We start from the raw sequence: 115,343 nt of genomic DNA, 5'->3' as shown, positions 1-115,343 counted from the left end.
ACGTGGGCGGTGGTGCGGGCGTTGGAGCGGTAGTCGTACCACTCGTCGGTGCGGGTCCACCGCGAGCCGAGGTGGGCGGTCGCCGGGTGGGCCCGGTCCTCCACCTTCACGGTCGCCTTCTGGACCGCGGGGTGCGAGGCGAACCACGCCCCGACCAGGCCGCCGTAGAACGGCCAGTCATACTCGGTGTCGGCCGCCGCGTGGATGCCCACGTAGCCGCCGCCCGCCTTGACGTACGACTCGAAGGCCGCCTGCTGGGCGTCGTTCAGCACGTCGCCCGTGGTGCTGAGGAACACCACGGCCTTGTACTTGGCCAGGTTCTGGGTCGTGAAGACGGCCGGGTCCTCGGTCGCGGTGACCTTGAAGCCCAGGTCCTTGACGGCCTGGACGCCCGCCGGGATCGAGTCGTGCCGGAAGCCGGCCGTACGCGAGAAGACCAGGACCTCGCCCTCGGCGCCGCCGCCCGGGCCCGTCGAGGTCGTCCACTTCTGCGCGTTGCCGCCGTCACAGGTCTTGATGACCATCTGCCCGGTGGTCGAGCCGTCGAGGCACTTGCCGGACTGCGGGTTCTTGATCGTGCCGTCCGTCCCGATCGTCCAGATCTGCGCGCCGACGCCGGCGACGCAGTCCCAGATCTGCACCCGCGTGCCGTCGGCGGTGCCGCCGTTGGAGACGTCGAGGCACTTGCCGAGCGAGCGGAGCGTGGAGCCGTCGACCGTCCAGACCTGTGCCCCGGTGTCGTTGCACTGGTAGAGCTGAACGTTGGTGCCGTTGGCCGGGTTGGCGCCCGCGACGTCGAGGCACAGGCCGCCGGCGTTGACGATCGGTCCCGGGCTGCCGCCCGCGGGCGGCTCGGCCGTCAGTGTGAAGTCGTCCACGTCGAACAGCGCGCCGTCGTTGCCCTTGAAGAACAGGTAGAGCTCGGTCGTCCCGGCCGGGGCGTTCGACAGTGGCGCGGAGACGTCGGTGAACGTCTCCCAGCCTCCGGTGACGGGCACGCTCACCTTGCCCAGCAGGGTGCCGGACGGCGACCCCGCGCGGACCTCGATGGTGCCGCCCTTCCCGCCGGACGAGACGCGGGCGGCGATTCCCTTGGCCTTGCTCAGCTCGTAGGGCTTGAAGGAGATCCAGTCGCCGTTGTTGACGTCGCCGACGGTCTTGCCGCCGTGCGCCTGGCTCTTGCTGATCGGGTTGACGCCCGAGGAGGCCGCGTAGTGCTCGGCCTGGCGGTGCCGCGGCTGCAGGATGTGCTGGGTGTGGGTGGTCAGCCCGCCCTTGTCGGTGTATTCGGCGTCGAACACCGCGAAGATGTTCGCCGCGTCGTCGTGCTCGCCGTCGACCGGGATGGTCAGCTCGCCCGAGCAGCCGTTCTTCGAGCTGATCTGGTGGCCGTGGCTGTCGTGGCCCAGCACGTAGGTCATCTTGACCTTCGTGCAGTCGACGTCGCCGTCCTCGGGATCGGTGACCTTGATCGTGAAGGGGACCGAGTCGCCCCACTGGAACAGGCTGCCCGCCGTGGGCGTCTCGATGGTGACGGTCGGCGCGGTGTTGCCCGCGGTGACGACCACGCTGGCGCTGCCGCTGTTGCCCGCGGGGTCGCGCACCGTGAGCGTCGCGGTGTACGTGCCGTCCTTGTCGTACGTCTTGACCGGATTCGCCTCGGTGGAGGTGGTGCCGTCACCGAAGTCCCAGGAGTACGTGAGCGTCGCGCCCTCGGGGTCGGCGGAGCCGGCCGAGGAGAACGTGACCGTGAGCGGCGTCCTGCCCGAGGTCTTGTCGGCCTTGGCCACCGCGATCGGGGAACGGTCACGGCCCTTGACGTACTCGAAGCGATACAACGCCGAGTTGGCGTCGCCGTTGAAGTAGCCGGTGCCGTAGTCGAGCACGTACAGCGCGCCGTCCGGGCCGAACGCCAGGTCCATCACCTGCGTGCCGGTCCACGGGAAGTCGACGATGTCGCCGCGCGTCCCGTCGGCCCGCACGTCGATCGCCTTGATCCACCTGCGGCCGAACTCGCCGGCGAAGAGGTGGCCGTCCAGGTCCTGCGGGAACTTGACCGCGGAGTCGAGCGCGGCGTCGTAGTGGTAGACCGGCCCGCCCATGGGGGACTCGGAGCCGCCGCCGAACTCGGGCGGCGAGCCGGCGTCGCCGCCGTACCTGATCCACGCGGGCTGGGCGGGCGGCAGCGTGCGCCGGCCGGTGTTGCGTGGAGAGGCGTTGACCGGGCCGCCGGCACAGTCGTACTTCGCCCCGGAGGGGCCGGAGGGGAAGGTGAACGCGTTGTAGGTCTCGACCGGCGTGTTGGTGCCCGTGCAGTAGGGCCAGCCGTAGTTGCCGGGGCGGGTGACCCGGTTGAACTCCACCTGGCCGCTCGGCCCGCGGTTGGGGTCGGTGGTGCCGGCGTCGGGGCCGTAGTCGCCGACGTAGACGACGCCGGTGGCCTTGTCGACGCTCAGCCGGAACGGGTTGCGGAAGCCCATCGCGTAGATCTCGGGCCGGGTGTTCGGGGTGCCCGCGGGGAACAGGTTGCCCGCGGGGATGTCGTAGGTCCCGTCCGGCTTGACCTTGATGCGCAGGATCTTGCCGCGCAGGTCGTCGGTGTTGCCCGCGCTGCGCTGGGCGTCGTACGCCGGGTTGCGGTCGGGCCGCTCGTCGATCGGGGCGTAGCCCGACGAGTCGAAGGGGTTGCTGTCGTCGCCGGTCGAGAGATAGAGGTTGCCGGCGGCGTCGAAGTCCATGTCGCCGCCGACGTGGCAGCAGATGCCGCGGTCAGCCGGCACATCGAGGATCTTGACCTCGCTGGCCTTGTCCAGCGTCCAGTCGGGCTTGACGGTGAACCTGGACAGCCGGTTCACGCCCTTCCAGGCCGAGAAGTCGGACGCCGTGGCCGGGGCGTCGCCGTCGGGGGTGTCGAGACGGGGAGCGTAGTAGAGGTAGATGAACCGGTTGGTCGCGAAGCCCGGGTCGGCGGCGACTCCCTGGAGCCCTTCCTCGTCGTGGGAGTAGACGTTCAGCGTGCCGACCACGGTGGTGTCGCCGCGCGCGTCGGTGCGCCGCAGCACGCCCTCGCGAGCGGTGTGCAGCACCGACAGGTCGGGCAGCACGGTCATAGTCATCGGCTCGCCCATCTCGGCGACACCCCTGGCCAGCTCCACGCGCTGGTAGTCGGCGGCGTCGACGGGCGCCGCCTGCGCGGGCGCGGCCGGGGCGAGTACGGTCAGGCCCGTGAAGGCCAGGAGTAGGGCGCAGGTCTGCGCGATCCGTTTTCTGGCGCGATCGGTCGGCCACCTGGGGGGCATGGCGGACCTCCCTTTCCTTTGGTGCGGTGCGGGCCGGCTGCACGGTCGTGGGCACGCGTTCGCTTCACAAACCGGCCGCGTAGCGGTGATTCGCCCCGAAGGTAAGCATCTTTTGGGGAATTGTGAAGATAGTTTTGGCGAAGCTGCTGAACTTTCGTTAGATTGTGACGAAAGCTCCGTGAGTGGCGGACAAAATCATCACGACCGACCTGTGGCGTCCTGGGTAGATGCCGGGGCATGGTCTTCATGCCGACGGGACGGGTCGAGCAGCCGGTGATGCACCACCGCTGGGCCGACATCACCTTCATCCACTGGCGGTATCCGCCCGAGGTCGTGCAGGGGTTCCTGCCGGACGGGCTCACCGTGGACACCTTCGAGGGGTCCGCGTACGTCGGGATCACGCCGTTCCTCATGCGGGACGTGCGGGTGCCCGGCCTGCCGCCGCTGCCGTGGCTGTCGCGGTTCCCCGAGACCAACGTGCGGACGTACGCGCGGGACGCGCGGGGGCGCGGCGGCCTGTGGTTCCTGTCGCTGGACGCCGGGAGGCTCCCCGCCGTGCTGGGCGCCCGGGCCGGTTACGGGCTGCCGTACTACTGGTCCCGCATGTCCGTGAGCGGCGCGGGGGCGCGGCGCAGCTACCGCTGCCGGCGCCTCTGGCCAGGCCACGCGGGCGTGCGGTGCGACGCGGACGTCGACCTCGGCGCGCCGGTGACGGAGGCCGGGCGGAGCGGGCTCGCCGACTTCCTGGTCGAGCGGTACCGGCTCTTCACGGTCGTCGCCGGACGTCTGGCCACCGCCGAGGTCGAGCACCCGCGCTGGCCCCTGCACCACGCCCGGACGGCCGGGCTGGAGCAGGGGCTGCTGCGGGCGGCCGGCCTGCCCGACCCGGGGCACGACCCGATCGTCCACGCGTCGCCCGGCGTGCCCGTACGGATCGGCATGTGGCGGCCGGTGCCGGCGGCCTGACCCGCGGGCGCCGTCAGCGGCGGAGCCGGTCGATCCGCTCCGCGACGAGGGACGCCATGACCCGCTGTCCCTGCTGGTTGGGGTGCGCGGGCGCGACCCCGGCGGCCACGACGAGCGGTTCGACGAAACGCGCGTCGCCCGCGCACATGTCGTGCCCGATCGTCGGCGTGTAGGTGTCGACGTAGACCGCGCCGCCCCGCCGGGCCTGCTGGCGGAGCACCCCGTTGAGCCGTTTCACCGTGTCCCGCAGGTAGGGGAAGTCGCCCTTGGCGAAGGGGACCACCGAGGGGCAGGCGGCCCCGCTCTCGGGAAGCAGGGCGGGGTAGCCGACCAGCATGACCGTCGCCCGGGGGCTGCGCCGCCTGACGTCGGCCAGCATCGCGGCGATCCGGGGCGACAGGGCCCTGATGCGGCGGGCGAGTTCGTCGTGTCCGCTCTTCGCGTACTCCGCCCGGCACGGGCTGCCGGCGGGGTCGGACCGCGCGGCGGAGACACAGGTGCCGATGATGCCGGAGAAGCCGATGTCGTTGCCGCCGATGGTCACCGTGACCAGGGTCGTGTTCCTCGACAGGGCGCGTAACTGCGGGGCCTTGGCGCCCTGCCGGTGCCACAGGTCGCGGGTGGTCGTGCCGCCGCAGGTGACGTCCCGGAAGGTGCGGGAGCCGTACGACCGGGCGAGCACCGACGGATAGTTGAGGCCGGAGCGCGCGCACTGCGGGTCCGTGGGGTCCGGCAGCCCCGCCCCGGACGCGTACGAGTCGCCGAGGGCGACGTAGCGCGCGGTGACGGCGGTGCCGGCCGTGGAAGCGGTGGAGGCGGCGGCGACGGTGGCGGGCAGGAGTGGGGAGACCGAGGCGGCGAGCAGCGCGGCCGTCGCCGCGGTACGCCGGACGGAGCGTGGGGTGATGCCGAGGGCCACTGGGGAGCTCCATGGTCGGTTGCCGGTTGTGGGGTCGCTGTTGGACGCCCAGCTGGAGCCCCGGGTTCGCCTCGGCCGTCACCGCGACACCGCGCGCGGCATGGCTGTGGTTCAGGCTCCGGTCAGGCGCGCGGCTCCTCGAACCGGTCGAGATAGGCGGTGTACCAGGCGCGTTCCTCCTCCAGCTGCGCGTGGCGGCCGGTGTAGACGTGGTCGAACAAGGCGTCCACCGGCGGATCCGGCATGGCGATGACGCCCTCGCGCAGTTCCATGGCGAGCCGGTCGCCCTCCTCGTCGACCTCCCGGAAGAACGCGTCGTCGGCCAGGCCCTCGCGCAGGAGGAACGCCCGCATCCGCGCGATCGGGTCCTTCTTCCGCCACTCCTCCACCTCCTCGGCCGGGCGGTACCGTCCCGGGTCGTCGGAGGTGGTGTGCGGGCCCATCCGGTAGGTGTGGGCCTCGATGAGGAACGGCCCGTCGCCCCGGCGTACGTGCTCCAGGGCGGCCCTCGTCACGGCGAGGCAGGCCAGCACGTCGTTGCCGTCCACGCGCACGCCGGGGAAGCCGTAGCCCTGCGCCCGGCGGTGGATCGGCGCCCGGCTCTGCCGGTCCACGGGGTGCGAGATGGCCCACTGGTTGTTCTGGCAGAAGAAGACGACCGGCGCGTCGTAGACGGCGGCGAAGTTGAACGCCTCGCTCACGTCCCCCTCGCTCGCGGCGCCGTCGCCGAAGTACGCCACGACGGCCGAGGAGTCGCCGTCCCTGCGCATCCCCATCGCGTAACCCACGGCGTGCAGGGTCTGCGCGCCGAGGACGATCGTGTAGAGGTGGAAGCCGGTGTGGTGGGGGTCCCAGCCGCCGTTCGTGGTGCCGCGCAACATCCCCATGAGCGTGAGCGGAGGGATGTCCCGGCACCAGGCGACGCCGTGCTCCCGGTAGGAGGGGAACACGTGGTCGTCCGGCTCCAGCGCGCGGCCCGAGCCGATCTGCGCGGCCTCCTGCCCCAGGCAGGGGATCCACATGCCCAGCTCACCCAGGCGCTGGAGGGCGAAGGCCTCCCGGTCCAGCCGCCGTACCAGCGTCATGTCGCGGTACAGCCCTCGGTACTGGCTCTTCGACAGGTCCAGGTCGTACCCGGGGTGCACGACACGTTCGCCTTCCGGCGTGAGCAACTGGACCAGATCTTCGGCCTCGTCCTGGCGCCGCACGTCGTCTCCTCTCTGAGAACGGTGAAGAACGCGAAGGACAATCATCGCGGGTGCCGGGCCTCTCGGCTCACCCGACATGGCCGACGTCCGCTTTCCACCTATTGGCCCCCTATTGACACCGGACGCGGGTGACCTCAGTGTGTTGCGCATAGCGCTAGGAGTTTCGGCTTACACAACTGTGCCGACTTACACCCAAGGACGCCGATGATTCCTGTGTGTCCCCTCCGGTCCCTGCCGCGGGGAGAGGCGTTCCGCCTGGACGCCGAGCCGCCGATCGCGGTCTTCCACACGGAGGACGGGGAGATCTACGCCGTCGACGACACCTGCACGCATCAGGACGCCTCACTGGCGGACGGCTGGCTGGAAGGGTGCGAGGTCGAGTGCCCCCTGCACGCCTCGCGCTTCGACCTGCGCACGGGCAAGGTGGACAGCCCTCCCGCCAAGCTGCCGGTGCGGACGCACACGGTGGTCGTGGAGGACGACACGATCTACGTGATCCCGTCGCGGGAGCCGCAGCCGTGAGCCTGCCGCCCAGTCTGATCGCCACGCTGCCGGGCGCCTCCTACACCGACCCGGAAGTCTTCGCGCGGGAGTGCGAGCGCGTCTTCGAGGCGATGTGGTTCTGCGCCGTGCGGGCCTCGGACCTGCCGAAGCCCGGGGCGTTCCGGACCGTGCAGGTCGGCGCCGAGAACATCCTGGTCACCCGGGCGCGGGACGGCTCGATCCGCGCCTTCTACAACGTCTGCCGCCACCGCGGCGCGCGGCTGCGCACGGAGGAGTCCGGCGAGGCCAGGCGGGCCTTCCAGTGCCCGTACCACGCGTGGACGTACGACTTCGACGGCAGGCTGATCGCGGCGCCCAACCTCACCAAGATGCCCGACCTCGACCGGGTCGAGTACGGCCTGGTGAACGTGGCGGTGCGGGAGTGGCTGGGCTACGTGTGGGTCTGCCTGGCCGACGAGCCGCCCTCGTTCGAGGAGGACGTGCTCGGCGAGGTGCGCACCCGGCTCGGCGACGTGGCCTCCCTCGACAACTACGACGTCGCCAACCTGGCGCTCGGCCGCAGGATCCGGTACGACGTCAGGGCGAACTGGAAGCTCATCGTCGAGAACTTCATGGAGTGCTACCACTGCGCGACCATCCACCCGGAGCTGACCGAGGTGCTGCCGGAGTTCGCCGGCGGCTACGCGGCGCAGTACTACGTGGGCCACGGCGCGTCGTTCGGCGAGGAGATCCGGGGGTTCACGGTCGACGGCTCCGAGGGGCTCGACCGGATCCCGGGCATCCGGGAGGACCAGGACCGGCGCTACTACGCGATCACCATCAAGCCGCAGGTCTTCGTCAACATGGTGCCCGACCACGTGATCGTGCACCGGATGTTCCCGCTCGCGGCGGACCGGACGGTCGTGGAGTGCGACTGGCTGTACCTACCGGAGGTCGTGGCGGCAGGCAAGGACGTCAGCCGCTCGGTGGAGCTGTTCCACCGGGTCAACGAGCAGGACTTCGAGGCCTGCGAGCGCACGCAGCCGTCGATGAGCTCCCGCACGTACGCCCGGGGCGGGGTGCTGGTGCCGAGCGAGCACCACATCGGCCTGTTCCATGATTGGGTACGCGGCAGGCTGAGTGAGGTCGGAGGAGATGCAGGGTGACGCGTAAGGCGCCTCGGGAGGACGTCGGAGACGAGCGGCTGGAGATCGGCTCGCCCAAGGCATGGGCGGGCGGGGTCCCGGCGGTCGGCCACGCGCTGGGCACGGCGTACCGCCAGATGGGCGCGGGGCGGACGCTGCTCACTCTGCTCCGGGTCAACCAGAAGACCGGTTTCGACTGCCCGGGGTGCGCCTGGCCGGAGGGCGACGGACACCGCAGCCCCGCCGAGTTCTGCGAGAACGGCGCCAAGGCGGTGGCCGAGGAGGCGACGGTCCGCCGGGTCACCCGGGACTTCTTCGCCGAGCATCCGGTGGACGAGCTGGCCCGGCGCAGCGACTACTGGCTGGGCCAGCAGGGCCGGCTCACCGAGCCGATGTACAAGCCGGCCGGTTCGGACCGTTACGAGCCCATCTCGTGGCAGGACGCCTTCGGCGTCGTCGCGCGTGAGCTGCGCGCGCTCGACCACCCCGATCAGGCGATCTTCTACACCTCCGGCCGCACGTCCAACGAGGCCGCCTTCGCCTACCAGCTCCTCGTCCGCCGGTTCGGCACCAACAACCTGCCCGACTGCTCCAACATGTGCCACGAGTCGAGCGGCTCGGCGCTGACCGAGACGCTCGGCATCGGCAAGGGCACGGTGCTGCTCGACGACCTGCACCGGGCCGACCTGATCTTCGTGGTGGGCCAGAACCCGGGCACCAACCATCCGCGCATGCTCACCGCGCTGGAACGGGCGAAGCGGGGCGGCGCGCGGATCGTGTCGGTCAACCCGCTGCCGGAGGCCGGGCTGCTGCGGTTCAAGAACCCGCAGAAGGCCTCCGGCCTCGCCGGGACCGGGACGGCGTTGTCCGACCGGTTCCTGCAGATCCGCCTCGGGGGCGATCTGGCGCTGTTCCAGGCGCTGTCGCTGCTCCTGCTGGAGGCCGAGGACGCCGCGCCCGGCACGGTGGTGGACCGCGAGTTCGTCGAGGCGCACACGCATGGCTTCGAGGACTGGGAGAAGCACCTGCGCGGGCGCGACGGTGCCGGTCCGGACTGGGCCGAGGTGATCGAGGCGACCGGGCTGACCCGCGCCGAGATCGAGGAGACGGCCCGCGACGTGCTCGCCGCCCGCTCGGTCGTGGTCTGCTGGGCGATGGGCCTGACCCAGCACCGCAAATCGGTCCCGACGATCAGGGAGGTCGTCAACTTCCTGCTGCTGCGCGGCAACGTCGGGCGTCCCGGCGCGGGCGTGTGTCCCGTACGCGGGCACTCCAACGTGCAGGGCGACCGGACGATGGGCATCTACGAGAAGCCCAAGCCGGAGTTCCTCGACGCGCTGGAGGAGGAATTCGGCTTCCCGCCGCCGCGCGAGCACGGCCACGACACCGTGGAGGCCATCCGGGCCATGCGGGACGGGGACGCCCGGGTGTTCTTCGCCATGGGCGGCAACTTCGTCTCGGCGACGCCGGACACCGCCGCGACGGAGGCGGCCCTGCGCCGCTGCCGGCTCACCGTGCAGGTGTCGACCAAGCTGAACCGGTCCCACGCCGTGTGCGGCGAGCAGGCGCTGATCCTGCCCACGCTCGGCCGTACCGAGCGGGACGTCCAGGCCGGCGGCGAGCAGTTCGTCACGGTCGAGGACTCGATGGGCATGGTGCACGCCTCGCGCGGCCGGCTCCGCCCCGCGTCGGACGTGCTGCTGTCGGAGGTGGCGATCGTGTGCCGGCTGGCCCGCGAGCTGTTCGGCGACGACCCGCACGTGCCGTGGGCCGAGTTCGAGGCCGGCTACGACGCGATCAGGAAGCGCATCGAGCGGGTCGTGCCCGGGTTCGACGACTTCAACGCGAGGGTGCGCGGGCCGGGCGGCTTCGCGCTGCCGAACGCGCCGCGCGACGAGCGCCGCTTCCCCACGGCCACGGGAAAGGCGAACTTCACGGTGAACGCGCTGGAGGTGCTGCGGGTGCCGCCGGGCCGCCTCCTGCTGCAGACGATCCGCAGCCACGACCAGTACAACACCACGATCTACGGCCTGGACGACCGCTACCGCGGCATCAGGAACGGGCGGCGGGTGATCTTCGTCCACGCCGACGACCTCGCCGAGCGCGGGCTCGCGGACGGCGACATGCTGGACATCGTCAGCGAGTGGGCGGACGGCGAGCGTGTGGCCGAGGGGTTCCGCGCGGTCGCCTATCCGACGGCGCGGGGCTGCTGCGCGGCGTACTTCCCGGAGACGAACGTGCTGGTGCCCCTGGACTCGGTGGCGGAGACGTCGAACACGCCCACCTCCAAGAGCGTCGTCGTACGGCTGCGCCGTGCGGCGGAAGACACGGTGGGAGACGCGGCGGGAGGCCCGGCGGGGGAGACGGCTATCCGCCGAGGCGGTGGCTGATCTCCTCGGCGCCCCGCAGCAGGACGGGGGCCGTCTCACGCATGCGCTCCTCGCTGAAGCGGTAGGCGGGCCCGGACGCGCTGACCGCCGCCACGACCTCGCCCCGGAAGGAGCGCACCGGGGCGGCGATCGCGTTCAGGCCCACCTCCAGCTCCTCCAGCGAAAGGGCGTAGCCGTGCTCGCGCACCCTGGCCAGCTCGCGTTCGAGGTCCTCCACGGAGGTCACCGTGCCGGGCGTGTATCGCTCCAGGCCGGCCGCGCGCAGCAGGTCCTCGCGGTGCCGCCGGTCGAGATGGGCCAGCAGGACCTTCCCGCTCGACGTCGCGTGCAGGGGCGTGAGCTGGCCCACCCAGTTGTGCGCGGTGACGGCGGCGGGCCCGCGCACCTGGTCGAGGTTGACCGCGTAGTGCGACCGCAGGACGGCGATGTTCACCGTCTCGCCGATCTCCTCGGCGAGCCGCCGGCAGACGGGCCTGCTCCGCTGCGTCACGTCCATCCGCATGGAGACGCTCCCGGCGAGGCGGACGAGGCCGAAGCCGAGGCGGTACTTGCCGCGGTCCTCGGCCTGCTCGACCAGCCCGCGTGCCTCCAGCGCGCCCAGCAGCCGGAACGCGGTCGACTTGTGCACCTCGATCTCGGCCGCGAGTTCGGTGACCCCGGCCTCCCCGCGCCTGGCGAGGATCTCCATGATGCTGACCGCCCGGTCCACGGACTGCACGCCGCCACCGGAGGCCTCGGACCTGGCGGCGGAAGCGTCGTTGCTCACAGCCGAGACTGTAGCGCTTCACCCGGAACGGCCAGCGATCATGACGATACGATTTGCACTAAACCTCCCCTTTTAGGCGGTCCCCGTACGGACGCGAGTGAGACGAGGGCAGATTGACCGCTCAGCAGTACGACTTCGTCATCGTCGGTGGCGGTTCCGCGGGCAGCGCGCTGGCGAACCGGCTGTCGGCCGACCCGTCCACCCGGGTGCTGGTCCTGGAGGCGGGCCGTCCCGACTACCTGTGGGACGTGTTCATCCACATGCCGGCCGCGCTGACCTTCCCGATCGGCAGCCGCTTCTACGACTGGAAGTACGAGTCGGAGCCCGAGCCGTTCATGCACGGCCGCCGGATCTACCACGCCAGGGGGAAGGTGCTCGGCGGGTCGAGCAGCATCAACGGGATGATCTTCCAGCGGGGCAACCCGATGGACTACGAGCGCTGGGGCGCCGATCCCGGGATGAAGAACTGGGACTACGCGCACTGCCTGCCGTACTTCAGGCGGATGGAGAACTGCCTGGCGGCGGACCCGGACGATCCCCGGCGCGGGCACGACGGGCCGCTCGTGCTGGAGCGCGGCCCGGCGGCGAGCCCGCTGTTCCCGGCCTTCTTCGAGGCCGTGCAGCAGGCGGGCTACCCGCTCACGGACGACGTGAACGGCTACCGCCAGGAGGGCTTCGCCCGCTTCGACCGCAACATCCGGCGCGGCCGCCGCCTGTCGGCAGCCCGCGCCTACCTCCACCCCGTGCGGAAGCGGCCGAACCTGGAGATCAGGACCAGGGCGTACGTCACGAGGATCGTGTTCGAGGGGAGACGGGCGGTCGGGGTCGAGTGCGACGGGCGGGTCGTCCGCGCGGGCGAGGTCGTCCTGTGCGGCGGCGCGATCAACACCCCGCAACTGCTCCAGCTTTCGGGCGTGGGCAACGCCGCCGAACTGCGGGCCCTCGGCGTGGAGGTGGTCCACGACCTGCCCGGCGTGGGGGAGAACCTCCAGGACCACCTGGAGGTCTACGTCCAGCACGCCTGTAGGCGGCCGGTGTCAATGCAGCCGTACCTCAAGTGGCGGCACCGGCCGTGGATCGGCGCGCAGTGGCTGTTCCTGCGCTCCGGGCCGGGGGCGACCAACCACTTCGAGGCGGGCGGCTTCGTGCGGAGCAACGAGGACGTGGCGTACCCGAACCTGATGTTCCACTTCCTGCCCATCGCGGTGCGCTACGACGGCAGCTCCCCGGCCGGCGGGCACGGCTACCAGGTGCACGTCGGGCCGATGTACTCCGACGCACGCGGCAGCGTGAAGATCAAGAGCGCCGACCCGGGGGTGAAGCCCGCCCTGCGGTTCAACTACCTGTCCACCGAGCAGGACCGGCGGGAGTGGGTCGAGGCCATCAGGGTCACCCGCGCGATCCTGGGCCAGCCTGCCCTCCAGGAGTTCAGCGCCGGCGAGATCTCCCCCGGGCCGTCGGTCGCGACGGACGAGCAGATCCTCGACTGGGTGGCCAGGGACGGCGAGACGGCCCTCCATCCGTCCTGCACCGCCAGGATGGGCGTGGACGAGATGTCGGTGGTGGACCCCGACAGCATGCGCGTGCACGGCCTGGAGGGCCTGCGGGTGGTGGACGCCTCGGTCATGCCATATGTCACGAACGGCAACATCTACGCCCCGGTGATGATGGTCGCCGAGAAGGCGGCCGACCTGATCCTCGGCAACACCCCCCTCCCGCCCGCCGAGGCCGACTTCTACCGTCACACGCCAGGGATCACGCCTTGACGGAGCCCGTGTCTGGGATCGATTCTGTTCCTCGATAAGCAAACAGGTGCGTATTACGCAACGACTGTGATCGGAAGGCGCTGCCCGTGGCGGACCTCTTCATCGGTGGCGCCTGGACCGACGCCGTCGCAGGCGGACGCCGTACGATCCGATGCCCGGCCGACGGCTCGGTCGTCGCGACCGTCGCGGAGGCCACCCGCGCCGATACCGAGGCCGCGATCGCGGCGGCGCGGCACGCGTTCGACACGGGCCCCTGGCCGCGTACGCCCGCGGGTGAACGGGGACGGCTGCTCCTGCGGACGGCCGACCTGATCGAGCGCGACAGGGCGGCGATCGCGCGGGCCGAGTCGCTGGACACGGGCAAGCGGCTCGCCGAGAGCGAGTACGACGTGGACGACGTCGTCCGGTGCTTCCGCTACTTCGGCGGCATCGCCGGCACCGACGCGGGCCGGGTGATCGACACCGGCAGGGCCGACGCGGTCAGCCGGGTGGTCCACGAGCCGCTCGGCGTGTGCGGGCTCATCACCCCCTGGAACTACCCCCTGCTGCAGACCTCCTGGAAGGTCGCGCCCGCGCTCGCGGCGGGCGACACCTTCGTGCTGAAGCCGAGCGAGCTCACCCCCAGTACGGCCGTCCTGCTGATGCGGCTGCTGGAGGAGGCGGGCCTGCCCCCGGGCGTGGCCAACCTCGTGCTCGGCGCGGGCCCGGAGGCCGGGGCGCCGCTCGCCGAGCACCCGGACGTCGACATGGTGTCGTTCACCGGCGGCCTCGCGACCGGGCGGCGCGTGATGGCCTCGGCGGCGGCGACCGTGAAACGGGTCGCGCTGGAGCTCGGCGGCAAGAACCCCAACATCGTCTTCGCCGACGCCGACTTCGAGACCGCGGTCGACTTCGCGCTGACCGCGGTCTTCCTGCACTCGGGCCAGGTCTGCTCGGCCGGCGCCCGCCTGCTGGTGGAGGACCCGATCCACGACGCCTTCGTGGCCGAGGTCGCCCGCCGGGCCGAGGACATCCGGCTGGGCGGGCCGTTCGACCCCGAGGCGGAGACCGGTCCGCTGATCTCCGCCGCGCACCTGGCCAAGGTGGAGGCGTACGTCGAGGCCGGTCTCGCCGAGGGCGCGAAGCTCCGCTGCGGCGGGCGGCGGCCGGACGAGCCGGAGCTGGCCGGCGGGTTCTACTACCGCCCCACGGTGCTCGACGGATGCCACCGCGAGATGCGCGTGGTCAGGGAGGAGTCGTTCGGGCCGGTCCTGACCGTGGAGCGCTTCTCCGGCGAGGACGAGGCGGTCGCCCTGGGCAACGACACCGACTACGGCCTCGCGGGCGCCGTCTGGACGCGGGACGCGGGAAAGGCGCAGCGGGTGGCCGCCCGGCTGCGGCACGGGACGGTGTGGATCAACGACTACCACCCGTACGTGCCGCAGGCGGAGTGGGGCGGCTTCAAGCAGTCCGGGGTGGGCCGCGAGCTCGGCCCCACGGGCCTGGACGAGTACCGCGAGATCAAGCACGTGTGGCAGAACACCGATCCCCGTCCCCAGCACTGGTTCAGGCCGCGCGACGCCGGCCGAGGAGCGTGAACATGGAACACGTGACCACGACGGGCCCGCGCGTCGTCGTCATCGGGGCCGGCGTCGTCGGCGCGGCGCTCGCCGACGAACTGTCGGCCCGCGGCTGGACGGACGTCACGGTGGTCGACCAGGGCCCGGTGCCCGCGACCGGCGGCTCCTCCTCGCACGCGCCCGGCCTGGTCTTCCAGATCAACGGGTCGAAGACCATGACCCGGATGGCGCGCTACACCGTCGAGAAGCTCAGCTCGCTCGACCTCGACGGCGAGCCCTGCTTCCTCCAGGTCGGCGGCCTGGAGGTGGCCACCACCCCCGAGCGGCTCGCCGAGCTGCACCGGCGGCACGGCTGGGCCACCTCCTGGGGTGTCGAATCGCGCCTGCTCACCCCCGCCGAATGCGCGGAGCTCTTTCCCCTGCTCGACCCAGGCGTCGTGCTCGGCGGTCTCCACATCCCCACCGACGGGATCGCCAAGGCCGTACGCGCGGTCGAGGCGCAGCTGCGCCGGGCCAGGTCGCGCGGCGTACGGGTGCTGGAGCGGCGCGAGGTGCTGGACATCCGCACCGAGGACGGCCGGGTGGCCGCGGTCGTGACCGGCCAGGGCGAGATCGCCGCGGACGTCGTGGTGTGCTGCGCCGGCATCTGGGGGCCGAAGGTCGCCGCGATGGCGGGCATGCCGCTGCCGCTCACCCCCCTCGCCCACCAGCTCGCCTGGACCGGGCCGGTGCCCGGGCTGGAAGGACACACCGAGGAGGCGACGCTGCCGATCCTGCGGCACCAGGACGCCGACCTCTACTACCGCCAGCGCTCCGGCGGCGTCGGCGTCGGCTACTACGGCCACCGGCCGATGCCGGTCCGGCCCGAGGACCTGCTGCCGGTGGACGAGGCCGAGGTGATGCCGTCGGTGCTCGCCTTCACTCCCGAGGACTTCGAGGACGCCTGGACCGAGACCCGGCGGCTGCTGCCCGGCACCCGCGCGGTGGAGATCGACGAGGGCATCAACGGGGTGTTCTCCTTCACCCAGGACCACATGCCGCTGCTGGGCGAGTCGCCCGACGTGAAGGGCTTCTGGGTCGCCGAGGCGGTCTGGGTGACCCACTCCGCCGGGGTCGGCAGGGCGATGGCCGAGTGGCTGGTCGACGGCCACTGCTCGTCCTTCGACCTGCACGAGTGCGACGTCAACCGGTTCGAGCCGCACCAGCTCGCGCCCGACTACGTGCTGGCCCGCGGCTGTCGGAACTTCGTCGAGGTCTACGACATCATCCACCCGCTCCAGCCGATGGAGGAGCCGCGGCCGCTGCGCCTCAGCCCCTTCCACGCCCGGCAGCGCGAGCTGGACGCGTACTTCCTCGAGGCGTCCGGCTGGGAACGGCCGCAGTGGTACGGCGCCAACGCCCGCCTGCTGGAGGGCGGGGACATCCCGGCGCCCGGCGACTGGGCCGCCCGCTACTGGTCGCCGATCGTCGGCGCGGAGGCCCGGGCGTCCCGCGAGACCGTCGCGTTGTACGACATGACCGCGCTGAAACGCCTGGAGGTCGCCGGCCCCGGCGCCCTCGCCTTCCTCCAGCGGCTGACGACCGGCCAGATGGACAAGTCGGTCGGCTCGGTGACCTACTGCCTGCTGCTCGACGTGGACGGCGGCATCCGCAGCGACGTCACCGTCGCCCGGCTGGGCCGCGACACGTTCCAGGTCGGCGCGAACGGCAACCTCGACCTGGACTGGCTCCACCGCCACCTGCCGGAGGACGGGTCGGTCGTGGTCCGCGACATCACCGCCGGCACCTGCTGCCTCGGCGTCTGGGGGCCGCGCGCCCGCGACCTCGTGCAGCCGCTGACCGGCGCCGACTTCTCCAACCAGGGCTTCCGCTACTTCCGGGCCAAGAAGGCGTACGTCGGCGCCGTGCCGGTCACCGCGCTGCGGCTGTCGTACATCGGCGAGCTGGGCTGGGAGCTCTACACGACGGCCGACCTCGGCGCGAAGCTGTGGGACACCCTGTGGGAGGCCGGGCAGGAGCACGGGATCATCGCGGGCGGGCGCGGCGCGTTCGCCAGCCTCCGGCTGGAGAAGGGTTACCGGTCCTTCGGCACCGACATGACCTTCGAGCACGACCCGTACGAGGCCGGGCTCGGGTTCGCCGTGAAGATGGACAAGGGCGACTTCGTCGGCCGCGCGGCGCTGGAGCGGCGCAAGGAGAACGTGCGCCGCCGCCTCACCTGCCTGACCATCGACGACCCCGTCCAGGTGGTCATGGGCAGGGAGCCGGTGTACGACGGCGACACGGGCGTCGGCTACGTCACCAGCGCGGCCTTCGGTTACACGATCGGCAAGGGCATCGCCTACGCCTGGCTGCCCGCCGCGCTGGCCACGCCCGGCCGGACGCTGGAGATCGGCTACTTCGACCGCCGGGTGACCGCCGTGGTCGCCGAGGAGCCCCTGTTCGACCCCGTGATGGAACGACTGCGCGGGACCGGGGAGGCCCGATGAACCCTATGCCCGATCCAATGCCGGACCACCCCGACCGGCTGTGGCGCTCCGCCGAGCCCAAGCGGTCGTACGACGTGGTGATCGTCGGCGGCGGCGGCCACGGCCTCGCCACGGCGTACTACCTGGCCAAGAACCACGGGATCACCGACGTCGCGGTGCTGGAGCGCGGCTGGCTCGCGGGCGGCAACATGGCCCGCAACACCACCATCATCCGGTCGAACTACCTGTGGGACGAGAGCGCGGGCATCTACGAGCACGCGCTGAAGCTGTGGGAGGGCCTGGAGGAGGACCTCGGCTATCCGCTGCTGTTCAGCCAGCGCGGCGTGCTCAACCTCGCGCACAGTATGCAGGACGTCCGCGAGAGCGTGCGCCGGGTCAACGCCAACCGGCTGAACGGCGTCGACGCCGAGTGGCTGACGCCGGAGCAGGTCAAGGAGGTCTGCCCGATCGTCGAGATCTCTCCGGACGTGCGCTACCCGGTGCTCGGCGCCACCTTCCAGCCGAGGGCCGGGATCGCCAAGCACGACTACGTGGCCTGGGGCTTCGCCAGAGCGGCGGCGGACCTCGGGGTCGACCTGATCGAGCACTGCGAGGTGACCGGCCTCGACGTGCGCGACGGCCGGGTGACCGGGGTGCGGACCACCCGCGGCCCGATCGCCGCGAAGAAGGTCGCGCTGGCCGCCGCCGGACACTCCTCGATGGTCGCCGGGTTCGCGGGCGTGCCGCTGCCGCTGCAGAGCCACCCGTTGCAGGCGCTGGTGTCGGAACTGCTCGAACCGGTGCACCCCACCGTGGTCATGTCGAACGCCGTCCACGTGTACGTCAGCCAGGCGCACAAGGGCGAACTGGTCATGGGCGCCGGAATCGACACGGCCAACTCCTACCGGCAGCGCGGGGCGTTCCACATCATCGAGCGGCAGATGGCGGCCGCGCTGGAACTGTTCCCGGTCTTCGCCCGCGCGCACGTGCTGCGCACCTGGGGCGGCGTCGTGGACGTCACCCCCGACGCCTCACCCGTCGTCGGGCTCACCCCGGTCGAGGACCTCTACGTGAACTGCGGCTGGGGAACCGGCGGGTTCAAGGCCACCCCGGGCGTCGGCTGGTGCTACGCGCACACCGTGGCGACCGGCGAGCCGCACCCGCTCAACGCCCCCTTCTCACTCGACCGGTTCACCACCGGCAGGCTCGTCGACGAGCACGGCGCCGCCGCCGTCGCCCACTAGTTCTCGGAGCGCAGATGCTGCTGATCGCCTGCCCGTGGTGCGGGCCGCGGGACGAGGCCGAGTTCCACTACGGAGGGCAGGCGCACGTCGCCCATCCGGAGGACCCGGCCGCCCTCTCCGACGAGGAGTGGGCCCGCTACCTGTTCTTCCGCGACAACCCCAAGGGCCTGTTCGCGGAGCGGTGGAGCCACGCGGCCGGGTGCCGCCGCTGGTTCAACGCCGTACGGGACACCGCCACCAACGAGATCCACGCCGTCTACCGGGCCGGCGAGCCGCGGCCGGTGATCACATGAGCGGCCGGCCGTACCGCCGCGAGGGTGTGACCGGGCGGGTCCTGCGCTTCCGGTTCGACGGCCGCGACCTCGAAGGCCTGGCGGGCGACACGCTGGCTTCGGCGCTGCTGGCCAACGGCGTGCGCACGGTCGCGAGCAGCGTCAGGCTCGGCCGCCCGCGCGGCGTCTACGCCGCGGGCTGCGAGGAGCCCAACGCGGTCGTCCAGATCGAGGAGCCGTTCCCCGAGCCGATGCTCACGGCCACGACCGTCGAGTTGTACGACGGCCTGGTCGCCACCGGGCTCCCGGGGCGGGGAAGGCTGGCCGACCGGCCCGACCCGGCGCGGTACGACGCCGTCCACACGCACTGCGACGTGCTCGTGGTCGGCGCGGGACCGGCCGGCATCGCCGCCGCGGGCGTGGCCGCGCGGGCCGGTGCGCGGGTCATTCTCGCCGACGAGCGGCCCGAGCCGGGCGGCGGCCTGCTCGGCACGACCGAGACGGTGGACGGCCGGCCGGGCCGCGCGTGGGCGTCCGCCGAGATCGCCGCGCTGACCGCCCTGCCGGACACGCGCGTGCTGCGCCGCACCACCGTCATCGGCCACTACGACGACAACTACGTCGTCGCGGTCGAGCGGCGGACCAACCACCTCGGCGCGGCGGCCCCGCCCGGCATGGCGCGCGAACGCGTCTGGCGGATCCGCGCGAAGCGCGTGGTGCTGGCCACCGGCGGGCACGAGCGGTTCGTCGCCTTCGCCGGAAACGACCTGCCCGGCGTCATGCTGGCCGGCGCCGCCCGCACCTACGTGAACCAGTACGGCGTGCTGCCCGGCCGCCGGGCGGTCGTGTTCACCACCAACGACACCGCCTACGCGGCGGCGCTCGACCTCGCCGACGCCGGGATCGAGATCGCCGCCGTGGCCGACGTACGGCGGGAACCGGGCAGTGCTTGGGCGGACCGGTGCGCGGAACGCGGCATCGAGGTCCTCACCGGGCACGTGGTGACGGCGGCGAAGGGCGAGGGCGAGGTCACCGGGGCCGAGATCGCCCCCCGCTCCGGCCGCGGGACCAGGGAGGTCGCCGCCGACCTGCTGCTCGTGTCCGGTGGCTGGACGCCGGTGGCCCACCTGTTCAGCCAGGCCGGGGGCACCCTGCGGTACGACGAGGGGCTGGGCGCGTTCGTCCCCGGCGAGACCCGTCAGGCGGCCGAGGCCGCCGGGTTCGCCGCCGGCGTGACGATGCTGCGCGACTGCCTGGCGGACGGCGCCGAGGCGGGCCGCCGCGCGCTGGCCGCCCTCGGGTTCGGTGCGCCTGGGGTTACTGTGCCGGTGGTAAAGGAGGAGCCCGCCGCCGCGCCCGCCGAGCACCTGTGGCTGGTGGAGTCGGGCGACTACGGCACCCACTTCGTGGACCTGCAGCGTGACGTGACGGTGGCGGAGGTGCTGCGCGCGACCGGCGCGGGCCTCACCTCGGTCGAGCACGTCAAGCGCTACACCACCGCGGGCACGGCCCACGACCAGGGCAAGACCTCCGGCCTGCTGACCAGCGGCGTCGTGGCGCACGCCCTCGGCGTCGACGTCGCCGGGCTCGGGACCACGACGTTCCGCGCGCCGTACACACCGGTCTCGTTCGCCGCGCTGGCGGGCCGCGACCGAGGGCCCCTGCACGACCCGGTGCGCGTCACCGCCATGCACGAGTGGCACGTGGCACGCGGCGCGCTGTTCGAGAACGTCGGGCAGTGGAAGCGGCCCTGGTACTACCCCCGGCCCGGCGAGGACATGGGCGCCGCGGTGCTGCGCGAGTGCGCCGCCGTACGGGAGGGCGTGGGCGCGATGGACGCCTCCACACTCGGGAAGATCGACGTGGTCGGCCCTGACGCGGGGGTGTTCCTGGACCGGCTCTACACGAACATGATGAGCACCCTCAAGGTCGGCTCCATCCGCTACGGCGTCATGTGCCGCCCCGACGGCATGGTCTTCGACGACGGCACCGCCATCCGCCTGACGGACGACCACTACCTCGTCACCACGACCACCGGCAACGCGGCGGCGGTGCTCGACTGGATGGAGGAGTGGCTGCAGACCGAGTGGCCGGACCTGCGGGTCCGCTGCACCTCGGTCACCGAGCAGTGGGCGACGGTCGCGCTCGCCGGGCCGCGCTCCCGCGAGGTGCTCGCGGCCCTCGCCCCCGGCCTCGCCGTCGGCAACGCCGACTTCCCCTTCATGACCTGGCGGGACGCCGAGGTCGCCGGGATCGAGGCGCGGGTCTGCCGGATCAGCTTCTCCGGCGAACTTGCCTACGAGATCAACGTCTCGTCCTGGTACGGGCTCGCCCTGTGGGAGGCGGTCATGGCGTCCGGCGAGGTCACGCCGTACGGCACCGAGACCATGCATGTGCTGCGCGCGGAGAAGGGATATCCCATCGTCGGCCAGGACACCGACGGCACGGTCACCCCGCAGGACCTCGGCATGAAGTGGATCGTCTCGAAGAAGAAGGCCGACTTCGTCGGCAGGCGGTCGTACGCGCGGGCGGACACGTCCCGGCCCGACCGCAGGCACCTGGTGGGCCTGCTGCCGGAGGACCCCGGCGTGCTGCTGCCCGAGGGCGCGCACCTTGTTTCCGCCCCTGTGGCGGGCCCTGTGGCGCCCACTGCACGGCCCACTGCACGGCCCACTGCCCTGGCCGCGCCGCCGGTGCGGGCGCTCGGCTTCGTCACCTCCAGCTACCGCAGCGCCGCGCTCGGCCGGACGTTCGCGCTCGCGCTGGTCAGCGGCGGGCGCGGGCGCGTCGGCGAGCGGTTGTACGCGCCGGTCGGGGACGACCTGGTGCCGGTGACCGTGACCTCCCACGTCCTGTACGACCCGGAAGGAGCCCGCCGTGACGGCTGAGTCTGTGGCTGGGTCTGTGGCTGAATCTGTGGCTGAATCTGTGATCGGGCGCAGGAGCCCGGCGGCGGCGTACGCCGCCAGGTTCGCGGCGGCGAGCGCGGGCGGCGCGATCCGCCTGGCGGAGATCCCCTTCCTCACGCACCTGAACGTGCGGGCCGACCCCGGGAGCCCGGCGGCGGAACGGATCGGGGTGGCTCTAGGCGTGCCGCTGCCGGCGGAGCCCGGTGTCGTGACCGAAGGAGGCGGCCTGAGCGTGCTGTGGCTCGGGCCGGACGAGTGGCTGGTCGTCGGCCCGGACGGCGCCGCGCGGGAGCTGACCGAGCGGATCCGGGACGCGGCGGCCGGTGAGCACGTCTCGGTCGTGGACGTGTCGGCGCAGCGCACGACCCTGGTGGTCGCCGGGGAGCGGGCGCGGGACGTGCTGGCGCACGGCTGCGCGCTCGACCTGCACCCCCGGGAGTTCGGCCCCGGCCGGTGCGCGCAGACCCTGCTGGCCAGGACCGGGGTCGTCCTGGTCGCCGTGGAGGACGGCTTTCACGTGCTCGTCCGCTCCTCCTTCGCGGCGTACGCGGCGGAGTGGCTGCTCGACGCGTCCGTCGAGTACAGGGGATGAAAGGCGGCCTCGCGGCGTGACGTACCATCGAGGGCGCTCGTGAGGAGGCCGCTTTCGAACCCCGGTGGGAGACCATGTTCCGCACGCTGATGAAGTCGAAGATCCACCGCGCCACCGTCACGCAGGCCGATCTGCACTACGTCGGCTCGGTGACGATCAGCGCGGACCTCATGGCCGAGGCGAACCTCGTCGAGGGCGAGAAGGTCGACATCGTCGACATCGACAACGGCAACCGCCTGTCGACGTACGTAATCGAGGGCCCTGCGGGCTCCGGGACGATCGGCATCAACGGCGCCGCCGCCCGGCTCATCTCGGTCGGCGACCTCGTGATCATCATCGCGTACGCGCTGGTCGCCGAGGAGGAGGTCAAGGCGCTCAGGCCGCGCGTCGTCTTCGTCGACCGGGACAACAAGCCGGTCCACGTGGGCTCCGACCCCGCCGCGGCGCCGGAGGGCAGCGGCCTCATCCCGGGCGACGTTCCGGCCGACATCCCGGCCGGCGCGTAGACCTCCTGGCGGTGATCTCCCTCCGGCGGTGGGCTTTTCCGGCTCATCGGTAATCCTGGGGTCTCCGGAGGGACTACTGGGTGTGGACGATCCCGAAGAACGATTCACCGCCCTCTACGACCGGCACTACCGGGCCGTGCTGGGCTACGCGTTGCTGCGGGCCGAGCACGGCGTCGCCGAGGACGTGTGCAGCGAGACGTTCCTGGTCGCCTGGCGGCGCCTGGGCGAGCTGCCCGAGCCCGTGCTGCCGTGGTTGCTGGGCGTGGCCCGCAACCTGCTGGCCAAGCAGCGTGACTCACGCGGCCGGCGGCAGGCGCTGGTCGACCGCATCGCCGCGCTGAGCACCGAACGCGACACCGTGGCCTGGGACGTGGCCGACCACGTCGTGGACCGGACGACCGCGCTGGCCGCGCTCGCGACCCTGCCGGAGCAGGACGTGGAGGCGATGGCGCTGGCGAGCTGGCACGGCCTGCCGCCCGAGCAGGCCGCCACCGTGATGGGCTGCTCCACCCGCACCTACAACGTGCGGCTGCACCGTGCCCGCAAACGGTTGAGCCGGGCGCTGCGCGCCGAACCGGCCGGCGGCCCGGCCGGGACTGCCCGGCGCCCGCGAGCGGTCGAACACGGACAGCGGTTCGCGGAGGAGGCGTGATGGACACCGGGCAATCTCGTAGCACTCCCCAGGAGGAGCACATGACCGAGCGCATGTTCGCCCAGCTCAAGCCTGAGCGGCTGGACGAGCTGACCGAGGTGGCCCATCGCCGCCGCCGTACGGACGATCTCGCCCGGGCCTTCCGGACCCCGGCCGCGCCGCCGCGGCGCGTCCCTTCGCTCGGACGCCGCCCGTGGTTCCTGGGGGGTGTGCTGGCCGCGGGGCTGGCCGCCGCCGTGATCGTCGTGCCCGGGGTGACCCCCGATTCGGGCCCGGCCGTCCCCGGCACCGGGGGGCAGCCCGGAGGGAACTCGCACGACATCGCCGCCGCACCCACTACCGGCGCACCCACCACCGAGGTCCTTGACGCGCGTACCGTGCTGCTGGCCGCCGCCGAGAGCGCGTCCAGAGTCGAGGCCGGCACCGGGCACTACTGGTACACACGCGACCGCACCTTCAGCCGCCACGTCGTCGACGACGACGCGTACGCCACGAGACTGAAGGCCCTCGTCGCCGAGCGGGACAAGAGGGCGGCGTCGGGTTCCCGGCAGGCCGCCGACCGGTGGTTCGAGGAAAAGGTGACCGAGCTCAAGAAGAACCCCGCGCCGCTGCCGTACGTCGTCTTCTCGGGGAGCACGGACGAGACCTGGCGGGCCCGCCGGAAGGGGGACGCCAACCGCAACGTCAGCAGGTCGGACGGCAGGCTGACGTTCGGGTCGCCCGAGGACGAGCGGAAGTGGCGCGCGTCCGGTGCGCCCCGGCTCGCCAAGGGCGGCGAGAGGAGTTACGAGGACCGGCTCGACCGGGTCCTCTCGATCGACAACCCCGGCATCACCATCCGCAACGTCGACCGGCTGCCGACGGACGAGAAGGTGCTGGAGCGGCGGCTGCACGAGCTCTACCGGGCACGCCCGGGCGGCGGCGCGAACGAGGAGGACTTCTCCGTCTACCTGTGGCAGACGGCCGTCGACCTGCTGAACGCCCCGATCACGCCGGGCACCCGCGCGGCGCTGTTCCGGGTGCTGGCCGGTGAGCGAGGGCTGACCGCCCTCGGCGATCGCGCCGACGCGCTGGGGCGTACGGGGGCGGCCCTGGCGGCGAAGGGCCCCGGCGACGACGGCGGATCGATCGAGTACCGGATCATCATCGATCCCGACTCGGCCAGGCTCCTGCAGTACGAGGTGGTCGGCGACGGCGAATCCGCGCCGAACCTCCGGGTAACCCTGGAGGAGGCCGGCTGGGTGGACGATCTCCGCGAACGTCCCTGAACGGCATATAAGGGCGGCCGGGGCCAGATCCGTTCTGATCGAATGGGTCGTAAGCCCCGGCCGTTTCCGTCTCTCACGTCGCGATGCGCATGAGGGAAATATCGGTTATTACCTCAAAAAGGGAGCGCACCTGTAACTCCAACAAATGGCTGTCGTGGGCGTGCCTGTGTCGGGTTGGTGTGAAAGAATTAATACAGGAATTCGAATTGGAGGGGGGAAGTGTGATGGATCTGTTCGATAGTGATCCTGTGCCCCTCCCGCACTCGAACGATACCGGTGATGGCGACTGGTGGGATCAGCTCATCGCCGGCTCGCCCCTTTGGTCGTCCGAGGGCGCACTTGCCCGAGAATATGTGCCGATCGTCGATCCCGATACGCGAGAGCCCGCGAGCCGATTCGGCACCCCGGCGACTTTTCCCTTCATTCAAGCATTTACGACTCATGCCGGTACCGCTGCCGTTGACAACTCCAGCACTGACAACTCCAGCACTGACGCCTCCATCGATGACGAAACCGCGAATGGCCCCGCCTCTGATGGTGCTCCTGACCACCATGCCGACATCCCCGGCCCTGGAGTCGGTTCCGCCGCCGCTGCCCCTCACGCAGGAGATGCCGGCAGCGGCGCCCCTGCCGGCGCCCCTGCCGGTGCCGATGCCGCGCGCACTGATGCCGCGCGCACGGATGCAGGGCGCACGGGTGCAGGGCGCACGGGTGCAGGGCGCACGGGTGCAGGGCGCACCGCTGGCGGTGCTGCCGACGGTTCTTTTCTTGACGGTGATTCTCCTGGTTGTGCTTCTCCCGACGCGGCTTGTCAGGATGGCGCTGGGGGTTCCTACAGCGGCGCTTCCGGCGGTGTTTTCGCTGGTGCTTCTGGTGGTGAGTCCAGTGGTGCATCTGGCGGTGCCGAGGGCGCCGGCCGGAGCGATGCGGGCCCGGACCGGGATGCTTCTGGTGGCGGTGGGTCGTCGTCGTGGGTGGCGGTGGCGGCTGTTGGTGAGGCGGCGCGGGTGGTGGCGCTGGTGGCGGTGCCTGAGTCGGCGGAGGTGTGTCTGGCCGAGGCGGAGGAGTTGCTGGCGGCCCGCGACCGCATCACTTCGGCGTTGGCTGCCCGGGTGGGCCGGGTGCATCGGGCCGGGGAGGCGAAGAGCCATGGGCATGCCTCCACCCGGTTGTGGCTGCGCAGCGTCGGGGGGATGACGATTCCGGGTGCGGGCCGGTTGGTGACGATGGGCATGGAGTTGGGTCGTCTGTCGCGGGTGCGTGAGCGGTTCGCGGTGGGCAGCCTGGCGGAGGGGATCGTGGAGGCGATCTGTACCGCCACCGCGGGGTTGACCGACGAGCAGGCGATCACCGCTGAGGCGATTTTGCTGGAGTTGGCAGGTTCGGCGGGTGCGGTTGAGGTGGCAAAGGCGGGGCGGTATCTGCGGGCGGTGCTGGACCCCGACGGCCACGAGCAGGATGAGCAGGCCGACTTCGACCGCCGGTTCTTCCGGGTGTGGCGGCGCCGGAACGGCGGGCTGGAGGGAGAGTTCTACCTCCCGGTCGAGGCCGCCGCGCGGTTGCAGCACCTGCTGGACGTCTACGCCAAGCCCAAGGCCGAGGGCGACGACCGCACCCCGAGTGTGCGGAACGCCGATGCGTTCATCGCGTTCCTGGAGAACAAGATCGCAACCGAGCTCCTGGTGCTGGTCAACGCCGAATCCCTGCCCGACGACCCCCCAGCCGACGAACCCTCAGGCACCACCCCCTCAGGTGATCCCACAGACGACCCCTCAGACGACCCCTCAGACGACCCCACAGCTGACCCCTCTGCCGACCACCCCACCAGCGACCCCTCAGACGCCGACCCGAGCGACGACCCTGGTCCCGACCTCGGCTCCTGCGGCCCTGGCTCCGTCCCCGGCTCTGACACCTGCGTCAGGGAGGGCTTCGGCACGCCTTGCGCCGCCACAACCGAGGCCGACAGCGAGCCCTCTGCTCCCGAGCGCCCGGCCACAGGCGGCCCGGCCGTCGTCTGGCCGCACTTCGACTCGGCCCACGGCGACGAGCGTGCCGACCTCGGCGAGGTCGGTGAGGTCGGCGAGGTCGACGACACCCGGCAGGGGCACGCCTCCTGGACAGGCGAGGCGCGGCATGAGACGCGCCGGACAGGAGCCGACGCTCCGCCGGGGGTGGAACGCGACGATGACGCGTGGCCGGGGGTGGGGGTGAACAGTCCGCCGCCGGGGGTGTGGTTGCGGGGGTTGCCGGGGCTGATCCTGGCGACCGGGTATCTGCTGCCTGTTGCCAGCGTGCATCGGCTGGCCCGTACCAGCACTTTGGTGCGGATCGTGATGGACGCCGGTGGGCAGGTGCTGGACATGGGCCGCAAGGTGCGATTGGCGACTCCGGCGCAGCGGCGGGCGGTCTTCGCCCGGTATGCGACCTGCTGGGTGGACGGCTGCCCGCTGCCCGCGACGATGTGCCAGATCGACCACGCCGAGGACTGGTGCAGCGGCGGGCTGACCGACCTCAAACTGCTGGGACCGGCGTGCCAGTTCCACAACCGCGACCGCTACCGCCACCCCACCCGCTACACCCGCCGCAAGATCGGAGCCGACCGCTGGGCCTTCACCTACCGCAACCCCCGCACCACCCGGCGGGTGAGGACATGAGGGGGTCAGAGAAGGGTCGTCTGACCGGAGCCGGCGAGGGGGTCCCGGTGCTTGCGCAGGTGCCTCCAGCGCGGCAGGTCGTCGAGGTAGGACCAGGACAGCCGGTGGTGCGGGGTCGGGCCGCTTTCGGCGAGAGCGCGTTGGTGGACCGGCGACGGATAGCCCGCGTTCGCGGCGAAGCAATAGGCCGGATGCTCCTCGCCGATCTCGGCCATCAGCCGGTCACGGTGGACCTTGGCCAGCACCGACGCGGCGGCCACAGAGACCGAGCGCTGATCGGCTTTCACCTCGCACCGCACCCGCCACGGGCGTCCGAGGAAGTCGTGCGCGCCGTCGAGGAGCACTACGTCGGGCCGCAGCGGCAGGACCTCCAGGGCCCGGCACACGGCCCGGCGCAGCGCCTCCGTCATCCCGACCTCGTCGATCTCCTGCGCACTGGACTCGCCGTACGCGTGACAGGTGAGCCAGCCCGGCAGGACCTCCGCGAACGCCTCCCGCTGCGCCGGGCCGAGCAGCTTGGAGTCGGTCAGCCGGACCCTGCGCTCCCCGCGCCCCGGCAACTCGGGCGGCGGGCCTAAAGCGCTGACGGCCGCGCAGACCACGACCGGTCCGGCCCAGGCGCCGCGGCCGACCTCGTCCACCCCGGCGACATGGACCGCCCCGGCCGCCCGCAACTCGTCCTCGATCTCGTATCCGGCGACGCGTCGGCGCGGGGCGGCAGGCGGGGACCCCCGGCTCGGTTCGGGCTCCAGGCCGGGCAGCGCATCGGTCATCCCGGCATCATCGCACGCACCACCGGCCTCAGGAGCGCACTCGTTACGCGCCGCCGTCGATCCAAAGTAGACGTCGTAGCCGGAGACTCGGGCGTCGTCCGTGGACTTCGTCCAGGTCAGGCCGGCCGCACCGTTGACGTACGCGGTGTACGGCCGCAGATCCTCGGGGCGGGTGGGCGCGGGAGGGCTGCGGCGGCCCGGCGCATCCGGGTGCGCCGGGCCGGGGAGGGTCAGGAACAGGTGGTGCCGTTGAGGGCGAAGGCGGCCGGTTTGGGGTTCTCGCCGGTGTAGGTGCCGTTGAAGCCGAGGTACAGCGACTGGCCCGGCTTGAGCGTCTTGTTCCATGCGTAGTTCTCGGCCGTGACGGCGGTGCCGGTCTGGGTCCAGACGGCCGACCAACCGTTGGTGAGCCGCTGGGAGGCGAGCGGGAAGGAGAAGGCCAGCTTCCACCCGTCGACGATGGCGGTGCCGGTGTTGGTGATCGTGACGGTGGTGGTGAACCCGCCGTCCCAGGTGGTGGCGGCGTATGTCACCCTGCATCCGGAACCGGGCGACGCCGACTGGCTGGGGGACACCGACGGGCTGGGCGAGGACGTTCCCCCAGGCTGCGCGATGGCCGTGTACGGCGCCGAGGGGTTGCTCAGGTTCCCGGCCGTGTCGCGGGCCACGACCTGGAAGGTGTACGGCTTGCCGCCTTCGAGCCCGGTGACGATGTCGCGGGGAGTGCCGTTCTCGCCCTCGTAGGAGTAGCCGTGGTCGGTGCGCCGGAACAGGTCGTAGCGGGGCGGGATGCCACTGTCATCGCTGACGGTGTTCCAGGCGAGGAAGATGCCGCCGGGGATGTCCATCCCGGTCACGGTGGTCATTCCGGTCGGTGTGCCGGGAGGCGTGGTGTCCGTCCCCGGGCTCGGACTGGCGGCGGGCGGCTCGGACATGGCCCGGGCGCGGACCAGGTCGGAGGGCGCGCTGAGGTTGCCCGCGCGGTCCTTGGCCACGACGTAGAACAGGTAGTCGCGTCCTGTCGTGAGGCCGGCGACCACCGCGATGACCCGATCGGCCCGCATGTCGACGGTGGCCTGCTGCGTGCGCAGGAAGGCGCCGCCGGTCCACACATAGACGTCGTAGGCGGAGACGCCGACGTCGTCGGTGGACGGCGTCCATACCAGGCCGACCGCCCCGTTGACGTAGACGCTCTGCGTGACCAGGCCCTCGGGACGGGTGGGCGGGGTTCGGTCGATCGGGCTGGGGCTGGGCGGCGGGCTGGAGGGAGGCATGCCGCTCAGGTAGCCGGCAGTGGCCGTCAGTTCGTTGGACGGCGGGCCCGCGTTCCCCGCCGCGTCCTTGGCGACGATCCGGAACGTGTACGACTGTCCCAGGGTGAGGCCGCTGACGATGGAGCCCGGGCCGGTCGTGGTCCGGATGGCGGTGAAGACGCCGTCCTGCTTGACCTGGACGTCGTAGGTGGTGACGCCGACGTCGTCGGTCGCGGCGCCCCAGCACAGCGACACGCCGATGCCGAGACCCGATCCGGGAGCTGCGGGCAACGGACAGTGCCACAGGGCTCCCGGAGCGCTGGGCGGGGTGGTGTCTCCGGCCGCCGCGGAGGCCGGGAGGCCGGCGGCGCCCACGAGCCCGGCGCTCATGAGTCCGGCGCTCATGAGAACAGCGGCGGTGTGCAGACCTTTGACGGGCAACTGTTCACCTCTTGTTCGGGCGGCCCGGCACGTCAGGAGGGGACGGCCGGGCCGCGGGTCGAAGTCATGAGCAGGTGGTGCCGTTGAGAGTGAAGGCGGTGGGTTTGGCGTTGGAACCGCTGTAGGTGCCGTTGAAGCCGACCTGGACGGACTGTCCGGGGGCGATGGTCCTGTTCCAGTCGAGGTTGACGGCCGTCACGTTCGCGCCGTTCTGGGTCCAGGTGGCCGACCAGCCGGGCGGGCTGATCTTCTGGGTGCCGGGGAATGCGAACCTCAGCGTCCAGCCGTCGACCGCGGTCGTGCCGGTGTTGGCGATCGTGACGGTCGCGGTGAACCCGCCGCCCCAGTCGCTCGTGCCGTACGTCACCCGGCATCCGCCACCCGGCGACGGAGACGGGCTGGGCGAGGGGGACGGCGAAGGGCTGGGCGACGGCGAGGGGCTGGACAGGCCGTGCTGCGCGGTTGCGGTGAGCGTGGCCGAGGGCTGGCTGGAGTTGCCCGCGGCGTCCCGCGCCACGACGTAGAAGGTGTAGCTCGTGCCGGCGACCAGCCTCTCCGCGACGTAGAGGGGGGTGGTCGATGAGCCGATCTTGCTGAAGCCGGTGCCCTGCCTCATGTACACGTCGTAGCCCGTGACCCCGGTGTCGTCGGTCGAGGCCGTCCAGCACATCGGCACCGCGTTGGTGAAGTCCGCGCCGCAGACCCGCAGTCCGGTGGGCGCGCTCGGCGGCGTGGTGTCCACCGGAGACGGCGAGGCGGACGGAGAGACGGACGGCGAAGGGCTGGGGGACGGCGACGGACTGGGGGAAGGTGAGGGGCTGGGGGAGGGTGAAGGGCTGGGGGACGGCGACGGGCTCACCGTGCCCTCCGGCGGGGTGCCCCACACCAGCGTGTTCCCGTCGTACACCGGCACGTGGGAGGCGGCCGAGGCCGACCAGTCGTTGGCCGGGTCCCAGGTCGCGCCGTTCGGCACGGAGATGCGCAGCTGGGTGCTGCGGCGGTAGAGCTGGGCGTCGCCGGGGTAGATCGGCTTGCCGGTGCAGTCCACCTCCGCGTAGTAGGTGCGGTCCCGGGCGAGGACGGGCCCGCTCACGGCGCAGCCGCTGCTGTCGCCGCCGGTCACCTTCACCTGCGAGGCCGAGGTGGAGCCGTCGAGCGTGAAGTAGTAACGCGCCTTCCCCGACTGGAGGACCCGCGGAGGCCAGTTCGACGTGTTGGTGATGGTGACGGCCAGCGAAGTGCCGTCCACACCGCTGTAGACGTTGTCGACACCCGCGGTGATCTCGTCGTACTTCCTCTCCGGCGCGGGGAAGTCCGCCAGGGGCGTGCCGCCGTACTCCTTGGCGAACCGCGCGAGCACGTTGGTGATGCCGGAGTTGTAGTCGATCGCCACCTCGTTGCGGACATAGTCCGTACGGCTGTCGGTGTAGGCGTCGGCGGCGTCCGGTCCTCCGGCGAGCGCGCCGTACAGGACGTGCAGGTTCGGGCCGGTGGTGTCGCTCATGTATCCGAGGTACTGGCCGCTGGCCGCCCGATGGTGGACGTGCGTGGGCGGGTTGGTCCCGAACCCGACCATGTAGCTGGAGTGGCGGGGATTGTCGCCGAGTGCGTAGTCGACCTGCCGCTTGGCGAAGTCGTGGTAGCGGGAGTAGAGCGGGTCGCCGGGCCCGAGGTGGTCGGCGTAGACGAGGGCCACCCACGCGGTGTTCAGGGCCATGCGCAGGGAGGCCCAGTTGAAGACGTACGCCAGGCCGCCGGGGGTGATCGTGCCCTTCTTGCCCTTGTATCCGGTGGTCCAGTAGTCGAGGTAGCGCTGGACGTCGTCGATGTACTTCTGCTCGCCGGTCAGCGTGGCCATCAGCGCGTAGACGCCGTATTCCTTGTCGTTCCACCCCAGGCCGAAGGTGTAGGCGGGCACCGTGGTCCCGCCCGCGCCCTGGCCCACGTCGGGCTCGCTGCCCATCTTCGGGTAGAACTCGCGGGCCTTGTCCAGGTAGCTCCCCGTGCCCGTGGCCCGGTAGAGCCACACGGCCGCCCAGGCCAGCTCGTCCCAGTACATCTTGGTCGCGCCGGGGTGGTCGGAGCCGCCCTCCCAGGTCGAGTTGTAGTAGCCGGAGATGCCCGGCACACAGCTCGTGTACGCGGTGTCCTGGCCGTTCGTCCCCTTGGTCGTGTCGGCGAACGTGAACAGCTGCCTGGCGTGCGTCAGCAGCGTGTCGGCGTAAGACGGGTCGCTCTGGCGGAAGGCCATCGAGGAGGCCGCCATGGCCGCGGCCGTCTCGGCGACGACGTCGGTGCCCTTGCACGTCGGGGTGATCTTGTAGACCGGCCGCGACATGCCCTTGATGTCGATCACCTCGGGCGGACCCCAGTACGCGTGGTCCACGCTGCCGTCGCCCACCTGGACGTACAACGTCTCCGGCTCGGGGTGGGCGGCGATCAGGTAGTCGGTGGCCCATTTGAGGTTGTTCAGCATCGGCGTGAGCTGGGTCCCGTAGCCGGACCGGTTCTCGACCAGCCCCCAGGCCAGCATCGTGGTGGTGAACGCCATCGGGAAGCCGAACTTGACGTGGTCGCCCGCGTCGTACCAGCCGCCGGACAGGTCCACCCCCGCCGGCTTGCCGTCGTTCAGCGTGCGGTCGCCGCGCCACTCCACCCGGCTCCAGGCGGGCTTCCTACCCGACTGCTGCGCCTCGTAGAAGTAGATCGACTTCTGCAGGGCCTCGGTGTAGTTGTACGACGCCGCGGCCTGGGCCCGCGTCGGCCCGGGGACGAGCGGGGCGGCCAGCACGGCAGCCAGCGCGGTGACCAGCACAGTGGCCAGCAGGACGGCCGGCCGGCCCAGCGACAGGAGTCTCATCGATGCCTCGTCTCAGGAGCAGGTGGTGCCGTTGAGGGTGAAGGCGGTGGGTTTGGCGTTGGCGCCGGTGTAGGTGCCCTGGAAGCCGATCTGGACGGACTGGCCGGCACCGATGGTCTTGTTCCAGTCGAGGTTCGCCGCGGTGACGGCGGTCCCGGTCTGCGTCCAGGTGGCCGACCAGCCGGGCGGGGAGATCTTCTGGTTGCCGGGGAAGGCGAACTTCAGGGTCCAGCCGTTGATCGTCGTGGTCCCGGCGTTGGTGATCGTGACGGTCGCGGTGAACCCGCCTCCCCAGTCGTTGGTCGCGTACGCGACCTTGCACGTGCCCCCGGACGAAGGCGACACAGAAGGCGACACAGAAGGCGACACAGAAGGGGACGCAGAAGGCGACGCTGAGGGAGATGCAGAGGGCGACGCAGAGGGGGACGCGGAGGGGGACGCAGAGGGCGACGCCGACGGTGATGCGGACGGGGACGCAGAGGGCGAGGCCGACGGGGATACCGACGGGGAGGGTCCGGTTCCCGGCGGGGTGCCCCAGAGCAGCCTGCCGTCGTTGCCGTACAGCGTCATGCGGTCGGCGCCCTTCGCCGACCAGTCGTTGGACGGGTCCCAGGTCGCGCCGTCGGCCACGCCGATCCTGAGCTGCACCTCGCGGCGGAACTCCGACTGGCCGCCGGGGAAGATGAGCGTGCCGGTGCAGTCGACCTCGGCGTAGTACGTCCGGCCCTCCAGCAGGTGCGGCCCGGTGGGCTGCTTGCACTGGGTGTAGGACGTGCTCACGGTGACCTGGCTCGCCGTCGTCGAGCCGTCGAGCGTGAAGTAGTAGCGGAACTTCGCCCGGTCGAGCACGGTCGCGGGCCAGGCCGACTTGTTGATGACGAAGGTCTTGGCCGCCGTCTCCCGGGTGGTGTGGGTGATCGTCGGCTCCAGGGAGAACTCCGGGCCGTCGGGCGTCTCGCGTGGCAGCGTCGCGAGGGGCGACCCGCCGTACGCGCCGTAGAGGACGGCGAGCGAGCTGGTGATGCCGGAGTTGAAGTCGAGCGCGACCTCGTTCTTGACGTAGTCGCCCCGGCTGTCGGTGTAGGCGTCGGCGCCGTCCGGGCCGCCGACCAGCGCGCCGTACAGGATGTGCCTGCTCACGGTGGGTTCGCCGTCGGGACCGGCGTTGGTCCAGGAGCCGTGCGCGCCGCGGTGGTGGGGGTTGCGCGGCGGGTTGGTCCCGAACCCGATCATGTAGCTGGAGTGGCGCGGGTTGTCGCCGAGCGCGTAGTCGATCTGGCGCTTGCCGAAGTCGTGGTAGCGGGCGCGGAGCGAGCTGGACGAGCCGAGATAGTCCGCGTACCTCAGCGCGACGAACGCGGTGTTGGCCGCCATGCGCAGCGAGGCCCAGTAGAAGATGTACGCGAGGCCGCCGGGGGTGATCGTGCCCTTCTTGCCCTTGTAGCCCACGGTCCAGTAGTCGAGGTAGCGCTGGACGTCGTCCTTGTACTTCTGCTCGCCGGTCAGCTCGGCCATCTGCTCGTAGACGGCGTACTGCTTGTCGTTCCAGCCGAAGCCGAAGTTGAAGACGGGCACCTGGACGCCGTTGCTCCCGGGGTCTTCCTGGGTGCCCATCTTGGGATAGAACTCGCGGGCCCGGTCGAGGTAGCTCGCGGTGCCCGTGGCCCGGTAGAGCCAGACGGACGCCCAGGCCAGCTCGTCCCAGTACATCTTCGTGGCGCCCTCGACCTGGCCGCCCTCGCCGGTGGAGTTGTAGAAGCCCTGCGCGGCGCTGACGCAGTTCACGTACGCCGTGTCGCGGCCGTTCGTCCCCTTGGTCGTGTCGGCGAACGTGAACAGCTGCCTGGCGTGCGTCAGCAGCGTGTCGGCGTACGACGGGTCGGTCGGCCGGAAGACGATCGACGACGCGGCCATCGCGGCGGCGGTCTCGGCCGCCACGTCGGTGCCGGGGCACGATGCGGTGATCTTGTAGACCGGCCGCTTGTGGCCCTTGGCCTCGACGGTCTCGGGCGCACCCCAGTAGGAGTGGTCCTCGCCGCCGTCGCCGACCTGGACGTAGAGGACGTTCGGCTCGGGATGGGCGTTGATGAAGTAGTCGCCCGACTGCCGGAGCGTGTTCAGCAGGTACGGCAGCTGGCCCGACCTCTCGTAGGCCGACCGGTAGTCGACGCCGCCCCAGGCCAGGGTGGTGGTCATGGAGGCCATCGGGAAGCCGAACTTCACATGGTCACCGGCGTCGTAGAAGCCGCCCGACAGGTCGACTCCGGCGGACTTCCCGTCGTTCACGGTCGAGTCGGCCCGCCAGGCCACCCGGTTCGTGGACGGCAGATGGCCCGACTCCTGCGCCTCGTAGAACAGGAACGACTTCTGCAGCGCCTCGCCGTAGGCGAACGTGGCGGCGGAGGCGGGAGCCCCGCCGGAAATGCCGGACAACACGGCGCCGGTCGACACTGTCACGGCCAGTGCCGTCGCGGTGCTCGCGCTCAGCAGCCGTCGCGGTAGTCGCATGAAAATGCCCCCAGGGATGACGTACGGGCGGGACGACCGGAAAGGGATCCCGCCCGGATCGTGCGTACGGGACCTGGCGCGCTCCAAGCGCGGCCCCGGACGCAGGGCCGTCCGTACAGGTCAGGGGCGTCGCAGCGAGCCGGGGGGGTGAAACTTTCAGCACGGGCCCGGCCGCTGTGAAGGCATGGCGACCGCGAATTAACCGTGCCGGACATTTCGAGAAACGCCGCGTACCTAGCGTCCGAGTCGTGGATGCAGGGCTGTATACAACACCGGACACGGGCCCGGCCGGGAGGACGAAACTCCGGCGGGAGCAGGTCTACGGCGAGTTGCGCCGGCGGCTGATGCTCGGCGAGTTCGCGATCCGGTCCCGGCTGGTGGAGGAGCGGATCGCCGCGCTGCTGGAGGTCTCCAGGACCCCGGTACGCGAGGCGCTGGTCCGCCTCCTCGCCGACGGCCTGGTGGAGCGGGGCCAGGACGGCGGTTACTACGTCGCCCAGCCCGACCTGCACGACCTCAGAGACCTCTACGAACTGCGGGTGACTCTGGAACTGCGCGGGATCAGCCGCGCGCTGGAGCCGGCCGTACGCGGGCACGACCCGGCGGTGTTGGAACCCCTGCGCGACCAGTGGCGCGCGCTGCGGGACGACCAGCCGGAGCCCGACCCGCAGTTCGTGGTGATGGACGAGGACTTCCACGTCACGATGAGCCGCGCCTCGGGGAACGCGGCGCTCACGAGCACCCTCGCGTCCGTCAACGCGCGGATCAGAGCGGTGCGCATGTACGACTTCCTGACCGCCGACCGCATCACCCTCACGATCCTGCAGCACCTGGAGATCGTCGAGGAGGTCCTCGCCGGGCGTCTCGAGGACGCCCTGACCGCGATGCGCCGGCACGTCGGGGAGTCGATGGACGTCGTCGAGCGCAGGGCCGCTCGCGCGATCACCCAGATGGCCCTCAACCGAGGCAGGCGCCATGACGTTGACCGAGGCTCCCACTGACCATCCCCTGCTCGCGGCTCGCGGCCTGACCCGGGCGTTCGGCGACGTCGTCGCCAACGACGGGGTCGACTTCGACGTACGGCCCGGCGAGGTGCACGCCCTCGTCGGGGAGAACGGCGCGGGCAAGAGCACCCTTCTCAAGCTCATCTACGGCGTGCACCGGCCCGACGCGGGCGACCTGGTGGTGGACGGCACGCCCGTGCGGGTCGGCAGCCCGGCCGCCGCCCGGTCCCTCGGGATCGGCATGGTCTTCCAGGACCTGCGGCTGGTCCCCGCGCTGACCGTGACGGAGAACGTCGCGCTCGCGATGCCCGGCAGGCTCAGGCCCGCCGCGCTCGCGCGGCGCATCGCGGCCGCCGCCGAGGAGTACGGCCTCGCCGTGGACCCGCACGCGAAGGTCGCCCACCTGTCCATCGGCGAGCGCCAGCGCGCCGAGATCCTGAAGGTCCTCCTCACGGGCAGCCGGGTGATCATCCTGGACGAGCCGACCAGCGTGCTGGCCCCCCAGGAGGTCTCCGCCCTCTTCCAGGTCGTCCGGCGGCTGCGCGGCCTCGGGTACGGCGTCGTCATCGTCACCCACAAGCTGGGTGAGGTCAGGGCCGTCGCCGACCGGGTCACCGTGCTGCGCGGCGGCCGGGTGATCACCGGCGGGGCGGACCCCGGGGCGTACGACGACGCCGAGCTGGTGGAGGCGATGGTGGGCCGGGCGGTGCCGCCGCTGCCCGCCGACCGCCCCGCGCCGCCGCCCGGCCGTACGGCCGCGCTCTCCCTCACGGGGGTGAGCGCGTACGGCGACAACGGGGTGCTCCGGCTGCGCGACGTCACGCTCGACGTGCTGCCCGGCGAGGTCGTCGGGGTCGCGGGCGTGGCGGGCAGCGGCCAGCGGGAGCTGTGCGAGGTCGCCTGCGGCCTGCGCCCGGCCGCGACGGGTGTGGTCGCGGTCGCGGGCGAGGCGCTCACCGGCCCGTCCGGGCGGGTCGCCGAGGTGCCGGAGGACCCGCTGGCCGACGCCGTCGTCCCCGGGCTCACGGTCGTCGAGCACGTCGCGCTCGGCCTGCCGCGCAGGCCGCGGCGGCGGCTGAACGTCGACTGGCGGCGGGTGGCCGAGATCTCCCGCGACCTGGAAGGCCGCGCCGGGCTCGGCATGGCCGCGGCCCGCCGCAGGGTCGCCGAACTGTCCGGCGGCAACGTCCAGCGGGTCATGCTCACCCGGGCACTCGCCCGTGACGACGCCGCGCTGGTCGTCGCGGCCTACCCCAGCCGGGGTCTCGACATCGCGACCACCCGGCGTACGCAGGAACTGCTCCTGGAGCGGGCGGCGGCGGGCGCGGGCGTGCTCGTCGTCTCCGAGGACCTCGACGAGCTCATCGCGATCAGCGACCGCATCGCCGTCCTGCACGACGGCCACCTCGCGGGCGTCGTGGCGGCGCGCGGCGCCGACCGGCAGGAAGTCGGACGCCTCATGCTCGGCGGTGCGATCGGTGGTGCGGCATGACGGCCACGCTCACGCGGCCCGCGGTAGCCGACCGGACCGCCTCCCCGGTCAGGACGGCGCTGAGGACGGCGGCGCGGTGGATCGGGGCGCTCGCCGGGGCCGTGGCGCTGTTCGCCGTTCTCCTGCTGGCCAAGGGGGTCGACCCGGTCGCGGCGCTGACCGGCATGGTCGCGCAGGCGTTCACCGGGCCGAGCCTGGAGCAGATCGTCATCAAGGCGACCCCACTGGTCCTCGGCGCGATGGCGGTCGTGCTGCCCGCCCGGGCCGGACTCACCAACGTCGGCGGCGAGGGGCAGATCCTCATCGGGGCCGTCGCGGGCGCGGGTGTGGGCCTGTCCGTCCCCGGGCCGGCCGCGCTGCCGCTCATGCTGCTCGCCGGGGCGGCCGGCGGCGCCCTGTGGGCGGGCGTGGCGGCGGCGATGCGGCTGGTGGTGGGGGTCAACGAGGCCGTCACCACGCTGCTGCTCAACTACGTGGCGCTCGACGTCATGCTCTACCTCATCTACGAGCCGTGGAAGGACCCGCACGGCTCCGGGCAGCCGGCCACCCGCCCACTGGAGATCGTCCAGCGGATGCCGCTGGTCAGCGGCACCGCCGTCCACATGGGGATCGTCGTCGCCCTGCTCGTCGCCGTCGCCGTGTGGCTGGTGCTGCGCGGCACGTCGTTCGGCTTCCACCTGTCGGTCGTCGGCGGCAACCCCGAGGCGGCCCGCCGCGCCGGGCTGCCGGTGGCGCGGCTGATCCTCGCGGCCATGCTGCTCGGCGGGGCGTTCGCGGGGCTGGCCGGCGCCGTCCACCTCGCCGGGGTCGAGTTCAAGCTCAGGCCCGGGCTCACCACGAACATCGGCTACATCGCGTTCCTCGCCGCCTGGCTCGCCCGGCACCGGCCGCTGCCGGCCGTGGGGGCGGCGCTGCTGCTCGCCGCGGTCACGGTGGCCGGCGACAGCCTCCAGCTCGACAGCGGGCTGCCGGCCGCGACCGTGAACGTCCTGATGGGCCTCGTCCTGCTCGCCGTACTCGGATGGAGTCGCCATGCTCGTCGTTGACGTGCTCGCCGGAGGGGTCAGGGGCGGGACCGCGATCATGTTCGCCGCGCTCGGCGAGACGCTGGCCGAGCGGGCCGGGGTGGTCAACCTCGGCACCGAGGGCTGCATGCTGGTCGGCGCGCTCGGCGGCTACGCCGTCGCGGCGGAGACCGGGAGCCCTTGGCTCGGCCTGCTGGCCGGGGCGCTCGCGGGCGCGCTGCTCGGGCTGGTGCACGCCGCCGCCGTCCTGTGGCGGGGCGCCGACCAGTTCGCCACCGGCCTCACGCTCATGTTCCTCGGGCTCGGCCTGACCTCGCTGTTCGGCGCGGCGTACGTCGGCAGTCCCGCCCCCGGTTTCGACCCGGTGCCGGTGCCGGTGCTCGGCGATCTCCCGATCGTGGGTGAGATCCTGTTCCGGCACGACCCGGTGACCTACCTGTCGTTCGCCGTCGCGCCCCTGCTGTGGTTCCTCCTCGGCCGCACCAGGACCGGCCTGCTGGTCCGTACGGCCGGGGAGCGCGCCGACGTGCTGCACGCGCACGGGCACTCGCCCGCCCTGGTCCGCGCCGCCGCCGTGGTGACCGGCGCCGGGCTGGCCGGGCTCGGCGGGGCCCAGCTCTCCACGGCGTACGCCCACGCCTGGTTCGAGGGCATGACGGCGGGCCGGGGCTTCATCGCGGTCGCGCTCGTCATCTTCGCCGCCTGGCGTCCCCTGTGGGTGATGGCCGGGTCGTACCTGTTCGGCGCCGCGCTCGCCGTGGCGCCGGCGCTGCAGGCCCGCGGGCAGGCGCTCAACCAGTTCGCCCTCGACGCCCTGCCCTTCGTCATCACCCTCGTCATCCTCGCGATCCTCGGCAGGCGCACGCTGCGCGCCGCCCCCGAGGAACTCCGCCGCGTCTTCGCTCGCTAGCCGGGAGACCCCATGCGCACGATCATCGCCGGGGCGGCCCTCACCGCCCTCGCCGTCCTCTCCACCCTCACGACCGCCTGCTCCGCCAACACCGCCGGGACCGCCGCGCCCGCCGCCCCGGGCGGCGCCGCGCCCGGCAAGGACTCGCCCGCCGTCGGGTTCGTCTTCGTCGGCCCGAAGGACGACTACGGCTACAACCAGGCCGCCTACCAGGGCAGCCAGGAGGTGGCCAAGGTGTTCCCGCAGCTGAAGGTGATCACCGCGGAGAACGTGCCCGAGGACGACAACGCCGCCCGCGTCATGAACAGCATGATCGCCAAGGGCGCCCGGATCATCTTCGCCACGTCGTACGGACACCTGGACGCCGCGCTCAAGGTGGCCGCCGAGCACCCCGACGTCGTGGTCGTCCAGCAGGGCAACCTCATCACCGGGACCACCCCGCCGAACGCGGGCACGTTCTTCGGCACCGTGTACGAGCCCGTGTACCTCGCGGGCATCGCGGCGGGCAAGGCGACGAAGACCGGCAAACTCGGATACGTCTACGCGTTCCCGATCAGCCAGACCATCGACAACATCGACGCCTTCGAACTCGGCGCCCGGTCGGTGAACCCCACCGTGAAGACGTACGCGGTGAGCACGTCGAGCTGGTGCGACCCGGCGAAGCAGGCCGAGGCGGCGGCGAACCTCCTCAAGCAGGGCGTCGACGTGATCACCCAGCACCAGGACTGCACCGCGACCGTCATCAAGGCGACGGAGGCGGCCGGCGCGATGACCGTCGGCTACCACGCCGACGCCTCCGGCATCGCCCCGAAGGGCTGGCTGACCGGGTCGCAGTGGAACTGGGGACCGCTCTACTCCGACATCGTCCGCACGGCCCTGGCCGGCACGTTCACCGGCTCGAAGTACAACGCGAACTTCCGGGTCGGCTACAAGACCGGCGACAACCCCTTCGTGCAGTCGCCGTACGGGCCGGGCGTGGACGAGGAGACGAAGAAGCTGGTCGACGCCGCGAAGGAGAGGCTCAGGAACTCCTCGCCCTTCGCCGGGCCGGTGCGCGACCAGGAGGGCAAGGTCCGCGTCCCCGAGGGCACCGTGCCTGACTACGAGACCATCGAGAAGATCGACTACTTCGTGGAGGGCGTCGTCGGAAGCCTGCCGAAGTCGTGAGGTCCTCAGTCATGACCACCACCCCGTATCCCTGGCCCTGGCACGGGCGTCTGGACCCGTCCCGGCTCGCTCTGCTCGCCGTGGCCTGCCCGGACCGCGCCGCCAGAGGGGGGATGGCTGGGGGGACGCCCAGCCTGGAGGAGACGGTGCGCGGCGCGGGCGGCCTGGTGGTCCGGGTGGGGGTCCGCCCGCCGCTGCGCCCCGCCGGGCCTCCGGTGGCACTACCGATTAAGGCTCCGGACTGCGACGTCGCGGCGGCGGGGTGGGACGGGTTCCACGGCAGCGGCCTCGACGACCTGCTCAGGGCGGCCGGGCGCGACCTGCTGGCGCTCACCGGCTGCTGCCTGGAACTCGGCGTCCACTCGACGATGCGGTCGGCCAACGACCGGGGGTACGAGTGCCTGCTGGTGGCGGACGCCTGCGCCGCCGCCGACCCCACGCTGGCCGGGGCCGCCCTCTCCATGATCGAAATGTCCGGCGGGATCTTCGGCGCGGTCGGATCGAGCGCCGCCCTCATCAGGGAGCTGTCATGATATTTCCGGTTGTCGAGGCGGAGCCGTACGCCTGGCCGTACGACGGTGGGCTCGATCCCGCCACCACCGCCCTGATCTGCGTCGACTGGCAGGTGGACTTCTGCGGGCCGGGCGGCTACGTGGACATGATGGGCTACGACCTGTCGCTCACCAGGGCCGGCCTGGAGCCCACGGCGCGGGTGCTCGACGCCTGTCGCGAACGCGGCCTCCTGGTCGTGCACACCCGCGAGGGACACCGGCCCGACCTCGCCGACTGCCCGCCCAACAAGCTGTGGCGGTCGCGGCGGATCGGCGCGGGGATCGGCACGGCGGGGCCCTGCGGGCGGATCCTCGTGCGCGGCGAGCCCGGCTGGGAGATCGTCCCCGAGGTCGCGCCCGTCGAGGGCGAACTCGTGGTGGACAAGCCGGGGAAGGGCGCGTTCTACGCCACCGACCTCGACCTGCTGCTGCGGACGCGCGGGATCACCCATCTCGTGCTGACCGGGATCACCACCGACGTCTGCGTGCACACGACCATGCGCGAGGCCAACGACCGGGGCTACGAGTGCCTGCTGCTGTCCGACTGCACGGGCGCGACCGACAAGGGCAACTACGAGGCGGCCCTGAAGATGGTCACCATGCAGGGCGGCGTCTTCGGCGCGGTCGCCCCGTCCGCCGCGCTCCTCGCGTCGCTCCTCGTCTCGCCTGCCGAGGCTCTGTGACCCCCGCCGAGATCGTCGCGGGCACGTACCGGAGGATCCGCGAACGCGGGGACGACGGCGTCTGGATCAGCCTCCGCCGGGAGGCCGACGTGCTGCGCGACCTGGACGGGCTCGATCCCGCGCTCCCGCTGTACGGCGTGCCGTTCGCCGTCAAGGACAACGTCGACGTGGCCGGGTTGCCGACGACGGCGGCCTGCCCGGCCTTCGCCTACCGGCCCGCGCGCAGCGCCCCGCTCGTGGACCGCCTGGTGGCGGCGGGGGCGCTGCTCGTCGGCAAGACGAACCTCGACCAGTTCGCCACCGGCCTGTCCGGGACGCGCACGCCCTACGGCGCCTGTGAGTCGCCGCTGGTGCCGGGGCTCATCTCGGGCGGCTCGTCGTCCGGGTCGGCCGTGGCGGTCGCGGCGGGGCTCGTGCCGTTCGCGATCGGCACCGACACGGCGGGGTCGGGCCGGGTGCCGGCCGCGCTCACCGGGACGGTGGGGCTCAAGCCGTCCCGCGGCCTGGTGCCCACCCTCGGCGTCGTGCCCGCCTGCAGGTCGCTCGACTGCCCCAGCGTGTTCGCGCGCACGGTCGCGGACGCGACGGCGGTCCTGCGGGTGATCGCCGGGCCGCACCCCGGCGACCCGTGGTCGCGCACGCCGACACCCCGAAGGCCCGGCGGCGGCCCGTCCGCCCGGATCGGCGTCCCGCGTTCGCCGGAGTTCTTCGGGGACGGTGCCGCGGCGGAGGCGTTCACGGCGGTGACCGAGCGGCTGGCGGGCCTGGGTCACGAGATCGTGCCGGTCGACCTGACGCCGTTCCTCGCGGCGGGGAGACTGCTCTACGAAGGGCCGTGGGTGGCCGAGCGGCTCGCGGGCGTGGGCGACTTCGCCGCCCGGCACGCGCGCGACCTGCACCCGGTGACCCGGCGGGTGCTGGAGAGCGGCCGCGCGATCAGCGGGGCCGAGGTGTTCGGGGGGCTGCACCGCCTGCGGGAGCTGCGGTCCGTCACCGCGCCCGTGTGGACCCGGATCGACGCGCTGGCCGTGCCGACCGTGCCCACGACGTTCACGCTGGCGGAGATGGCCGAGGACCCCGTCGGCCGCAACACGATCCTCGGCCACTACACCACGTTCGCGAACCTGCTGGACCTCGCCGCGGTCGCCGTGCCCGCCGGGCTCACCCTGGCGGGCCGGCCGCACGGCGTCACCTTCCTGGCTCCGGCGGGGTCCGACGACTTCCTGGCCGCCCTGGGCGCGGACTTCCTGGGTGAGAAGGACGAGATGGCCGAGAAGGCCGAGGCGGACCCGGCGCCGGCGGGCCGGACCGTCCCGCTGGCGGTGGTCGGAGCCCATCGGGTGGGCCAGCCGCTGCACCCGCACCTGGTGGCGCTCGGCGCGAGGTTCGCCGCCGTCGCCCGGACGGCCCCCTGCTACCGGCTCTACGACCTCGGCGACAGGCCCGGCCTGGTCAGGGAGGAGGGCGGCTCCTCCGTCGAGGTCGAGTTGCACGAGATCACCCCGGCCGCACTGGGGGAGTTGCTCGTGACCGTCCCCAGTCCGCTGGGCCTCGGCACGGTGGAGCTCTCCGACGGCCGCCGGGTCCAGGGCTTCCTGTGCGAGTCGTACGCGGTGGGGTCGGCCAGGGACATCACCGGGCTGGGCAGCTGGCCCGCCTACCTCGCGGCCGGACGCGCGTAGCGCCCGGCCGCGAGGCGGTCACGCCTACGCCGCCGCGGGCGCGTACGCCTCGACATCGCGGCGCCGCATCCGGTGGATCAACGTGTCCAGCGCCCAGGAGCCGGGGCCGAAGACGGCGATGAGGAAGAACGACCAGCAGAACATGGCCGCGGCCTCGCCGCCGTTGAGAAGCGGGAAGAGATCCTGCGGGGCGTGGACGGTGAAGTAGGCGTAGGCCATCGAGCCGGAGCAGAGCACCGCGCTGACGCGGGTGAACAGCCCGAGGAGGACGAGCGTGCCGAAGACCAGCTGGATGGCCGCCCCCCACCAGCCCGGCCACGAGCCGGTCGGCAGGACCTGACCCTTCCCGTCGATGCCGCCCAGGACCCCGAAGATCGACGACACGCCGTGGCAGACGAACAGCAGCCCGGTCACGACCCGGAAGAGCGAGAGCACCGGCCCGCTGATCTGACCGATTTTCACGGAGACCACCTTCTTTGTGGTGAAAAATAAGAATGAGAGCACCGGCCGACGAAAGTTTGGCTCAGGACTGTATAAACCGTGCAGAATTACGGCGTTCCGAGCTTCACATTGTCGGCGGATTCGACGCCCGGCTGTGGGAAGCCGCGCGCAGGTAGGGGTGCAGACCCCGAAAGTGCAGGTCAACACCTTTATCCCAGCAGCGTCGCTGGTGGTGTCGCTCATGCGTCCATGGACTGCGACGAGCCCGATGTCACTGTTCGGCGCCGAACGGACAGCGGACCGCGCTGGTCTTAGATTGCTGGTGCGGAGGCCGGTAGTCAAGTGTTCAAGTAATGCTTAGGGGTGCCGTGGCGGCGCTATGCGGGATAATGCCTGGTAGTGCTCCGTCCACCCATCGGATTTTGGTTTCAGTGACCATTCGGGCCGCGTGAAACTTTCCGATCGGGTCGTGCGCTATCGCGTCCAGAGACACTCCTGCACGGTCTGCACCAGTGCCATCAGGCCCGCCGACACTCGTTCGCCCCGCCATGCGAGGGCGTACGTCAGCCGTAGATCGCCCGCGTCGAGCGGGACGAAGGCGACGTCGTCCCTGCGGACGGACGCGACGAGCAGAGAGGGAGTCGGGAGCAGGCCGACGCCCGCCGCGACCAGGTCGAGCGCGGCGGCGAAGTCGTCGATCTCGCCGGCCACCACGTGCTGCCGGTGGGGCCCGACGCGAGCGGCGAGCCGCGCCCAGACGCCGCCGGGAGGGCGTTCACGGGGGACGAGCACCCGGTGCCGGGCGAGCCGTTCGGGCTGCAGCCGGGGCAGGGCCGCGAGCGGGTCCCCGGCGGGCACGGCCAGGTGACTGACGGGCACATGGAACCGGGCGGCCGTGGTCAGGTCACGGGGAAAGGGGCTCGCCAGGATCGCGGCGGTCACCTCACCGGCGGAGACGGCCGCGAGGGAGGCGGCGCGCCCGGCGGGACGCAGTTCCACCTCGGCCGGGGGATCGCGGCGGGCCATCCGGAGGGCCACTCGCGCCGCGAGACCACCCACCAGCGGGGGATAGGCCAGCCGGACGCCGGCGCCCGCCGGTGCGGCCAGCCGCCGCGCCTCGGCCGAGAAGGCCGCCGCGGACTCCAGCAACGTCTCGGCGTACGGCAGCAGCGTCTTCCCGGCGGGGGTCAGCCGCACCTCGCGGCTGGTCCGCTCGAACAGGCGGACCCCGAGCACACGCTCCAGCCGCCCGACGGCCTGACTCGCGGCGGGCTGGGAGACGCCCATCTCGGCGGCGGCGCGGGAGAAGCTGAGATGCCGGGCGACGAGGGCGAAGCAGCCGATGTCACGCAGTGGCGGGCCGGGGTCCACGGGTCAGGGCTTGCGGCCGACCCCGCACATCGCGTCGACCTCCGGCGCCTCGCCGAACTGGCTGGGCCCGGGCCGCCATCGGGACACCGACACCACCCCCGGCTCCAGCAGCGTGAGACCGTCGAAGAAACGGGTGATCTGCTCGGGCGTGCGCAGACGATAGGGGTCGCCCGCCTCGGCGCGGATGCGCTCGGCCTCGTCCGCCGCCTCGGGCGCGACGACCTTCGTGCCGTCCTCGAACACGAGGTGACTGCCGGACGGGAGGGCGTCCATCAGATAGCGCACGAGCCCGTACGCCTCCTCGTCGTCGAGGACCTGACCCATGACCCCGAGCAGCATGAGCCCCACCGGCTCGGCCAGGTCGAGCGTCTTCGCCGCCGCCTCCAGGATCGTGCCGGGGTCGCGCACGTCGGCCTCGATGTAGGCGGTCATCCCGGGCGGAGTGCTGGTCAGCAGGGCGTGGGCGTGCACCAGCACCAGCGGGTCGTTGTCGACGTACACGATCCGCGACTCCGGCGCCACCCGCTGGGCGACCTCGTGGGTGTTGGCGGCGGTCGGCAGGCCGGTGCCGATGTCGAGGAACTGCCGGACGCCCACCTCGCCCGCGAGATACCGCACGGCCCGGCCGAGGAAACTCCGCGACTGCCGGGCGATGTCCTCGATGCCGGGATACGCCCGCATGAGCTGGTCGCCGAGTTCCCGGTCCGCCGGGAAGTGGTCCTTGCCCCCGAGGAAGTAGTTCCAGACGCGTGCCGCGTGCGGCACGCTCGTGTCGAGCCTGGGACGGCCCTCGTCGCCGGGACCGTCCACCAAGCCTGCGCTCATCCGACCTCCCGTGCACAACCCTAGTGCCGGTCCACGGCGAACCCGAGAGACGGACGGCTTGAGTTTCCAGCCGCTGTCAGGGTGACACTCGTCGCCATGGACGATGAAGGGCTGTTCACCGTCGGACGGCTCTCCCGCCGCACCGGCATGCCGGCGCGGACGATCCGCTACTGGTCGGACGTGGGAGTGCTGCCGCCGGCGGGACGGAGCGAGGGAGGCTACCGGCTCTACGACGCCGGCGCCGTGGCACGGCTGGAGCTCGTCCGGACCCTGCGGGACCTCGGCCTCGGCCTCGGCGACATTCGGCGGGTGCTGGAGCGGAAGGTCACCCTGGCGGATGTCGCCGCCGTCCATGTGGACGCACTGGACGCGCAGATCCGCACCCTGCGGATCCGGCGCGCGGTGCTCAGCACCGTCGCGAGACGACGGTCCGGCACGGAAGAGATGAACACGGAGGAGATGAAACTGTTGAACGACATGGCACGGCTGTCCGCGGAGGAGCGGCGGAGCATCGTCGAGGACTTCGTGGACGAGGTCTTCGGCGGCCTGGACGCCGATCCGGAACTCAGGAACCGGATGGGGCACACCCGGGTCGACCTCCCCGACGACCCCACGCCCGAGCAGGTGGACGCCTGGGTGGAACTGGCCGAGCTCGTACGCGACCCGGACTTCCGGCGGCGCATGCGCGACATGGTGGAGCACAACAGCCGAGGGCGGGCCGGACAGGAGCCGGGGGCCTTCGCCTGGTTCGCCAAGAAGGTCGTCTGGCTCGCGGGGCAGGCCCGGGAGGACGGTGTGAGCCCCGATTCACCGGAGGCCGCGGAGGTCGTCACCCGCCTGCTCGGCGACATGGACGCCGCCGGCCGGGCGGCCGTGCGGGAGCGGATCGAGGCCGGCCTGTACGCCGAGGCCGATCGGTACCGGCGCCTGATGGCGGTGATCAACGGCCGGGAGCCCAAGCCGTCCCACGCGGACGACTTCGCCTGGCTTCTGGACGCACTCCGCGCGCACCCGGGGGCCTGACCATGATGTGAGCGCAAACATTACCGACAAAGTGGACGTCGGGGAGCCTTGACAGGACATGTTAGCGCAAACAATATTAACGGGCGCGTCATATCCATGACTGGAGACCCCCCATGTCCGTATCCCCCCGCCCCTCACCGCGCAGAACCGCGATCGCGACGGCCGGCGCGCTCCTCTGCGCCGGCCTCGTGTCCACGGGTGGCGTGGCCGCCGCCGACAACGCGTGGTCGCCCAAGCCGTCGTACACCTCGACCGACAAGGGCGACGGCACCTACACCGTGCCGATCCTCAACTCGGACGTGCCGGACATCAGCGTGGAGCGCGTCCCGGCCGCCGAGAACAAGGAGCACCGGGACGTCTACTACATGATCAGCACCACGATGCACCTGAGCCCGGGCGCGCCCGTCATGAAGTCGTACGATCTCGTGAACTGGGAGATCGTCAACTACGTGTTCGACCGGGCCGACATCGGCGACGCGTTCTCGCTGCGCAACGGGCAGAACTCGTACGGCCAGGGCCAGTGGGCGTCGTCCCTCCGCTACCACGACGGCAGGTTCTACGCCGTCTTCAACACCAACAACCTCGGCGGCGCCTACCTCTACAGCACCGACGACGTCGAGAACGGCAAGTGGAAGCGCACGCCCCTCGGCCGCGGGCTGCACGACCCCTCGCTGTTCTTCGACGACGACGGCACGGCGTACATCTTCTACGGCTCCGGCAGCACGAGTGCCGTGCGCCTCAAGTCCGACATGTCGGGCATTGACAAGGATTTTCCGAGCATCTTCGCGGCGAGCGACTACGCCGGCAAGCCGTTCATCGGCGGCCTGTTCGAGGGCGCCCAGGTCTTCCACATCAACGGCTACTACTACGTGGTGATCATCACCTGGCCGTCCGGCCAGGGACGCCAGGTCGTCATGTTCCGCTCCAAGGACCTGCTCGGGCGCTACACCTCGGTGGACGGCACGAACACCTACGAGGCCCGCGGCGTGCTCAACTCCAACGGCTTCGCCCAGGGCAGCCTCGTGCCGATCTCGCGCGACGGAGGCGGCACCGACTGGTACGGCATGTTCTTCCGCGACAACTTCCCGATCGGGCGCACCCCGGCGCTCATCCCGGCGACGTGGCAGGACGGCTGGCCGGTCTTCGGGAACAACGGGGTCGTGCCGGTGGGCGGCGCGTTCGCCAAGCCGATCACGCTGAGCCCGGAGGAGGAGCGGCTCGAGCAGCAGAAGAGCATCGTCGCCTCCGACGACTTCGCCAACGACGCCCCGCACAAGGCGTACATGGACGAGGACTGGACGATCCCGCAGCCGCCCGCGTACGACCCCTCGCTCATCGGCGTCGAGCTGCTGCAGAACCCCGGGTTCGAGTCCGACGCGGTCTCGCCGTGGGGCACGCAGTACGGCGCGACGATCAGCCGCGACACGACCGGCCCGGCGGCGGGCTCGGCGGCGCTGAAGGTGAGCACCCGCACGCTCAACGGCTCCGGTCCGAACCAGTACCTGAACGGGAAGGTGCAGCGCGGTGTGACCTACACCGTGTCGGCGAAGGTCAGGTACACGTCGGGGCCGAGCAGCATCCGGTTCAACCTCGTGGCCGACTGGGGCACCGGCGTCCAGACGATGGCGTCCGGGAACGTTCCGATGGGCCAGTGGACGACGGTGACGGGCCAGTACACCGTTCCCACGACGGCGAACGTGGACAACTTCAAGTTCGCGGTGGAGACGCCGTGGGGCAACCCGCAGCCGGCGTCGTCGAGCGTGGAGTACCTGATCGACGACGTCTCCGTCGTCGGGCAGCCGGTGACGACCGAGTACCCCGCCAAGGAGGAGATCACCCCCAACGGGTCGCGCCTGGCCCCGGTGTGGGAGTGGAACCACGCCCCCGACAACCGGTACTGGTCGCTCACCGATCGCGACGGATGGCTGCGGCTGACGACCGGCAAAGTGGTCACCGGCAAGTACGTCTACACCAAGCTCTCCAACCGGGACGAGCTGACCTGGTTCGAGGAGGCGCGGAACACGCTCTCGCAGCGGACGTTCGGGCCCCGGCAGTCCGTCGAGACCAGGATGGACGTCTCCGCCATGAAGAACGGCGACGTCGCGGGCCTGGCCGCCTACAACCGCGGGTTCTCCTACATCGCGGTCAAGCGCGCCGACGGCCAGAACACGCTCGGCGTCGTCAACCGGGGGCAGCCGTTCGCGGTCGACATCGACCAGGCGGCGATCGAGAACTTCGTGCCGGGCACGACGGTTCCGCTCGGAGACGCGAGCCAGGTGTACGTGAAGGCGGACCTCGACTTCGCCTCACCGGCCGGACAGCTGTGGACGACGTTCTACTACAGCCTGGACGGGCTGAAGTGGACCCAGCTGGGCGGCCGCGTCGGCCCGCAGGCGCTGGACGGCAGCCTCTCGCACTTCATGGGGCACCGGGTCGGCCTGTTCGACTACGCGACGAAGGAGACCGGCGGCCACGTCGACTTCGACTACTACAAGCTCAGCGACACGCTGACCGCGCAGAACAAGCCGCTCGACACGAGCGCCCTCGACGCGGCCGTCGCGTACGCGGAGACGCTCGACAAGCGCGACTACCCCGCGGACGCCTGGTCCGCGACGCAGGCCGCGCTCGCCGACGCCAAGGCGGCGCGGGCCGGGCAGTTCGGCACCCAGAACCAGATCGACGCGCCCGAGCGGGCGCTCAGCTACCAGCTCGCCCGGCTCGGCACGCTCAAGGCCGCCTCGCCGGAGGTCAAGCTGACCGTCACCGCCGCCTCCCGCTGCATCGGCACCTCGGTGTACCTGGCGGTCACGGCCGTCAACGACTCCGATGTGCCGGCGACGGTGACGCTGACCACCCCGTACGGCTCCAAGACCGTGGCCGACGTGGCCCCGGGCAAGCAGGCCTACCAGTCCTTCAACACCCGGGCCGGGCAGATCGGCGCCGGCAAGGCGACCGTGGCCGGGACCGCGACGATCGGTGGCAGGCAGGTCACGACGTCCTACGACGCCGCCTACCCCGCGGCCGACTGCCGCTGACCCCACATCTCCCCGCAAAGTCCGAGGTCAAGGAGAATATTCGTGTTGAAGCGCGTCAGAAAGTCGGCCCTGCGACGGGTCGCCGCCGCGGCCGTGACCGGCGCCCTGCTGGCGACGGCGGTCGCCGCGACGACAGGGCCGGTGCAGGCCGCAGGCCAGAACATCATCGTGAACGGCGGGTTCGAGGACGGCCTCAGCAGCTGGTTCGTCAACAACGGGAACTCGACGGACGGCGCCACGCTGTCGCCCACGACGGACGCCTACGCCGGTTCGGGCGCTGTGCTCGTCACGAACCGGAAGACGACCGGATCCGGCCCGATGCAGGACCTGTCCGGCAAGGTGCAGGCCGGGAAGACGTACGCGATCACGGCCCGGGTGAAGTACGAGAACCCCAACAGCCCGGCGACCAAGCAGTTCTTCGCCACCATGCACTACGGCGGCTCGACGTACACGAACGTCGGCACGGTGACCGTGGCCCGCGGGCAGTGGGGGCTCATCCAGGGCACGTTCACGATCCCGGCGGGGCAGAGCGTCACGACCGCGCGGCTCTTCCTCGAGACGCCCTGGACGTCGAATCCCTCGTCCGCTCCGGACACGCACCTCATGGACTTCAAGGTCGACGACGTGTCGGTCTCGGAGTTCACCCCCTCGACGACCATCGAGGCGCTCGGCAAGAACCCGGGCGAGGGCAACCCGCTCATCTCGCACAAGTTCGGGGCGGACGGCAACGCCTTCGTCCACGACGGCCGCGTGTACATCTACATGACCAACGACACGCAGGAGTACAAGCCGGGCCCCACCGGGGTCTCTTCGACGAACACCTACGCCAGCATCAACACGATCACGGTCATCTCGTCCGACGACCTCATGAACTGGGTCGACCACGGCGAGATCCCCGTCGCCGGCCCTAACGGGGTCGCCCGCTACGCGAACAACTCGTGGGCCCCGGCCATGGAGAGCAAGGTCGTCGGCGGCAAGGAGAAGTTCTTCCTCTACTTCGCCAACAACGGCGGCGGCTCCGGCGTCATCGTCGGCGACTCGCCGGTGGGTCCGTGGCACGACGAGCGTGGCAACCTGCTCATCACGAGCGCGACGCCGGGCGCGTCCAACGGCATCAACTGGCTGTTCGACCCCGGCGTGTTCATCGACGACGACGGCCAGGGCTACCTCGTCTTCGGCGGTGGCGGCGACGACGGGACGCGCAGCGCCGAGAACACCAACCACCCGAAGTCCACGCGTGTGATCAAGCTCGGCGACGACATGATCAGCACGAAGGGCTCGGCGGAGGTCATCGACGCGCCGCTCGTGTTCGAGGCCGGCCACCTGTTCAAGCGCGCCGGCAAGTACTACTACTCGTACTCGTCGAACTTCGGGTTCGGCGGCACGGTCGACCCCAACGGCCCGCCGACCGGGGCGATCGCCTATCTCATGGCCGACAGCCCGATGGGCCCCTGGACCCCCGAGACGTACAAGGGGATCATCTTCAAGAACCCCGGCACCTACTTCGGCGCCGGTGGCAACAACCACCAGTCGGTGTTCCAGCTCAACGGCCAGTACTACTTCACCTACCACGCCCAGACGCTCAACAGCCGCATCACGGGCGGCGCCACCCAGGGCTTCCGCAGCCCGCACCTCGCCAAGCTCGACTTCAACGCCGACGGCACGATCAAGGAGGTGAGGGGCGACTACAAGGGCGTCGAGCAGATCCGCAACCTCGATCCGTACCGGGTCGTCGAGGCCGAGACGATCGCGTGGCAGCAGGGCATCGCGACCAAGAAGATCGACGGCGGGTCGGAGGAGTTCGGCGCGCAGGCGCCGAACCTCGCGGTGTACGACGTCGACAACGGCGACTGGACGTCGCTCGCCAAGGTCGACTTCGGCACGGCCGGCGCCACCGGCGTCACCGCGAAGGTGCGGCCGCTGGCCGCGGGCGGCAGGATCGAGGTCCGTCTCGACGGCCGCAACTCGCCCGTGGTGGCGACCATCCCCGTCGACGCTCCGCTCGGCGAGTGGACGAGGCTCTCCGCCAAGCTCGACGGGGTCAAGGGCGTGCACGACGTGTACTTCACCTACGCCGGGCCCGAGGGCGCGGACCTCTTCGAGATCGACTCCTGGGCCTTCGAGGCGGAGCAGTCCTCGCCGGAGGTCAAGCTCACCGTCACCGCCTCCTCCCGCTGCATCGGCACCTCGGTGTACCTGGCGGTCACGGCCGTGAACGACGGCGACGCGCCGGCGACGGTGACGCTGACCACCCCGTACGGCTCCAAGACCGTGGCCGACGTGGCCCCGGGCAAGCAGGCCTACCAGTCCTTCAACACTCGGGCCGGGCAGATCGGCGCGGGCAAGGCGACCGTGGCCGGGACCGCGACGATCGGCGGCAAGCAGGTCACGACGTCCTACGACGCCGCCTACACCGCGGCCGACTGCCGCTGACCGCCCCGGCCCCGCCCCCTCATAAATCGGAGTGATCACCCCATGCGAATGACCCGCACCACCCAGATACTCGCCGCCTCCGTGCTCGGCCTCACCCTCACCGGCATCGGCGTCTCCCCCGCCCTCGCCGACGACCCCGGCGCCGGCATCGACGTCTCGGTCACCATCACCCCCACCACCACCCCCGGCCAGATCTCCATGACCGTCGCCGACAACAACGGCGTCTCCCTCCAGGAGAACGGCTCCGACGCCACCGCCCGCCAGTTCGTCGGCACCCTGCCCACCGTCACCGTCACCGACACCCGCACACCCGCCGAGATCCCCGACGGCGAGTTCTGGGCCGTCGTCGGCCAGGCCAGCCAGTTCACCGCCACCGGCACCGGCATCGCCCCCATCGGCCCCGAATACCTCGGCTGGAAGCCCCGCCTGCTGTCCGACACCACCACCGGCGCCGTCGCCGCCGGCGAACCCGTCTCCAGCGTCATCTCCGACGGCTCCGGAGCCCCCACCGTCGGTCTGGAAGGCCAGGAACTCCTCGTCTCCACCGCCGACTCCGCCACCGAGATCGGTACCTCGAAGGTCAACGCCGACCTCGCCCTGCGCACCCCCGTCGACGTCGCCGCCGGCGAATACCACTCCACCCTCACCCTCTCCCTCTTCAACCAGTCCTGACCCAGCTCCTGACCGCAGGGTGCCCCGCGACGCGTGTCGCGGGGCACCTCGCTGCCGGGCGGCCGGAATGTCGGTGGCGGCGGCTACCTTCGTCGGCGACGGAAGGAGAGCGTCCGATGGTCACAGCCGACGACGTCCGGCAGGTCGCGCGGGCACTGCCGCGCACCGAGGAGGCACTGGTCCGCGACCACGTGAAGTTCCGGGTCAGGGGCATCGTGTACGCCTCCGTGTCCCCGGACGAGACCCTGATGGGCTTCGGGTTCCCCAAGGAGGAACGGGCGGCCCTCGTGGCCGCCGAGCCGGAGAAGTTCCTCATGCCCCTGCCCTCGGACGAGCGCTACCAGTGGGTCCGGGTCCGGCTGGCGGCCATCGACGTGGCCGAGATGCGGGAGCTCGTCACCGACGCCTGGCGGATGGTCGTCCCCAAGAAGGTGGCCGCCGCGTACGACTCGCTCTGACCCCCGCTCCGACCCCCGGGCTCCGCTCAGAGCCGGGCGCCGCCGTCGACCCGGAGCACGGCGCCGGTCACGAAGGAGGAGCGGTCGCTCAGCAGCCAGGCGGCGGCCTCGGCGATCTCGGCCGGGTCGGCCCCGCGGCGAAGCGGCGTCATCGCCGTGAGCCGCTCCTGGAGTCCGGGGGACTCGGCCTCCCAGGCGCGGATCATCTCGGTGAGCGTGTTGCCGGGAGCGATCGCGTTGACCCGGATGCCCTCGGGGCCGTAGGTGACGGCGGCCGACTCGGTGAGGCTGTTGACCGCCCGCTTCATCGCGGCGTAGGCCGGGAGTTCGGGGTTGCCTCCCCAGCTCCCGACGGACGAGTTGTTGACGATGGCGCCCGGGCCGGCCGTGGCCCGGATTGCCTCCACCTCGGCGGTCATGGCCAGCCAGACGCTCTTCAGGTTCACGGTGTAGACGTGGTCGAAGTCGGCCTCCGGCATCCGGTCCATCGGGCCGGGCTGCTGGATGGTCGCCCCGTTGTTGAAGGCGACGTCGAGCCGGCCGTACAGGTCCACCGCGCGGTTCACGGCGGCGCGCACGCTGGCGGCGTCGGCCAGGTCGCACACCACGTGGTCCGCGGTCCCGCCCGCCGCCCGGATCTCCTCGGTCACCGTCTTGAGCTGGGCCTCCGTCCGGGCCGCGAGCAGCACGCGGGCGCCCTCCCGGGCGAACATCCGCGCCGCCGCGGCTCCGATTCCGCGTCCGCCGCCGCTGACGAAGGCGACCTTGCCGGCCAGCAGGCCCGCACCGGTACGTGTGTTGTCCATGGCGACGAGCCTGCGCCGGTGGGCGCGGCCCATCCAGGCACCGGCGGTACCTGGATCGCCTCCGCGCGCCCGGCACACTGGAGGTATGGACCGACGAGAACTGGCCGCCTTCCTGCGCAGCAGGCGCGAGCGGATCAGCCCGGCCGACGTGGGACTGCCCGCCGGGACCAGGCGGCGCACCCCGGGCCTGCGCCGTGAGGAGGCGGCGCAACTGGCGTTCATCTCGACCGAGTACTACACCCGGCTGGAGCAGGCCCGCGGTCCGCGCCCGTCCCGTGAGGTGCTGGCCGGGCTGGCCCGGGCCCTGCGCCTGTCGGACGCCGAACGCGCCCACCTCCACCACCTCGCCGGCGCCCCGGCCGCCCCGCCGCCGGGGCCCCCGCGGGAGGTGCGGCAGAGCATCCTGGACCTGCTCCGGAGGCTGCCGCAGTCCGCCGCGTTCGTGACGTCCGCGACGCTCGAGGTGCTCGCGTGGAACGAGCTGGCGGCCGCCCTCATGGAGGACTTCTCGGCTCTGCCGAGGCGCGACCGCAACCTGGTGCGCCGCGTGTTCCTTGGGCCGGACCAAGGGGGACGGCGCCTGTACGGAGTCTCCGACGCCGACGCGTTCGCCCGCCACGCGGCCCGGCGGCTGCGCGCCGCCGCCGCCCGCTACCCCGGCGCGCCGGAGGTGACCGGGCTGGTGGACGAGCTCCTCGCGGGAAGCCCGGAGTTCGCCCGCCTGTGGGCGTCCCACGAGGTGGAGGGCCCGCCGACGCTGTGCAAGACCTTCCGGCACCCGATGGTCGGCCCGGTCACCGTCAGCTGCGACGCCCTCGACATCGCCGACCGCGACCAGCAGATGGTGATCTACACCGCCGTCCCCGGCTCGCCGTCCGAGGAGGCGCTGCGGCTGCTGTCGGTCATCGGCACCCAGCGGATGGACGCCCCTCGCTGAGCCGCGCATGTCGTTCACGCCGGCTTATCGATGCCCGCGGTCGTTCAGGGCGACGTCGGGGTGATCCATAAGCGTGGGTGATGAATCCGGCGCGGCGGAACCGGGCGAGGGGAGGATGCGGGGCGTCCTGTTCGACGGAGCGAGGAGCCGTGATGACGTCGTCTTTTCCAGCATCGCCTTTTCCAGAATCGACCGTGCTGGGGTATCCGAGGATCGGACCCGATCGGGAGTTGAAGCGGGCGCTGGAGGCGTACTGGGAGGGCCGTTCGGACCGCGCGGCCCTGGAGGAGGTGGCGCGGCGGCTGCGGGAGGACACCTGGCGGCGGCTGGCGGAGCTGGGTCTGGGCGGGTCGCCGTCGAACACCTTCTCCTACTACGACCACGTCCTCGACACGGCCGTGCTGCTGGGCGCGGTGCCCGAGCGCTACCGGCACGACGACGACCTGACCGCCTACTTCGCGATGGCCCGCGGCGCCGAGGGGCTGCCCCCGCTGCGGATGACCAAGTGGTTCGACACCAACTACCACTACATCGTCCCCGAGATCGGCCCGGAGACAATCTTCTCCCTCGACGCCGCCAAGCCGCTCTCGGAGGTCCGCGAGGCTCGCGCGCTGGGCCTCGAGACGCGGCCGGTGCTGGTCGGGCCGGTGACGTTCCTCCTGCTGTCGCAGGCCGCGGCGGGAAGCCCGGACGGCTTCGCGCCGCTCGACCGGCTGGACGACGCGGTCGAGGTGTACGGACGCCTGCTGGGCGCGCTCGCCGCGGAGGGCGTCGGCTGGGTGCAGCTCGACGAGCCCGCGCTGGTCGCCGACCGGACTCCCGCCGAACTCGCCGCGGTCGAGGCGGCGTACGGCCGGCTCGGCGGACTGGCGGAACGGCCCGCGCTTCTGGTCGCCGCCTACTTCGGGGACCTCGGCGAGGCGCTGCCCGTGCTGGCGCGGACGCCGGTCGAGGCCGTGGCCCTGGATCTCGTCCGGGGCACGCCCGGTGACGTGGGTCTCCTGGCCGGCAAGACGGTCGTCGCCGGTGTCGTGTCGGGCCGGGACGTGTGGCGCACCGACCGGGACCGGGCACTGGCCACGCTGCGCACCGCACGGGAGCGGGCGGGACGGGTCGCGGTCGCCACCTCGTGCTCGCTCCTGCACGTGCCGTACGACGTGGAGCGGGAGACCGGCCTCGATCCCGCCCTGCGGGGCCGGCTGGCGTTCGCCGAGCAGAAGGTCGCCGAGGTGGTCGAGCTGGCGCACCTGCTCGTCGAGGGCCCCGGCGCCGACGTCCCCCGCCTCTCCGCGCCGCAGGCGCGGCCCTCCACGTCCGGGGCCCGGGTGACAGAGACCCGGGCGCCGGAGGGGGGCCGGGCGCCCTACGCCGTACGGGCGGCGGCGCAGGCCGAGCGCCTGAAGCTGCCGCTCCTCCCGGTCACCACGATCGGCTCGTTCCCGCAGACGGGGCAACTGCGCCGGGCCAGGGCTGCGCTGGCGGCCGGGGAGATCGGCGAGGCGGCGTACGAGGACATGGTCCGCGCCGAGATCGAGCACGTCATCGCGGTGCAGGAGCGGCTGGGGCTGGACGTCCTCGTGCACGGAGAGCCCGAACGCAACGACATGGTGCAGTACTTCGCCGAGCATCTCGACGGCTTCGCGGTCACCCGGCACGGCTGGGTCCAGTCGTACGGCTCGCGCTGCACCCGGCCGCCCATCCTGCACGGCGACGTGCGGCGGCCGGAGCCGATGACCGTGCGCTGGGCGCGGTACGCGCAGTCGCTGACGAGCAGGCCGGTCAAGGGCATGCTCACCGGCCCGGTCACGATCGTGGCGTGGTCGTTCGTCCGCGACGACCTGCCGCTGCGCGACGTGGTCCTCCAGGTCGCCGACGCCGTCCGCGAGGAGGTGCGCGACCTGGAGGAGGCGGGCATCGGGGTGATCCAGGTCGACGAGCCGGCCCTGCGCGAACTGCTGCCGCTGCGCCGGGCCGGGCAGGCCGCCTACCTGGAGTGGGCCGTCGCGGCCTACCGCTGGGCGACCTCCGGCGCCGGCGATCACACCCAGATCCACACGCACCTGTGCTATTCGGACGCCGACCAGATCCTCGCCGCGATCGACGCCCTCGACGCGGACGTGACCAGCGTCGAGTCGGCCCGCTCACGTGGCCGGGTGCTCGCTGTGATGGCCAGTGGGGTCGCCGGTGGGGACGGCCGCGGCTTCGGCCGGGGGCTCGGCCCCGGGGTCTACGACATCCACTCGCCGCGCGTGCCCGGCGCCGACGAGGTGGAGCGGCTCCTGGAGGAGGCCCTGCGGGTGGTGCCCGCCGACCGGCTGTGGGTCAACCCCGACTGCGGCCTGAAGACCCGGTCGCACGAGCAGGTCGAGGCCGCGCTCGCCAACGTGGCCGAGGCCGCGGCCCGCCTCCGCGAGCGGCACACTTCTCGGTAGCGGCACACCCCTCGGTAGCGGCACGGCCGAGGCCGCTCACCGCGGTGAGGCGGGACGCCGGGGCGAGACCAGGCCGGACTCGTAGGCGAAGACGACGAGCTGGGCGCGGTCGCGCGCGCCCAGCTTGGTCATCGCCCTGCTCACGTGGGTCTTCGCGGTGAAGGGGCTGATCACCATGTGGGCGGCGATCTCCTCGTTGGTGAGGCCGCGGGCGACCAGGGCGACGACCTCCCGCTCCCGGTTGGTGAGCGCGTCCAGGGTGGCCGCCGGCGCGGCGTCCGGCGGGCGGGAGACGTACTCGCTGATCAGCGTCCGGGTGACGGCGGGGGAGAGCAGGGCGTCACCCCGCGCGGCGACCCTGAGGGCCTGGAGAAGCTCCACCGGATCGGTGTCCTTGAGCAGGAACCCGCTCGCGCCCGCCCGCAGCGCGTCGAAGACGTACCGGTCGAGGCCGTAGTTCGTGAGGATCACGACCCGGGTGGGGGCCAGCCGGGGATCGGCGGCGATCCGCCGGGTCGTCTCGATGCCGTCCATCACGGGCATCTGGATGTCGACGAGGGCGACGTCGGGCACGTGCCGCTCGGCCAGGGCCAGGCCCTGGGCGCCGTCGCCCGCCTCGCCGACCACCTCCACGCCGTCCTCGGCGTCGAGCAGCGCCCGGAAGCCCGCCCGGATGAGCGCCTGGTCGTCCACCAGCAGCACCCTGATCACGCCGCTCCCTCCCGCAGGGGAAGCTCGGCGTGGACGCGGAAGCCGCCCCCCGCTCCCGGGCCGGCCTGGATGTGCCCGCCGAGCGCGGACACCCGCTCGCGCATGCCGGTGAGTCCCACCCCCGGCTCATGTGCCGCGTCCGCGGCGCCGGTCCCGCCCCGGCCGTCGTCCTCGACGCGTACGACGAGGGCGTCCGGCTGGTAACCGACGTGTACGGAGGCCGACGCGGGCCCCGCGTGGCGGGCGACGTTGGTGAGCGCCTCCTGCACGATCCGATAGGCCGCGAGATCCACCTCCGGCGGCAGGCGGCGGGGCGTGCCGGTGACCGCCAGCGTGGCCGGCACGCCCGCCGACCGGGCCCGCTCGACCAGCTCGCCGATCCGCCCGGCGCGGTCCTCCTCGCCGCCGCCCTCCTCGCCGGGCTCGCGCAGCACCTCCAGCGTCGCGCGCAGCTCCCGCATGGCGTCCGCGCTCGCGTCCTGGATCGCCAGCAGCGCGGCCGGCACCTCCTCGCCCCGCTTGCGCGCCAGGTGGACGGCCACGCCCGCCTGCACCTTGATGATCGAAATGCTGTGGGTGAGCGAGTCGTGCAACTCCCTGGCGATGCGCAGCCGCTCCTCGCCCGCCCGGCGCAGCGCGACCTCCTCGCGGGTGCGCTCCGCCTCGGCGGCCCGCTGCTCGGCCTGGCGCAGGTACGCCCGGCGCTGCCGCGACACGATGCCCGCTACGTTGGCCGCGACGAACCAGCCGACCAGCAGACCGGTCCGGTCCAGGACCTCGCGCGGGGTCCGCGTGCCGAGGTCGGCCAGCTCCGCCAGCAGGGCGCCGCCGAGGTAGACCGCGCTCGCCGACAGCGCCCACACACGCCGCCCGGCACTCGCCGCCGAGTAGACGGTGATCAGGACGGGCAACGTGGGCGCGGTCTCCGGATACACCACCTGGGCGTAGCCGAACATGCAGGCCGTCGCGACGGCCATCGCCGCGACCGGCGCGGCCCGCCGCGCGGTCACGGCGGCGCACCCGCCCACCAGGAGCAGATAACCGATCACCCCCACCCGCGCCGGGCTGTTCGGGGCGCCGGGGATCAGGGTGCCGGCCACGAGCAGCGCCGCCAGGACGGCCGCCGCCGCCCCGTCCTCGGCGTACGGCCGCAGGCCGCGATCACGCTCCATGTCCCGAAGCGTAAACCGCGTCCGGTTCGTCCGCCTCCTCCCGGCGGACCCTTCGGGCGCTACTCCCGCTGGAGTACGCCGGGCCGCGTTCACTTGCCGGGGGAGCGGCCCGCGGACTCTCCCGCCGTACGACGACTCGGCGGGCCGTGACCGGCAGGATCGGCGCCGGACAGTTCAATCCCAGGGAGGCCGATATGCCGACGCCGTACCGCTATGTGACCCCCGTGCCCGTGGAGGCGGCCACCGGGCGGGTGGCGGAGGTCTACCACCAGATCGCCCGCGACTTCGGTATGACCCGGATGCCGCTCTTCCTGACGTTGTCGCCGGCGCCGGACGTGCTGGCCGCCACCTGGGCGCTGCTGCGCGAGTCGCTGCTCGTGGGCGAGGCGCCCAGGGCGGCCAAGGAGGTCGTCGCTGCCGGGGTGTCGCTGGCCAACGAATGTCCGTTCTGCGTGGACGCGCACACCATGCTCCTGCACGCGACCGGCGAGCACCGGCTGGCCGAGACGCTCGCGCGAGGCGAACGGCCGCCGGATCCGGAGCACGCGCGGCTGTTCGACTGGGCCACCGGCACAACCGGCGGCGGGCGGACGCCGCCGTGCCCTCCGGAGCAGGCCAACGAGCACATCGGCACCGCGCTCGCGTTCCACTTCATCAACCGCATGGTGTCGTCCCTGCTCACCGCCGACCTCCTGCCGGCCGGTCTGCAGCGGTCCCGGCTGGTGCGCCGCCTGGGCGGCGGAGCCCTGTCCAGAGCGGTGCGCCGGAGGCTGCCGCGTGGGGAGGCGCTGCCCCTGTTGCGCGGGCTGCCGGCGTACCGGGACCCCGGCTGGGCCGCGGGCGCCCCGATGGGCGCCGCGTTCGCGGCACTGCTGGCCTGCGCGGGAGAAGGGGCCGCCCTGCTGGACGACGAGGCGGTGGAGGCGGTCCTGGAGGCCGTCGCCGTCTGGGACGGCGGGCATCCTCCGCTGTCCGGGTGGCCGGCCGGGCCGCTCGCGGACGTCGCCCCCGCGCGGCGCCCGGCCGCCAGGCTCGCGCTGCTCGCCGCCCTCGCGCCGTACCGGGTGACCGACGCGGACGTCGCCGCGTGGCGGGAGGCCGGGCGCGGCCGGTCCGACGCCGACCTCGTACGGCTGCTGGCGTTCGGGGCGATCTCCGCGGTCGAGCGGGTCGAGGCGGGGGTCGCCGCCACCGCCTAGACACGGCTCAGACCCGGCCTGGACCCGCCTAGACCTCCAGTTCGCCCGACCAGATGGTCACGGCGTGGCCGGCGAGTTCGACGCGGTCACCCTGCGGGGTCGTGCGCACGGTGGTGCGCACGGTCCCGCCGCGCTCCGACACCTGCTCGCCGACGAGCGCGTCCCGGCCCAGCCTGGCCGACCAGTACGGCGCGAGCACGCAGTGGGCCGAGCCGGTGACGGGGTCCTCCGGCACGCCCGCCCGCGGGGCGAAGAACCGTGACACGTAGTCGGCGGAGGTGCCCTCGCCGGAGGCCGTCACGATGACGCCGCGGGCCTCCACCCCGATCAGTCGCTCCATGTCCGGGTGCACGGCCCGCACGTCAGCGACGGACCCGACCTCGACCAGGAGGTCGAACTCGCTGCGCCCGGTCCACACCGGAGTGACGCCGAGAGCCTCGACGAGGCCGTCCGGCGGCGGGCCGGGTGTGGCCGGCTTCGCCGGGAAGTCCATCGCGATCAGGCCGTCACCGGTCTGCTCGGTGGCGAGCACCCCGCTCCTCGTGGCGAACTCCAGTCGCCCGGACTCGCCAATGGAATACAGGACGTGTGCGGCCGCCAGGGTCGCGTGCCCGCACAGCGCGACCTCGACGGCCGGGGTGAACCAGCGCAGCGAGCGCGGCCCGTCGTCCTGCGGCAGCACGAAGGCCGTCTCCGAGTGGCGCATCTCGGCGGCGACGGCCTGCATCCACTCGTCCGGCACGGTGTCGTCGAGGAGGCAGACCGCCGCCGGGTTGCCCCGGAACGGCCGGTCGGTGAAGGAGTCAACGGTGAAGACGCGCATGCCGGCTGATTCTACGGTCGCCCCGCGCGATCAGGCGGTCAGGTGGGGTGGCCGAGGGCGGCGAGGGTCTCCCGGGCGACCTGAAGCTCCTCGCGCGGCCGTACGACGAGGACCGGCACCCGGGCGCCCTCCGGGCTGACGACGCCGTCCCGGTCCACGGCGCCGACGGCGGGAGGCGCCACGCCGAGCGGCGACAGCCTCCGGCACACCGCCTCACGCACCTCGGGCTGGTCCCAGCCGATCTCGCCGGTGAACACGAGCGCGTCGAGCCGGTCCAGGGCGGCGGTCGAGGCGGCGATCTCGCGGCTCACCCGGTGGGCGAACACGTCGAGCGCCAGCGCGGCGGCCGGAGCGCCCGAAGCGACGAGGTCGCGGGTGTCCCCGGACAGGCCGTCGGAGAGTCCGAGCAGCCCGGACGAGTGCTCCAGCCCGTCGCGCAGCTCCTCCAGTGTGAGCCGCGATCCGGACAGCAGCCACAGGAGCATGCCGGGATCGACGCTGCCCGACCGTTTGCTCATGGGCACCCCCTCCAGGGGCGTGAACCCCATGGAGGTGTCCACGCTCCGCCCGGCCCGTACGGCGGACACCGAGCATCCGCCGCCGAGATGCGTGACGACGAGCCGCATGTCCTCGCGCCCGAGCAGCTCCGCCGCCCGCCGGGTCGCCCAGGCGTACGACAGCCCGTGGAAGCCGTACCGGCGCAGGCCCCAGCGACGCCGCCACTCGGCGGGCAGCGCGTAGGTGGCGGCGGCGTCGGGCAGTTCCGCGTGGAAGGCGGTGTCGGGGCAGAGCACGTGGGGCACGGACGGCAGCACCCGCCGGGCCGCCTCGGCCAGGGCGAGCGCGGGCGGCACGTGCAGCGGCGCGAGGTCGGCGTAGCCGCGCACCGCCTCCACCACCGCGTCGTCGGCGATCGTGGGCGCGCGCACGGCCTCCCCGCCGTGCACGAGCCGATGACCGACCGCGGTGACCTCCGCACCGGTGCCGGACAGGGCGCCGGACAGGAAGTCCGACAGCGTGCGCTCCGCGGCGGCGGGGTCGGGACTCTGTTCGCTGTGCTCGCCGCGCAGCACCCGGCCCTCCCGCACGAGGTGCAGCTGGAGGCTGGAGGAGCCGGCGTTGACCGTGAGCACGACCGGTGTCATGGCGATCCGTCTCCCCGGCGTCCCGCCCCGCAAACACGTCAGGCCGGCCGGCAGGTGACCGTGGGCCAGGTCCGGTTTCCGTTGTGCCTGATCGACACGCCCCACGTGTCGCCGTGACCGTCGGGCCGGGCCGTCATGACGCTCCGGGCGGAGTTCACGGTGGTGGCGGCGTTCCAGGCCGAGATGAACCTCTCCGGGTACGGCAGGGTCATGGTCACGATCCAGTCGTCCGAACCTGTGACGGTGACGACGAGGTCGTACCGGTCGAACCACTTCGGACCCGCCTTGAGGGTCGCGGTGCAACTCCCGGCGGGCGGCGTGGGGCTCGGGCTCACCGGCGGGGTGGGGCTCGGCGAGGGGTCGGTGCCGGCGGCGTTGAGGGCGTCCAGCACGGCGGTGTACGCGGGCTTCTTGCCGCCGTTGCCGTCGAAGAGCAGCGGGGTGTCACTCGACCGCCAGGAGTCGGGGTCGCGGACGCCCCACACGGTGATGCCGTTGCACCGCGGCACCGCCAGGCAGTCGTTCACCACGTTGGCGTACGTCGTGGCCGGGGCGCCCTGGATGTCCAGCTCGGTGATCTGGACGTCGACGCCGAGCGCGGCGAAGTTCCGCAGCGTGGTGCGGAAGTCGGCGCTGTACGGGGTGAGGCTGTTGAAGTGGGCCTGGAAGCCGACGCAGTCGATGGGCACGCCGCGGGACGTGAAGTCCTTGACCATGTTGTAGACGCCCTGCGTCTTCGCCCAGGACCAGTTCTCGATGTTGTAGTCGTTGTAGCAGAGCTTGGCGGCCGGGTCGGCGGCCCGCGCGGTGCGGAACGCCACCTCGATCCAGTCGTCGCCGGTCCGCTGCCAGTTGGAGTCGCGCCGCCCGCCGGTGCTGTCGGAGAAGGCCTCGTTGACCACGTCCCAGGCGTAGATCTTGCCCTTGTAGTGGGACATCACTCCGTTGATGTGGTCGATCATCGCCTGGCGGAGCGCGCTGCCGGTGAGGCTCTGCAACCACGAGGGCTCCGCCGCGTGCCACACCAGGGTGTGGCCGCGGACCCGCTTGCCGTTCTGCACGGCCCAGTCGAAGATCCGGTCGGCGGCGGTGAAGACGAACTGGCCCTGCCGGGGCTCGGTGGCGTCGAGCTTCATCTCGTTCTCGGGCGTCACCATGTCGAACTCGCGGCCGGCGATCGTGGTGTACGCCGAATCGCCGAGCTTGCTCGCACTGATCGCGGTGCCGAAGTAACGCCCACTGCGGGCCGCCGCCGTGCCCAGGGTCGTACCGGGGGGCGGAGCCGTGCTGGTGCTCGCGACGGGTGCCGAACCGGCGGCGTCCGCGCCGGTCGTCCCCGCGACCGCGATACCCAAGGAGAGCGCCGCGACCACGCCCGCGACGAGCGCGCGGCGCACGCCGGGGGCGGCTGACGGTGCCAGGACACTGGGACGTTTCACGGTGGTACGTCCTTCCTCTGGGATCCTGAGCCATGACCAGGTGCGGCGACGCCGCGAGCCGAAGGCCGAATGTTTCGGATTTTTATCGAAATATTGCGATCGGACAAGCCGTGGACCGTGCCGGGTTATCTGTAACTGTCATGTAGGATTTCGCCAGTCACGTACTGGAATGCGAAGGCGTAACCGTGAACTTCAACAGTCACACCGACGCCGTGGTGGTCATCGCCGTCGGTCTGGTGAACGCGCTGACGGCGGGCGAGGCGCGAGGGCGTCCGTACGAGCCGCCCGCGGACGGGGCGCGGGCCGAGGTCGTCGCCGAGATCCTCGACGCCGGCCGCGGCGGGGCACTCAAGATCGGCGAGGCGGAGGCCGGCGCGCTGGCGGAGACCGCGCGGGCGCTGCGCGGCGTGTTCGAGGCGGTGTCACGCGGGGACGTCGACACGGCGGCGCTCACGGTCAACCGCCTGCTGGCCGAGACCGACGCCCGGCCGCACCTCGACCGGCACGACGGCGAGCCCTGGCACCTGCACTTCCACGGCGCGGGCGGCACTCTCGCGGGCAACTACGCGGCCGGCTGCGCGACGGGCCTCGCCGTCGTGCTGGGCAGCGAGCTGCACGACCGGCTGGGGGTGTGCACCGCGCCGCACTGCGACCGGGTGTACGTGGACACCTCCCGCAACGGCACCCGGCGCTTCTGCTCGACCGCCTGCCAGAACCGGGTCAAGACCGCCGCCTTCCGCGCCCGGGGCGCCTGACGCCCTGGTGACGGGCCCGAGTGACAGGTCCGATCGCCGCCGGACCCGCCCGCCGCCCTTCCGGCAGGCTCGACGCCATGAACGAGACGAACGACATCAACGACATGCACGGCAGGGCGGCCCTGGTCACCGGGGGTGGCCGGGGTATCGGCGCGGCGGTCGTGCTGAAGCTGGCCGAGCGCGGCGCCGACGTGGCGCTGACCTATGAGCGGGACGAGGACAGCGCGGCGCGGGTGGCCGAGAAGGTCAGGGGGATGGGCCGGCGGGCGCTGGCCATCAGGGCCGACGGCGGTGACGCGGCGGCGGCCGGGGCGGCCGTGGACGAGGCCGCCGCGGCGTTCGGCAGGCTCGACGTCCTCGTCAACAACGCGGCGGTCTTCCCCGTCGCGCCGATCGAGGACCTCGGGCCGGAGGAGGTCGACCGTACGCTCGCGGTCAACGTGCGGGGGCCGTTCCTGGCCGCGCGGGCGGCGGCGGGCCACATGACCGAGGGCGGCCGTATCGTCAGCATCGGGAGCAACGTCGCCGAGCGGACGCCCTTCCCCGGGTTCGCCCTGTATGCGCTGAGCAAGACGGCGCTGATCGGGATGACCAAGGGGCTCGCGCGCGACCTCGGGCCGCGGGGCATCACGGTCAACCTCGTCAACCCTGGTCCGACGGACACCGCCCTGAACCCGGCGGACGGCCCGATGGCGGACACGATCCGGGGACTGACGGCCCTCGGCCGCTACGCGGCGCCGGCGGAGATCGCCGAGATGGTCGCCCACCTCGCGGGCGACGGCGGCCGGTACGTCACCGGAGCGACGATCGACGTCGACGGCGGCTGGACCGTCTGACGGACGTCGCGAGCGGTGTCCGGACGGCCTCAGGCCTCGGCGGGCTCGACGTCGGCGACCACGCAGGAGATGTTGTCGGGGCCGCCGCCCTCGTTGGCCAGTTCGATCAGCCGGTCGACCGCCTCACGGGGGTCGGCGACCGTGCTGAGGACGTTGTGCAGCGCCTCCGCTTCGAGGACGGCGGTCAGGCCGTCGGAGCACAGCAGGTAACGGTCGCCCGGATACGCCTCCCGCAGCGACAGGTCGGGCTCGGCCAGGCCGCTCGTCTCCAGCGCCCGCAGCAGCAGGGACCGCCGGGGGTGACGGGCGGCCTGGTCGGGGCTCATCCGGCCGTCGTCCACCAGCGACTGCACCAGGGTGTGGTCCCGCGTGATCTGGTAGAGGGCGCCGTCCCGCAGCATGTACGCCCGGGAGTCGCCGACGTGGGCCAGTGCGAACCTCCCCTCGCCGTCCCACAGCATGGCCGTGACGGTCGTGCCCATCCGTTCAAGCGTGGGGTCCTGCGCGGCGAGATCGCCCAGGCGCTGCCCGGCCTCGCGCACGGCGTCCGCCAGGGCGGCGACCGGGTCGCCGGGGGCGGGATCGTCCTCCAGGCGGGCCAGTTCGGAGATGACGGCGGCGCTGGCGACCTCACCGTGTCCGTGACCGCCCATTCCGTCGGCGATGGCGAGCAGGCGCTCGCCCGCGTGCACCGAGTCCTCGTTCTTGGCACGCGAGCGTCCCACGTCCGACCCCGCGGCATACCGAATGCGGCTGTGCGTCATGGTTTTGAGTAAACCATTGGTTGAGTCACTTCACAAGCATGGTGCTAGGCTCATGTTCATGGATCACGAGGCCCCGGCGGACGCCGGCGTCGAAGCGACCGTGAACGCGGGTGACATCGCCCGGCTGGCCGACGTGGGCAGGGCCGCGGTCAGCAACTGGCGACGCAGGTACGACGACTTCCCCCAGCCCGTCGGCGGAACCGCGTCCAGCCCGCTCTTCTCGCTGCCCGAGGTCGAGGCGTGGCTGCGCAGGAACGGCAAGTCGTTCGAGGTGTCCCAGGGCGACCGCGTCTGGCAGCGGCTGCGCGCCTCGGCCGACGACCTGCGGCTGGGCGAGGTGATCCGCGAGGCGGGCGCCTTCCTGCTCTACGTCCAGCGCGACCCCGGCGGCTGGAAGCGGCTCGCCAGGTCCGCCGACCTCGCCGTACGGCTCCCGCGTGCCGTGGCCGAGGCGACCGGCGACCTGTTCCCGGGGGCCGCGTCGAGTGTGGAACCGGGGCTGCTCCGCCTGGTCGCGGCCATGGCCGAGCGGCACGGCGCGGCCGCGACGTTCGAGTTCCTGTGCGAGCGGTACGCCGAGGCGCACAGCCGCAGGCTCGCCCTGACCCGGCCCGACGTGGCCGCCCTCATGACCCGGCTGGCCTGCGCGGAGGCGCGGACCGTGCTCGACCCCGCCTGCGGCATGGGAACGCTCCTGCTCGGCGCCGCCGAGATCATGACCGGCCCGGCAGGGGAGGCGGACGGCGTACGGCTCCTCGGCCAGGACGTCAACGAGACGGCGGCGGCGCTGGCCGCGCTGCGGTTGCTGCTGCGCGGGCGGGACGCGCGGATCGTGCCCGGGGACGCGCTGCGCCACGACGCCTTCCCGCCGGAGCGGCCGGTCGACGCGGTCGTGTGCGACCCGCCGTTCAACGAGCGGGCCTGGGGACACGAGGACCTCGTCGGCGACCCCCGCTGGCAGCACGGCATGCCGCCCCGGGGCGAGTCGGAGCTGGCCTGGGTGCAGCACTGCCTCGCCCACGTGCGGCCCGGCGGGCTGGTGGCGATCCTGATGCCGGCCGCCGCGGCGAGCCGCCGCCCGGGCCGGCGGATCCGCGCGAACCTGCTGCGGGCGGGCGCGCTGCGCGCCGTCTTCACGCTGGCCGCCGGAGGGCCCGACCTGTGGCTGCTGCGCAGGCCGGAGCCGGGCGAGCGGGGGCCCGCCACGATCGTCGTGGGCGACGCGGGCGACGACCCGGAGTCCGTCGAGCGGTGCTGGCGGGCCCACCTCGCCGAGACCGAACCGCCGCGCGGCGGCCGCGTCGTCCGGATCATCGACATCCTCGACGACGAGGTGGACGTGAGCCCGGCGCGGCACCTGTCCCCGCGCGTCGACACCCGGGGCTTCCCCGCCGCGCGGGACCGCTTCCGGGAGGTGTCGGCGGCCCTGGCCGACGGTCTGCCGGACCTGGAGGTGCTCACCGGGGGTGGGGCGGGCTGGGACGTCTCCTGGTCGACCGTGGCGGAGATGGCCAGGTCCGGGCTGGTCACCATCCGGCATTCGCCGCTGAGAGCCCTCCCGGACGGCGACGCCCCCGAGGACGGCGAGGACGGCGTGCCCGTGCTGACGGCCGACGACCTGGCGGCCGGGGCGACGGGGGCCGCTGGGGTGACGGGGGCCGCGCCGGCGCGGCGGATTCCCCCCGCCCCCGGCCTGGTCGCCGTACGGCCCGGGGACGTCGTGGCGTCCGCGCTGACCGCGCGGGTGGTCACGGCGGACGGTGCGGTGCTCGGCCCGTACCTCAGCCTGTTCCGGGTCGATCCCGGCAAGGTGGACCCCGAGTTCCTCGCCGGGTTCCTGCGGTACGCGGCAGGCGGGGGCCGTCCGCACCCCGGCAGCGGCCGGGTGGAGGCCCGCCGGGCCCGGGTCCCTCAGCTTCCCCTGACCGTCCAGCGGGAGTACGGCGCGGCCTTCCGGCGGCTGCTCGCGCTGGAGGACGGCCTGCGGGAGGTGGCCGCCGCCGGGGAGGCGCTCGCCCGCCTCGGCGTCGAAGGGCTGGTCGGCGGACGTCTTCGCCCGCGCGGGTAACGGTGTAGCTTTTTCCCCGAAAGGTCGACGGGAGGGGCGCATGGTCATCGGCGACCGGTATGAGCTGGACGACCTTCCCCTGGGCCAGGGAGGAATGGGCGCCGTGTACGGCGGCCACGACCGGCGGCTCGACCGCAAGGTGGCGGTGAAGTTCCTGCGCCTGCCCGACGGCCCCGACGAGGAGCTGCAGCGCCGGTTCATCCGCGAGGCGCGCATCCTGGCGAAGCTCGACCATCCCGGGGCGCCCGTCCTGTACGACTTCGGCACCTACGAGCAGCGGCTCTTCCAGGTCATGCAGTTCATCGAGGGCGTGACCGTGGCCGACCTGCTGAGCGAGCACGGCCCGCTGCCGGTGCCCTGGGCGGCGGCCGTCGCCGCCCAGGCCTGCGCCGTGCTGACCGCCGCGCACAAGCTGTCGATCTGCCACCGGGACCTCAAGCCGACCAACCTCATGCTCTGCCCGGACGGCAGCGTGAAACTGCTCGACTTCGGGCTCGCGATGCTCCGCGAGCCGGACCGCGCGGGGGTGGCGGCCCAGTTCACCCGGATCGGGCAGATCCTCGGCACCCCGGCGTACATGTCGCCCGAGCAGATCCAGCGCGGGGTGGCCGGGCCGAAGAGCGACCTGTACTCCCTCGGCTGCGTGCTGCACGAGATGCTGACGGGCAACCAGCTGTTCACCGGGCCCACCGAGTACGCCGTGTTCGACAAGCAGGTGAAGGAGCGGCCGCCCCGCGTGCCGGGGGTCCCCGCCGCGCTCGACCACCTGATCGCCGAACTGCTGGAGAAGGACCCGGACCGGCGCCCGTCCGACGCGTACACCCTGTTCGAGCGGCTGCAGCCGTTCGCGGTGGACCTGCCCCCGCTGCCCGGCTTCCTCAACCCGTCGTCGGTGCCCAGCCCGGGGCGCATGTACGCCCAGATGATCGGCCGCGTCCGCTGACGCACCGAGAGCCGCTCAGGCCCGCCAGGCGGTGAGCACCTCGTCGACGCGGGAGCGGATCCGCTCGCGGGCGGCCATCCGCGGCACCCCCGACATGAGCAGCACGTCGTAGTCGGTGTCCAGGTGACGCACGCTCGCGACCACGGCGAGCGTGACGGCGCCCTCGTCCAGCGCGCGGGCGGCGGCGGTGCGGCCGACCCGCCCGCTGCCGCGTACGGCGGCGTGCCCGGCGATGGCCTCGGCCCGCCCGGCGGGACAGCCGGGGAACAGCCGGCGGATCTCCGCGGCCATCCGGTCCCGGAACCCGGCGTCCTCGTCCGCCCGGCGCTCGCGGTCGCGCTCCCGGCGGCGCAGCCGCACCTCCTCGTCGGCCAGGCACTGCTCCTCGGCCCGCGCCAGCGCCTCCTCCTCCACGAGGACGCCGAGCCGCTCGTACCTCTTGCGCCGCCGGTTGAAGCGGACCACGACGGCCGACAGCCCGCTCTCCTTCTTGGCGCGGCGGCTCAGCGCGGCGTTCCCCGCGGGCAGCAGGCACAGATGGTCCATGTCGGCGCACGTCAGGCAGTGCGGCGCATCGTCCTCCATGATCAGGTACGGCCCGCTCTCCGCGCAGCCGGCGCAGGTCCACGCCTCCGACGGTGCGACGACCACGAGGTCGGGGGCCCGGCCCTGCCGGTCCTCGATCTGCCGCCGCCGGGCCTCGCTCAGGTCGGGCGACAGCCAGTGGATCCGGAAGGCGCGCTCCGTCTCCTCGCCGCCCACGGCGGTGAAGCGCAGGGGCCGCCGGTCGCGGGTCCCGGCCGTGTACGCCGCCTCGCTCTCCAGGAGGTTCCGCGACCGGGCCCACTCCCGCAGATGCGACAGGGCCTCCTCCATCCGGTCCGCGTCCACGGCGGCCAGCCGTTCCAGGCTGTCCACGCGGCCCTGCCGCCAAGTCTGCACATGGCGGTCGTGCAGCCAGCGCAGGCCGGTGAGGACGTCGATGGGGGTCACGTATCTGCGGTTGGCCAGGGCGATCTCCGCCGCCTGGGCCACCCGTCCGCCGAGCTTGCTACGCACTCCTCCTAGATTGCCGTATGCGGGGCGTGCGGGTGCGGCGGTTCACGGCGGCGAGCAGCCCCACGGCCGCCAGGCTGGAGATCGTGGCCGACCCGCCGTACGAGACGAACGGCAGCGGCAGCCCGGCGATGGGCAGCAGGCCCATCGTCATCCCCACGTTGACGAACGTCTGGAACGCCAGCCAGCACACCACCCCGCCGGCCAGGACCGTGCCGAACGGGGAGGGGCTCCTGGCCGCGATCCACAGACCCCGCCACAGCAGCGCGAGCATCAGCAGGATCACGCAGGCGCCGCCGAGGAAGCCGAGTTCCTCGCCGGCCACCGTGAAGATGAAGTCGGTGTGCTGTTCGGGCACGAAGTGGCCGGCCGTCTGCTCGCCGTGGAACAGGCCCTTGCCGAGCAGCCCGCCCGAGCCGATCGCGATCCTCGCCTGCGTGGCGTTGTAGCCGACGCCCATCGGATCGGCGTCGGGGTCGGCCAGCACCATCAGCCGCTGGAGCTGGTAGGGCCGGATGAGGTCGAGCCGCCACACCAGCAGCACCCCGGCGGCGCCGGCTGCGGCGAACGCCGCGAACCACCTCTTGGGCGCGCCGGAGACGGCGATCATCCCGAAGGTGAGGACCAGGAAGACCAGGGCGGTGCCGTGGTCGGGCTGCAGCGCGATCAGGCCGACCGGCACCGCGGCCACTCCCAGCGCGAGCAGCACCGCCCCCGCGCCCGGCCTCCGCTCCCCGTCGCGCAGCTCGCCGAGGATCGTCGCGAGCGCGAGCAGCGTGGCCGCCTTGGCGAACTCGGACGGCTGGAACTGGAGGCCGTTCCCGAGGACGATCCAGGCGTGCGAGCCGTTGATCGTGCGGCCGAGCGGGGTCAGCACGGCGACCAGCCCGGCGAGCCCGAGCAGGTAGAGCAGCGGCACGTAGGCCCGCAGCAGCCGCAGGTCGATCCGCGAGACGGCCCACATCAGCGCGAAGCCGATGCCCACGCTGATGGCCTGCCGTTCCGGCAGCGTGGAGCCCGGCCGGCCGCGGGTGGCCGACCACACCAGCAGCAGCCCGATCGCCGACAGCGCGGCGGCGGGCAGCACCAGCCCCAGGGCGGGGAGGGTGACGCCCGCCGAGGCCCGCCGGCGGGTCGCGCGGGCCGGCGGCAGCCGTACGGACAGGGGACCCAGCGTCGTCATCGCCCACCACCCTTCTTGTGCTTCTTGGGGTGCTTCTTGTGGTGGGTGAGCGCGTCGATGCCCTCCCAGATCTCCCTGGCCGCGGGGGCCGCCGTGGTCCCGCCCGTGCCGCCCTGCGACACCACGACCACCACGACGTACTTGGGGTCCTTGGCGGGGGCGAAGGAGGCGAACCACGAGGTGTCCTGCCTGCCGTACGCCTCGGCGGTGCCGGTCTTGCCGGCCACCGGGAAGCGCTTGAGCGGGAACCCCGCGAACGCGGCGGCGGCGGTTCCCTCGCGCGGCACGCCGGCCAGCGAGTCGCGGATGAAGCGCAACGTCTTGCGGGAGACGTCGATCCTGCCCACGACGGGCGGGGCGATGGTGCGGACCACCGTGCCGTCAGGGCGCTCGATCCGCTTGCCGATCCTCGGGCTGAAGACCGTGCCGCCGTTGGCGAGCGCGGCGTAGCCCCGGGCGAGCTGGAGCGGCGTCACCAGCACGTCGCCCTGGCCGATGGAGAAGTTGGCCGCGTCGCCGGCCCACCAGACCCCGCCGGAGCGGCAGTTGTCGGCCGCGAGCGCCTTGAGGTAGGCCGCCCGCCCGCGGTCGGACTCCTCCGGGTAGCCGCTCTTGGCGCGGCGGCAGGCGTCGGCCCGGGTCCGCTCCCAGTTGGCCTTCTTCCAGGCCCGGTCGGGCACCCTTCCGGCCGCCTCGTGCGGCAGGTCGATCCCGGTGGGCGTGCCGAACCCGAACTCCTTCGCCATCTTCTGCATCGGGTCCTTGGGCCGCTTCACGGGCGTCAGCCCGCCGTCGCGCTTCCACATCCGCTCCGCGAAGCGGTAGAAGATCGTGTCGCAGGAGACCACCAGGGCCCGCCGCATGTCCATCCGGCCCAGTTCGGCGCTCTCGAAGTTGTGGAACACCCGGCCACCGATCTTGTAGCCGCCCGGGCAGTCGTAGGAGTCCCGCAGCCCGTAGCCCGCCTTCGCCGCCGCGGCCGTCGAGGTGACCTTCCACGTCGACCCCGGGGCCCACTGCCCCTGCACGGCGGCGCTGATCAGCGGCAGGTCCTCGTAGGCGCGCTGGGAGATGCCGCCGGTCCACACGCCGGGGTCGTAGCTGGGATAGTCGGCGATCGCCGTCACCCGCCCGGTCCTCGCCTCCAGCACGACCGCCGCGCCGCTGTCGGCGGGCTCGCCGCGCCGGCGCGCGCCGGTCACCGCCCGGGCCAGCGCCCGCTCGGCGACCTCCTGGACGCGCGCGTCGATGCTGGTCACCAGCGTCTCGCCGGGTACGGCGGCCTCCTCGCGGATCAGGCCGGTGACCTTGCCGGTGCTGTCCACCGCCACCTCCCTGATCCCGGTCCGGCCGGCCAGGTCGCGGTCGTACCGCGCTTCGAGGCCGTCGCGGCCGATCAGCTCCGGACCCCCTTCGGGGTCGTCGGGGGAGGGCGGCTGCAGGTAGCCGAGGACGTGCGCCGCGGCCGGGCCGAGCGGATAGGTCCGGACCGGCCGCAGCGCCGTGCTGACGCCGGGGAACTCGTTCTGCCGCTCCGCGATCCACAGCGCCGTGCGCACGCTGACGTCGTCGGCGACGACGATCGGCTGGTACGGCGAGCCGGGCCAGCACGGCCGCGGCACGTCCCTGCCGCACAGCCGGGCCCGGTCGGCGAGCTCCTGGTACGGCCGGCCCAGGGCCCGCGCCAGCCTGGTCAGCACGTCCGTCCCGCCGTCGGGCTGGTGGAGGAGGGCCATGTAGTCCACCGACACCTGCGGCCGGGTCTCGTTGGCCACGAGCGGCCGGCCGCGCACGTCGAGGATCTGCCCGCGCACGGGCGGCAGGACCACCGAGCGCACCCGCGACTCCGTCGCGGCCCTCGAATACGACGAGCCGGTGACGACCTGCAGGTACCACAGGCGGCCGAGCAGGGTCAGCATGAGCGTGGTGACCACGACGAACACCACCGTGAGGCGCCCCCGGTTGGCGTTTCCCCGGATGCCGCCGGGGGCGCCGCTACGCACGCCGTCCCCCGCGCGGGTACAGGGGGCGGGAGGCCGGCACCCGTCCGAAGGACCGGCGCCGGGGGAGGAGGGCGAGCCCGGCCGTCACGAGTGCGGCGCCGCCGGTGGTCCAGGCGATCGCGCCGGGGGCGAGCGCGGAGGCCCAGGGGGTCCCGTCCAGCAGGGCCGCGAGCACGCCCTCGGCGAGTGACGCGCCGAGGGCCACGAGGGCGGCGCCCGCGACACGGCGCGCGGCCCCGTCGTCGGCGGGGATCCGCATGGCCGCCCAGCCGGCCAGGCACAGCACCAGCGCGAGCCGTCCGATGGTGTGGTCGGCGGGCGGGGCGACGTCGGCGGCCAGGCCCGCGGCGAACCCCAGGAGCGCCCCGGCCCCGGTGCCCGGCCCCGCGCCCGCGACAGCCCTGGTCCGCAGCAGCGGCACGAGTGCGATGACGCAGATCAGCACGAGGTCGGGCACTCCCCCGGGAAGCGCCCACCCGTTGACCACGGTGACCTGGAGAACCGGCGCGGCGAGGACGAGCAGCACGGAGAGGATGACCGCCCTCATCGCGCCCCCTCCGTGGGCCCGGACGTGTCCTTCTTCTTCGCTTTCTTCTTTTTCTTCGACTTCTTGGACTTATTGGTCTTCTCGGACTTCTTCTCGGGCTCCTTCGTGGAGGTGTCCGTGACGGCCGGGGCGTCCGGCAGCGGCCCGAGGACCACCGTGACGTTCTCCAGCGCGGTGAACCGTGCGAAGGGGCGCACGAGCGCGGTCCTGGTCAGGGCGTCCGCCGCCGGCTCGACCGTGACGACGGTGCCGATCGGCACGTCCGGCACGAAGGGCCGCAGGTCGCGCGAGCCCAGCGTCACCACCCGGTCGCCCGGCTTCACGTCGGCCGAAGGATTGAGCAGGCCCAGCCGCAGCAGGCCGTGCTCGGGGACGCCGGTCACCAGGCCGACCTCCCGCGAGCCCTCCAGGCGGGCGCCGACGGAGGCGCCGGAGGCGGTGGCGAGTTGCACCGTCGCCGTCCCCGGGCCGGTCCGCAGGACCCGGCCGACCAGCCCGTCGGCGTCGAAGACCGTCATGTCGGGGGTCACCCCGGCGTCGGCGCCGGCGTCGATCGTGACGGTGCCGTCCCGGCCGAAGCCGACGGCGTGGGCCGAGACGACCTGATAGCCGTTCCCCTCGGCCGGGGGCGGGGTGGCCCGGCGGGCGGCGAGCAGTTCGGCGCGCAGCCGGGTGTTCTCCCGTTCGAGGTCCTCCAGGCGGCCCGCGCCCGACGCCCAGCGGACGCTGGAGGACGCCGCGTCCTCCAGCCCGCCGTAGACGGCCGACCCGAACGCCCGCAGGGGGTCCAGCGGGATCACCGTGTCTGCCGCGATCAGCGCGACGGCGGCGAGCGCCAGCAGCACGGGCACCCGGCGTCCGGGGCGACCTGGGTGACCTGCCGTCCTCATCTGCGGGTTTCGGGGAGGAACACGTCCCGCATGTCGTCGAACCGCTCGGTGCAGCGGCCCGCGCCCAGCACGACCGACTGGAGCGGCTGGTCGACGAGGTGGATCGGCATGCCGACCGCCTCTTCGAGCCGCCCGGCGAGGCCTTCGAGCAGCGCCCCGCCCCCGGTCAGCACGATCCCGTTGTCGAGCAGGTCGCCCGCGAGCTCGGCCGGGCACTGGTCCAGCGTGGTCTGGACGGCGTCGACGATCGTCTGGACCTGGTCCTCGATGGCCTCCCTGACCTGGCCCCTGGTGATCGTCGCCGTCTTGGGCAGACCGGTGACCAGGTCGCGGCCCCGGATCGGCTGCGTCGTCGTGTCGTCGCCGCCCGGCCGCGCGCTGCCCATGGTGATCTTGATGTGCTCGGCCGTGCGCTCGCCGAGCAGGAGAGAGTGTTCCTTCTTGACGTAGTTGACGATCGCCTCGTCGAGTTCGTCGCCGCCGACCCGCACCGACTTCGACACGACCACCCCGCCGAGCGAGACGATCGCGACCTCGGTGGTCCCGCCGCCGATGTCCACGACCATGTTGCCGGTCGTGTCGCCCACGTTGAGGCCCGCGCCGATCGCGGCCGCCATGGGCTCCTCGATGATGTGGACGCGCCGGGCGCCCGCCTCGTACGCCGCCTCGCGGACCGCGCGCTGCTCGACGCTGGTGGTGCCGCTCGGCACGGCGACGACGACGCGGGGCTTGGCCAGGTAGCGGTTCCGGTGCGCGAGCTGGATGAAGTGCCGCAGCATGCGCTCGGCGGCGTCGAGGTCGGCGATCACGCCGTCCTTGAGCGGGCGCAGAGTCGCGATGTGGGGCGGGGTCCGCCCGATCATCTCCTTCGCGGCGGTCCCGACGGCCACGATCCGGTCGCTGTGCAGGTTGATCGCCACGACCGAGGGCTCGTCCAGGACGACGCCCTTCTTGCGCACGTACACCAGCGTGTTGGCCGTACCGAGGTCGACCGCCATGTCCCGGCCGAGCAATCCCCACGGGAAACCCATCGGCGACCAGCTTTCAGAGAGGAGGGAGAGCACGCGTGATCGCTGCCCGCCGCCCCCGCCTCTGAAACAGAACACATCCGCACGAAAGCGGGCCGCTAGGTGACGCTGAGATAGAGGTCTCTCGCCAGCTTCGTCACCCGTTCGGCCGACTTCGCGAAGGACGCCCCCGAGGGCTGCAGGGTGAGCACGACCATGATCAGCCGGTCGCTGATCACGCCTGTAGTGTGGAGCACCGGACGGCCGAAATCAACCGGTTCGCGGCCCATCGTGACCGGCCCGATACGGTATGACGCGGTCTTCGCGCGGGCGCACCGGACCGGGGGCGCCGAGCCGTACCCGGACCATCCCTGCTTGATCGCCCAGGGCCGGGGGACGGCGCGGGGAATGCCGAAGTACTGGTCGAAGCCGTCGCTCGCGCACCGCCAGGCCTGGCGCAGGTTGCCCAGGACGAAGTCGCGGACGCGGGGTTCGGCCCGCTTCAGCAGATATCGGTAGACGAGCGCGATGTCGGCCGCGCTGATGGCGGTGTAGCCCCAGAAGCCGGGTTTGGCCGCGGGCGGCGGGGAGGTTTCGGACAGGCCGATCCGGCGCGCCATCCGCCGGACGATCTCGCCCTGACCCCCGCGCCGCCACAGGGTGGTGGCGGCGTCGTCGTCGCTGCCGCGGAGCATGGGCGTCAGCAGCGCCCTGTCCCGGGCGGGGATCGCGCCCCGGTGCCGCTCCAGGTAGTCGGTCGCGATGAGGATCTTGACCACCGACGCCGACCGGAACCGGTGGTGCGCCAGATGCTGCGCGACGGTCCTGCCGGTCGCCAGGTCCACCATCGAGTATCCCGCCGTGACCCCGGCCGGCACCCGCACCGGTTTCGCCGGCGACCGCACTGACGACCGCGCGGCTGCTCGCGCGGCCGCCTGGGGCGCCGGCTTCGCGGTGGTCGCGGTGGTCGCGGTGGTGGCGGCCGCGGGGGTGCCGTTCGCCGAGCAGGCCGTCAGGAGCGCCGTGAGCACGACGGCCAAGGCAGTCGATGCGGCCGTGGGTGCGGCGGTTCTCGATCGCGTCACCCGGCCATGACTATCAGATGGAGCGGGTCAGCGTCCGTCGAGGAGGGGACGCCTGGGGTCCCAGCGGGTGCCCTCGGCGGCGTCCCTGCGGCGCCGGGCGATGGCCGACAGCGCCTCCAGGACGACCCGGTTGCCGAGGTAGGCCGTGATGTCCGCGTGGTCGTACGGCGGGGCCACCTCGACGATCTCCAGCCCGACGACCGGCAGTTCGTAACAGGTCCTGCGGACGGCGTCGAGAAGCTGGCGGGCCGACAGGCCGCCCGGCTCGGGCGTGCCGGTGCCCGGCGCGTGGCCGGGGTCGCAGACGTCCACATCGACCGACAGGTAGACCCCGTCGCAGTCGTCGAGCGCGATCGCGTACGCCTCGGTGAGGCACTCGTCGAGCCCTCTGGCGACGATCTCCGTCATCTCGTACGACCGCATCCGCTGACCGGCCATCCAGTCGAGGATCTCGGGGCCGGGCCAGTAGCCGCGCAGGCCGATCTGCAGGAAGCGGTCGCCCCGGATCGCGCCCGACTCGATCAGCCGCCGCATCGGCTGCCCGTGGCCGTGCAGGTGGCCGAACTCGATGTCGCCGGTGTCCGCGTGCGCGTCGAAGTGGATCATGGAGACGCGGCCGAAGCCGTGGTGCCGCGCCACGCCGGTCGCGTCGGGCAGGGCGATCGTGTGGTCGCCGCCGAGGACGACGGGAACGGCCCCGGAGGCCGCGATACGGGCGACGGCGTCCTCGATCGCGCGCAGGCTGCCCTCGATGTCGCCGGCGTAGGTCTCCACGTCCCCGGCGTCCAGCACGCGCAGGTCCCTGAGGGCGTCCACGCGCAGCGCCAGGCTCGGCCGGGAGCCGTCGTGGGGGAGATAGCACGTCTGGCGGATGGCGTTCGGGCCGAAGCGGGCCCCCGGGCGGTGCGAGGTGCCGCCGTCGAAGGGCGCGCCCAGGATCACGACGTCGGCTCCCGCGTAACCGGCCGGGTCGTCGAGGTCGCAGCGCTCGACCCCGAGGAAGGTGATGTCGGGGCCGAACATCTGGCCGTAGCGGCTCATCCCACTCCTGGCAGTCAATCGGTCTTATCGGACATCACATGCTATTGGCTGACAGAACCGGCACGTTGCAGGAACGGGTCGAGCAGGCCGGGGGTGCCCGCGGTGGCCAGGCGCAGCGCCTCGGCGAGTTCGACGTCGCGCACCTGGTAGCTCTGCCCGCCCGCCGCGGTGGTCGCCGTCAGCGTGGCGAGGCCCGCCCGCCGCTGGAAGAACGACCGCTCGACGGTCCAGCCGATGACGCCGTCGCACCGCAGCACGACCCGGCGGCGGACGAGCGAGCCCCACCGGGTCACCAGATATCCCGAGGTCAGGGCGTGTCCGAGGGATCGGTAGCGGTCGGCGGCGAGCAGCGCCGTCACCGGTAGCAGGGCGGCGGCGGTGAGCCAGGGCCACAGGGGCGGCTCGCCCAGCGCCCACAACAGGAGCAGCGCGACCAGGATCGGCACGTGCACGCCGAACGCGCGGGTGAACCGGCGGCGCAGCGCTGCGGGCCCGTGCGGGATGAGGGGCGCGGTCAGGGGCTCGGGGAAGGGCGCGGTGAGGGGTGCCGGGCCGGTGGCGCCGGGCGCGTGGGACAGCACGAGCCGGGCCACCGCGGCGGCCTCCGCGCGGGGCGCGGGCGGCAGCAGCATCGAGCCGCCGCGCTGGCCGCCCTGCCCCGAGCGCAGACCGGTCGTCACCGCGGACAACCGGGCTCCGCGTACGGCCCGCAGCAGCAGGGGCTCGTCGACCTCGACCCCCCGCAGCCGCCGTTCCTCGATGGTGGTGGCCCGCCTGGTCAGCAGGCCCCGGGTCACGTGCAGGGTGCCCTCGGCGTGCCGGGTCAGCCGGAAGTTCCCGTACGCCAGGACGTAGCCGAGCGTGGACGCGACGCCCACGAACACCACGAGCACGAGCACCACCGTCGCGATCTCCAGCGCGAGCGACATCGCGCTGAACCACCGCCAGGTCTCCCGGACCGGCCCCACCCGGTCGAGGTCGATGTTCCCCTCCGAGACCAGGCGGGACACGAAGCCGCCGACGACGCCCACGGTGACCAGACCGGACATGGTGAACGGCCCGAACCTGACCCACCCGGGACGCATCCGCGCGAGTTCGGTCTCCCCGGCTAGCGTGCTCCCGGCGGGCGGCGGCACCGGCGACGCCGGGGACTGGGCCGCGGAGGACTGGGCCACCGTCGATTGGGCGGCGGGGGAGCGGTGCAGCAGTTCCACGCGCAGGTTGGCGGCCTCGGCGGCGCTCAGCGCGTCGAGCTTGAGCCGGCTATCGTGCCTGCGGTCGGAGGTGCCCGTCCCCACCTCCACCCGGGCCAGGCCGAGCACGCGGTGCAGCACGTGGGAGGTGACGTCGACGGTGCGGACCCGGTCGCGGGGCACGGTCAGCACCTTCCGGTTCAGCAGCCCGCGCCTGACCTGCACGTGCTCGGGGGAGATCCGGTACGTCGTGGTGAACCAGCGGAGCATGCCGAACAGGACCGTCAGGCCGACGCCCGCGAGGGTCCACAGGTGGCCCTTCCCGCCGCTGCTCGTTCCCGCCACCAGCAGGCCGAGCAGCGCCGGGGCGGCCCGCACGACCTCCTGGACCGGATGGACCAGCAGCATCCGCGGGCTGAGCCGCCGCCAGTCGGTCGGGGCCGGGCCGCTTACGGGACCGGTCATCGAGCCGCTCACCGAGCCGCTCATGTCGCGTCGCCCGCCGTCGCCTGCGCGTTGGCGGTGAGCTCGGCGACCAGGCGCTGGGCTGTGTCCCGGTCGAGACCGCCGACCTTGATGGGACCGGCGGCCGAGGCCGTGGTGACGGTGACGTTGGCGAGGCGGAAGAGCTGCTCCAGCGGGCCGCGCTCGCTGTCCACCGTCTGGATGCGGGAGACGGGGGCGATGCGCCACTCCTGCCGGAACCAGCCCGACTGCGTGAACACCGCCGCCGGGGTGGCCTCCCAGCGGTGCACCCGGTAACGCCACAGCGGCATGAGCGTGACGTGCGCCGCCGCGACGACGGCGGTCGCGGCGAGGCCGATGACGTGCGCGGAGAGCGGCACGCCCGCGTCGTCGGCCACCAGCCAGATCACCTGGGCCGCCAGGAGGATGAGCCAGCCCAGAGCGGCCCGCGCGGCCCAGTACCAGATGGCGGTGCGGCTCACGCGGTGCCGAGGGGGTCGGAGGGTCGGGACGTCCACGCCTCAACTCTGCCCGATCCGCCGACCTCCCGGGCATCCGCCCATGCCGCCCGTGCGGAGCCGCGCGTGAGGGGGTCGCTCCCGGGTCAGAGGGCCGACAGGAGCTCGCGGACGTGGGAGAGCGGGTCGGCGCCCACGGGGCGGACGGCGACCGTGGTCACGCCCGCCTGCCACAACGCCCTGACGTGCGCGGACGCCTCCTGCGGGGAACCCACCGCCATGGCGACCTCCTCCGGCGCGACCCGCAGGAACGCCGCCTGCTGCTCCGCCGCGGGCCGCATGACCTCGCGTGCGTCGTCGCCGACGCAGAGGTAGACGAACGCCACCACTTCGTGATCACCGGTCGCGCCGACGTGCTCGATGACCGAACGCAGCCGCTCGGGGCCCAGCCCCTCGGGGAGGATCGTGCCCTCGGCCACCCGGCCCGACAGGGCCAGGGAGCGGGGGCTCACCACTCCGGCGAGGACGGGCGGCGGCTCGGCCGGCGGGTGGACGAGGCGGACGCCGTCCAGGCGCACCTCGCGTCCGTGCAGGGTGACGGTCTCGCCGCGCAGCAGCGCCCGTACGGACGTGATCGTCTCCTCCAGCAACGACATAGGTGACGAGGCGGCGGCGCCTGCCTGACGCATCCACGCCTGCACTCCGTGCCCGATCCCGGCGGCCAGCCGCCCGGGATGGAGGCGGGCCAGGTTGGCCAGCTCCATCGCCAGCAGCATGGGATTGCGCAGGGGCGCCGGGGTGATGCCGATGCCCACGCGCAGGCGTGCGGTCGCGGCCAGCGCCGTGGCCGCCGAGGAGATCGCGCCCGTCCAGCCGAGGTCCTCCACCACCCACAGGTCGGAGACCGCGGTGCCGTCGAGTTCCCGGGCGAACCGGGGGAGCGACTCCGGCGGGAGGTCGCGGTCGAAGACGACTCCAAGCCTCACGGGCGGCCCTCCAGTGTGCGAGATCGGCTCCACGGCCTTCCAAGTATCCAGGACGGAGGGAGGCGAGGACGGCACAGGCACCTGCCGTGAGACAGGTGCCTGTGCCGGAGAGCCGGAGCGTGCCTCCGGCGGACCCGAACCCGCACGCCTCTGCGCCGGTCGGGCGGTCAGGCCATCTGGTGCTGCTCGGCGCTGAGGGGGGCGGCGATGTCCTCCAGCGAGCGCCGGGCGGCCTCCACGCCCATGAACCACTGCACCAGCCCCGCCGCGATCATCAGCACGGCGCCGATGACGTAGCCGACGACGACGTTGCCCACGCTCTCGCTCTCCACCAGGCGGCCGAACAGCACCGGCCCGATGATGCCGCCGAGCCCGGTGCCGACCGCGTAGAACAGGGCGATGGCGAGGGCCCGGGTCTCCATCGGGAAGATCTCCGAGACCGTCAGGTAGGCGCTGCTCGCCCCGGCGGAGGCGAAGAAGAACACCACCATCCAGCAGATCGTGAGGGTCACCGGCGAGAGCACCTGCGCGTTGAACAGCGCGGCGGTGCCGAGCAGGAGCAGGCCGGACAGCGCGTAGCTGCCCGCGATCATCGTGCGGCGGCCGATCGTGTCGAAGAACCGGCCGAGCAGGACGGGGCCGAGGAAGTTCCCGATCGCGATCGGGATGAGGTACCACGGCGTGCTGCCGTCCGGCACCTTGAAGAAGGTCGACAGCACCAGCGCGTACGTGAAGAAGATCGAGTTGTAGAGGAACGCCTGGCCGACGAACAGCGACAGGCCGACGACGGTGCGCTTGGGGTAGCGCCGCAGCAGTGTCGCCGCCACCTCCGTCAGCGGGGTGTGCTCCCGCTGGGTGATCCTGATCTCCCCGTGCGCGGGTTCGAGCGTCTTGCCGCTCTCGTCGCGGACCTTCGTCTCGATCTCGCGGACGATCTCCTCGGCCTCCCGTTCCCGGCCGTGGATGAACAGCCAGCGTGGACTCTCCGGCACCGTACGGCGGACCAGCAGGATGGCCACGCCCAGGATGGCGCCCAGCCCGAACAGCAGACGCCAGCCGAGGTCCGCCGGCAGCAGGCCCGTGTCGAGCGCCGGGATCGCGATGAGGGCGCCGAGCGCCGTGCCCAGCCAGAAGGAGCCGTTCACCACCAGGTCGACCGTGCCGCGCACGCGCGCCGGGATGAGTTCGTCGATCGCCGAGTTGATCGCGGCGTACTCGCCTCCGATGCCGGCGCCGGTGAAGAACCGGCACAGGTAGAAGTACCAGGCGTCGTGGGCGAACGCGGTGGCCACGGTGGCGGCGAGGTAGACGGCGAGCGTCACCAGGAAGAGCTTCTTGCGCCCGAACCGGTCCGTCAGGTGGCCGAAGAAGAGAGCGCCCAGGCAGGCTCCCGCGACGTACACGCCGGCGGCGACGCCGACCTCGCTGTCGCTGAGCCCCAGCCCGCTGCTCGGGTCGGTGATGCGCGGGCCGATGACCCCGACGATGGTCACTTCGAGCCCGTCGAGAATCCAGACGGTGCCGAGGCCGATGAGCACCAGCCAGTGCCAGCGAGCCCAGGGGAGCCGATCCAGCCGCGCGGGAATGTCGGTACTAATCTGCGCCATATCATCCCCTTCTTCGGAAGATATGGCGGCCGACTACCCGATATCGGGCCGGAAATTCACGTCAGACCGTCCGGGCGCCTTCACTCCCCACGCCTCCGGGCGGAGGGACCACGCCGTCGTGCCCGAGTTCGAACCACACGCAGACTCCGGCGCGGCTGGCCGACACGCCCCAGTGCCTGGTGAACAGGTCCACCAGGTGGACGCCGCGCCCCGGCGTGAGGTTGGGAGACGTCCAGCAGCCGCAGCCCTGGGTGGACAGCGTGACCCGGGCGGCTCCGGGAGTGGCCAGGACGGACACGCCGTAGCCCGGCGGCCGGCCGCACGAGTCGGCGTGCCGCAGGGACTCGGCGATCAGCTCGCCGATCAGCTGCACCGCGTCGTCCCGGCAGGGGTGGCCGTCGCCGAGGCGGGCGGCCACGAACCGCCGGGCGGCCCGCACCTGGGACGGGTCTCCCGAGAAGGGGCGTGAGATCGCGATTCTCCCCGAGAGGTTGAGAATTGTCATCCCGTGATAGCTCCCTGTGCACCCGCCTGCCGTCGGGGAATCGAGGCCGATGTAAGACTGCGTTCATCCTGCACTTTGCAATTCGGCTCCGCAATATGGCGAATGCGATTGCATGGTCTCCTTTCGTGAGATAAGGGGGAGCGCGGCGCAGGGGAAGAGGGGCGGATGCGGCCGGAGACGTCCATGGAGATCATCATCCCGGTCGCGGCCTTTGCGGGCGGGCCGGTATGGGGCTCGTCTCACCGGGCAGGAGACCTGGCATGCGAAGAGAAGACGGTCGCTATATCGATATCGACGCGGACGAGCCGGACATCGCAGGCGAGTGGATGCCGTCGGAGACGGATCCGCCGAACGCCAAGCCGGACGACGGAAAGCCCGACGAGCGCTGGGACAAACCGACAGAGGTGTGAGGAGAACGCTGATGACGATGGGTGTCGACCCCCGGGACCTGGGCGACGAGGATCTGCTCCGCGAGCTGCGCCATCTGCACGAGACCCGCAGCGAGACGTTCTTCCACGGGTCGGACGACGCGCTGGAGCGCCACACCTCCCGGACGCAGGAGCTGGAGGGTGAGTACCTCGAACGCTACCCGGACCGGCAGGTCGATCCGGAGCGGCTGCGGGAGGGGGCGAGGCAGCGCAGTGCGTGAGGACGAGGAGAGCCTGGGCGACGCCCAGGAGATGTCGGGGACCGAGCTGACGGTCTACGAGGCCGTCGCCGCGCTGAACGTGGACGAGCGTTCGGCGACCATCTCGGCGGTCGCCGAGATGACCGCGCTCGGCGAGGACGACGTACGGCGGTGCCTCGGCACCCTGGTCGAGGGCGGCAGGCTGGTCCCCAAGGGGGACGCCTACCTCCTCGGCGCGCACGACTGGGGACTCGAATACTGACACTGACAGATGGGGCCCGGCCGGCCCGCGGCGACGGGGAGGGCGGCGGTGGTGCGCCACACCGCGCGCGCCTCGCCCCGGATCGCCGGGACCGGCCGGGAGTTCGTGGGTGACCCCGTGAGCCGGGGTCAGGAGCAGGCGCTCGCCAGTTCCTGGGTCGCCTGGGTGGCCTTCTGCCCGAACTCGCTCAGCTTGGCCGCGGCCGCCGGGTCCTTGAGGTCGATCTTGAAGGAGCCCCACGAGTCGGCCATGCCGGCGAGCGCCACCTTCAGGTCGCCGTCGGCCTTGCCGGACAGGTCCTTGAGCTGGGCGGCCAGGTCGCCGGTCGCGGTGTTGAGGCCCTTGATGTCCCCGGCCGCGGCGGCGGCCTTGGTGCTGTAGTCGGTGAACGCCTTGGTCGCCTCCTCGCAGACGGCCGTCTGGCCGCCGCCGCAGGCGGCGGTCAGGCTGAGAAGGGCGGACGCCGCGATGACGGCGAGGCTGTTCCTGAGGATGTTCATGACGCCTTCCTGAGTGATCTGCAACGCCCCGGACACTACGGACGCCCCCTTTCGCTCCGCTTTCAAGCCGCTTGCAGCGCAGGTGCGCGTCGTATGCTTGCCGCCATGACGCGGCGGCTTGCGGAGGTTGCGAAGAAGGTCGGGGTCAGCGAGGCCACGGTGAGTCGCGTCCTGAACGGCAAGGCCGGGGTGTCGGAGGCCACCCGGGAGGCGGTGCTGACGGCCCTCGACGTGCTGGGATACGAGCGGCCGACGCAGTTGCGCGGGGAGCGCGGCCGGTTGGTCGGCCTGGTCCTGCCCGAGCTGCAGAACCCCATCTTCCCGGCGTTCGCCGAGGTCGTCGGGGGTGCGCTGGCCCAGCAGGGGTTCACCCCGGTGCTGTGCACCAGAACCGTCGGCGGGATCTCCGAGGCCGACTATGTCGACCTGCTGCTGCAACAGCACGTGTCGGGGGTCGTGTTCGCCGGAGGCCTCTACACGCAGACCGGCGTCGTCCATGAGCACTACCTGCGGCTCGTCGAACGCCGGCTGCCCACCGTGCTGGTCAACGCCGCCGCCGAGCACTGGGACTTCCCCCGCGTCTCCTGCGACGACGCGATCGCGGTGGAGCAGGCGCTCGGTCACCTGCGCGCCCTCGGCCACCGCCGCATCGGCCTGATCGTCGGCCCCGCCGACCACATGCCGTCCGCGCGCAAGCTGGAGGCGTACCGCGCCCTGGGCGGCGAGTTGGTCGAGCACACGATGCACTCGCTGGAGGGCGGCCACGCGGCGGCCCTGAAGCTGGTGCGGCAGGAGGTCACCGGCATCGTCTGCGGCAGCGACCCGCTGGCTCTCGGCGCGATCCGCGCCGCCCGGCGCTCGGGCAGGCGCGTGCCGGAGGACGTGTCCGTCGTCGGATACGACGACTCCGCGCTGATGACCTGCGTCGACCCGCCGCTGACGACGGTGCGTCAGCCGATCGAGGCGATGGGCCGGGCGGCGGTGGAGCTGCTGGTGAGCCAGATCGAGGGCACCGCCGTCGCGACCGGAGAGCTGTTGTTCGAGCCGGAGCTGGTCGTCCGCTCCTCCACCGGACGCGTCGGCGTCCCCGTCACCTGACGGCCTGCCGGGGGTCATGCTGTGGGGGAGCCCGGAGGAGGAGGCGTCCACTCCTCCTCCGGGCGTCCCGTTCCGGGTTACGAGGCGTACGCCTCGAACTCGGAGATCTGCGCGGCCGGCCAGCCGGTGTTACCGGTGACGCTCAGCCGCAGGTAGCGCCGGGCGGCGGCGGGCACGGCGACGGTGACGGTGTTGCCGGTCACCGGGTCGAAGGTGTGGCCCGCCGGTCCGGCGATCGTGGTGTAGTTCGTGCCGTCCGTGCTGCCGAGGATCGCCAGCGTCTGGGTGCGGGAGCCCCAGGCGGCGCTCGGCGGCAGCTTGAGCACCACCCTGCCGACCGTGACGGACGCGCCGAGGTCCACGGTCAGGGTCTGCGGAAAGGCGTTGTTGACCGACTCCCAGTAGGTGTTCGCGTCGCCGTCCACGGCGTTGGCCGGGACGTACGTCTGGGTGTTGCTCGTCGCCGTGACCGTCTTGCCCCGGGCGAGGTTCCCCGTGGGCGGCGGGCTGGGCGACTGGCTGGGGGAGGCACTGGGCGACGGGCTGGGGGTGGCGCCGGTGCCGTACACCTCGAAGGCCGACAGCTGCCCTGCGGGCCAGCCGGTGTTGCCGATGACCGTCACCCGGACGTAGCGGACGTTTGCGGTCGTGAAGGGGATGTTCGCCGTGTTCCCGGTGGCCGGGTCGAACGTGCGGCCCGCCGAGGGGGACAAGGTGGTGTAGTTCGTGCCGTCCGTGCTGCCCAGGACCGCGAGGGTCTGGGTGCGGGTGGCCCAGGCGGCGCTCGGCGGCAGCTTGAGCACCACCCGCTGGACCGGGGTCACCGCGCACAGGTCCACGGTGATCGACTGCGGGAAGGCGTTGTTGGCCGACTCCCAGTAGGTGTTGGCGTCGCCGTCCACGGCGTTGGCCGGGACGTACGCCTGCGTGCTGCTCGTCGCCGTGACCGTCTTGCCCCGGGCGAGGTCGCCGCTGCCGGGAGCGCACGCCGTGGGGCTGGGCGAAGGCGAAGGCGAGGGGGAGGCGGAGGGAGAGGTGGAGGGAGAGGTGGACGGCGACGGGCTCGGGCTCGGGCCGCTGCCGTCGTAGATGTAGTTCGGCGCGGGCCACTGGCCGGTGCAGACGGTGGAGCTCAGGCTCCAGCCGGAGTTGCCCGTGCCGTACGTGGGAGCGAATCCGGTGCCGACGCAGTTGTGGATCGCGACGCCCGCGCCGATGTGGGCCGCCCGGACGTTGGTGAAGCTCGTCTTCGCCGCCGCCTGCGCCTGGATCATGTACGTCCCGGTGCCGTCGATGTTCACGTTCGAGAAGTTGACGGTCTGGGTGCTGCCCTCGATGAACTGGATGGCCTCGTAGGAACTGTCGATGATGTCGGTGTCGGTCACGTTGATCGTCGCGTTGATCGGCTCGTTGAGGCCGTCGAACCAGATCGCGCCGACGCCGAAGTTCCAGTTGTAGTCGCTGTTGCCGGCCCGGATGAGGGTGTTGCGGGCGGCGGTGATCGTGCCGGCCACCGCCGTGCCCTGGCCGGAGTTCACCCCCGGGTAGCGGTTGGCGACGTGGATGCCGCCGCCGTTGGTGAGCGTGTCGCTGACCACGTTGTCGGTGATCTTTATGTCCCGGCCGCCGTACGTCACGATGTTGTTGGCCAGGACCGGCGCGACCACGGTGTTGAACGTGAAGGCGTTGTTCACGTTGGCTATCCGGTCGGGCCACATCGCCAGGCCGTCGTCACCCGTGTTGCGGACGAAGGTGTTGGTCACAGTGGAGTTGGTGACCCCGGTGTGGAAGTTCACGCCGTCGGCCGTCTGGTCGAGGATGCGGCTGTTCTTCAACGTGAAGTTGTCCATCGGGCCGTCCATCCAGGCCCCGACCTTGGTGTGCTGGATCCACAGGTTGTCGACCACCGAATTGGTCATCGCGCCCCCGAGGGCGTTGACCTGGTCATCGTCCACCCGTTCCGTGATGTCGCCGATGATCGCGAAGTCCCGCAGGGTGACGCTGCGGCTCGGCCCGCCCGCCTCGTGCGGCCGGATCCCGCCGGTGTAGCCGCCGCCGCTGACGTACTTGCCGTAGACGCCGACGGCCCGGTTGCGCTGGGTGGGATGGCGGCCGGTGAGCACGCTGTACCAGGGCCCGGCCCCGCGCAGCGTGACCCCGTCAACGACCACATGGTCCCACAGGGTGTACGTCCCGGCCGGGACGTAGACCTCCTTGCCCTGGGCCTTTCCGGCGTCGACTGCGGCCTGGAAGGCGGCGGTGGAGTCGCTCGTGCCGTTGCGGTCGGCGCCGAAGTCGTCGACCGACAGCGACCCGGCGGGCCGGGGGATCGCGTCCGGCACGAGTTCGAAGTCGGCGAGGTCCACGACGACCCACGGCGCGACCGAGGTGGAGGCCACCTGGATCCTGACCTTGGTCCCCGCCGCCAGGGTGGACCCGAACATCGTCCGGGTTTCGTCGTAGAAGTGGTGCGGCTTGTCGCCGGGTGTGTTGCCGAACGGGTAGCCGCCGTAGAACCAGCCGTACCGGGAGGTGAACTGCAGGTCCTTGAGCTTGGTCCCGTTGATCCTCAGGTCCACCGGCGCCGTGATGCCCGTTCCGGCCGCGTTGTCCGGCACGCTGTAGCGCACGGTCATGGCGTTGGCGGACTTGGGCAGGGTGAACTCGACGTACTCTCCCGGCGCGTCGAGCCGTACGGCCCGGCGGCCCGACGCCTCGGACGGCAGATGGGTGTAGACGCGGTCCGGGCCGATCTGCTCGCCGTTGGTCGCGGCGGCCTCGGCCTCGATCTCCGTGAACGGCACGGCCGCGCCTCTTCCCGGCACGGAGAAGGGCGACGGCGAGGTCGCGGCCGACGACGTGCCGGGGAACGCCACCATGCTCCCCACAGCGATCAGCGCCCCCGCCACCGTGATGGCGGCTCCGGATCTTCTCATGAGGTTCCTTTCTGCATGCGAGACCCGGGAGATGCGGCGTGGACGCTGGACCGCCACATCTCCGAAGAAGGTGAGTGGCCCACACGATAAGTTGGCGGACAACCTTCTGCAATATTCCGACGAGAAGTCGCAAGATGACATGTACGTTACGACATCACGTCATCCCAGCCCCGAGCCTTCTGGAACGCTCCGCATGTCGGCCGGAGGAGTGCGCGGGGCGGCGCCCAGGGGATCGCGATCGGCGCGGCCCCCGCCCGCGCAGCGAGACAGTGGCCTGACGTGCTGTTCACGATCACATACGCAAGCGGATGAAAGCATTTGCGCTCGCTGTCGTATAGTTGCGTCCATGACACGACGGCTTGCGGAAGTGGCCAAGAAGGTGGGCGTGAGCGAGGCGACGGTGAGTCGCGTGCTCAATGGCAAGCCGGGGGTCTCCGACGCCACCAGAGAGGCGGTGCTCACCGCGCTCGACGTGCTGGGATACGAGCGGCCCACCCAGTTGCGCGGCGACCGCGGCCGGCTCGTCGGCCTGGTCCTCCCCGAGCTGCAGAACCCGATCTTCCCGGCCTTCGCCGAGGTCGTGGGGGGCGCGCTGGCCCAGCAGGGGTTCACGTCCGTGCTGTGCACCCGGACCGTGGGCGGCGTCTCCGAGTCCGACTACGTGGACCTGCTCCTCCAGCAGCACGTGTCCGGCATGGTCTTCGCCGGCGGCCTGTACGCCCAGGGGGACGCCTCCCACAGCCACTACCGCAGGGTCCTCGAACGCAAGCTGCCGACCGTGCTCGTCAACGCCGCGGTCGAGCATCTCGGGTTTCCGCAGGTGTCGTGCGACGACATCGCCGCGGCCGAGATCGCGCTCGCCCATCTCATGGCGCTCGGGCACCGCCAGGTCGCGATGCTGCTCGGCCCGCCCGACCACGTGCCGTCCCAGCGCAAGCTCGCCGCGTTCCGGGCGTATGCGGCCGCCAACGGCCTGGAACTCGACCCCGGCCACGTCGAGCACACGATGTTCTCGCTGGAAGGCGGGCACGCCGCCGCCACGCGCATGGTCGCCAGGGGCGTGACCGGCATCATCTGCGCCAGCGACGTGCTCGCCCTCGGCGCGATCAGGGCGGCCCGCCGGGCGGGGTTGTCGGTGCCCGAGGACGTCTCCGTCATCGGCTATGACGACTCGGCGCTGATGAACTGCGTGGACCCGCCGCTGACCACAGTCCGCCAGCCCATCGACGCGATGGGCAGGGCGGCCGTCGAGCTGCTGGTGGCGCAGATCGACGCGGCCGTGGTGTCGGGGGACGAGCTGCTGTTCGAGCCCGAGCTGGTCGTACGCGCCTCGACCGCCCCCGCGCCCCGCTCTTAGCGGGGGCGGGCGGGTGCGGAGGCCGGCGTAAGACCGTGCCCTGTACCACCGCGCCCGCGATGGCCGCTCCCGCGGCTCACCGGACCGCCACTGTCACGGCCGGCCGGAGCACCCGCCCACTCTTGAGCGCGTCCCTCCTCAACCGCTTCCGGGCCGTCGTGCCTGGCCACGCCGACGCGCCCGGCTCCCGAAAAGCCGCCTCTTCATGGCATGCCAGCGACAGACCAATCACTGTCACTTTTTTGCAGAGTTAATGACGAACTATTGCTCATTCCTGCATGCCTCTGTATGTTTCTCGCAACCGAGCGGATCGGGGCGCTCCAGTCGGCCCCGAGCCGTGTGCTTCGACGGGTCGTGGTGCGCGGTTCCAGAAGGGAACGAGGATGAAATCCCACAAGCTCTCGATACTGCTGGTCTCGGGACTTGCCATTGCAGCGGCCGCGGCGTGCGGCACCGACGACAGCGGTAACAGCGGCGACAAGGCCAGCGCGGCGCCCGGCAGCGCCGGGCCGGTGTCGATCTCGGTCAACTGTGAGCCGCCGAAGACGAACAAGGCGGAGCGTGCGACCTTCGAGGAGGACCTGGCGGCCTTCCAGAAGCTGAACCCCACCATCAAGGTCTCGAAGGTCACGGACGCCTTCCCCTGCTACGACCCGCGCACCTTCGAGCCCAAGCTGGCCAGCGGCGAACTCGAGACGGTCTTCTACGTCAACTTCCCCAACGTGGGCCGCCTCATCGAGAGCGGGCAGGCCGCCGACCTCACGCCGTACGTCAACGAGCTGAAGACGTTCGCGGACTACAACAGCTCGATCGACCTCTTCAAGAAGGACGGCAAGATCTACGGCCTGCCGACCGACGGCTACGGCATGGGCCTCGTCTACAACAAGGAGGTCTTCACCAAGGCCGGGCTCGACCCGAACAACCCGCCCAAGACGTGGGCCGACGTGCAGGCCGCCGCGAAGAAGATCGCCGGGCTCGGCCCCGGCTACGTCGGGTACGGCGAGTACAGCGGCAACAACGTCGGCGGCTGGCACTTCACCGCCTCCATCTACGGCCGCGGCGGATCGGTCATCACCGACGACGGCAAGAAGGCTGCCTTCAACACCCCTGAGGGCAAGGCCGTGCTGGAGAACCTCCACCAGATGCGGTGGGCCGACAACAGCATGGGCTCCCAGCTCTACATCGACTGGCCGGCCCTGATGAAGGCCATGGCCGGCGGCAAGATGGGCATGATGCTGGGCGCGCCCGACGTGCTCATCTCGCTGCGCAACGACTTCGGCGGCAAGTTCGAGAACTACTCCATCACGGCCCAGCCCGAGGCCAAGGCCCTGTTCAACGGCGGCGCCGGCTACATGATCAACCCGAAGGCCACGCCTGAGCAGATCAAGGCCGGCCTCAAGTGGATCGAGTACAAGTTCCTCACCCCCGGCAAGGGACAGTTCGACTACGTGCGGGCCAAGGGCGCGAACCTCACCGTCGGCCAGCCGTACCCCGACCTGTACGGCGCGGACACGCCGTCCGGCCAGGCCGTGAACGACCTGCGCAAGGCGAACGCCAACATCGACGCCGCGCAGTTCGCCGGATGGGTGGAGGGCTCCAAGGGCATCCCGCCCAAGGCCGAGCCCGGGCCGTACGCCCAGGAGATCTACAAGATTCTCGACACTCCGATGTCGGCCGTGCTGACCCGCAAGGACGCGAACATCGACCAGCTCCTTTCCGACGCCGAGTCGAAGGTCAACTCCCTGCTGGCCTCGAAGGGCTGAGCGCCCTGATAATCCGGGCCTAACCCGGGGCGCCGCCCGCGGCCGTCACCGTCGCGGTCGGCGCCCCGGCAATCACGTCGAGATCGGATTCACAACGATGACCACAGCGAGCATCCCGGCAGCGGGCGGCAGCCGGCGGCAGCCGACGAAACTGCGGCGCGCCGTGCGGCGCAACGTGACCGCCTACGGCTTCCTGTGCGGCGCTCTGATCTGTTTCGCGTTCTTCTCCTGGTATCCGATGGTCCGGGAGGTCATCCTCAGCTTCCAGAAGACCAACTTCGTGGATCCACCCAAATGGGTGGGGCTAGAGAACTTCCGCACCATCGTCAACGATCCGGCGTTCGGACCGGCCTGGGTCAACACCGCGCTCTTCACGGTGCTCGCCCTGATCTGCGGCTACGGAATCCCCTTCGTCGCCGCGATCGTCCTGAACGAGCTACGGCACGCCCGCGCCTACCTGCGCTTCGTGGTCTACCTGCCGGTCATGCTGCCGCCCGCGGTGAGCGTCCTGCTGTTCCAGTGGTTCTACAACCCCGACTACGGGCTGTTCAACCAGGTTCTGGACCTGTTCCACCTGCCCGGCCTGCAGTGGCTCAACTCGACGAGCACCGCGCTGATCTCGCTGGTCATCGTCTCCACCTGGATGAACATGGGCAGCGGCACGCTGATCTACCTCGCCGCCCTGCAGACCATCCCGAGCGAGCTGTACGAGGCCGCGGAACTCGACGGCGCCGGCCTGTTCAAGCGGATCCGGCACGTCACGATCCCGCAGACCAAGCTGATCCTGCTGGTGATGCTGTTGCTGCAGATCGTGGCGACCATGCAGGTCTTCATCGAGCCCTACCTGCTCACCGGCGGCGGCCCCGAGAACGCCACGGTCAGCGTCGTCTACCTCATGTATCAGTACGCCTTCAACTTCGGCAATCTCAACGCGGGCAACGCGCTCGGCCTGATGCTCATGATCGTGCTCATGGTGTTCTCCGCGATCTACCTGCGCGTCTCGCGCGACAACACGGTGTGAGGGGAGCGACCATGTCCAACATCACGGTCATGCCCGACCGCTCGGCCGGGACGCCGGCCACCTCCGCCCGGCACGAGCGCCGCGGGCAGCGGCGGCCCCGAAAGCCGATCAACACGCAGTTCCGCACCGCCGTCTCGCCGCACCAGCTCAACACGACGCGTGGCCGGATCATCTACTGGATCGTGCTGGTGATCGTGGTGGTGAGCTTCACCGCCGCGTTCGTCTTCCCGCTCTACTGGATGATCACCGGTGCGATGAAGTCCACCGAGGAACTCAACGCGATCCCGCCGACCTTCCTGCCGTCGCACTTCTCCCTGGACGGCTACCTGGAGGCGTGGGATCTGCTTGGCCTCGGCACGCTGCTCGGCAACACGGCCCTGTACGCCGGCGGCGCCTGGCTGCTGACGCTCGCGGTGGACGTCTCGGCGGCCTACGCCCTGTCGAAGCTCCGCCCGGCGCTCGGCAAGGTCGTCCTGGCCCTGATGCTGTCGACGCTGATGATCCCGCCCATGGTCATCATGCTCCCGGCGTACCTCACGGTGAAAGAAGTGCCGATCTTCGGCTGGAACCTGCTCAACACGCCGTGGGCGATCTGGCTGCCGGCCGCGGCCAACGGCTTCAACGTCTTCCTGCTCAAGCGGTTCTTCGACTCGATCCCGAGGGAACTGCTCGAAGCCGCCGAGATCGACGGCGCGTCGCCGGGCCGCATCCTGTGGTCGGTGGTGATACCGATCTCCCGGCCCATCCTCGGCGTGGTCTCCATCCTCACCGTCGTCAACGTCTGGCGCGACTTCGTCTGGCCGCTGCTGGTCCTGCCGGACAGCGACAAGATGTCGGTGAGCATCGGTATCGCCTCGCTCTCCTCGCAGATGCCGCAGAACGTGCTGGTCGCCTCCCTGGTGATCGCGAGCATCCCGACCATCGTCGTGTTCTTCCTGTTCCAGCGGCACATCATGGCCGGTCTCACCGCTGGCAGCCTCAAGGGCTGACGCCCCAATCTGTCGCCTTTCACACCGTCGTCGCTTCACCCGTAAGGAGTTGGATTCAGCATGCCCGGCAACACCTCGACCCCCGATTGGTGGCGCGGGGCCGCGATCTACCAGGTCTACCTGCGCAGCTTCGCCGACGGGAACGGCGACGGGACGGGTGACCTGGCGGGGCTGCGGTCACGCCTGCCCTACCTGGCGGATCTCGGCGTCGACGCGATCTGGCTGAACCCGTGGTACCCCTCTCCCATGGCCGACGGCGGCTACGACGTCGCCGACTACCGCAGCATCGAGCCGGTCTTCGGCACCCTGGCCGAGGCGGAGAAGCTGATCGAGGAAGCCCACGACCTGCGCATCCGTACGATCGTCGACGTCGTCCCCAACCACACGTCCGACCAGAACGCCTGGTTCCAGGAGGCGCTGGCGGCCGGTCCCGGTTCGGAGGCCCGGGAGCGGTTCTGGTTCCGCCCCGGCGTCGGCGACGGCCCGCCCAACGGCTGGCAGTCGATCTTCGGTGGCCCGGCGTGGACGCAGGTGCCGGACGGCGAGTGGTACCTGCACCTGTTCGCCCCCGAACAGCCCGACTTCAACTGGAACAACCCGGCCGTACGCCAGGAGTTCCTGGACGTGCTGCGGTTCTGGTTCGACCGGGGCGTGGACGGTGTACGCATCGACTCCGCGGCCGTCCTTGTCAAGGACCTCGACAGCGTGGAGGAGTCCTACACCGACCACGACGGGGTCCACGAGATCTACCGCGAGTGGCGGCGGGTGTCCGACTCCTACGGCGGGCGGATCCTCATCGGCGAGGTGTGGCTGCCCGACCAGGAGCGGTTCGCCAACTACCTGCGCCCCGACGAGCTCCACACCGCGTTCAACTTCGACTTCCTGTCGAGTGCGTGGGAGCCGGCCGCCCTGCGCGCCAGCATTGACCTGACCCTCGCCACCCACGTGCCGATCGGCGCGCCCGCGACCTGGGTGCTGTCCAACCACGACGTCGCCCGTCCGGTCACCCGCTATGGCCGGGCCGTCACGTCCTGGGACAACGCAGAACGCCGGGACGGCATGCCGTCCGACCTGGAGCTCGGCCGTCGCCGGGCGCGGGCGGCCGCGCTGCTCGCGATGGCGCTGCCCGGGAGCGTCTACGTCTACCAGGGGGAGGAGCTCGGCCTGAACGAGGTCGAGGACATCCCCGAGGAGCTCATCGACGACCCGATGTGGGAGCGCTCCGGCCACACGGTCCGCGGTCGCGACGGCTGCCGGGTGCCGCTGCCGTGGTCGGGCACCGAGCCGCCCTTCGGATACAGCACCGGCGAGCCCTGGCTGCCGCAGCCGACCGGCTGGCGCGACCTCACGGTGGAGGCTCAGGAGGCCGATCCGGGCTCGATGCTCTGCCTCTACCGTTCGGCCCTGCGCCTGCGCCGCGAACTGCTCGGTGACGGCACGCTGACCTGGCTGCCGTACGGGGACGAGGTGATCGCGTTCCGCCGCGACTCCGGCCTGGTCTGCCTGGTCAACCTCGGCGCCGAGCCGGTCGCGCTCCCGGAGACGGGTTCTGTGCTGCTGGCCAGCGGCCCTCTCGACGGCGACCTGCTTCCGTCCGACACCGCGGTTTGGATCAAGGAGGACCGATGAGAATTCTGCTGGCAGCGGCCCTGGCCACCACCGGGCTCGCGGTCTTACAGACGCCCGTGTCCGCCTCGGCGAAGGCCCCCGTCGTGACGCGGGCCGCCCTCGACCCGGCACTCGTGTCCGGGCGCGGCGCCGATGTCGACTTCGCCGAGCAGGAGGCGGAGAACGCCGCCACGAACGGCACGGTCATCGGCCCCGGCCGCGACGCGTACACGCTGCCCGCGGAGGCGTCCGGCCGCAAGGCGGTCAAACTGGCCCCAGGGCAGTACGTCGAGTTCACGCTGCCCAAGGCGGCCAACGCGATCACCGTGCGGTACAGCATCCCGGACGCCCCCGGGGGCGGCGGCATCACCGCGCCGCTCGACGTCGCGGTCAACGGCCACAAGCGGGCCACCATGACCCTCACGTCGCAGTACGCCTGGCTGTACAACCAGTATCCGTTCTCGAACGATCCGAACGCCGGGCTGCTGCACCCCGACTGGTGGATCACCGAGTGCTCCTGCGTGCCGAACGCCACCACGCCGGCCCCGGAGATCGCCAAGCCTTTCCGCCCGAACCACTTCTACGACGAGCAGCGCCTCCTGCTCGGCCGTTCGTACCGAGCGGGCGACATCGTACGGCTGACGGTCCCAGCCGGGAGCGACGCGGCATGGACGGCCGTCGACCTGCTCGACTCGCACCTCGTCGGCCCGCCGCGCGTCGAGGTCGTCGCGGCGAACGTGCTGGCCTTCGGCGCCGACCCCACGGGCAGGCGCGACTCGGCCGGGGCGATCGACAAGGCCATCGCCTTCGCCAAACGGGCGCACCTGAAGGTCTACATCCCGCCGGGCACCTACCAGGTGAACCGCCACATCGTCGTGGACGACGTGACGATCACGGGCGCCGGTAGCTGGTACACGACCATCAAGGGCCGCCAGGTCGACCTGGACACCCCGGCCCCGGACGGCTCGGTGCACACCGGTGTCGGCTTCTACGGCAAGGACGCCTCGGCGGGCGGCAGCCGCAACGTCCACCTGTCCGGCTTCGCCATCGAGGGCGACGTCCGCGAGCGGATCGACACCGACCAGGTCAACGGGGTCGGCGGCGCGATGAGCGACGCGACCATCGACGGGCTCTACATCCGCCACACCAAAGTCGGCATGTGGTTCGACGGCCCGATGCGCAACATCAAGATCACCAATAACGTGATCGTCGACCAGATCGCGGACGGGCTCAACTTCCACACCGGCGTGACGGGCTCCGTCGTGTCGAACAACTTCTTCCGCAACACCGGGGACGACGCGCTCGCCATGTGGTCCGACAAGACCGCCGACGCGGGCAACACGTTCGACCACAACACGATCCAGACGCCCGTGCTGGCCAACGGCATCGCGATCTACGGCGGCACGGACAACACGGTCTCGAACAACCTGATCGCCGACCCGATCAGGGAGGGCAGCGCCATCCAGGTCGGCTCCCGGTTCGGCGCCGAGCCGTTCGCCGGCAAGCTCCGCATCGCCGGCAACACGACCGTACGGGCCGGCACGTTCGAGCTGAACTGGAAGATCGGCCTGGGAGCCATCTGGTTCTACGCCCTGGAGAAGGACATCGACGCCGACATCGAGGTCAGCGGCGACCACTACCTGGACAGCACGTACAACGCGATCATGCTGGTCAGCGAGTGGGCGGTGAAGGACCTGTACGCGATTCCGAAGGTCCGCTTCACGGACATCCGGGCCGACGGCACGGGCACCTCCGTGGTCAGCGCCCGCGTGAAGGGCTCGGCGTCCTTCGAGAACGTGGACGCTCGTAACGTCGGCGCGGTGGGCGTCAACAACTGCGGGTCCTTCAACTTCCCGCCCACCGGGTCGGAGTTCTCCCTGACCGACCTCGGTGGCAACGACGGCGGCTGGCTCGCTCCCTGGATGCTGCCCAAGACCATCACCTGCGACGACCGCCCCCCGGTCGTCCCCCCACCCGCCCCGTCCCCCTGGTAACCACCCTGGTCAAAGCGATCCGGTCTGAACCCGGTGCGAATTGGACTCCCAGCCTCAATAGGGACTGAGAGTCCTTTTGCTATACGTGCCACCCAGTGGGTCTGTATTCCGGCTGGGAGAGGAGGCCGCCTACCCGCAGACCTTGGTGTCCGGGGCGCACAGCTCGGCCTCGGGGTAGCGGGACGAGGGCTTGTCCAGGAGAGGCCGCGGCTCGCCGCGCAGGTGCAGGTCGAGGAAGGCGCGGACGTACGCGCGGGTGATCTCGGCGCCGCGGGCCGCGGACACTGTCCCCGGGACGCCGAGGCCGAGAGCGCCCGCCAGGAGCGGCACGTCGGTGAAGGACTGGTGATCCGCGCCGGGGAGCACGACCCAGCGCTTCCATCCGGTCAAAAGTCTCCAGTCGCGGTCCCAGGAGTTGTCGCGGCCTCCGGGCGCGTGGCCCGCCGACCCCATGAACATGAACGGCCGCGACAGGCCGCGCTTCGGGATCCGGGCGTACGTGGTGCCGTCCATGTCGATCCCGCCGCGTATACGGGGGTCCTTCAGCATGGCCGCCACGGCGCTCGCCCCACCGATGGAGTGGCCCACCATCGCGATCCTGGACGCGTCGATCAGCGTGGAGCCCTCCCACTTGGCGCCCCGCCCGGTGAGCCGGTCGAGCACGAAGGACACGTCGGCCGCTCTGACCCCGACCACTTTCGTGCCGAAACCGGGGTCGCTGTCGCTGTCGCAGGCGACGCACTCGGCGACCCGCCCGTCCGGGAAGGTCGTCGCGTAGTTCTCGTAGGCATGGTCGACGCCGGCCACCACGTACCCACCGGCGGCCAACTCCTCGGCGAGCGCCGTGAGCGTGCCGCGGGGCATGGTGAAACCCGGGGAGAGCACCACCAGGGGCAGGCCGGCCCTGCGCCCCGCCGGTTTCGCGTCCTGGTAGGCGTTGGTGCGCGTCCTGCTCAGCAGGTCGTACGGCACGCCGGTCACCTTCTTGCCCCTCAGCGTGAGCTCCGACTCCTTCGCGGTCATGTACGAGGCCCGCCGGCCCCCGCTCACCCGCGCCGGGTACCACAGGGTGACCATGAGCTCCCTGGCCTCCGCCTCCGGCACCCACGGGTCGGGGCGGGAGGCGTCCTTCAGATACAGGGTGGTGGTCCCGACGGGCCGCCCGCCGGCGGTCGGCGCGGGAATGACCGGGACGCCGGTGGCCGACGGGCGGGCGGACGCGGCGGCCGGGACGGACCGGGGGAGGGCGGGCGTGGAGCAGCCGGTCAGGGACAAGGCGGTCAGGGAGAGAGCGGTCATGGAGAAGGCGACCAGTCCGGAGGCGGCCGGCAGGCCACCGCGCGGGACCGGCGCCGATCCGACGGCATGACTCATGAAGCATCCGTCCTTTCGGGGCACGGCGGGAGATGGGCGCGTCACCCGTGCAGCAGGGCCAGGGCCTTGTCCAGAGCGGGGTCGCGCCCGGCGGCGGCGTCCTCGGGGGTCGGCGGCACGTGGTAGTCGGGTGCGACGCCGACCCGGTCGATCACCTCGCGGCCGGGGGCCAGGTGATGCCTCGACGGGAACGCCAGAAGGGTGTTGTCGCCGAGGAGGTACGGCTGCGCCGGGCCGGAGACGGCGCCCGCGGTCCGCGTCCCCACCAGCCGGCCGAGACGGAGGTCCTTGACGGCGGAGCTGAAGTGCTCGCAGGCCGACGCGCAGCCGCGGTCGGTGAGCACGACCAGCGGCAGGCCGAGCAGCGCGACGCTGTCGTCGGTCCTCATGGCTTCGCACCCGCCGTCCGCGGCGCACTGGTACGCGGTGACCTTGTCGTGGGCGAACGCGCCGAGCAACCTGTTCACCTCGTCGGGGCTGCCGCCGCCGTTGCCGCGCAGGTCCAGGACGACACCGGTCAGAGTGCGGCCGCCGCCCATCCTGGAGATCGCTCTGAGCGTCCGGTCCGCGACGTCGGGCGCGAAGCCGCTCAGCCGTACGTAGGCGACGCCGTGTTCCAGCGGTTTCGACGTCACCACCTGCACGGCGGCCGGATCGGGCTGGTACAGGCCCGGCTTGAGCGTCACCGTCCAGCGCCGGCCGCTGCTCTGCCGCAGCAACCGGAGCCGGACCGGCCGGTCTTCCGGGTACTGCGGGTACAGCGCGGTGACGGCGGCAGGGGTGACCGTTCCGTCGACGAAGGGCGCCGACCCGTCGATGGATTCGACGACGTCGCCCGGGCGCAGCCCCGCGGCCTTCGCCGGTCCGCCCAGGACGGCGGTGACGAACAGCGGGGGCAGGGCGGTCCCGGGGTTGACGTTCACCTGGGGACCGGCGCTGGCCCGCAGGCCCAGGCCGTACTGGTCGTCGTCATAGGAGTCCGGCGGACGCCGGCGGCCGTGGTTCCAGCGGGCGTGGTCGTCGTCCAGGGCGGCCACGACGGCCTCCAGCGTGGCGGCGGCGAGCTTCTCCCGGAGCCCGGCGTCGGCCGGCAGGCGGTCGACGACTCGCCGGTAGACCGTCTCGAACGCGGCCCAGTCGCGTTTCCGGTCACCGGTGAACGCCGGCATCGTGGCCTCGGGCACGTCGCGCCCGCCGCGGTTTAGCTCCTGCGTGAACGCGACGAATCCCGCGCTCAGCAGCGAACGCGCGTCCAGTGTGGCCCCGCCGTAGTAGTCGGCGAGGATGCAGAAGTACGCCTGCTCGACCACGTCGATCGTGGTGGGCGTCTCCGGCGCGGGAGCGCCCCGGGGCGGCGCGCACACGGCCGACCCACCGGCGGTCGTCGGGCCGGGCTCCGCGCGGGGCGGCGTCTGTGCCGTACAGGCGACCGTGAGCAGGAGGACGAGCCCGGCCGCCACGGACCTGACGGTCACGACAGCCGCCTCCGGAGCCACAGGAAGCAGAAGGCGGTGAGGCCGAGGGTGAGGAGCGCGTAGACCCCGGTCTCGATCCACTGGAACGCCCAGAAACGCTCGAACGGCTGGTAGGTCGCCCGCTGCCGGTAGCCGAGCCGGTTGATCTCGGCGAGGCAGCCGTCCATGCCCCGTCCCTCCTCCTGAGCCTGCTGCGACGGCGCGCACGGCCCCGACGTCACCGACACGCGAACGGTGACTGGGGCGCCGTCGCCGCCCACCACGTGCCCGGACGGATCGACGAGGCGGCTGGACAGCACCCAGGCGCCCGTGTGACCCGGTATCGCCGAATCGAGGATCACCTCGGGAAACTCCCTGTCGCTGGACTTGCCGAACGAGTCCACGTTCTCCGGGCCGAGCTCGAAGGCGGAGCTGACCGGAGGGAGGAGATGGGGCCGGACCGTCAACGGCATGACGATCTGGATCGCCGCGAAGACGGCCAGGGTGACGGCCATGGCGGGCAGGGTTCGCCTGACGACCAGCCCGGCGGTCACGCCGAGAACGAACGCGAATGCCGCGTAGGCCATGGGGACGATGCCGCGCGCGCCGAACACCAGGGGGTCCATGAGCGTGAAGCCCGGGGCGGCGGACTTGTCCAGAGGGGCGGACCACCAGGTCACCGCGAGACTGAACAGCCCGGCCGCGGCCACGGCGGCGCCGCCGACGACGGTGAGTTTGACGGCCAGCCAGCGGGTGCGGGTGATGCTCTGGTTCCACACCAGCAGGTGGGTGCCGGCCTCCAGCTCACGGCTGACCAGTGGCGCGCCCCAGAAGAGACCGGCCAGGGCCGGCAGGAGCAGCACGATGACGGTGGCGGCCTGGAAGGGGGCCTGGTAGTCGTCGAAGAACCGGTCGAAGAACTGCCCGCAGCCGCCGTCCCGGGCGCAGGCGGTGATCCCGGCGGAGTAGTCGGAGGCCAGTTCCGGCCCGGTCAGCGCCAGGGCGACGGCGAGCACGACGAGTGCGGCGCCCGTGGTCGCGGCCGCGCCGCGGAACTGGCGCCAGGTCAGCCAGATCATCGCCGCACCTCCAGAACCGGGCGCCCCTGGGCGGGAGCCGGCCCCTCCATGTAGGCCAGGACGAGGTCTTCCAGGGTGAGTCGGCTGACGGTCCAGGCGGGGTCGTGGATCGGGTCCTCGGTGCGGACGACGAACGTGCTCTGCCGGTCGGTGTGGCTGGCGGAGACGACGTGCTGGCCGGCCGGGAGCCGGTCGGGGTCGCGTCGCGGGCCGGTGAGCCGGTGGTGCGTGGCCAGCAGGTCGTCCACCTGTCCCGCGAGCCGGACGCGCGAGTCGACCAGCACGATCAGGTAGTCACATGTCCGTTCCAGGTCGGAGACGAGGTGTGAGGACAGCACCACGCTGAACTCGTGCTCGGCGACGGCCTCCATCAGGCCCTGGAGGAACTCGCGGCGGGCCAGGGGGTCCAGCGCGGCGACCGGCTCGTCCAGGATCAGCAGTTCGGGCCGCTTGGCCAGGCCCAGGGTGAGGGCGAGCTGGGCCCGCTGGCCCCCCGACAGCCTGCCCGCCCGGTGCGCGGGATCGAGGCCGAGCCGTTCGACGCGTTCTCGGGCGAGAGCGGCGTCCCAGCCGGGGTTGAGCCCGGCTCCCAGCCGCAGGTGGTCGGCGACGCTCAGTCCCGCGTAGACGGGGGTGTCCTGGGCGACGAACCCGATCCTGGCCTGCTGCGCCGCGCCGCCCGCCGGATGGCCGCCGAGCACGGTGATGCTTCCCTCGGTCGGCGCGAGCTGGCCGCCCGCCAGCTTCAGCAGCGTGGTCTTGCCGGCCCCGTTGGGGCCCACCAGGCCGACGACGTGCCCGCCCGGGATGTCGAGGGTGCAGTCTCTCAGCGCCCACCGCCTGCCGTACCTCCTGCCGAGTCCCCGGGCCCGCAGGACGGGGGTCATCGGCTCTCCCGAGGCCGGACCGGCCGATCGCCCGATCATGCGATGTCCTCCTGGGAGGAGGTCCTGAAGGCGCTCATGAACAGGGCCTCGATGCTCTCGTCGTCGAGGCCGGCCAGGCGGGCCGCGGCCAGCCAGCGCAGCAGGTCCTTGCGCAGCCGGCCGTGCGCGGCCAGGGAGGCGTCGGTCAGCGTCCTGGTGACGAACGTCCCGATCCCCGGCCGTGCGGCCACCAGGCCCTCGTGTTCGAGCTCCCGGTACGCCTTGAGCACGGTGTTGGGGTTGAGCGCCAGCCGCGCCACGACGTCCTTGACGGTCGGCAGCCGGTCGCCTTCGCGTAGCAGGCCCAGCCGCAGCGCGTGCCGTACCTGCTGGACCAGCTGCAGGTAGGGCGAGACACCGGACCGGCCGTCCAAGTAGAACTCGATCACCATAGCTCCATTTATCTAGGTGCCTAGTACTTTAGTCATCTAGATGTTAAAGCGAGGATAAGGATCGAGAGATCTCCTGCCGTGGAGACGCGCCGGCCCCCGACGGAGGGTCCATCGAGGGCCGGTGAGGGCGGCGAAGGTCAGGCGGGGGGCCTGTCCGCCGCGGCGACCGTGGACAGCTCGACCGTGCAGAAGGCGCAACGCCGGGCGTCGAGGGGGATGTCCGACAGGCACTCGGGGCACTGCTTCTCGGTGGCCTCCTTCTTGGTCTCGAAGAGCGCCAGGAAGCGGGTCATCGGCAGGACGACCAGCCAGTAGACCACCGCGGCGACGATCAGGAACGACAGCAGGCTGTTGATGAAGTCGCCGTACTTGAACTCCGCGCCGTTGACGGTGAACGTGTAGCCGGAGAAGTCGGGCTCCTTGCCTCCGGTTATCGCCGCGATCAGGGGCGTGATGAGGTCCTTGACGAGAGCCTGGATCAGCCCGCTGAACGTCGCGCCCACGACCACGGCGACGGCGAGCTCCACCAGGTTGCCCCGCATCAGGAACTTCTTGAATCCGCTCATGAGGAAACGAGGTATCCGGTTTTGCCGCCGCTATTCAAGGACTTGACGCGGATCGGGGAGGGTGATAGACCCTGTCGTCGCAGGGCCGGGCGGAGCGGTGGGCTCGCCCGGCGGGCGAACAGACGAATATTTCGGTCCGAGCCGGGGTGTTTTTCGGACGCGATCCGACTACCGGGTCTGACAGAAAACAACAGAAAGTTGTTCTGGGAGCGCTCCCAAATCAGGTACCAGTAGAACGGGCGAGGGCCGCCTCGACGCCGTCCAGCGCGTGGTGCAGCTCCTGCTTCAGGAGGAGCGGCAGCCGTCCCTCGCCGTAGCGGACCTCCAGTTTGGTCCGCACCTCGGTGACTCCCTGTCCCGCCGCCACCGCGTTGCGCAGCACCTGCTTGAGGTCGAGCGCCACGTCGTCGTCGATGTCGTGGGTGGCCTCGGCGCCGTCCACGAGCAGCGCGAAGCGGCGGACCGCGGTCTCGACCGCCAGGTAGGGGGCGGGAGTGGCCAGGGGAAGCGTGGTCACGCCGGGTTTGCGGGTGACCGTCGCGCGCGGCTGGGCGGAGTCGCCGCCGTGCCGGCTCTTGACCCTGGTCTTCGTCGCGGAGGGGGAGGGAGTGGGCCCGTGCCGGCGCCCGGGGTCGGCCACCGGCTTCGCGGTGTGCCGGGCGACCGGCCCCGCTGTATGGCGGGCCTCGGTCATGGGTTCGGTCACGGGTTCAGCCTGCGCGGCCGACGGCGTGGCGGTGGCCTGCGCCGGCTGCGCGATCGCCGGGTTGAGCACGGCGGCGGCGCCGAGGCCCTGGCCGCCCGACTGCGAGACCCACAGGATGCCGCCGAGAGCGGCGGCTCCGACGGCGGCGGCGCCCCAGCCCGCGCCTCGCGGCCCCGGCGGCTTCCGCACCGAGGCCAGGGCGGCGGCGACCGCCCGTGCGCTCGGCCGGTCGACGGGATCGCCGGACAGGCAGCGCCGGCACAGGTCGGCGACCTCCTGCGGCAGGCCGGGCACCCCTTCGGGGACCGGCGGCGGGCCCTCCCGCCGCGCCGCCTCGATCGCCTCCCAGGTCTTCTCGGGATACGGCAGGTGACCGGTCAGCATCTCGAACAGCAGCACGCCGAGCGCGTAGACGTCCACTGCCGGATCGGCGGTCGTCCCTCTCAGCCGCTCGGGCGCGACGTAGGGCGGCGTGCCGAAGTCGGCCACCAGCTGGTCGTCGGCCTCGCCGATGAACGCGGCGATCCCGAAGTCGAGCAGCTTGGGCCCGTCGGCGGCGAGCAGCACGTTCTCCGGGGTGACGTCACGGTGGACGATGCCCCGGTCGTGCGCCGCCGCCAGCACCTGCGCCAGCCCGGCGGCGATCTGCGTCGCCTCGGCCCAGGGCAGGGGACCCTCCATGATCCGGTCGGCCAGCGACCGGCCCTCCAGCAACCGCATGACCACGAAGGACGCGAGCCTGCCGCCGTTCGTGACCGTCTCCCCGTAGTCGTAGACCTCGATCGCGTCGGGATGGATCAGCCGGGCGGTGGCCCTGGCCTCCCTGCGCATGAGTTCCCGGCCGGGGTTTTCGTCGTCGAGCGAGCCGTCCAGCACCTTGATCGCGACCATGCGCTGCAGTGACTGGTCGAAGGCACGCCAGATGACCGACATCCCGCCCGTCGCCAACCGCTCCTGGAGCAGGTAACGACGGGTCAGGATGTCGCCTTCTCGAAGCTCAGGCCGATTCACGAACCACCAGTTCCGTGGGGAGCACCGGATTGCCCTTGGGATTCTCCCCGTCCCCGAGTGTCATGAGAAGCAGTCGTGCGGCGAGCGTGGCCATTTCCTCGACGGGCTGCCGGACAGTGGTCAGAGTCGGCGACGTGTGCCGGGCCACCGGCGCGTCGTCGTACCCGATCACGGCCACGTCGTCGGGCACCTTGCGGCCGGCACGGCGCAGTGTCTGCATGGCCCCGGCCGCCATCACGTCCGACGCCGCGAAGACGGCGTCGAGGTGCGGCGCCCGTTGCAGCAGCCACTGCATGGCGTGCGCGCCCGAGGCGTGGGTGAAGTCGCCGTACGCCACGGGCATGTCGAGCACCCCCGCGTCGCGCAGCGTCTGCCGGAAGCCCTCCAGCCGGTCGCGGGCGGCCGGCAGGGTCGGCGGCCCGGCGATCGTGGCGATGTGCTTGCGGTTGTTGAGCAGCAGGTGCTCGGCCGCCTGCCGTCCGCCGTCACGGTTGTCCATGTCGACGAACGGGAGGTCGATCCCGTCTGGCGGCCGCCCGGCACAGCGCACCGGGACGCCAGACGCCGCCAGCGTTACCGCGAGGGGGTGCCGCGCTCGCGCTCCGATGAGGAGCACGCCGTCGACGGCGCCCGCGACCAGCGGTGGCGCGGCGATGGAGGCGGTCGCGGGGGTCGCGGTCATCACGACCATCGGCACCCCGTGGGTCGCCAGCACCTCCTCGCACGCGGACAGGAGCCTGGCATAGAACGGCTCGGTGAATAGGCGTGGACTGTGCTCGCAGACGACCGCGGCGATGATCTGCTCGGCCCGCCTGCCCGCCGAACCCCGAGGGGCACGGCGGCGGACATAGCCCAGACGCGACATCGCGTCATGGACCTGCCGACGGGTCGATGTGGTCACGCGTACCGAGCCGGTCAAGACCCGGGAAGCTGTTGCCGGGGAGACGCCGGCTGCGGCGGCTACCTCTGCGAGGGTGGGAAGATCGGCCATCCGGTCTCCTCGGCCCGAAGGTTCACACGGCTTGGGAGCGCTCCCAAGCGAAAGTATCACTGTTTCGCTCGTGTCAACAGAGGTTTCCTCGGTGTGAAACCTTTCGTAGAGTTTCGCTCCTGTTTGACATAGTTGGAGGCTAGAGCACAGGGGTTGCTTGGGGTAGTCAAAGTTCGCTTTGACCCCGTATGTCCACCTTGTCCTTAAATCTGAGTAAATGTGCCGTAAAGCGGACGGCTCAGCGGGTGGTGGACGCCCGTAACAGCATGGTGACGGTGGCGGTATGGCGGTAGGGTCCTCCGCCAGGAACCAGGGCCGGCGCGGCGCAGGGTCGGCGGCGACCCGAGCCGGAAGCCCACGCCCGGTCCCGGTGGCCGTGCCCGCCGTCCCCCAGCCCCAACCCGAAAGGCTCCCCAGTGACGACCGCCCCCCGCCGTCCGCTCCCTGTAAACCCCGGCCTGACGGGCACGATGACCGCCGTGCTCGCGATGGCACTCCTCGCCGGTTGCGGAGGGGCCGACGGCGCCTCCCCCTCTCCGGCCCCCGCCCCGGCCTCGGCGGCCGCCGCCGTGCCCTCGAACGACGCGACCGTCACCGCCACGCCGGCCGAGCCGGGCGCCACGGACGCGCCGGCCGATCACAACGCCGCCGACGTGGCGTTCGCCGGCCGGATCATCCCGCACCACCTCCAGGCCGTCGATCTGGCCACGCTCGCCCAGTCGCGGGCCGGCGACCCCTGGGTCAGGGACATGGCGTCGCGGATCCTCTCGGCCCGCGACACCGACATCCGCACGCTGAAGGGCTGGCTCGACATGTGGGGCGCCGAGCCGCTGCCGCGCGACCACAAGATGCCCGGCATGCAGACGCGGGCCGAGATCGACGCCCTCGCCAAGCTCAGCGGCCCCGCCTTCGACAAGCGGTTCACGACCCTCATGATCAAGCATGACGGCGGGGCGATCGCGATCGCCGGAGTCGAGCAGAAGAAGGGCGCGTTCGACGGCGGGAAGGCGCTGGCCACGGCCATCTCCACGGCCCTGTCCGCCGAGGTCAAGGAGCTGAAGGAGTACCTCGCCAAGCTGAAGTGACCCCCGGCCGCCCGGCCGGGCCCCGCTCAGCGCTCGTACGTGTCGAGCCTGGGCGGCAGGGCGTTCCACGCGCAGAACGCCGACGACTCGTGCACCTCACGGAGGAACGCGACGCGCAGCCACTGCTCCTCCTCCCAGACCTTGACCTGGTAGCCGTCGTTCGGCGTCGCCGTGACGACCCGGCAGTCCCGTGAGGTGACGGCGATCGTCGCCCGCCCGCCCTTCAGGGTGAACGTGTGCAGGGTCTCCTCCGCCGGGTCGCGGCGCGGCCGGGGGCTCGGCGGAGGAGGGGCCGATCCCGCCGGATCCTCCGGACGGCCGGCGCGGGCCGTGGGAGAGGGCCGGGCCGTCCGCGACGGGGTGGCGGTCGCGTTCCGCCGCGCCGGACGCGGCGTCGGTGACAGCGACCGTGACAGGGACGGGGACGGAGAGGGCGGGCCGGGTGTGGAGGCCGCGTCCGGATCGGTCCCCGGATCGGCGGACGGAAGCGCCGCGTAGGCGGTGACCGGGGCGGCGACGGCCACCACCGGGGCGAGGGGGGCGTCGTCCAGGACCGCGCTGCGCAGCACGTCGCGCACGCCCAGCCAGGACACGCCGACGGCCAGTGCGGTGGCCCCGCACCAGGCGATCGTGTAACCGGTGGCCCGTCTCATGTGGCCGCTCACTCTATCTCGTGTCCTGAGCCCATACCTTGACTGATTTCGGATGATCTCAATGGACATAAGGGCGGGGCATATCTCCCTTGATCCGCATCTTCCGCATCGCTCTTCGGCGGACGCGACAGGGGTGAAGAGTGTACGTTTCTGCCCCATGGCGACCGTTCTGGTGGTGGAGGACGACGAGTTCGTCCGCTCCGCGATCATCCGCGACCTGACGGGGCGCAGCCACGCCGTCCGCAGCGCGGGCCGGGCGCTCGACGCCCTGCGGGAGATCGCCCACGTCGCCCCCGACGTGGTGATCCTCGACCTGGGGCTGCCCGACCTCGACGGCGCCGAGGCCCTGAAGATGCTCCGGGCGATCTCCGACGTGCCGGTCATCGTCGCCACCGCGCGCGACGACGAGGCGCAGATCGTCCGCCTGCTGCGCGACGGCGCGGACGACTACCTGGTCAAACCGTTCTCCGGCGACCACCTCAACGCCCGGCTCGAGGCCGTGCTGCGGCGGGCCAGGCCGGGGGCGCCGGCGTCGGTCGTCAAGGTCGGCGGCCTGGTGGTCGACGCCGACCGCCGGGAGGCGCGGCTCGACGGGGTGCCGCTCGACCTCACCCGCAGGGAGTTCGACCTGCTGGCCTACCTCGCCGCCCGCCCGGACCGCGTGATCTCGCGCAGGCAGCTGCTGGCCGAGGTGTGGCGGCAGTCGTACGGGGACGACCAGACGATCGACGTGCATCTGTCGTGGCTGCGCCGCAAGCTCGGCGAGAGCGCCTCGCGGCCCCGCTACCTGCACACCGTGCGGGGTGTCGGCGTGCGTCTCAGTCCTCCCGCAGAGGCCTGAGGGCCGGCGGCGGGAGAGGCGGTGCGACGGAGCCTGGCCCTGGTGGCGGTCGCCGTGACGGCGATGGTCGCGCTGGCCTTCCTCATCCCGCTGGCCGTGGGGGTCATGGAGATCGCGGAGAGCCGGGCGCTGGCGGACGCCGAACGGCAGGCCGCCACGATCGTGCCCGCCCTGGTGATCACCGACGACGTGGCCGCGCTCGAACGCGCGCTGGCCAGCACGCCGGCCGGGGTCTCGCGCCTGGCCGTCCACCTGTCCGGCGGGCGGACCGTCGGCCGCTCCCGGGTCGGCCCCGCCGACGTGGCGAACGCGGCGGAACGGGCCAGAACGGTGCCGGTCGCCAAGGGATACGTCCTGCTCAGGCCGGTCGCACTGGGCGGCGGCCGGAGCGCCGTCATCGAGGCGTACGCTCCCGAGGCGGACGCCAGGAAGGGGGTCTCCACCTCGTGGGCCGTGCTGACCGGCGTCGCCGTCGCGCTGGTGGTGGGGTCGGTGGTGGTGGCCGACCGGCTCGGGGCCCGGGTGGTCCGGGCCGCCCGGCGGCTCGGGCAGGCCGCCGCCGCGCTCGGCGCGGGCGACCTCTCGGTCCGGATCATCCCCGACGGCCCGCCCGAGCTGGTGGCCGCCGGGCACGCCTTCAACACGATGGCCGACCAGGTGGCGGTGCTGCTCGCGGCCGAGCGTGAGCTCGCCGCCGACCTGTCGCACCGGCTGCGCACCCCGCTCACCGCGCTGCGGCTCAACCTCGGCGGCAGCGGCCCGGAGGCCGAGCAGCAGCGCAAGCTGGCGATCGACCGGCTCGAACACGCGATCGACGAGATCATCGAGGCGTCCCGGCGGCCCTCCCGCCGGGCGGTGCCCGCGGGCTGCGACGCCGCGCTCGTGCTGTGCGAACGGCTCGCCTTCTGGTCGGCACTCGCCGAGGACCAGGGGCGGCCGTGGCAGCTCGTCGGCGCCGACGAGACCACCCCCGTGCCGGTCGCCGCCGCCGACCTCGGCGCGGTGGTCGACGCGCTGCTCGGCAACGTCTTCCGGCACACCCCGCAGGGCACCGCCTTCCGCGTCACCCTGCACCGGGGGAGCGGGATCGTGGGCGTCCTCGTCGCGGACGCGGGCCCGGGCATCCCCGATCCGGAGAAGGCGCTGCGGCGGGGCAACAGCGGGGCGGGCTCCACCGGCCTGGGGCTCGACATCGCCCGCCGCCTCGCCGAGTCGACGGGCGGCGGGGTACGCGTCGAGCCCTCGGCGCTCGGCGGCACCGGCGTCAACCTGTGGCTGCGCACCGACGGCCGCGCTCCCCGCCGCGGCCTGCTGCGCCGCGCCCGAGGGGGCGCGGCCGCCTCGCCGGTCCGATGACCAGCCGGTTTCCGGTGTCCGTAACCCCGCCCGAGGGAAGACACATCGGGAAGGACCGTTAATCAGCGGGTCGATCCAGGGCCGGTCCGGGCCCCCGCGACTGCGGTGGGTGACCGGCCGGGAGACTCCGTACGGACGGCGGACGGGTGAGGTGTCCCACATTCGGCGAGTACGGCCAGCTAGCGGCGTTGGCGTCCGGAACGGGCGGCGCTTTGCTCGCCGATGGCCGGTTCACCCCTTTGCCATACACGCAGTTAACGTGGCGCGACTGTCGGAGCCTTTTGCGGGCAGGCACGATGTCTTGTGAACGACACTCAGCATCACGATCGGGTGAGCGGCCGTCCCGGACGGGACCGGACCGGGAACGATCGCGACCACAGAGCCGGTGGACTCCGGGGGCTTCCCGGCAGGACCGCCGAGCCGGACGGCGAGGAGGTCCAGTGAGGGAGATCTGGCCGGGGGATTCCTATCCTCTCGGGGCGACGTACGACGGCGCGGGGACCAACTTCGCACTCTTCAGCGAGGTGGCCGAGCGGGTCGAGCTGTGCCTGTTCGACGACGAGGGCAACGAGGAGCGCGTGTCGCTGGCCGAGGTCGACGGCTTCGTCTGGCACTGCTACCTGCCGGGCGTCGGCCCGGGCCAGCGGTACGGCTACCGCGTCCACGGGCCCTACTCGCCCGCCGAGGGCCTGCGGTGCAACCCCAACAAGCTGCTGATCGACCCGTACGCCAAGGCGGTGGAGGGCTCGGTCAACTGGGACCAGGCGGTGTACGGCTACCGCTTCGGCGAGCCGGACAGCCGGGACGACAGCGACTCGGCGGCGTACGTGCCGCGGTCGGTGGTCGTCAACCCGTTCTTCGGGTGGGGGCACGACCGTCCCCCGGCCACGCCGTACCACGACACGGTGCTGTACGAGGCGCACGTGCGCGGCCTGACGATCACCCACCCCAAGATCCCGGACCGCATCCGCGGTACGTACGCGGCGCTCGGCCACCCGGAGATCATCGACCACCTGACCGCGCTCGGGGTCACGGCGATCGAGCTGATGCCGGTCCACCAGTTCGTGACCGATCACATGCTGGAGAAGCGGGGGCTGGCCAACTACTGGGGCTACAACACGATCGGCTTCTTCGCGCCGCACAACGCGTACTCGAGCTCGGGCCAGCGCGGCGGGCAGGTGCTGGAGTTCAAGGCGATGGTGAAGGCCCTGCACGAGGCCGGCATCGAGGTGATCCTCGACGTCGTCTACAACCACACCGCCGAGGGCAACCACCTGGGCCCGACCCTGTCCATGCGGGGCATCGACAACGCCAACTACTACCGGCTGGTCGAGGACGACCGCCGCTACTACATGGACACCACCGGCACCGGCAACAGCCTGCTCATGCGCAGCCCGCACGCGCTCCAGCTGATCATGGACTCGCTGCGCTACTGGGTGCGGGACATGCACGTGGACGGGTTCCGCTTCGACCTCGCGGCGTCGCTGGCCCGTGAGCTGCACGAGGTCGACCGGCTGAGCGCGTTCTTCGACCTCGTCCAGCAGGACCCGGTGCTGTCGCAGGTCAAGCTCATCGCCGAGCCGTGGGACGTCGGCCCGGGGGGCTACCAGGTCGGCAACTTCCCGGCCCGCTGGACCGAGTGGAACGGCCGCTACCGCGACACGATCCGCGACCTGTGGCGGGGCGAGCCGGCCGCGCTGCCCGAGTTCGCGAGCCGCCTGACCGGGTCGAGCGACCTCTACCAGGACGACAGCCGCCGCCCCGCCGCGTCGATCAACTTCGTCACCTGCCACGACGGCTTCCCCCTGCAGGACCTGGTGTCCTACAACGGCAAGCACAACGAGGCCAACGGCGAGGACAACCGCGACGGCGCGGATGACAACAGGTCCTGGAACTGCGGCGTCGAGGGCCCGGCGACCGGCCCGGTCGCGCAGCTGCGCGAGCGGCAGAAGCGCAACTTCCTGGCCACGCTGTTCCTGTCGCAGGGCGTGCCGATGCTGTCGCACGGCGACGAGATCGGCCGCACCCAGCAGGGCAACAACAACGCCTACTGCCAGGACAACGAGATCAGCTGGGTCGACTGGGGCGCCGTGCTGGAGGCCGGGGCCACCGCCGAGGAGGACGCGGGGACGGTCGAGAGGCGGCAGCTTCTCGAGTTCACCCGGCGCCTCGCCCGGCTGCGCCGCGACCACCCCGTCTTCCGGCGCCGCCGCTTCTTCTACGGCCGTCCCGTGCGCGGCTCCCACGACGAGCTCAGCGACATCGCCTGGCTCACCCCGTCGGGCACCGAGATGGCCGACGCCGACTGGACGAACGGCTACGCCAAGGCGCTGGCGGTCTTCCTCAACGGCGACGCGATCACCGAGCCCGACAGCAGGGGCAGGCGGATCGCCGACGACTCGTTCCTCCTGCTGTTCAACGCCCACCACGAGATGCTCAAGTTCACCGTGCCGAAGAACTACGGCGAGCTGTGGTGCACCGAGCTGGACACGGCGATGCCCGGGCAGAGCGAGTCGCGGATGTGCCGGGCCGGTGAGGCGGTGCCGGTCACCGGCCGGTCGGTGCGGGTCCTCCGCCGCGTCCGCCGTACGTCGTGACGGCCTGGACGAGAACGGCCTGACCAGCGAGGACGGCCGATTAGAGTGCCGTTGGTGTGAGCCGCCGGGCAGGCGGGCAAAAAGGGTCACTGCCCGGCGGTTCTCCACGCCGGGAACGTGTTTCGAAGGGCGGTCCAGTGAGTTCTACCTACCGCGTGCAACTGACGCCTGACTTCGGTTTCGCGCAGGCCGCCGGCCTCGTCGGATATCTCCGGGAGCTGGGCGCCGGCCACCTCTATCTGTCGCCGATCCTGCAGGCGTGCCGCGAGTCCCTGCACGGCTACGACGTGACCGACCACACCCGCGTACGCGAGGAGTTCGGCGGCGAGGAGGGCCTGCGGGCGCTGGCGGCCGAGGGCATGCCGCTGGTGTCCGACATCGTGCCCAACCACATGACCGTGCCGGTGCCGGAGTCGGACAACGCGCGGCTGTGGGCGGCGCTGCGGGACGGCCCGGGGTCACCGGCCTCCCGGTGGTTCGACTTCCAGTGGCCGGTCACCCTGCCGCTGCTCGGCGACGACGCCGACGAGGCGCTCAGAGTCGACAGCGGTGTCGAAAGCGGCGTGGACGGGGACGTGCTGCGCTACCACGACCACGTGTTCCCGATCAGGCCCGGCACAGGGCACCTGCCGCTGCCGGACCTGCTGGAGGCCCAGCACTACCGGCTGGCCCACTGGCGGGAGAGCCCCGGCTACCGGCGGTTCTTCGACGTGTCGTCGCTGATGGGCCTGCGGGTGGAGGACCCCGAGGTCTTCCGGGAGACCCACGCCGTGACCTTCCGCCTCATCGAGGAAGGCGTGATCCACGGGCTGCGCGTCGACCACCCCGACGGCCTGGCCGACCCCCGCGGCTACCTCCGGTGGCTGCGCCCGCACGTGCCGGGCCCGCTGTGGGTGGAGAAGATCCTGATCGACGGCGAGCGGCTGCCCGCCGACTGGCCGTGCGACGGCACCACCGGCTACGACGCGCTCAACATGATCACCCGGCTGTTCGTGGACCCGGCGGGGCGCGACGCGCTGGTCGAGACCTTCGGCCGCCACACCGGCGTGCGCGACGACTACGAGACCGTGCGTCACGACGCCAAGAAGCACGTCATCGACCTGTTCTTCCGCGGGGAGGTCGACCGGCTGACCACCGACCTCGGCGACCCGGCGCTGCGCGAGGCCGTCGTGGAGCTGCTGGCCGCGATGCCCGTCTACCGGGCGTACGTGAACCCGGGTGAGCGGCCGTCCGCCGACGCGCAGGCGATCGTCGCGGAGGCGGCCCGGCTCGCGGCCGGCCGCGCCGACCCCGACGCGGTGGCCAAGGCCGCCGACCTGGTCCTGTACGGCCCGCCGGACGCGGTCACCCGCTTCCAGCAGACCTGCGGGCCCGTCATGGCCAAGGGCGTGGAGGACACCGCGCTCTACCGGTGGTATCCGCTGGCCTGCCTCAACGAGGTAGGCGGGGAGCCCGACCGGTTCGGGGTCTCGCCGGCCGAGTTCCACGAGTTCTGCGCCGGGCTGCCGCCGCGCACGATGACCACGCTGTCCACCCACGACACCAAGCGGTCGGAGGACGTGCGCGCCCGTCTCGCGGTGCTCTCGGAGCTGCCCGAGGAGTGGACGATGGCCGTCGACTCCTGGTCGGCGGCCGTGTCGTTCGACCCCCGGCTCGACTACCTCGCCTGGCAGTCGCTGATGGCGGCCTGGCCGATCAGCCTGGACCGTTTCACCGACTACCTGCTCAAGGCGGCCAGGGAGGCCAAGACCGCCATCTCCTGGGTCGACCCGGACCCGGCGTACGAGGAGGGGATCAGGGACTTCGCCCGGCGGGCGATCGACGCCTGCGGTTACTCGGTCGCCTCGTTCACCGAGGTCGTCGACCGGTACGCCCGGGTCAACTCGCTCGGGCAGAAGGCCGTCCAGCTCCTGATGCCGGGCATCCCGGACGTCTACCAGGGCAACGAGATCACCGACTTCTCGCTGGTGGACCCGGACAACCGGCGGCCGGTGGACTTCGAGCGCCGCCGCCGCCTGCTCGCCGAGCCCGACGACAGCTGGGACGGCCAGAAGATCCGGGTCACCGCCGCCGCGCTCGGCCTGCGGGGACGGCTCGACCCCGAGGCGCCGTACGCGCCGATCGAGGCGGGGGAGCACGCGGTCGCGTTCATCAGGGGCGTTCCCGGGCAGGGAACGGCCGCGGCCGTGGTCGCGACCCGGCTGCCGGCCGGGCTGGAGCGCCGGGGCGGCTGGGGGAGTGAGAAGATCACGTTGCCGCCGGGACGCTGGCGCGACCTGCTCACCGGGGCGGAGCACACCGGGGAGGTGCGGATGGCCGACCTGCTGTCCGTTCATCCGGTCGCGATTCTCGAAGCGTGATCAGTAGGGGCTTGGTCGGTAAGGGGAGAAGAGGCATGTTCGAGGTCTGGGCGCCGGGGGCGGCGCG

Annotated in this window: 93 protein-coding genes (2 of these 93 running past the window's edge); 51 read left to right on the top strand and 42 right to left on the bottom strand. The window is 71.9% G+C overall.

Annotation, left to right across the window (positions count from 1 at the left end):
* Positions 1-3,299 carry the 5' portion of a ThuA domain-containing protein gene (locus FED44_RS37645; RefSeq protein WP_154956734.1) on the bottom strand. The gene continues 1,444 nt to the left of window position 1, outside the view, so 3,299 of the gene's 4,743 nt are visible here — the first part of the coding sequence; the start codon lies at positions 3,297-3,299; its stop codon lies beyond the left edge, outside the window.
* A gap of 237 nt (positions 3,300-3,536) precedes the next feature.
* Between FED44_RS37645 and FED44_RS25320 the strand changes: the two genes are divergently transcribed.
* Entirely contained in the window at positions 3,537-4,265 is a 729-nt protein-coding gene (locus tag FED44_RS25320; protein ID WP_138462277.1) for a YqjF family protein, read from the top strand.
* 13 nt (positions 4,266-4,278) lie between these two features.
* On the opposite strand, the gene FED44_RS25315 is transcribed toward FED44_RS25320, so the two are convergent.
* Together FED44_RS25315 and pdhA are read right to left on the bottom strand one after the other, a co-directional pair.
* The gene (locus FED44_RS25315) at positions 4,279-5,184 is read right to left on the bottom strand and encodes an SGNH/GDSL hydrolase family protein (RefSeq protein ID WP_138462276.1); all 906 of its coding nucleotides are present in this window, start codon (positions 5,182-5,184) and stop codon (positions 4,279-4,281) included.
* Between the two features lie 122 nt (positions 5,185-5,306).
* Complete coding sequence (gene pdhA, locus FED44_RS25310; RefSeq protein ID WP_208759155.1) at positions 5,307-6,437, bottom strand: pyruvate dehydrogenase (acetyl-transferring) E1 component subunit alpha; 1,131 nt, start codon at positions 6,435-6,437, stop codon at positions 5,307-5,309.
* Between the two features lie 159 nt (positions 6,438-6,596).
* On the opposite strand from pdhA, the gene FED44_RS25305 reads away from it, so the two are divergent.
* The 3 genes from FED44_RS25305 to FED44_RS25295 are packed head-to-tail and all read left to right on the top strand — an operon-like array spanning position 6,597 to position 10,410.
* Positions 6,597-6,914 (top strand): bifunctional 3-phenylpropionate/cinnamic acid dioxygenase ferredoxin subunit, encoded by a 318-nt coding sequence (locus FED44_RS25305; RefSeq protein ID WP_111699825.1) that lies wholly within the window; start codon positions 6,597-6,599, stop codon positions 6,912-6,914.
* Positions 6,911-8,041, top strand: a complete 1,131-nt coding sequence (locus tag FED44_RS25300; protein ID WP_111699826.1) for an aromatic ring-hydroxylating oxygenase subunit alpha — start codon at positions 6,911-6,913, stop codon at positions 8,039-8,041. Before FED44_RS25305 ends, FED44_RS25300 begins: the two co-directional genes overlap by 4 nt.
* Positions 8,038-10,410: an FdhF/YdeP family oxidoreductase gene (locus FED44_RS25295; RefSeq protein ID WP_138462274.1), complete on the top strand. Its 2,373-nt coding sequence runs from the start codon at positions 8,038-8,040 to the stop codon at positions 10,408-10,410. Before FED44_RS25300 ends, FED44_RS25295 begins: the two co-directional genes overlap by 4 nt.
* On the opposite strand, the gene FED44_RS25290 is transcribed toward FED44_RS25295, so the two are convergent.
* The gene (locus FED44_RS25290; RefSeq protein WP_208759154.1) at positions 10,388-11,176 is read right to left on the bottom strand and encodes an IclR family transcriptional regulator; all 789 of its coding nucleotides are present in this window, start codon (positions 11,174-11,176) and stop codon (positions 10,388-10,390) included. The genes FED44_RS25295 and FED44_RS25290 overlap by 23 nt on opposite strands.
* A 113-nt stretch (positions 11,177-11,289) precedes the next feature.
* On the opposite strand from FED44_RS25290, the gene betA reads away from it, so the two are divergent.
* From betA to FED44_RS25240, 11 genes are all read left to right on the top strand, one after another.
* Positions 11,290-12,942 (top strand): choline dehydrogenase, encoded by a 1,653-nt coding sequence (gene betA / locus FED44_RS25285; RefSeq protein ID WP_111699828.1) that lies wholly within the window; start codon positions 11,290-11,292, stop codon positions 12,940-12,942.
* A gap of 86 nt (positions 12,943-13,028) precedes the next feature.
* The gene (locus FED44_RS25280; protein WP_138462273.1) at positions 13,029-14,519 is read left to right on the top strand and encodes an aldehyde dehydrogenase family protein; all 1,491 of its coding nucleotides are present in this window, start codon (positions 13,029-13,031) and stop codon (positions 14,517-14,519) included.
* A gap of 2 nt (positions 14,520-14,521) precedes the next feature.
* Complete coding sequence (locus FED44_RS25275; RefSeq protein WP_138462272.1) at positions 14,522-16,990, top strand: GcvT family protein; 2,469 nt, start codon at positions 14,522-14,524, stop codon at positions 16,988-16,990.
* Positions 16,987-18,213: a sarcosine oxidase subunit beta family protein gene (locus tag FED44_RS25270; RefSeq protein WP_138462271.1), complete on the top strand. Its 1,227-nt coding sequence runs from the start codon at positions 16,987-16,989 to the stop codon at positions 18,211-18,213. Before FED44_RS25275 ends, FED44_RS25270 begins: the two co-directional genes overlap by 4 nt.
* Positions 18,214-18,227: 14 nt before the next feature.
* The gene (locus FED44_RS36580) at positions 18,228-18,506 is read left to right on the top strand and encodes a sarcosine oxidase subunit delta (RefSeq protein WP_208759153.1); all 279 of its coding nucleotides are present in this window, start codon (positions 18,228-18,230) and stop codon (positions 18,504-18,506) included.
* Positions 18,503-21,373 carry a 2Fe-2S iron-sulfur cluster-binding protein gene (locus tag FED44_RS25265; RefSeq protein ID WP_208759152.1) on the top strand — a complete coding sequence of 957 codons (2,871 nt, stop codon included), beginning with the start codon at positions 18,503-18,505 and terminating at the stop codon, positions 21,371-21,373. The genes FED44_RS36580 and FED44_RS25265 overlap by 4 nt, the downstream gene beginning before the upstream one ends.
* 28 nt (positions 21,374-21,401) lie before the next feature.
* Positions 21,402-21,986: a sarcosine oxidase subunit gamma gene (locus FED44_RS25260; RefSeq protein WP_138462270.1), complete on the top strand. Its 585-nt coding sequence runs from the start codon at positions 21,402-21,404 to the stop codon at positions 21,984-21,986.
* Between the two features lie 74 nt (positions 21,987-22,060).
* A complete protein-coding gene (gene panD / locus FED44_RS25255) occupies positions 22,061-22,492 on the top strand; it encodes an aspartate 1-decarboxylase (RefSeq protein WP_111699833.1) in 432 nt (143 codons plus the stop codon).
* Between the two features lie 82 nt (positions 22,493-22,574).
* Positions 22,575-23,144 carry an RNA polymerase sigma factor gene (locus FED44_RS25250; RefSeq protein WP_165900591.1) on the top strand — a complete coding sequence of 190 codons (570 nt, stop codon included), beginning with the start codon at positions 22,575-22,577 and terminating at the stop codon, positions 23,142-23,144.
* A gap of 41 nt (positions 23,145-23,185) precedes the next feature.
* Positions 23,186-24,412, top strand: a complete 1,227-nt coding sequence (locus tag FED44_RS25245) for a CU044_5270 family protein (protein WP_138462269.1) — start codon at positions 23,186-23,188, stop codon at positions 24,410-24,412.
* Between the two features lie 980 nt (positions 24,413-25,392).
* Complete coding sequence (locus tag FED44_RS25240) at positions 25,393-27,066, top strand: HNH endonuclease signature motif containing protein (protein ID WP_167521584.1); 1,674 nt, start codon at positions 25,393-25,395, stop codon at positions 27,064-27,066.
* 5 nt (positions 27,067-27,071) lie between these two features.
* Here the strand turns inward: FED44_RS25240 and FED44_RS25235 are convergent, their stop codons facing one another.
* The 4 genes from FED44_RS25235 to FED44_RS25220 form a co-directional block, all read right to left on the bottom strand.
* A complete protein-coding gene (locus tag FED44_RS25235; protein WP_138462267.1) occupies positions 27,072-27,839 on the bottom strand; it encodes a ribonuclease HII in 768 nt (255 codons plus the stop codon).
* Between the two features lie 230 nt (positions 27,840-28,069).
* Entirely contained in the window at positions 28,070-29,497 is a 1,428-nt protein-coding gene (locus FED44_RS25230; protein WP_138462266.1) for a cellulose binding domain-containing protein, read from the bottom strand.
* 100 nt (positions 29,498-29,597) lie between these two features.
* Entirely contained in the window at positions 29,598-32,393 is a 2,796-nt protein-coding gene (locus FED44_RS25225) for a glycoside hydrolase family 9 protein (RefSeq protein ID WP_138462265.1), read from the bottom strand.
* Between the two features lie 12 nt (positions 32,394-32,405).
* Positions 32,406-34,901 carry a glycoside hydrolase family 9 protein gene (locus FED44_RS25220; protein ID WP_138462264.1) on the bottom strand — a complete coding sequence of 832 codons (2,496 nt, stop codon included), beginning with the start codon at positions 34,899-34,901 and terminating at the stop codon, positions 32,406-32,408.
* A 248-nt stretch (positions 34,902-35,149) separates the two neighbouring features.
* On the opposite strand from FED44_RS25220, the gene FED44_RS25215 reads away from it, so the two are divergent.
* From FED44_RS25215 to atzF, 8 genes are read left to right on the top strand one after another with little or no spacing between them, the layout of a single operon-like run.
* A complete protein-coding gene (locus FED44_RS25215) occupies positions 35,150-35,902 on the top strand; it encodes a GntR family transcriptional regulator (protein WP_244302247.1) in 753 nt (250 codons plus the stop codon).
* Positions 35,877-37,397 (top strand): ABC transporter ATP-binding protein, encoded by a 1,521-nt coding sequence (locus FED44_RS25210; protein WP_138462263.1) that lies wholly within the window; start codon positions 35,877-35,879, stop codon positions 37,395-37,397. The genes FED44_RS25215 and FED44_RS25210 overlap by 26 nt, the downstream gene beginning before the upstream one ends.
* Positions 37,394-38,443, top strand: a complete 1,050-nt coding sequence (locus FED44_RS25205) for an ABC transporter permease (protein WP_138462262.1) — start codon at positions 37,394-37,396, stop codon at positions 38,441-38,443. Before FED44_RS25210 ends, FED44_RS25205 begins: the two co-directional genes overlap by 4 nt.
* Positions 38,430-39,332, top strand: coding sequence for an ABC transporter permease (locus FED44_RS25200; protein ID WP_138462261.1), 903 nt, complete (start codon positions 38,430-38,432; stop codon positions 39,330-39,332). The genes FED44_RS25205 and FED44_RS25200 overlap by 14 nt, the downstream gene beginning before the upstream one ends.
* A gap of 12 nt (positions 39,333-39,344) precedes the next feature.
* Positions 39,345-40,499: a BMP family ABC transporter substrate-binding protein gene (locus FED44_RS25195; RefSeq protein ID WP_111699844.1), complete on the top strand. Its 1,155-nt coding sequence runs from the start codon at positions 39,345-39,347 to the stop codon at positions 40,497-40,499.
* 11 nt (positions 40,500-40,510) lie between these two features.
* Positions 40,511-41,032, top strand: coding sequence for a cysteine hydrolase family protein (locus FED44_RS25190; RefSeq protein WP_138462260.1), 522 nt, complete (start codon positions 40,511-40,513; stop codon positions 41,030-41,032).
* On the top strand, positions 41,029-41,733 hold the full coding sequence (gene biuH / locus FED44_RS25185; RefSeq protein WP_165900594.1) for a biuret amidohydrolase: 705 nt from the start codon (positions 41,029-41,031) through the stop codon (positions 41,731-41,733). Before FED44_RS25190 ends, biuH begins: the two co-directional genes overlap by 4 nt.
* Positions 41,730-43,415 (top strand): allophanate hydrolase, encoded by a 1,686-nt coding sequence (atzF, locus tag FED44_RS25180; RefSeq protein WP_138462259.1) that lies wholly within the window; start codon positions 41,730-41,732, stop codon positions 43,413-43,415. The genes biuH and atzF overlap by 4 nt, the downstream gene beginning before the upstream one ends.
* 24 nt (positions 43,416-43,439) lie before the next feature.
* Here the strand turns inward: atzF and FED44_RS25175 are convergent, their stop codons facing one another.
* From FED44_RS25175 to FED44_RS25165, 3 genes are all read right to left on the bottom strand, one after another.
* Positions 43,440-43,877, bottom strand: a complete 438-nt coding sequence (locus tag FED44_RS25175) for a DoxX family protein (RefSeq protein ID WP_244302245.1) — start codon at positions 43,875-43,877, stop codon at positions 43,440-43,442.
* A gap of 453 nt (positions 43,878-44,330) precedes the next feature.
* On the bottom strand, positions 44,331-45,227 hold the full coding sequence (locus FED44_RS25170; protein WP_111699848.1) for a LysR family transcriptional regulator: 897 nt from the start codon (positions 45,225-45,227) through the stop codon (positions 44,331-44,333).
* 3 nt (positions 45,228-45,230) lie between these two features.
* Entirely contained in the window at positions 45,231-46,052 is an 822-nt protein-coding gene (locus FED44_RS25165) for an SAM-dependent methyltransferase (protein WP_138462258.1), read from the bottom strand.
* Between the two features lie 96 nt (positions 46,053-46,148).
* Between FED44_RS25165 and FED44_RS25160 the strand changes: the two genes are divergently transcribed.
* The 5 genes from FED44_RS25160 to FED44_RS25140 all read left to right on the top strand — a co-directional run bounded on the left by FED44_RS25160 (position 46,149) and on the right by FED44_RS25140 (position 53,673).
* Positions 46,149-47,075, top strand: coding sequence for a helix-turn-helix domain-containing protein (locus tag FED44_RS25160; RefSeq protein ID WP_138462257.1), 927 nt, complete (start codon positions 46,149-46,151; stop codon positions 47,073-47,075).
* A gap of 113 nt (positions 47,076-47,188) precedes the next feature.
* On the top strand, positions 47,189-50,110 hold the full coding sequence (locus FED44_RS25155) for a family 43 glycosylhydrolase (RefSeq protein ID WP_138462256.1): 2,922 nt from the start codon (positions 47,189-47,191) through the stop codon (positions 50,108-50,110).
* Between the two features lie 42 nt (positions 50,111-50,152).
* The gene (locus tag FED44_RS25150; protein ID WP_138462255.1) at positions 50,153-52,543 is read left to right on the top strand and encodes a family 43 glycosylhydrolase; all 2,391 of its coding nucleotides are present in this window, start codon (positions 50,153-50,155) and stop codon (positions 52,541-52,543) included.
* A 42-nt stretch (positions 52,544-52,585) separates the two neighbouring features.
* Positions 52,586-53,215: a hypothetical protein gene (locus tag FED44_RS25145; protein ID WP_208759151.1), complete on the top strand. Its 630-nt coding sequence runs from the start codon at positions 52,586-52,588 to the stop codon at positions 53,213-53,215.
* Between the two features lie 116 nt (positions 53,216-53,331).
* The gene (locus tag FED44_RS25140; RefSeq protein ID WP_117408795.1) at positions 53,332-53,673 is read left to right on the top strand and encodes an MmcQ/YjbR family DNA-binding protein; all 342 of its coding nucleotides are present in this window, start codon (positions 53,332-53,334) and stop codon (positions 53,671-53,673) included.
* 26 nt (positions 53,674-53,699) lie between these two features.
* Here the strand turns inward: FED44_RS25140 and FED44_RS25135 are convergent, their stop codons facing one another.
* Positions 53,700-54,479 carry an SDR family NAD(P)-dependent oxidoreductase gene (locus tag FED44_RS25135; RefSeq protein WP_138462254.1) on the bottom strand — a complete coding sequence of 260 codons (780 nt, stop codon included), beginning with the start codon at positions 54,477-54,479 and terminating at the stop codon, positions 53,700-53,702.
* An 85-nt stretch (positions 54,480-54,564) separates the two neighbouring features.
* Here FED44_RS25135 and FED44_RS25130 point away from each other — a divergent pair, with 85 nt between their 5' ends.
* Positions 54,565-55,416: a helix-turn-helix transcriptional regulator gene (locus FED44_RS25130; protein ID WP_138462253.1), complete on the top strand. Its 852-nt coding sequence runs from the start codon at positions 54,565-54,567 to the stop codon at positions 55,414-55,416.
* Positions 55,417-55,568: 152 nt separating this feature from the next.
* A complete protein-coding gene (gene metE / locus FED44_RS25125) occupies positions 55,569-57,848 on the top strand; it encodes a 5-methyltetrahydropteroyltriglutamate--homocysteine S-methyltransferase (RefSeq protein ID WP_138462252.1) in 2,280 nt (759 codons plus the stop codon).
* A gap of 36 nt (positions 57,849-57,884) precedes the next feature.
* Here the strand turns inward: metE and FED44_RS25120 are convergent, their stop codons facing one another.
* Positions 57,885-58,559 (bottom strand): response regulator, encoded by a 675-nt coding sequence (locus tag FED44_RS25120; RefSeq protein ID WP_117408792.1) that lies wholly within the window; start codon positions 58,557-58,559, stop codon positions 57,885-57,887.
* Complete coding sequence (locus FED44_RS25115; RefSeq protein ID WP_117408791.1) at positions 58,556-59,731, bottom strand: sensor histidine kinase; 1,176 nt, start codon at positions 59,729-59,731, stop codon at positions 58,556-58,558. Before FED44_RS25115 ends, FED44_RS25120 begins: the two co-directional genes overlap by 4 nt.
* Before the next feature lie 194 nt (positions 59,732-59,925).
* Here FED44_RS25115 and FED44_RS25110 point away from each other — a divergent pair, with 194 nt between their 5' ends.
* Complete coding sequence (locus FED44_RS25110) at positions 59,926-60,930, top strand: carboxymuconolactone decarboxylase family protein (RefSeq protein WP_117408790.1); 1,005 nt, start codon at positions 59,926-59,928, stop codon at positions 60,928-60,930.
* 28 nt (positions 60,931-60,958) lie between these two features.
* Here FED44_RS25110 and FED44_RS25105 read toward each other — a convergent pair whose 3' ends face one another.
* From FED44_RS25105 to FED44_RS25095, 3 genes are read right to left on the bottom strand one after another with little or no spacing between them, the layout of a single operon-like run.
* Positions 60,959-61,753 (bottom strand): PhzF family phenazine biosynthesis protein, encoded by a 795-nt coding sequence (locus FED44_RS25105; protein ID WP_138462251.1) that lies wholly within the window; start codon positions 61,751-61,753, stop codon positions 60,959-60,961.
* A gap of 38 nt (positions 61,754-61,791) precedes the next feature.
* Positions 61,792-62,898, bottom strand: coding sequence for an acetate/propionate family kinase (locus FED44_RS25100; protein WP_138462250.1), 1,107 nt, complete (start codon positions 62,896-62,898; stop codon positions 61,792-61,794).
* Between the two features lie 38 nt (positions 62,899-62,936).
* The gene (locus FED44_RS25095; RefSeq protein ID WP_244302244.1) at positions 62,937-64,337 is read right to left on the bottom strand and encodes a glycoside hydrolase family 10 protein; all 1,401 of its coding nucleotides are present in this window, start codon (positions 64,335-64,337) and stop codon (positions 62,937-62,939) included.
* A 185-nt stretch (positions 64,338-64,522) separates the two neighbouring features.
* On the opposite strand from FED44_RS25095, the gene FED44_RS25090 reads away from it, so the two are divergent.
* Positions 64,523-65,092: a CGNR zinc finger domain-containing protein gene (locus FED44_RS25090; protein WP_117408786.1), complete on the top strand. Its 570-nt coding sequence runs from the start codon at positions 64,523-64,525 to the stop codon at positions 65,090-65,092.
* 77 nt (positions 65,093-65,169) lie between these two features.
* The gene (locus FED44_RS25085; RefSeq protein WP_138462249.1) at positions 65,170-65,928 is read left to right on the top strand and encodes an SDR family NAD(P)-dependent oxidoreductase; all 759 of its coding nucleotides are present in this window, start codon (positions 65,170-65,172) and stop codon (positions 65,926-65,928) included.
* Between the two features lie 29 nt (positions 65,929-65,957).
* Here FED44_RS25085 and FED44_RS25080 read toward each other — a convergent pair whose 3' ends face one another.
* Positions 65,958-66,653 carry a PP2C family protein-serine/threonine phosphatase gene (locus FED44_RS25080; RefSeq protein WP_244302242.1) on the bottom strand — a complete coding sequence of 232 codons (696 nt, stop codon included), beginning with the start codon at positions 66,651-66,653 and terminating at the stop codon, positions 65,958-65,960.
* 97 nt (positions 66,654-66,750) lie between these two features.
* Between FED44_RS25080 and FED44_RS25075 the strand changes: the two genes are divergently transcribed.
* Together FED44_RS25075 and FED44_RS25070 are read left to right on the top strand one after the other, a co-directional pair.
* Positions 66,751-68,760 (top strand): N-6 DNA methylase, encoded by a 2,010-nt coding sequence (locus FED44_RS25075; protein WP_138462248.1) that lies wholly within the window; start codon positions 66,751-66,753, stop codon positions 68,758-68,760.
* Positions 68,761-68,800: 40 nt separating this feature from the next.
* Positions 68,801-69,703 (top strand): serine/threonine-protein kinase, encoded by a 903-nt coding sequence (locus FED44_RS25070; protein ID WP_117408784.1) that lies wholly within the window; start codon positions 68,801-68,803, stop codon positions 69,701-69,703.
* Between the two features lie 15 nt (positions 69,704-69,718).
* Here FED44_RS25070 and FED44_RS25065 read toward each other — a convergent pair whose 3' ends face one another.
* The 13 genes from FED44_RS25065 to FED44_RS25005 all read right to left on the bottom strand — a co-directional run bounded on the left by FED44_RS25065 (position 69,719) and on the right by FED44_RS25005 (position 83,729).
* Positions 69,719-70,762, bottom strand: a complete 1,044-nt coding sequence (locus FED44_RS25065) for a DUF2293 domain-containing protein (protein WP_182877683.1) — start codon at positions 70,760-70,762, stop codon at positions 69,719-69,721.
* Complete coding sequence (gene rodA, locus FED44_RS25060; protein WP_138462247.1) at positions 70,755-71,942, bottom strand: rod shape-determining protein RodA; 1,188 nt, start codon at positions 71,940-71,942, stop codon at positions 70,755-70,757. The genes FED44_RS25065 and rodA overlap by 8 nt, the downstream gene beginning before the upstream one ends.
* On the bottom strand, positions 71,939-73,945 hold the full coding sequence (gene mrdA / locus FED44_RS25055; RefSeq protein ID WP_244302241.1) for a penicillin-binding protein 2: 2,007 nt from the start codon (positions 73,943-73,945) through the stop codon (positions 71,939-71,941). The genes rodA and mrdA overlap by 4 nt, the downstream gene beginning before the upstream one ends.
* The gene (locus FED44_RS36015; RefSeq protein WP_165900817.1) at positions 73,938-74,492 is read right to left on the bottom strand and encodes a hypothetical protein; all 555 of its coding nucleotides are present in this window, start codon (positions 74,490-74,492) and stop codon (positions 73,938-73,940) included. The genes mrdA and FED44_RS36015 overlap by 8 nt, the downstream gene beginning before the upstream one ends.
* Positions 74,489-75,343, bottom strand: a complete 855-nt coding sequence (gene mreC, locus FED44_RS25045) for a rod shape-determining protein MreC (RefSeq protein WP_138462246.1) — start codon at positions 75,341-75,343, stop codon at positions 74,489-74,491. The genes FED44_RS36015 and mreC overlap by 4 nt, the downstream gene beginning before the upstream one ends.
* 35 nt (positions 75,344-75,378) lie before the next feature.
* A complete protein-coding gene (gene mreB / locus FED44_RS25040; protein ID WP_244302240.1) occupies positions 75,379-76,413 on the bottom strand; it encodes a rod shape-determining protein in 1,035 nt (344 codons plus the stop codon).
* A gap of 95 nt (positions 76,414-76,508) precedes the next feature.
* On the bottom strand, positions 76,509-77,420 hold the full coding sequence (locus tag FED44_RS25035; RefSeq protein WP_208759150.1) for a serine hydrolase: 912 nt from the start codon (positions 77,418-77,420) through the stop codon (positions 76,509-76,511).
* An 81-nt stretch (positions 77,421-77,501) separates the two neighbouring features.
* Positions 77,502-78,515 (bottom strand): agmatinase, encoded by a 1,014-nt coding sequence (gene speB / locus FED44_RS25030; protein ID WP_117408778.1) that lies wholly within the window; start codon positions 78,513-78,515, stop codon positions 77,502-77,504.
* Between the two features lie 41 nt (positions 78,516-78,556).
* Entirely contained in the window at positions 78,557-80,173 is a 1,617-nt protein-coding gene (locus FED44_RS25025; RefSeq protein ID WP_138462245.1) for a PH domain-containing protein, read from the bottom strand.
* Positions 80,174-80,193: 20 nt separating this feature from the next.
* Positions 80,194-80,655 carry a PH domain-containing protein gene (locus tag FED44_RS25020; RefSeq protein WP_244302238.1) on the bottom strand — a complete coding sequence of 154 codons (462 nt, stop codon included), beginning with the start codon at positions 80,653-80,655 and terminating at the stop codon, positions 80,194-80,196.
* A 122-nt stretch (positions 80,656-80,777) separates the two neighbouring features.
* On the bottom strand, positions 80,778-81,617 hold the full coding sequence (locus FED44_RS25015; protein ID WP_138462244.1) for an LLM class flavin-dependent oxidoreductase: 840 nt from the start codon (positions 81,615-81,617) through the stop codon (positions 80,778-80,780).
* 167 nt (positions 81,618-81,784) lie between these two features.
* Complete coding sequence (locus FED44_RS25010; RefSeq protein WP_208759149.1) at positions 81,785-83,224, bottom strand: MFS transporter; 1,440 nt, start codon at positions 83,222-83,224, stop codon at positions 81,785-81,787.
* 61 nt (positions 83,225-83,285) lie between these two features.
* Positions 83,286-83,729 (bottom strand): ATP-binding protein, encoded by a 444-nt coding sequence (locus FED44_RS25005; RefSeq protein WP_133306095.1) that lies wholly within the window; start codon positions 83,727-83,729, stop codon positions 83,286-83,288.
* A 260-nt stretch (positions 83,730-83,989) separates the two neighbouring features.
* On the opposite strand from FED44_RS25005, the gene FED44_RS36010 reads away from it, so the two are divergent.
* Genes FED44_RS36010 through FED44_RS24995 form a run of 3 tightly spaced genes read left to right on the top strand, consistent with a single transcriptional unit; the run spans position 83,990 to position 84,619 of the window.
* On the top strand, positions 83,990-84,139 hold the full coding sequence (locus FED44_RS36010; RefSeq protein WP_165900815.1) for a hypothetical protein: 150 nt from the start codon (positions 83,990-83,992) through the stop codon (positions 84,137-84,139).
* An 11-nt stretch (positions 84,140-84,150) separates the two neighbouring features.
* Positions 84,151-84,378 (top strand): DUF6158 family protein, encoded by a 228-nt coding sequence (locus tag FED44_RS25000; protein ID WP_117408774.1) that lies wholly within the window; start codon positions 84,151-84,153, stop codon positions 84,376-84,378.
* Positions 84,371-84,619, top strand: a complete 249-nt coding sequence (locus tag FED44_RS24995; protein ID WP_138462243.1) for a hypothetical protein — start codon at positions 84,371-84,373, stop codon at positions 84,617-84,619. The genes FED44_RS25000 and FED44_RS24995 overlap by 8 nt, the downstream gene beginning before the upstream one ends.
* A 128-nt stretch (positions 84,620-84,747) precedes the next feature.
* Here FED44_RS24995 and FED44_RS24990 read toward each other — a convergent pair whose 3' ends face one another.
* Positions 84,748-85,119, bottom strand: coding sequence for a hypothetical protein (locus FED44_RS24990; RefSeq protein ID WP_138462242.1), 372 nt, complete (start codon positions 85,117-85,119; stop codon positions 84,748-84,750).
* A gap of 105 nt (positions 85,120-85,224) precedes the next feature.
* On the opposite strand from FED44_RS24990, the gene FED44_RS24985 reads away from it, so the two are divergent.
* Positions 85,225-86,217, top strand: a complete 993-nt coding sequence (locus FED44_RS24985) for a LacI family DNA-binding transcriptional regulator (RefSeq protein WP_117408771.1) — start codon at positions 85,225-85,227, stop codon at positions 86,215-86,217.
* A gap of 77 nt (positions 86,218-86,294) precedes the next feature.
* On the opposite strand, the gene FED44_RS24980 is transcribed toward FED44_RS24985, so the two are convergent.
* Positions 86,295-89,153 (bottom strand): discoidin domain-containing protein, encoded by a 2,859-nt coding sequence (locus FED44_RS24980; RefSeq protein WP_138462241.1) that lies wholly within the window; start codon positions 89,151-89,153, stop codon positions 86,295-86,297.
* 346 nt (positions 89,154-89,499) lie between these two features.
* Here FED44_RS24980 and FED44_RS24975 point away from each other — a divergent pair, with 346 nt between their 5' ends.
* The 6 genes from FED44_RS24975 to FED44_RS24950 all read left to right on the top strand — a co-directional run bounded on the left by FED44_RS24975 (position 89,500) and on the right by FED44_RS24950 (position 97,885).
* Positions 89,500-90,510 carry a LacI family DNA-binding transcriptional regulator gene (locus FED44_RS24975; RefSeq protein ID WP_117408769.1) on the top strand — a complete coding sequence of 337 codons (1,011 nt, stop codon included), beginning with the start codon at positions 89,500-89,502 and terminating at the stop codon, positions 90,508-90,510.
* Positions 90,511-90,893: 383 nt separating this feature from the next.
* Positions 90,894-92,273, top strand: coding sequence for an extracellular solute-binding protein (locus FED44_RS24970; protein ID WP_117408768.1), 1,380 nt, complete (start codon positions 90,894-90,896; stop codon positions 92,271-92,273).
* A gap of 97 nt (positions 92,274-92,370) precedes the next feature.
* Positions 92,371-93,294 carry a carbohydrate ABC transporter permease gene (locus FED44_RS24965; protein WP_117408767.1) on the top strand — a complete coding sequence of 308 codons (924 nt, stop codon included), beginning with the start codon at positions 92,371-92,373 and terminating at the stop codon, positions 93,292-93,294.
* 11 nt (positions 93,295-93,305) lie between these two features.
* On the top strand, positions 93,306-94,283 hold the full coding sequence (locus FED44_RS24960; protein WP_117408766.1) for a carbohydrate ABC transporter permease: 978 nt from the start codon (positions 93,306-93,308) through the stop codon (positions 94,281-94,283).
* Positions 94,284-94,343: 60 nt separating this feature from the next.
* Positions 94,344-95,912 carry a glycoside hydrolase family 13 protein gene (locus FED44_RS24955; RefSeq protein ID WP_138462240.1) on the top strand — a complete coding sequence of 523 codons (1,569 nt, stop codon included), beginning with the start codon at positions 94,344-94,346 and terminating at the stop codon, positions 95,910-95,912.
* Positions 95,909-97,885 carry a glycosyl hydrolase family 28-related protein gene (locus tag FED44_RS24950; protein WP_138462239.1) on the top strand — a complete coding sequence of 659 codons (1,977 nt, stop codon included), beginning with the start codon at positions 95,909-95,911 and terminating at the stop codon, positions 97,883-97,885. The genes FED44_RS24955 and FED44_RS24950 overlap by 4 nt, the downstream gene beginning before the upstream one ends.
* Positions 97,886-98,014: 129 nt before the next feature.
* On the opposite strand, the gene FED44_RS24945 is transcribed toward FED44_RS24950, so the two are convergent.
* The 8 genes from FED44_RS24945 to FED44_RS24910 form a co-directional block, all read right to left on the bottom strand.
* Complete coding sequence (locus FED44_RS24945) at positions 98,015-99,259, bottom strand: alpha/beta hydrolase family protein (protein ID WP_138462238.1); 1,245 nt, start codon at positions 99,257-99,259, stop codon at positions 98,015-98,017.
* Between the two features lie 41 nt (positions 99,260-99,300).
* Positions 99,301-100,734 carry a S41 family peptidase gene (locus tag FED44_RS24940; protein ID WP_244302237.1) on the bottom strand — a complete coding sequence of 478 codons (1,434 nt, stop codon included), beginning with the start codon at positions 100,732-100,734 and terminating at the stop codon, positions 99,301-99,303.
* On the bottom strand, positions 100,731-101,792 hold the full coding sequence (locus FED44_RS24935; protein WP_138462236.1) for an ABC transporter permease: 1,062 nt from the start codon (positions 101,790-101,792) through the stop codon (positions 100,731-100,733). Before FED44_RS24935 ends, FED44_RS24940 begins: the two co-directional genes overlap by 4 nt.
* Complete coding sequence (locus FED44_RS24930; protein ID WP_138462298.1) at positions 101,789-102,679, bottom strand: ABC transporter ATP-binding protein; 891 nt, start codon at positions 102,677-102,679, stop codon at positions 101,789-101,791. The genes FED44_RS24935 and FED44_RS24930 overlap by 4 nt, the downstream gene beginning before the upstream one ends.
* Positions 102,680-102,714: 35 nt before the next feature.
* Entirely contained in the window at positions 102,715-103,110 is a 396-nt protein-coding gene (locus FED44_RS24925; RefSeq protein ID WP_138462235.1) for a GntR family transcriptional regulator, read from the bottom strand.
* 137 nt (positions 103,111-103,247) lie between these two features.
* Positions 103,248-103,676: a large conductance mechanosensitive channel protein MscL gene (gene mscL, locus FED44_RS24920; RefSeq protein WP_138462234.1), complete on the bottom strand. Its 429-nt coding sequence runs from the start codon at positions 103,674-103,676 to the stop codon at positions 103,248-103,250.
* A 220-nt stretch (positions 103,677-103,896) separates the two neighbouring features.
* The gene (locus tag FED44_RS24915; RefSeq protein ID WP_138462233.1) at positions 103,897-105,393 is read right to left on the bottom strand and encodes a serine/threonine-protein kinase; all 1,497 of its coding nucleotides are present in this window, start codon (positions 105,391-105,393) and stop codon (positions 103,897-103,899) included.
* On the bottom strand, positions 105,380-106,384 hold the full coding sequence (locus FED44_RS24910) for a LacI family DNA-binding transcriptional regulator (RefSeq protein WP_117409964.1): 1,005 nt from the start codon (positions 106,382-106,384) through the stop codon (positions 105,380-105,382). Before FED44_RS24910 ends, FED44_RS24915 begins: the two co-directional genes overlap by 14 nt.
* A gap of 416 nt (positions 106,385-106,800) precedes the next feature.
* Here FED44_RS24910 and FED44_RS24905 point away from each other — a divergent pair, with 416 nt between their 5' ends.
* Positions 106,801-107,469 carry a DUF305 domain-containing protein gene (locus tag FED44_RS24905; protein WP_133306159.1) on the top strand — a complete coding sequence of 223 codons (669 nt, stop codon included), beginning with the start codon at positions 106,801-106,803 and terminating at the stop codon, positions 107,467-107,469.
* Between the two features lie 26 nt (positions 107,470-107,495).
* Here the strand turns inward: FED44_RS24905 and FED44_RS24900 are convergent, their stop codons facing one another.
* Positions 107,496-108,122 (bottom strand): hypothetical protein, encoded by a 627-nt coding sequence (locus FED44_RS24900; protein WP_138462232.1) that lies wholly within the window; start codon positions 108,120-108,122, stop codon positions 107,496-107,498.
* A 157-nt stretch (positions 108,123-108,279) separates the two neighbouring features.
* Between FED44_RS24900 and FED44_RS24895 the strand changes: the two genes are divergently transcribed.
* From FED44_RS24895 to treZ, 5 genes are all read left to right on the top strand, one after another.
* Positions 108,280-108,963 (top strand): response regulator transcription factor, encoded by a 684-nt coding sequence (locus FED44_RS24895; protein WP_117409967.1) that lies wholly within the window; start codon positions 108,280-108,282, stop codon positions 108,961-108,963.
* 21 nt (positions 108,964-108,984) lie between these two features.
* Positions 108,985-110,319, top strand: coding sequence for a sensor histidine kinase (locus FED44_RS24890; RefSeq protein ID WP_117409968.1), 1,335 nt, complete (start codon positions 108,985-108,987; stop codon positions 110,317-110,319).
* Between the two features lie 440 nt (positions 110,320-110,759).
* On the top strand, positions 110,760-112,916 hold the full coding sequence (gene glgX / locus FED44_RS24885) for a glycogen debranching protein GlgX (protein WP_117409969.1): 2,157 nt from the start codon (positions 110,760-110,762) through the stop codon (positions 112,914-112,916).
* A 137-nt stretch (positions 112,917-113,053) separates the two neighbouring features.
* On the top strand, positions 113,054-115,276 hold the full coding sequence (gene treY / locus FED44_RS24880) for a malto-oligosyltrehalose synthase (RefSeq protein ID WP_208759148.1): 2,223 nt from the start codon (positions 113,054-113,056) through the stop codon (positions 115,274-115,276).
* A 35-nt stretch (positions 115,277-115,311) separates the two neighbouring features.
* Positions 115,312-115,343: the beginning of a malto-oligosyltrehalose trehalohydrolase gene (treZ, locus tag FED44_RS24875; protein WP_138462230.1), read on the top strand. Its footprint extends 1,666 nt past the window's final position; 32 of the gene's 1,698 nt are visible here — the first part of the coding sequence; it begins with the start codon at positions 115,312-115,314; its stop codon lies beyond the right edge, outside the window.

Source organism: Microbispora triticiradicis, from assembly GCF_005864065.1.
Lineage (GTDB): Bacteria > Actinomycetota > Actinomycetes > Streptosporangiales > Streptosporangiaceae > Microbispora > Microbispora triticiradicis.
The sequence above is the reverse complement of the archived record's forward strand: the minus strand, read 5'-3'. Positions and strand labels throughout refer to the sequence as shown.

Coding starts and splice junctions, on each gene's coding strand:
- FED44_RS25320 (WP_138462277.1), top strand. CDS start 3,537: ATGGTCTTCATGCCGACGGGACGGGTCGAGCAGCCGGTGATGCACCAC.
- pdhA (WP_208759155.1), bottom strand. CDS start 6,437: ATGATTGTCCTTCGCGTTCTTCACCGTTCTCAGAGAGGAGACGACGTG.
- FED44_RS25305 (WP_111699825.1), top strand. CDS start 6,597: ATGATTCCTGTGTGTCCCCTCCGGTCCCTGCCGCGGGGAGAGGCGTTC.
- FED44_RS25275 (WP_138462272.1), top strand. CDS start 14,522: ATGGAACACGTGACCACGACGGGCCCGCGCGTCGTCGTCATCGGGGCC.
- FED44_RS25270 (WP_138462271.1), top strand. CDS start 16,987: ATGAACCCTATGCCCGATCCAATGCCGGACCACCCCGACCGGCTGTGG.
- FED44_RS36580 (WP_208759153.1), top strand. CDS start 18,228: ATGCTGCTGATCGCCTGCCCGTGGTGCGGGCCGCGGGACGAGGCCGAG.
- FED44_RS25265 (WP_208759152.1), top strand. CDS start 18,503: ATGAGCGGCCGGCCGTACCGCCGCGAGGGTGTGACCGGGCGGGTCCTG.
- panD (WP_111699833.1), top strand. CDS start 22,061: ATGTTCCGCACGCTGATGAAGTCGAAGATCCACCGCGCCACCGTCACG.
- FED44_RS25245 (WP_138462269.1), top strand. CDS start 23,186: ATGACCGAGCGCATGTTCGCCCAGCTCAAGCCTGAGCGGCTGGACGAG.
- FED44_RS25235 (WP_138462267.1), bottom strand. CDS start 27,839: ATGACCGATGCGCTGCCCGGCCTGGAGCCCGAACCGAGCCGGGGGTCC.
- FED44_RS25230 (WP_138462266.1), bottom strand. CDS start 29,497: ATGAGCGCCGGACTCATGAGCGCCGGGCTCGTGGGCGCCGCCGGCCTC.
- FED44_RS25225 (WP_138462265.1), bottom strand. CDS start 32,393: ATGAGACTCCTGTCGCTGGGCCGGCCGGCCGTCCTGCTGGCCACTGTG.
- FED44_RS25220 (WP_138462264.1), bottom strand. CDS start 34,901: ATGCGACTACCGCGACGGCTGCTGAGCGCGAGCACCGCGACGGCACTG.
- FED44_RS25210 (WP_138462263.1), top strand. CDS start 35,877: ATGACGTTGACCGAGGCTCCCACTGACCATCCCCTGCTCGCGGCTCGC.
- FED44_RS25205 (WP_138462262.1), top strand. CDS start 37,394: ATGACGGCCACGCTCACGCGGCCCGCGGTAGCCGACCGGACCGCCTCC.
- FED44_RS25200 (WP_138462261.1), top strand. CDS start 38,430: ATGCTCGTCGTTGACGTGCTCGCCGGAGGGGTCAGGGGCGGGACCGCG.
- FED44_RS25195 (WP_111699844.1), top strand. CDS start 39,345: ATGCGCACGATCATCGCCGGGGCGGCCCTCACCGCCCTCGCCGTCCTC.
- FED44_RS25190 (WP_138462260.1), top strand. CDS start 40,511: ATGACCACCACCCCGTATCCCTGGCCCTGGCACGGGCGTCTGGACCCG.
- biuH (WP_165900594.1), top strand. CDS start 41,029: ATGATATTTCCGGTTGTCGAGGCGGAGCCGTACGCCTGGCCGTACGAC.
- FED44_RS25165 (WP_138462258.1), bottom strand. CDS start 46,052: ATGAGCGCAGGCTTGGTGGACGGTCCCGGCGACGAGGGCCGTCCCAGG.
- FED44_RS25160 (WP_138462257.1), top strand. CDS start 46,149: ATGGACGATGAAGGGCTGTTCACCGTCGGACGGCTCTCCCGCCGCACC.
- FED44_RS25155 (WP_138462256.1), top strand. CDS start 47,189: ATGTCCGTATCCCCCCGCCCCTCACCGCGCAGAACCGCGATCGCGACG.
- FED44_RS25145 (WP_208759151.1), top strand. CDS start 52,586: ATGCGAATGACCCGCACCACCCAGATACTCGCCGCCTCCGTGCTCGGC.
- FED44_RS25140 (WP_117408795.1), top strand. CDS start 53,332: ATGGTCACAGCCGACGACGTCCGGCAGGTCGCGCGGGCACTGCCGCGC.
- FED44_RS25135 (WP_138462254.1), bottom strand. CDS start 54,479: ATGGACAACACACGTACCGGTGCGGGCCTGCTGGCCGGCAAGGTCGCC.
- FED44_RS25130 (WP_138462253.1), top strand. CDS start 54,565: ATGGACCGACGAGAACTGGCCGCCTTCCTGCGCAGCAGGCGCGAGCGG.
- metE (WP_138462252.1), top strand. CDS start 55,569: ATGACGTCGTCTTTTCCAGCATCGCCTTTTCCAGAATCGACCGTGCTG.
- FED44_RS25115 (WP_117408791.1), bottom strand. CDS start 59,731: ATGGAGCGTGATCGCGGCCTGCGGCCGTACGCCGAGGACGGGGCGGCG.
- FED44_RS25110 (WP_117408790.1), top strand. CDS start 59,926: ATGCCGACGCCGTACCGCTATGTGACCCCCGTGCCCGTGGAGGCGGCC.
- FED44_RS25105 (WP_138462251.1), bottom strand. CDS start 61,753: ATGCGCGTCTTCACCGTTGACTCCTTCACCGACCGGCCGTTCCGGGGC.
- FED44_RS25100 (WP_138462250.1), bottom strand. CDS start 62,898: ATGACACCGGTCGTGCTCACGGTCAACGCCGGCTCCTCCAGCCTCCAG.
- FED44_RS25085 (WP_138462249.1), top strand. CDS start 65,170: ATGAACGAGACGAACGACATCAACGACATGCACGGCAGGGCGGCCCTG.
- FED44_RS25075 (WP_138462248.1), top strand. CDS start 66,751: ATGGATCACGAGGCCCCGGCGGACGCCGGCGTCGAAGCGACCGTGAAC.
- FED44_RS25070 (WP_117408784.1), top strand. CDS start 68,801: ATGGTCATCGGCGACCGGTATGAGCTGGACGACCTTCCCCTGGGCCAG.
- rodA (WP_138462247.1), bottom strand. CDS start 71,942: ATGACGACGCTGGGTCCCCTGTCCGTACGGCTGCCGCCGGCCCGCGCG.
- FED44_RS36015 (WP_165900817.1), bottom strand. CDS start 74,492: ATGAGGGCGGTCATCCTCTCCGTGCTGCTCGTCCTCGCCGCGCCGGTT.
- mreB (WP_244302240.1), bottom strand. CDS start 76,413: ATGGGTTTCCCGTGGGGATTGCTCGGCCGGGACATGGCGGTCGACCTC.
- speB (WP_117408778.1), bottom strand. CDS start 78,515: ATGAGCCGCTACGGCCAGATGTTCGGCCCCGACATCACCTTCCTCGGG.
- FED44_RS25025 (WP_138462245.1), bottom strand. CDS start 80,173: ATGACCGGTCCCGTAAGCGGCCCGGCCCCGACCGACTGGCGGCGGCTC.
- FED44_RS25010 (WP_208759149.1), bottom strand. CDS start 83,224: ATGGCGCAGATTAGTACCGACATTCCCGCGCGGCTGGATCGGCTCCCC.
- FED44_RS25005 (WP_133306095.1), bottom strand. CDS start 83,729: ATGACAATTCTCAACCTCTCGGGGAGAATCGCGATCTCACGCCCCTTC.
- FED44_RS36010 (WP_165900815.1), top strand. CDS start 83,990: ATGCGAAGAGAAGACGGTCGCTATATCGATATCGACGCGGACGAGCCG.
- FED44_RS25000 (WP_117408774.1), top strand. CDS start 84,151: ATGACGATGGGTGTCGACCCCCGGGACCTGGGCGACGAGGATCTGCTC.
- FED44_RS24990 (WP_138462242.1), bottom strand. CDS start 85,119: ATGAACATCCTCAGGAACAGCCTCGCCGTCATCGCGGCGTCCGCCCTT.
- FED44_RS24985 (WP_117408771.1), top strand. CDS start 85,225: ATGACGCGGCGGCTTGCGGAGGTTGCGAAGAAGGTCGGGGTCAGCGAG.
- FED44_RS24980 (WP_138462241.1), bottom strand. CDS start 89,153: ATGAGAAGATCCGGAGCCGCCATCACGGTGGCGGGGGCGCTGATCGCT.
- FED44_RS24975 (WP_117408769.1), top strand. CDS start 89,500: ATGACACGACGGCTTGCGGAAGTGGCCAAGAAGGTGGGCGTGAGCGAG.
- FED44_RS24970 (WP_117408768.1), top strand. CDS start 90,894: ATGAAATCCCACAAGCTCTCGATACTGCTGGTCTCGGGACTTGCCATT.
- FED44_RS24965 (WP_117408767.1), top strand. CDS start 92,371: ATGACCACAGCGAGCATCCCGGCAGCGGGCGGCAGCCGGCGGCAGCCG.
- FED44_RS24960 (WP_117408766.1), top strand. CDS start 93,306: ATGTCCAACATCACGGTCATGCCCGACCGCTCGGCCGGGACGCCGGCC.
- FED44_RS24955 (WP_138462240.1), top strand. CDS start 94,344: ATGCCCGGCAACACCTCGACCCCCGATTGGTGGCGCGGGGCCGCGATC.
- FED44_RS24950 (WP_138462239.1), top strand. CDS start 95,909: ATGAGAATTCTGCTGGCAGCGGCCCTGGCCACCACCGGGCTCGCGGTC.
- FED44_RS24945 (WP_138462238.1), bottom strand. CDS start 99,259: ATGAGTCATGCCGTCGGATCGGCGCCGGTCCCGCGCGGTGGCCTGCCG.
- FED44_RS24935 (WP_138462236.1), bottom strand. CDS start 101,792: ATGATCTGGCTGACCTGGCGCCAGTTCCGCGGCGCGGCCGCGACCACG.
- FED44_RS24930 (WP_138462298.1), bottom strand. CDS start 102,679: ATGACCCCCGTCCTGCGGGCCCGGGGACTCGGCAGGAGGTACGGCAGG.
- FED44_RS24925 (WP_138462235.1), bottom strand. CDS start 103,110: ATGGTGATCGAGTTCTACTTGGACGGCCGGTCCGGTGTCTCGCCCTAC.
- mscL (WP_138462234.1), bottom strand. CDS start 103,676: ATGAGCGGATTCAAGAAGTTCCTGATGCGGGGCAACCTGGTGGAGCTC.
- FED44_RS24910 (WP_117409964.1), bottom strand. CDS start 106,384: ATGGCCGATCTTCCCACCCTCGCAGAGGTAGCCGCCGCAGCCGGCGTC.
- FED44_RS24900 (WP_138462232.1), bottom strand. CDS start 108,122: ATGAGACGGGCCACCGGTTACACGATCGCCTGGTGCGGGGCCACCGCA.
- FED44_RS24895 (WP_117409967.1), top strand. CDS start 108,280: ATGGCGACCGTTCTGGTGGTGGAGGACGACGAGTTCGTCCGCTCCGCG.